Source organism: Thiocapsa sp. C2-2m (assembly GCF_041903745.1).
In the GTDB taxonomy this organism is placed as follows: domain Bacteria; phylum Pseudomonadota; class Gammaproteobacteria; order Chromatiales; family Chromatiaceae; genus Thiocapsa; species Thiocapsa roseilacustris.
On record NZ_JBBWVD010000015.1, the window covers coordinates 1 to 115,343 of the forward strand.

Below are 115,343 nucleotides of genomic sequence, written 5' to 3' on the forward strand. Positions count from 1 at the left end.
ATCGGGACCATCACCGACAACGACCCGATGCCGGGTCTGAGCGTGGCGGACGTCACGGTCTCCGAGGCTGACGGCGTGGCGCGGTTTGCGGTGAGTCTGTCCGCGCCGAGTGCGCTGCCGGTAACGCTGAGCTACGCGACGCTCGACGGCAGTGCCCTGGCGGGTGCGGACTATAGGGCGGTTGCGGGGAGTCTGAGCTTTGCCCCCGGCGAGACCGCGCGCACCGTCGAGGTGGCGGTGCTGGACGATCAGCTGCACGAGCCGACCGAGAGCTTCAGCCTGGTGCTGAGCGCGGCGAGCGGTGCCGCCTTGGTGCGCGACGCCGCTGTCGCGACAATCTTGGACGACGACGAGCCCGCGTCGATTGCGTGCGGCGAGCCGAGCTTTGCTCCCGGCAGCGAGGCGGGAATGTTCCTGTGGCAGGACTGCGCGACGTTGCAGTGGCATGCGCGGGTTGCGGCAGGCGGCAGCACGACAGTGATGCAGTTCACCGGGTCCGTGGTGTCGAGCGAGCCGTTCCTCGGTGCGGAGGGTGTCCTGCTTGAGCTACCGTGGGATGTGGTGGACACCAGCGATCTGTCCCGCATGACCTACCGGCTGGACGTGCTAGGTGCCGGTCTCGATGGCTTGACCTTCTCCTTTGCTCCGAGCGCACGGGTGTGCTTCAGTCTGGATGGACCGGCGGGTGCACAAACCTACCTCGGCGCAGCCAAGGTCCTGATGCCGGCATCGTTCGACCTGACGGATTTTGGTGCCTGCAAGACGGCAGCTGCGGTCGAGCTGTCCTTTGCCGACGTCACGGTCAACGAAGCGGACGGCTTGGTACAGTTCCCGGTAACTTTATCCACAGCAAGCCTCTCCGAGGTGACCGTGAGTTACTCCACGGCCGACGGCAGTGCACTGGCCGGATCGGACTACGTGGCGGTTTCGGGGATCCTGGTCTTCGCGCCGGGTGAGACACTGAAGTTCGTAGAAGTGCCGGTGATCGACGACCATGTTCTTGAGGATACCGAGAGCTTCGCGTTGGTGCTCAGCGTGGCGAACGGTGCCGCCTTGGTGCGAGACAGCGCCGTCGGGACGATCCTGGACGACGACATGGCATGCGGGACGCCGAGCTTTGCTCCCGGGAGCGAGGCGGGAGTGTTCCTGTGGCAGGATTGCGCGACCAAGCAGTGGCATGCGCGGGTTGCGGCGGGTGGCAGCGCGACAGTGATGCAGTTCACCGGGTCCGTGGTGTCGAGCGAGCCGTTCCTCGGCGCGGAGGGTGTCCTGCTTGAGCTACCGTGGGATGTGGTGGACACCAGCGATCCGTCCCGCATGACCTACCGGCTGGACGTGCTAGGTGCCGGTCTCGATGGCTTGACCTTCTCCTTTGCTCCGAGCGCACAGGTGTGCTTCAGTCTGGATGGACCGGCGGGTGCACAAACCTACCTCGGCGCAGCCAAGGTCCCGATGCCGGCATCGTTCGACCTGACTACGCTGCAAAGCTGCAATTGAGACGTCGACCTGTTTGGCGATGCCGGTAACTTGGAACGGACTGACAGCTTGCACGTAACAGGGGAACGCAATTAAGGCCGCGCTTGCGCGGCCTTTTGTATGCAATGCCGCGCCGGAGTGCTCCAGATGTCAAGCAGACGCAGCCGGCGTCACAGTGCGATCGTATCTAACTTGTGGGGTTCATTGGTTCCGGTGGCCGGGAGGCGATCAAAATGGCTTCTTGATTGGACGCGTCGGCGGGACGGAGCCAACTGCAGCGCGGTTGTCGCCTTCGACGGCAAGACTGGGTGCCTTTCGTGTGATCTGGGCCGCGGAAACCAGGCGCGTCACATGGTTGGCGCATCGGGCTACTCAAAACGAAATGCGCCTTCTTGCGCAAATCAGTTCCAACCTATCGATAATGATTGGATTTGCTGCGAGGCAAGCGGATGCGTGGTAGCGACGATCATGCCACTCGTCGGCTTGGGGTTGGCTATGCACATTCTTTGCCTAATACTTCCCGCTAAGGTTTTTGATCGAGTCACTCGGCCTGCGACGCTCCGCTGGGCGTCGGTGCCTTTCCGGCTGGCCTTGGGCGCACTCGCGGACCACCAATCCGATCGGGTCGGCCTTCGCGACGGGGCGTCATTGCAGTTTGCGGACAAAGACCGCTGCTAGCGCAACAGCTTCCTCGTCTCGGTGTCCAAGTTCGCCGTGGAGGGCACTCCCCAGCGATGGTCGGCATGTTATTTGCTTCGAGAATGGGGCAGCCTGAGTCTGGGTGGTGGATAGAGTATAAGCGCCTATCATGAAGACGATGGCGGGAATCTTGCTTTCGAATGAGCGACCACTGTAGGTCGGCTACGCTTGGCTGAGATCTTGAGAACTGGTCGGTGCTGTGTTAGTTCCAGCTAGTTCCAGCCCCAGCTCGCCCGGTATTGACACTTTAGGCAACCCTTGGCGCATTGCGGACAAATCTGGTCGGGCCTTACCGAGTCACGAGGAACAGCTTGTTCCGGAGAAAACTAGGTTCGCATGCTGGTGGCCGTCGACGTTGCAGGATACGCGTTGCGATAGGAGGGAGGCTGTCCGACTTGTCCGCGTTGGGTTTGAAAATCGCCGAAAACCGGTCCTAAAATGATCCAAACCGGTGCGCTACGCGAATTTCAGCGACTCTCACCCGTTTGAGACACTGAATTTCGCGTGAGAGTAATCGGCAAGCCGAAATCGGACAGCCTCCTAGTGAAATGTTTTTCGTGGACAAGTATATTTTCCCGGCTGCCGGCCTTGTTCCAAGGCGACCGCCGGGCGGATTTGACGCACGCTTAACCGTATAACTCATAACGGTAGAACGAGATATGAACGCGAGAACCGCGATTCCGACGATGCTTGTTGCATCTTTGCTCCTGATTCCAGCGGTCGGTAGTTCGGACATTCGGTTCGAAGATGCCACGGATATCCTTGGTCCCTTCGGACAGGGCGAGTCATGGGGTGCTTCGTGGGGAGATCTCGACGCCGATGGATGGCCCGACCTTTTCCTGAACAACCACCGGCTGCGTGCGGCGCTTTACCGCAACGAGGGACCGAACGGTTTCCGTGACGTGACCATACAAGCCGATCGGTCCAATACATGGATCTTGACACCCTGGAACGACCAGCATGGTGCGGTTTGGGGCGACTATAACAACGACGGGCTCCAGGATCTCTTGGTCTCGACCGGGCGGGTGTACGACGAGCAGCTTTTCGAGAACGTCGGCGGCGCATTCGTTGATCGAACCGCATGGTCCGGCATCAATGGAATCGGCGTAGGCGACGGGCGGCATGGAACCTGGCTGGACATCAACGACGATGGTTTGTTGGACCTGATATCGGTGAACTTCAGTGACAATTTGTTTTGGGAGCGCCAAGCTTCGGGGTCGACAGGATTCGTCAGAGCTAACGCTGCTTATGGTGTCGATTATGTCTGCTTGTTCGGTAATCATGCGGTGCAGCTCCTAGACGCCACGGGCGATGGGCGGTTTGAAGTTCTGTGCGTGAACGACGCTACCTTCCCGAGTGCGCTGCTCGATACGGCAACAGTTCCCTTTACCAATCTAAAAGCCATGTTGCCTCCGCAGCCACTGGTCAATGACGTTGCGCTCGGCGACTTCAATGGAAACCTGCGAACCGATATCTTGGTGTTGCGAGGAGGCCTGAGGCCTAATGAGGCGCTTCAGGTCGGGCCGAATGCCATCGAAGCCTACAACCAGGTCGGTGAAAACTCGGGCTCGAAAGGATTTCGCTTTCGGACTGACGGTGTGGTCACCTTCGACGTCGCGACCATCCAGTTCTGGGAGGGTTACGTATTTATTGGTGCGAATGGTTGGAACCCGCCGAACGTTAAAGACCTGTCATTTGTGCTTGATGCTGCGGATCCTCAAACGTGGGGTATTCAGCAACATGACCCAAGTCTAACGACGCGGGGAATCTACGTCGGGTTCGATCCGGCTTCGCAGACCTGGGATGTGCAGGTGCATTCAGATGATGGCGGCCGGCGGTCCTACTTTCTCGTAACCAGCACGCAGCCGATCTCTCAGGTCGAGAGCACCGGGTTGAACGGTCATGATCTTCCCTGGACACCCCAGTTGTTCCGGAACACGGAGTCGGGATTCGAAGAGGGCACCTTTGCTTCGGGGCTTGGAGTCCCCTTGAGCTGTGCCAGCGTCGTCACAGGCGATTTCGACAATGACGGAGACTTGGACCTCTATTTCGTGTGCCGCGGCGGCGCCCAGAACCTACCGAACCGTCTATTCGAGAACCAGGGTGACGGTACCTTCGCCGAGGTCGACGTGACCGGCGCGGTCGGGGCTGTCGGTTTCAATGTCGCGGATGGTGCGGGTACAGGCGACAGCGTGGCCGTCGCGGATGTGGATCTGGACGGTTATCTCGATCTCTTCGTGACAAACGGCCTGAATATGGATCCTCTCGACTATGGAGGACCCAACCAGCTTTTCCGGAACCTCGGGGGCTCGAATAAGTGGATTATGCTTGATCTGGTCGGTGTTCAGTCCAATCGCGATGCGGTCGGGGCCAAGGTATTCGCGACTGCAGGAGGGAAAGCGCAGTTGCGGGAGCAGGCCGGTGGGACCCATCGGTGGTCCCAGAATCATCAGAGAATCCATTTCGGGGTTGCTCAGAGTTCGACGGTCGACTTGCGGATCGAGTGGCCGAGCGGCCAGATCGACGAGTATTCCGGCTTATCGGTGAACGAGCTCTATCGCGTAACTGAAGGACTTGCAATCGATGTCGTCGACCGAGTTCCGCCACCCGACCGGCCTGGGCCGCAGCCGGGAGACGAGTGCGGTGCCCCGATTTACGATCTGTACCGCGATCCGGGTGTTTTCGTCTGGAAGGAGTGCGATACCGGGCACTGGCGTGTGCGTGTCAGCGGTGGCGGAATCCCGGAGACAGTCCAGTATAACGGATACATATCGGCAACCCGTTCGTTTCCGAGCCTGACGCCTGTCGGGCTGGAAGGCCTCGACCAGGTTGTCGCGACGAATACCAACAGGATTGACTATCGACTTTACGTCGCCTCAGCGGGGGATGACGGGTTCGATTTCGATCTCCCTCCGGATGGGCGCGCTTGTTTCAGTCTCGACGAGCCGCCCCGGGGCTCGATCTACGTCGGTGCGCGTCGGCAGCAGGTGAGTAGCCCCTTCGATTTGGAGACTCTAGGACCTTGTCCGATTTTGTCGGCATTGTCTGCCGATGACGTTGCTGTCAACGAAGCGGATGGAACGGCGGAGTTTGTCGTCACCTTGTCTTCACCGAGTGCCGCGCCGGTGACGGTGAGTTACGCGACGGCGGACGGGACGGCGACGGCGGGCGAGGACTACGAGTCGACCTCCGGTGTGTTGACGTTTGCGCCCGGGGAGACCGTGCAGGTGGTGGAGGTAGCGGTGCTCGACGATACCGCGCCGGAGGCGACGGAGAGCTTCGATCTGGTGTTGAGCGAGGCGTCGGGTGCGACGATCGCTCGGGGAAGGGCGGTCGGAACGATCCTGGACGACGACACGCCGTTGTCGTGCGGTCAGCCGAGTTATGCGGCGGGAAGCGAGGCGGGTGTATTTTTGTGGCAGGACTGTGCGAACGCCCGATGGCACGCACGGGTGACGGCGGGCGGCAGCGGCGCAGCGATCACCTACAGGGGTGAGATCGTCGCAAGCGAGCCCTTCACCCAAGCGCAGGGTGTGTTGCTTGAGTTGCCGTGGGACGTCGTGGACGTGACCGATCCGACGCGCCTCGGTTTCACCTTGGGGGTGGCAGGCACCGGTCAGGACGGTCTTGCTTTTGCATTTCCCGCGGATGCCGATGTCTGTTTCGGGCTGGATGCACCGGCCGGGGCACAGGTGTACGTCGGGGTTGGCAAGACCGCGGTGGCAACGCCTTTTGACCTGACCACGCTGGGGGCATGCGTGCCTCCTCCGGTGATATCGATCTCCGATACGGCGCTCTCGGAAGCCGACGGACCGGCGAGCGTTGTTGTCACCCTGTCGGTGCCGCGCAGCGTGCCGGTGACGGTAAGTTACGCGACGGTGGACGGGACGGCGACGGCGGGCGAGGACTACGAGTCGACGTCCGGTGTGTTGACGTTTGTGCCCGGGGAGACCGTGCAGGTGGTGGAGGTGGCGGTAATCGACGATAACGCGCCGGAGCCGACGGAGACCTTCGGGGTGCTGTTGTCGAATGCCGTCGGTGCCGCATTGGGTCAAGCGACCGCAACGGTGAGCATCCTCGACGACGACGTACCCTTGCCGGAGTTGAGTGTCGGGGACGTGACCGCGAGCGAAGGAGACGGGGTGCTTGGGTTCGTGGTGAGTCTCTCGGCGGCAAGTGCAGTGCCGGTCACGGTAGGGTACGCGACGGTCGACGGTACGGCACTGGCCGGGAGTGATTACCTGCCGGTTGGTGAATCGGAGGGGCTGACCTTCCAGCCTGGAGAGACCACCAAGACGGTCAATGTGGAGTTGATCGACGACGACATACCCGAGCCGACCAAGACCCTTTACCTGGAATTGATCGCGCCGGATGTTGTGGTTTTGACGCGCGCACAGGGTACCGCCACGATCCTCGACGACGACGGAGCGCTGTTGGAGTTGAGCGTGTCCGACGTCACGGTGGGCGAGGATGCCGGGGTCGCGGGTTTCGCGGTGAGTCTATCGGGGGCGAGTGCCGCGCCGGTGACGGTGAGTTACGCGACGGCGGACGGGACGGCGACGGCGGGCGAGGACTACGAGTCGACCTCCGGTGTGTTGACGTTTGCGCCCGGGGAGACCGTGCAGGTGGTGGAGGTAGCGGTGTTCGACGATACCGCGCCGGAGGCGACGGAGAGCTTCGATCTGGTGTTGAGCGAGGCGTCGGGGGCGACGATCGCTCGGGGAAGGGCGGTCGGAACGATCCTGGACGACGACACGCCGTTGTCGTGCGGTCAGCCGAGTTATGCGGCGGGAAGCGAGGCGGGCGTATTTTTGTGGCAGGACTGTGCGAACGCCCGATGGCACGCATGGGTGACGGCGGGCGGCAGCGGCGCAGCGATCACCTACAGGGGTGAGATCGTCGCAAGCGAGCCCTTCACCCAAGCGCAGGGTGAGTTGCTTGAGTTGCCGTGGGACGTCGTGGACGTGACCGATCCGACGCGCATCGGTTTCACCTTGGGGGTGCGAGGCACCGGGCAGGACGGTCTTGCCTTTGCATTTCCCGCGGATGCCGATGTCTGTTTCGGGCTGGATGCACCGGCCGGGGCACAGGTGTACGTCGGGGTTGGCAAGACCGCGGTCGCAACGCCTTTTGATCTCAACACCTTGGGTTCGTGCGTCGCGTTGCCCTAGGTGCCGAATGCCTCGGTGGGGGGATCTCGATCGCGTAAGCGGACGGAGCCGTCGCGATCGCGGTAAGGTTTTCGTCGGCGAACGGCGAAGCCTTGACGCGGAGTTACGCGGCGGATGTTAGGAAAGGGACCTCCTACAATCCAGGAACCCAATGGTTCTTGAGCGCGTTGAAGGGATTCACCGCGTCAGCGCGATCGCGATAGAGCTGTGCCACACTCAGAATCTCATGGGGCAACGAGGTCACAAGCAGGGCGTAAGCCTAGACGACGGTCTCCTCGGTAAGCGCGGGCATGCTCAGGCGCAGTTGCTCGGGATCGCCCTGATGGCGGTGCCGAGAACGTCGCGCGTGATCGGGGTGTTCGGGCGTGTCAGCCGCAGCGGGCAGCTCTCGACCCATGCCTCGAAGCGCCCGCTTGGGCGGAGAAAGTCGGTGAAGAACGGCAGCTGCCCCAGCGGGGTGACCGCCGCCTGCGCATCCCACTCCACATGGACGCGGCCGCCAAAGGTGTCCACCCGCAACCGGGCCGGCATGCCCAGCAAGGCGGTGGTTTCGGGTTCGCCCTGTGGGTGATGGATCGGCTTGGTCATAGTGACCTCCTTACGGCGATAGTTCAGCCGCTTGGATCACTCGAGGCAAGGTGTTACCGCGATTTTTAGGTTCACTCAATACCAACCTATGCCTGCTCTTGGTGCAATGCGATATCCGATGCACCATAATCGATACCGGCACCGGATCGGATCAGCCGACTCGGACTCCGGGACCTCGGTCGATCTATCCCGGTTAGGCGCTTTCTCCATGAACCCTGATACGGAGAAAGTGGCTTGCTTCTTGCCTCTTACTTTTGTCAATAATGTCATGAAACGAAAATCAACCTTATCGTAGAACCTGGGATAATCTACCTTGAAATAACGACACCCCGCTTAAGACCGGGGCGTCGTACGCAAGTCAAAAGTTCCCGGGCTCGCTAAAACGGCCGGCGAGGAAGCGGAAACAATTTTTCAGCAGGTACAGACTTATGCTTCTCGATTCAGTCATCGATCTAAACCGCGTCCAGAGCGACATGCGTCGTTTTTATTGTTCGCTTAGCTTCGGAAATCTCCTTGATCCCAGTGAGACGCGGCTTAGAATTTAAGTTTTTGATGCTTTAAACCGCGCCGGCTCCGACAGTCGTCGGAGCCGGCGCGGCCAAGCCATCCAACACATGACGCATACCGCACCTGGCGCGGTTTAACGCTACTTTCCACGAGTTTATAGTTCTAGCTACGGCTCGTGCCGGGGGTCAGCACGCCCCTGTTGTCGGCTAAGCCAAATCGGCTACGTTGGCATTGGAAAGGCGAATTTGTACATCTGCCTGGGGATCTCATCATGCCATTTAGAAGCCTTTACCTTTTGCTCGTCTTCTTTGCCTCCGCCACCCCATTTTACAACGTGACTGCAGTCGGCCTCCCGGCCTACTTGGAAGACGCAGACACAGATTTTACCCGCTCGACTCTAGAACCTCTTGGACGCCATCTATTTCCACGTGTAGCGATCAGCGAGACCAAAGCTCTACCAGATAGCGCCGAAGCGATATCAAAATGGAATGCAGTGTTGGTCAGCGCACCTCAAATGCACGATGTTTTGAAGTCAGCTCAAAGAATTAACCCAGATTTGCTTATTTTTAGAAAATTTAATGCGGGAGGTTATGTCGGGTTCAAGGAGAAAAGTAGTTGTGCCGATCCATATGGCGTTCCATTCGGATGGACGGCATTGGCAACAGCGGATTGCGGATTCTATGCGGGGCATTGGCTGTACTATGCGGGCACGCTACTGAACGAGTCCATAGCTACCGATTCGAGAACCTTCTCAGTCGCTGATGGTAGCCGGATTACCGCCGGACGGTATGTCGTTATATACGATCATCCGGCCGGATCTTTTCGGAATGCCGAACATGCACTGGTCAGCGGCGTTAGCGGCAATCGGGTGACGCTGGCGGGCCGGGGTTTTAAATCGATCCCGCGGGCCCACCCTGCAGGGTCGATCATTGCCGAACATCCGGTTGCCGGAAATGTGGACGGCGAAACAGAAACCCTGCACTGGATGTACAACATGAGTTCTGTGGCACCGCAAGATTCAAATGGTCGAAGAATTTATGAGGTTATGGCTAGTTGGTTGGGTTCAAATGTGCAACGCGACAAGACCGGCAAACTTTCCGATCTGCGGATAGACGGCGTTATATTCGATACAGACTTCTGGTCTGTAGCATGGCGTAATCGAATCGACGTCAATAACGACCTGATTCCAGATGGTGGCTGGGACAGCACGACCGGTACGAACCTGTGGGGCGAAGGAAGCGAGGAATTCTATCGGCGGGTTCGTGTTGCCCTTCCAGATCTCATAGTATCCGGCGGAACGCGAGGCGTACGCGGCTTCAGCTCCCTAAATGGGACCCAACTGGAGGGCTGGCCGGTGAGTACAGCATATATTGCACCCAACCCAGCATACATTACATTCGACGGCTGGCTCGCGGAATATACCCTTCAGTTGCGAGAAGGGCGCCGTGACACCCCGGCGTATACAGAGAATCTGAGCAAGACTCCGACGCGTCTCTACCCGCGCGGCACCGTCCCTGCGCCGCCGAATAACGCGCCTTTTCGTTTCGCATTCGCTACGACCCTATTGGACAATGGATACTACGCGCAGGAACCTCGGCAGGATACTCTCGATCCTTGGTGGGACGAGTTTGCCGTCGACGTTGCCGCAGGTTCTCCGACGTACGGCGTAGCAGTGGCGAGGAATCCTCTTGACGAGACTGCGGCTCGTATTCACGGGGGATGGCTTGGGATGCCGCTGGGTCCCCGCCAGCGTGTAGTTGATGCCCGGAGGTTCACTCCGGACCGCTCTCTTATTTCGAGCGGCGGTCTTGACGACCCAGACAGTTTGTCAGCTTGGAGGGCAAATAACGTAAGTCTTAGTGTGGACTTCAACGAAGCGATGGCGGGAGCTGGCTCGATACGGGTTTCAAACCACATCGATTACGTAAATGAGCCATTTCGAGCGTCGGCTCAAACACCGTTGGTTCAGCTACAGGCCGGCGTTCGCTACACGCTTGCATTTTCAGCGCGTGCGCAAACGCTTCGCTCTATCATGGTGGCAACCGGCGGTGCTCAGAACGAGTTCTTGATCCCGGATCGTTGGGTTCGCCGAGTTATGACATTTACTGCACCTTCCTCCGGGCCATCGCGCATCAACTTCAACGTAGGGCGAGAAAATATACCCATTTGGCTGGACGAGATCTACCTCTTCGAGGGAGATGCAAACGTGTTTAGGCGCGACTTCGACAATGGCCTCGTGGTGGTGAATGCGACGCCGGAACCGATATCGGTAGCTCTAGGCAGCCGCTATCATCGGATCGCCGGCACCGGGCAAGATCCTATAAATAACGGGGAAGAGCTTGATAAAGTTACGATTCCTCCGTACGATGGCGCTATCATGGTTCTTGACAAGAACGTTGCGGCAGTCCCGCCGTGCGGGGAGCCGAGTTACAACAGCGCGACGGATACCGAACTCTTCCTCTGGCAGGACTGCGCGGATTCACAGCAATGGCGAGTCCGCTTCACGGCGGGGGGGCAGCCCGTTTCCTTCAGGGGCAGTGTCACGTCCGATGCTCCCTTTCTCAGCTTGGCAGGCGTCTCGCAGGAACCATCCGATACCCTGATGCCCGACCCCTTCTCGACTGCAACGAACGGCCCGATCTCCTACGTGCAAAACGTGGGCAGCACTGGCTTCGACGGATTCGACTTCCGGGTGGGACCGAACGCCGATACATGCTTTGCGGCGGCGGCTCCCGCCGACCGCCCGGTGTTGTTGGGTGCCGATCGGGTGGCGGTGACGTCGCCGATCAGCCTGCGGACCTTTGGTGCCTGTACGCCCTGGGACGTTGCGGCAGTCCCGCCGTGCGGGGAGCCGAGTTACGACAGCGCGACGGATACCGGACTCTTCCTCTGGCAGGACTGCGCGGATCCACAGCAATGGCGAGTCCGCTTCACGGCGGGGAGACAGCCCGTTTCCTTCAGTGGCAGTGTCACGTCCGATGCTCCCTTTCTCAGCTTGGCAGGCGTCTCGCAGGAACCATCCGATACCCTGATGCCCGACCCCTTCTCGACTGCAACGAACGGCCCGATCTCCTATGAGCAAAACGTTGGCGGCACTGGCTTCGACGGATTCGACTTCCGGGTGGGACCGAACGCCGATACATGCTTTGCGGCGGCGGCTCCTGCCGACCGCCCGGTGCTGTTGGGTGCCGATCGGGTGGCGGTGACGTCGCCGATCAGCCTGCGGACCTTTGGTGCCTGTAGGCCCTGATCCGTCGCGCCGCGGCCGAGGAGGCGACCATGTCTCACAACCGGTGGTTGTCAAGGTAGTTGTCGCTTCAACCCACACACCACGCACAAGAAGGAGCTGGACTCTTTACTCACGCTGAAATTCCAGACATTCAAGAAATGCGAGCTTGTGCCTATATGAGGTGTAGCTTGCGCCTATATGAGGTACAAATTATGTTTCAAACGCAGACAAGCCGATACGCCTGGTTTCGAAAGGTAGCCGTGTTCGCTTCGCTGATGACGGCCCTTCCTGCCTTAGCGGAAACCGGCCGACTGAACGTGCTCATGATCATGGTCGATGACCTTCGTCCAGAGCTCGGCGCCTACGGAGTCGGACATATTGAGACGCCCAACATCGACGTGCTGGCGAATGAAGGGATTCGGTTTACACGAGCCTACACCCAGATGGCGACCTGCGCGCCATCGAGGACATCGCTGCTAACAGGCCTTCGACCGGATACGACGCGCGTGACGGATCTGAATACCAGTTTCCGCACCACGATCCCGGGCGTGGTAACCCTGCCGCAGTGGTTCAAACAGCAAGGGTACGCAACCCAAGGCATCTGCAAGGTGTATCACGGTTCTGAGCCGAATGATAGCCTGTCCTGGTCCGTTCCCTACAAAGATGGCTTTGGACCGCCTGCCCCTGTGGGCTCCGACGGAAAGATGCTGGCTTTTGCCGCCATCGATAGTCCGGATTCCCATTTCGGCGACTATAAGTGTGCGAGCCATGCGATCCAGTCCATCAGGGATTTTCGCGATCGCCCATTCTTCATCGCGGTTGGCTTTCGCAAACCACACCTACCCTTTTTGGCTCCGTCGCGATTCTTTTCCATGTACGATGCACAATCGATTCCGGAGGCGGAAAACCCTTTTCCCGCATGGCATGCGCCGAGTATCGCCTTTGGGAATCTCGCCGAGCTTCGAACCTACAGTCAAATCCCTGCGACCGGGCCACTCGATGAAGCGCTGGGGCGGGAGCTCAAACGTGGCTACTATGCGGCGGCGAGTTTCGTGGACGCCCAGATTGGTCGAATATTAGCCGAATTGGACGTAACGGGTTTGAGCAACAACACGCTGGTAGTGCTACTCGGTGACCATGGCTTTCACCTGGGTGAGCAAGCCGACTGGGGAAAACATACGAATTTCGAGATTGGAACGCGGGTTCCGCTGATTCTTAGAGGGCCGAATGTAGCGGAGAACGTCGCATCAAGCGCCATTGTGGAGCTCGTCGACCTCTATCCGACGGTCGTACAACTTGCCGGTTTGCCCATCCCGACTGCACAAGAGCATGGAGGGTTTCCACTCGAGGGCAATACGCTCGTGCCTCTGATTGAAGATCCGGCGACCTCGTCTCGCCGAGGGGCTTTCAGTCAGTGGAATCGCGGCGGCTACGTCGGCCGCTCGATCCGGACCGGACGTTATCGCTATACGGAGTGGAGGAAGACAGGCAGCACGTTTACTGAGCTGTATGATCATTCCGCCGACCCACTGGAGACGGTAAACGTTGCGTCCGATTTGCGTTACGCCGAGGTCCTGCCTATCCTCAGGTCGGCACTGGCCGCGGGAGGAGGCATCGATCTACCTCCCGATTTGCTTGACGAGGACGTTGCGGCAGTCCCGCCCTGCGGGGAGCCGAGTTACAACAGCGCGACGGATACCGAACTCTTCCTCTGGCAGGACTGCGCGGATCCACAGCAATGGCGAGTCCGCTTCACGGCGGGGGGGCAGCCCGTTTCCTTCAGGGGCAGTGTCACGTCCGATGCTCCCTTTCTCAGCTTGGCAGGCGTCTCGCAGGAACCATCCGATACCCTGATGCCCGACCCCTTCTCGACTGCAACGAACGGCTCGATCTCCTACGTGCAAAACGTGGGCAGCACTGGCTTCGACGGATTCGACTTCCGGGTGGGACCGAACGCCGATACATGCTTTGCGGCGGCGGCTCCCGCCGACCGCCCGGTGTTGTTGGGTGCCGATCGGGTGGCGGTGACGTCGCCGATCAGCCTGCGGACCTTTGGTGCCTGTACGCCCTGGGACGTTGCGGCAGTCCCGCCGTGCGGGGAGCCGAGTTACGACAGCGCGACGGATACCGGACTTTTCCTCTGGCAGGACTGCGCGGATCCACAGCAATGGCGAGTACGCTTCACGGCGGGGAGACAGCCCGTTTCCTTCAATGGCAGTGTCACGTCCGATGCTCCCTTTCTCAGCTTGGCAGGCGTCTCGCAGGAACCATCCGATACCCTGATGCCCGGCCCCTTCTCGACTGCAACGAACGGCCCGATCTCCTACGAGCAAAACGTTGGCGGCACTGGCTTCGACGGATTCGACTTCCGGGTGGGACCGAACGCCGATACATGCTTTGCGGCGGCGGCTCCTGCCGACCGCCCGGTGCTGTTGGGTGCCGATCGGGTGGCGGTGACGTCGCCGATCAGCCTGCGGACCTTTGGTGCCTGTAGGCCCTGATCCGTCGCGCCGCGGCCGAGGAGGCGACCATGTCTTAACAAAACAACCGGCTACCCGTCCCCCGCTCGCAGCCCCGGCGCGCAGCGGAGGCAAACTCAGAATTGCTGTCCCGTGCCCTAACCCTGGAGCAGCAAAAGCGTTATGTGATATCCTTAAATGGCGACATCTCAGTTGCGGATGCGGCGTTGGGGTATGGATATCACTCGGTCTACCGAAATAGCACGAGGCACATCGATAGCGCAGAAGGCCGGATTTAGACCCGCGCGCCTGGTGGATTCGGGTTTTATCCCAAGGCGTCTCCGCGAAAACAGGTTCCGACATAATCGCGATCTTGGCAAGTCTATCCGGTCGACAATGCCCAGTAGGGCAAGGCTAGCCTGATGTTGTCTGGGGTCGAAAGAAGGAAGTTGCTTAAATGATCGGAAAATCCATCGCGTTGATGTTGTTAGTCGTTGCGGTCCTTGCGGCGATGATAGTGAATGCCGCCGAGGACTACAAGGTGGTCCCAGGGGACATGATACGCATTGTCGTTTTCGGCCATCAGGACCTTGATTCATTGTCGCGGGTAGGGGAGCTTGGCGGCATTACCTTCAATCCGATCGGACAGGTGAAAGTAGCTGGCTTGACGGAGCGCGACATCGAACGACTCCTCGCAGGGCGACTCGAATCACTTGACATCGTTAAATCGGCACAGGTGAAAGTCTTCGTTGAGGAATTCAACCGCCCATTGCTCCCAGTCCTCGGCAAGGTTTCCAGGCCCGGAGAGTATCCAATTGACGCAGGTAGCACGGTAGTCCAAATGATCGCAAGGGCTGGAGGGCTCGACGCCGATGCCGGGGACGTGGCGATCTTGACGCGTCCGAGCGGAGGTGGGGATACGGTTACCTCTACGGTCGAGTTGATCCGAATACTCGAAGCTGGTCGCGATCTTCAGGATGTCGAAGTCAGATCGGGGGATCGCATTTATGTACCACCTGCGCCGGTCGTGTACGTTTATGGCGAGGTCAACCGGCCAGGTGCTTATCGACTCAAGAGCGGTATGCGCGTGATGCAAGCAATCTCTCTTGCCGGTGGAGTATCTTCCCGGGGTACAACGCGGGGGCTGACTGTAACCCGAGACGTTTCAGGCAGTGCGACGAGCGTCGGGGTAGGTCTCGAAGACGAGCTACAAGCCGACGACGTGTTACAGGTCAAGGAAAGCTGGTTCTAATGAAAGACACGTGCACGCTAGTCTTTCGGTCGGCCGTGATGGGATGAGACGAGGTGTCAATGGGTGTAGAGCACATCTTCGCAGTACTGGCCCGTCGATGGTGGCTGATTGCAGCAATTCCTGCCGTCGCGATGATAATCGCTGGATTCTTGACTCTCGGTGAGCCTTCGAAGTACGCAGCCAATGCGACGATCCTTATCGATATTCGTGGCCCGCTCGAAATCGGTTCGGATGGTACACTCATGCCGCCCGGTGTTGCGGATACCTATTTATCGACACAACTAAGCGTGATCGCGAGCCATCCTGTTGCCGCGGAGACCGTTCGGCGCCTATCGCTCGATAGTTCATCAAACTGGACTGAAGCATACCGGGTCGCCTCAGATGGCGAGACCAGTTTTGTGGATTGGGCTGCGAGCATTCTTCTCGCCAATCTGTCCGTGAGTCCGCAGAAGGGGACGCGTCTGATCGACATTTGGTACTCGGGCGGCGACCCTGCGTTTGTCGCTTCGGTGGCGAACGCATTCGCCGAGTCATATCAATATATTACGCGCGGGCTTTTGACTGGTCCAGCGTTGGAGACGCGGGAGTCGCTGTCCACTCAGCTTGAATCTCTGCGCAGCGAGCTTGAAAAGGCGCAAGCGAATTTGAGCAGCTTCCAGCAGAAGACCGGAATCTTTGCGACCGATGAGCGATGGGATATCGAGACGACCCGTTTGAACGAACTCAGTACTCAGCTTCTTGAGGCGGAATCAGCGGCCCGAGTCGCCGAGATCAAGATGTCTATTATGGATCAGGTTCTTGCTGAAGATGGGACCGCAGACAGTCTTCCTGAGGTTCTCTCGAGTCCGACGATTCAATCCCTAAAACAATCACTGGAGTCGAAGGAAACGGAACTGGCACAGGTGTCTGCTCAGTTGGGATCGCGGCATCCGACGCGAAATGCAGTGGAGGTTCAGGCCCGGAGTTTACGAACGGCTTTGGCTAACGAGACGCGAATGATCGCCGAAGGTTTGCGTGCGGAGTTCGCAATTGCTGAGCGTAATTTAGAAGCTGCTCAGCTTGCGGAATCGGAGCAGCGCAATAGAGTAGATCGGTTGCGCCTCGAGCGCGACGCCCTTCCGGCGCTCCTTCAGCAGGTTGCAACCGCTTCGGCAAACTACAATCGTGCGCTTGAGGCGTCTGGGCAGTACGAGATGCAGATCAGTATCAGCCCGACGGATGTCGTGATTTTTAACCGGGCAAGGCATCCAATAGAACCGATTGGTCCCAGTCTCAAGAGGAACTTGTTCTTGGCCCTCCTACTCGGTGGCGTTTTTGGGATAGCGGTAGCTTTCTTCTGGGAGTATTTGAATCCTCGCATCCTGACATCTTCCGAGTTGCGGCAGTTCACGAACTTCCCCGATCCCCAAGAAATCCCTAGGGCAACGACATAATGTCCAGAGATGCCGATTCCAGGTATGGGGAGCCCGAAAGCGAGGGAGCCGATGATGCGAAATATCCTCGGGCCAACACGATCGAACGTTTCGTTCGGGCCAAAGGGACAACGGAGTCTGGTCTTTATGGGAAGATCGTCTCCGAGTCGGGTGCGGAGGTACATAACCGGGTCACGTCTGCGGCAGATTTTGGAGAGCGTGGCCCGTCAAGTCAGGCGGGAGTCGCAGCGCCCGTTGGCGTATCGCGCCGTGGCTTAAGGGATATCATAATCAAGCAGGCTGGTTTGACTCCGGATCAAGTATCCTTGATCGAAGGGTCTTTGACGCGGTACGGGGGCGACTTCGGCGAAACCGCAGTACAAGTCGGTTTAATATCCCAAAGGCAGCGTTCCGACGCGCTCTGCGAGGTGTTCGGAGCAACACGGATCTCTCCAGGGGATGAGACACTCAGCCGATTATTAGATATCGCCCATCGGCCAGAAAGCAACTATGCGGAGTCGATTCGTACCCTACGGAGCAAAGTTCTATCCGCGCAAGGAGCCGACACGATCCTCTTGGCGGTTGTCAGTCCGGATCGCCTTGATGGGCGGACGAGAGTGACTGCTAATCTTGCGGTCGCCTTTGCACAAACCGGAAGGCGCACATTGTTAATCGATGCGGATCTTCGGAGCCCGGCGATCGCTACTTATTTTGGACTGTCTGAGGTTTCGGGCTTGAGCTTGATCTTGTCGGGGATTGCGACAGACGACGCCGCTCATCGGATTCCTTACTTTCCCTCATTGACTGTCATTCCCTGTGGACCGACACCTCCGAATCCCCAGGAACTCTTAAGCGGCCCCGGATTGCGTCAGTTGCTCAATGCGGCGAAGCCGAAGTATGAAGTTATCCTGCTGGATACCCCCCCTGCTGCACGGTCGTCAGACTGGGAACTCGTAGCCGATGCTGTCGGTAGAGTGGTCGTGGTGACAAGACTGGGTGCAACCCACCGGGGTGGAGTGAGCGACCTGTCGCGACGTCTCGAATCACTTAACGTCTCTGTCGATGCGTGCCTCGTGATTCGATAGACATCCGAGGCAGGCTTTTCCAAGCCAAGTAAGCCAAGTCCGATTATCTTTCCCCGTAGATCAGTCGAGCAAAAAGAACCGCTGGGCTTGCCTACATCTCCTTAGAGCGGATCGAAGGGTCCTGACCCCCCTTGAGGCGCTTGCTCGGTTCAGATGTCGATATTACACCGTAAAGCCGTCAAAGCTTGTTCTTACCCTGCGAGGCACTGTGCCCAGGAGCATTATCAATGCCCGAGTTTTTTGTTGGCATCGGCGCGCAGAAATGCGCTTCGACCTGGCTTTATCAGATCTTATCTGACCACCCCGAAGTGTCGCTGAGCGCGACGAAGGAACTTGATTTCTTCTCACATTGGTATAACCGCGGCTACCAGTGGTACGAGCGTCACTGGACACTGACCCCATCAGTTCTTGCGTTTGGTGAAGTGTCTCCGTCCTACTTCTGCGAGCCTGGAGTGCCAGAGCGCATAAAGAGCTACAATCCGAAGGCTCGCATCCTGCTTTCGTTGCGTGATCCGGTCGATCGAGCGATATCCAATCATTTGCATGAGATTCGTGTTGGGCATTTGAAGGGGCCTGATCTGTCCTTCGAGTTCGGGCTGCGGAATAACCCGATGTATCTTGAGCAGAGTCGGTATGGTTATCATCTATCGCGATGGATTAGAGCATTTCCTATCGAACAAATCCTGATCCTGTTTATGGACGATATCGAGACCGACCCGAGAGAGGTCGAGACACGCGTTCAACAGTTTCTTGGAATCGCGACAGGGCATCGATCTGCCGCGCTCGCTGACCGCTCAAACGTCGGGCGTCTGTACAGGTTCCATCGGATCAACCAGGCGCGTAAAGCAGTCCGACGGATAGTGAAACGACTGGGTTTGGATCCTGTCTGGAAGCAAGCTCAGGCCGCTGGGCTTCAGAAGATCTATCGCCGGTTGAACTGGCGTCCAACTACCGAGGTCATGGCGCCGGTATCCTGCGAGACGAGGGATCGCCTGCGCGAGCAGCTGGTCGATGATATCCGCCTGCTGGAGAGCATTTCGGGAAGGTCATTGGAGAACTGGATCCTGGGCTCGGCCAAATCTTAAGGTTTGCCACAGAGGGCGCATAGGACCCGGTCGGTAGGCTGTTGTTGACACCGTTTTAGCCCTGCCGGTTCGGAGTGATGTCGGCGACTGTGCCAGACTCATTAGGAGAGTTTCTGGCAGGGTTGGGCTAGTTCGCTGGCTTACGGCAAAACGAGGGTGTGCCTTGGAGTCGAACGATCCAGCCCCGGCCAGAACGGGATTACCGCCGTCAAAGCGGCGACCGCGGGCGTTTGGGGCAAGCGGCCGTAAGACCAAGCGCATGCCCACAACGAGGTGAATGTCGTGATCGGACGCAAAAGCCGAAGATGGGAGCAAGGGTTCCTGGGTCAGTATCCTGCAGTCGACATACGGACCTGGGTAATCGTTTGGATCTTATCCGGAGCAGGGGCGTTGTCAGCCGGTGTGATCGGAAGTACCGGGAGCGCTCTGTACGCGGTTGCGCTGGCTGGGCTCGTGATCGGGGCCTATCTGGCCCTTCAGCTTCGTTTGTTGATTTGGAGCGCGATCGTGGGTGGCCTGATTATCGCCGGCACCATTCAATTGTATCTTCCGGCCTTGCAGCAAGCACAATGGCTATTGGCGCCAATCTCGTTGGTTTTACTGGGTCATGTCGCGCTTGTCTCGATCTCAAGGCGTGATCACGTTGGTGAGCGACCGATCCCGGCTATTATTTGGTGGTCCCTGGCGTTCGTCCTTGTGACGATCGTCTCGAATGTATGGAACAATGTCGACACAGATCGGCTGCTCGTGGGAATGAAGGGATATTTCCAGGTTTGGGGTCTGCTCTTCGCATTTGTATTGATCCCATGGTCGCATCGTACGATCGACGCAGTCCCGCGATTTCTTGTCATCTTGGCCCTAGTACAGCTCCCCTTTGTTTTACATCAGTATCTGGTGCTCGTTCCGAAACGGTCCGGGATGGGCGACGGCATTATTGCAATCGATATTGTCGCTGGGACCTTCGGAGCCACTTTTGAAGGTGGTGGCGCAAATGCGATGCTCGCTGGTTTCATGGTGATGGTGTCGGTGGGGCTGATAGCAGCAGCACAGTTGCGGATCCTAAGATGGTCTTGGACCATTGTCTTAACCGCATTATTATTTGTGCCGCTGCTCATTAACATGGCGAAGGTATCGATATTCTATATTCTAGCCGCTTTTGCTGTCTTGTTCTGGCGCGACCTTTGGCGTCATCCAGCACGCTTTTTCGGTGGAACGTTCGCAATGGTTTTCATCGCGGCAATCCTTATGGCGGCTTTTGTAATGAACGCGCCGGATTCCTCGAAAGTGTACGACTGGCGTAGCCTTGTGCAGTTCACGTACGATCACAACATCGCGGAAGACGAGATCGGAGGCACAATGACACGGGCTTCTTCATTGCGATTTTGGGTGGAAGCTCATTCGCCGCTCGCCACGGATTTCACTAGGGTCATCATCGGTCACGGGGTCGGCTTCACGAGGGTTCCGGACGAGAACAATCCGACCCAGTTAGTCGCTACGATGTTGCAGGATGGAGTGCCGTCACAGATCGACCTGCGCAGCAAGCCCGGAGTCACGACTGTCGCGACGATTCTTTGGGAAACCGGAGTGATCGGCCTTGTCTGCGTTCTTGGCCTCTTCCTCTCGACATATCGCGCCGCCGGTCGCCTCACAACTCGTTTTCCGGAGTACCCGGAGCGGGTCGCGGCCTTGAGAGCTGCACAAGCTGGCGTCATCATATTGGCGATTACATTGTTTCATAAGAATCTATTCGTGTTTGACGTCATTTATCAGACTTTGGTTGTTACAATTTGCGGTTATGTTGGGTTCTGGGACCGAAATGCCCTCTACCCGTCAGCGGAGCTGGTGAAAGATCGGAGCGCGCTACGTCCCCGAGCCTAAGATGTTCAATTCCAGTGATTTTTCATCGACATCGCCAGCCAGTTTTCGTATCGACCTTCGTCGCCTTGATCGACTGACGTCTCCGGGCCAGCATCGAGTTGCCGAAATGCGTCTTGACACAACGATCGATGGCTCTGAAATTACCCCGGTTGTGGTCGCCGAGTAGGGTGTGCGACCACTCGAAGAAAAAGCCACGGCGGTTTGCCGAAAGGGCGTCTCGCTGCAGCTATCGGGGCTTTCCACACCGCACTGAGTCATAAAGCGCGAGCATTTCTTCGCGATACCGATCAGGTGTGAAACGTTGTTCAACCAGACGACGCGCCTCCCTACCCATTTCCAGTAGAACGCCGTCGGTCATCTTTGCGACATTAGTCAACAAATGCGAAAGCTGCTCACAGTTGCCGCTTTCAAAAAGAAATCCCGTTTCCCCGGATAGAATCATTTCTGGAATACCGCCGATGTTTGCGCCCAGTACCGGTTTTCCTAATGCATAGGATTCTAAGATGGTCATCGGGGCATTCTCGTACCACTCCGAAGGCAAGACGACCGCGCGGGCTGATTGAATGATCGCGAGAAGCTCGGGACCGCTGCGGTAGCCGAGGAACTCGACGGATCCACCCGTCGACAAGGCGAGGGATTTAAGACGCGCCTCTTCCGGTCCGGTACCGATAATCCTCAACGGGACATCGGCTTTTTGAGCGGCTTGTATCAAAGTCGCAATCCCCTTCTCCGCAGCGAGTCGCCCGAAGTAAAGGAAGTATGATCCAACCGTTTTCGAAGTTTTATAGAGACTTGAGTCAATGTAGTTCGGGATATACCGAAGTTGCTGCTCAGGCCAGCCCCATTCGCGAAGTTTGCTGGAGTAGAACAGACTAGGAGTAATGATTGCTGAAAGATTGTTCTTATATATCCCTGTTACGCGGTGCGCTACGGATTCAAGTGCGACAAGTCCGCTGGTGACCAAGGAGTCTCTGACGCATTTGTTAAGCACTACGTGTAAGAGATTGCCGCCTCGGCATTTCTCACAAATGCCCTTTGCATTGAGCATCTTGTAGGCTGGACATGCGAGCTTGAGATCGTGTGCCGTTAAGACGATCGGGATGCCCCGTTCACGCAGAAGCGGAAGAATCGAAGGGGATATATGATGATAGACACTATGTACATGCGCAATGTCAGGGTGAAACTTTTCTAATAATTGAAGTAAACGGTGTCGTGCTTCAAGTGAATAGATAACCTTGGTTGCCATAAGCAGCTTGCGAGACGGGCTGTAGCTGTTCCCGAATTCCAATTCATCGACAAAGTACGGTGACCAGTCCGAAGGCTCGTTATTCGGATGCTGCATTGAGTAAACGGCAGTCGACCAGCCGAGTTCGCGAAACATACGATCATGTTCGAGGAACATGGCGTCGGCTCCTCCGCGACGATAGTGGTAGTTATTGATAGAAAGTATCGATGGCATGTTTTCTATTCTCTCCATAGTCGCCTGTCGGGACCAATGACGGTGTGCTGCATCGGAAATTCGGGCAACGCTCGTGGAAATCCGCAGGGATCAAATTGACAACTGACGTTTCCGGGTTCTGGCGCGGTCGGGCTTCAGTAGTACTTGGGGAAGCTGTGCTTTCGAGAGTGTTTGCGCGAATCTAAGCTTAAACCCCTCAAAGTATCTCACCCAGGTCACCAAACCCTTAGAAAGACGGTAACAACATTCTAACGATGGGGCAGACAAATATTCCGGGCATGTCTCTCGATCAAGTTTGTGTGTCGACTCAGCGGATGTCCCGATCCGTCCCTCCGTGACCCCGTCGCCGAAAGCCCTGGACCAATAAGGCGAATTTTTCGCGCTCGGTCCGGGAAAATGGCGAAACGAGGATGAGCATCGTGCAGAAGACCGCCGTTGCACTGAGACCATTCACAAGGAAAGGGAGCTGCGTGGTGGAAATCAGGATTCCGAGCGTTAGAGCGACGAGTGCGCCTAGCACCATCCGTAAGAAAAGATGAAGGTTGATCGTGATTCGAAACCCTTCGCGATAAAGTGCCAATACAACCCATCCAATCGTGAGAATGTTACCGACAGCGTTGGCGATAACGATTGCCCAGATGTTGAAAGTGGGGAGCAAGGGAATGGCGGAAAGGAGAGACCCTGACAAGAGCAAGTTCCCGATCAACAGTAAATGGGCTTTTTCGGCGGATTGCACGAGCAACTCGAGCTGAGAGCGGTAGCTCTCAAGGGCCAATACGCCGAAGATTGCCACCAAGATGTATGTGCCTTCGCCATACTTGCCTGCCGTCAGCCAGTCGACAAAAGGTACGCCGGCGGTTGCCAGAAATATTGTCGGGAGGAGCAGTAGGGCAATGCTGATCCGGAAGGTAACGTCCCCCATTGCAACGAGCTTTGCGAAATCGTCGGTCTCCTCGTACTTGGCGAAGAACAAAGGACGTATCAGCCCTTGAAGCATGCCGGTGGGAAGATATCGGCGGACCAAGTCGGATATGGCGGAGATGAAACCAAACAAGCCAAGATCCTGAACTGTCAAGAAACGGGAGACTACAAGCCGATTTGGCGCAGTGCCGTAAAGCGCACCTGCGAGCGTTTGGAGGTAGCTCCATACGCCGTAACGGAACATTCGCTTGCGGTTCCGTGATGGCCAGCTAGTGTCTCCGCGAGCACGGTCGGCGTCACGCCTCCAGCCGACAATCAGTGCGGTCAGGACGATAGATGCGGCAAGGGCCTCGGCAATGATCTCGACGACGATCACCTCGAATAGCCCAATGCGGCCAGAAATTGCGAGCGCGACGACCATCGCAAGCTTAATCAACGCCGCCACCGCAAGGCTGTACTGGGACGCTTTCTGCCAGAGTAGAGATTCAAGCAGTCGCTGAACATGGAAGATCATGAGGCGCAGCCAGCCGACGATGAGGTAAAGCGGAAGTAACGACTGCCAGATTCCCAGGTCAAGCCATTGTTCAAGCGGCTGTTGCAAAAAGAAAACAGTGAGCAACAACCCGGCAACAATGAATGCCCTGGATGGGAGGCTCCAGAATACGATTCGGTACATCGGCGCGTTATCGCCGCGTGACCTCAGAACTGGAACATACCTTAACGCGGTTTGGGAGACTCCGAAGGAGCTCAAGAGGCTGACGAAATTGACGAGAGCCTGTAGCAGAACGAGGGCGGCGAATTCAGCAACGCTTAGCTCACGAGCGAGGATGATCAGGACTAAAATGGAGGCGAATACGGTCGACGCCTTGCCGAGCAAAAAGTGCTTTAGACTAGACTGTACCCGCCTAAACCCGTAGTGTCGATCGAGCTGCTTGGTCATAAGGATGCTTGTATCAACAGGGCAATTTAGCGGGTGAGAAGTCCGACACTTGAAAGTCCGACACTTGAGTTTTGCTCGAATCGGCCTCGCTCATTATAGGCCGGCCGCCCAACCTCCAAGAACTCGTGACACCGCTCCACGGTGTCACGCATCCCACTGGCGCTACTTCGTTTGACTTGTTCGTGAGGCCGCTTTTAGTGGCGTGGCGGTGGGCCCTTGAACTCAGACTCGGTGGCGGGTGGGTCATCCTTGGAATCGGCTTCGCGTCGAAAAAGGGTGACAACCTTTGAACCGGGTATGTTCACGGCGGTGTTTTCGAATGTTTCGGAGACACTCCAGAAGCCTGCATCAGGCGCGACGGGGGCGACGTTGGCGGCGAGGACGTCGTTCGATGAATGTACCCGAATAAGTGCATGACCGAGAGGCTTCGCATTCCCGGAAAAGCCGAATAGGTGGACTGCCTCGGAATCGTTAATGCCAAGTACGGAGCTCTGACCTTGATACGGCTCGGAGATTTCCGCTTTCATGTAATAAATATTGACGTTTGCAGAGTTCCGAATCTCAGACTGGAGGCTTGAATGTGAACGTTCGATATTCAGCCCGTAGAAGGATAGTCCGGCAGTCGAGTTTTTAACCAACAGATGTCGATATTGCGGGTTCCTTGTCCCGTTCTTCATGCGGTTCCACTCTGCTGCGAGACCGTACCAACGCCCTGCCCCGGCTCCGGATACGAGAAAAGTCGGTTCACTTGGCTGCAGTCCTTTGGTCTCGTAAGCGGTCTGTGCGGCCATGATGCCTCGCACGATGGATGCAGGCCCCGCTTGCCAGTGCAGCAATGTAAGGGGGCGATGGGAGGTGTTTTCCAGTAGAAGGGAGCTCAATGATGCGGTGGCGGATGAGTCCGCGGACGTTGCGAGCAGAGGGGAGTCGCTTTCGGCCTTCCACTCTCGGGACGCTGCGATAATCGACAGGTTTTTGGCTGCGCCCATTAGGTGTTGGTGCGGTCCTAAAGTTAAAGTATCCGAGACCTGAAAGACCCCAGGCGGCACCAACACCTTCTGACTGCTGCCCAAGGCGGCCTTGAAGGCGTCCGTGTCGTCGTTGCCGTCATCGGGGACGGCGCCGAAGTCGGTCACCTTGATCGTTTCCGGATCTTGGAAAGACGGGAAATCCGGTCCCCAAACATGCTTCCTGAAGATCGCTTCGTCGCTCCCGGGGACGGCATCCCTGGAAGTCTTAGCTTGTTCGTAGGGTCCATAGGTCGTGACACCATTGATCAGTGTCGCACACTCATCGCAAGCGAAGATATACTCTTCAACCAAAACAGAGGAAGAGGAATCGGAGCCGCCCGAGATGGGCGGGCGATCGCCGCTTTGGATGATCTCGGCGGCGCCGGTCACGTAGACGTTCCGCAGATAGACGCTACGAGCCCCATGGTTGTCGAAAGCACGTTTACCGTTGGTCTTAACGCGTCCGTCGACGAGTGTGAGCGTGCCGTTGTGAGGGCGATTTCGCTTCTGAAGCGCGACTGCAGGGCCGGGCCCGGAAGCCTCGATCAGGAAGCCGGCGATGGTAATATTGGACTGGCCCTTCCAGTAAAGTGCCGAGATGCGCTGGTTTAGGAGTCGGACCCCTGCGATGATGGGATAACGGGAACGGTGATCGGCCCAAACACCATAGGCGCCGCCGATTACAGTCAGGTTGTAGACACCGCCCCCTTGACCTGGAGGATTGAGCACACCCGCGAAAGCGCCCTCGGCGAATACGGTTACGTCCTCGATTGTGGAACCCTGAGATCCGGTGTGTTGGATACCGACGGCTCCTTGATTTGCCTCGCGGCGAAGATCGATATCGATTCCCTTGAAGACCTGATTGAACGAGATATTCGGTTGCTCATGCCGAGGATCTTTGCTGCCCGCGTTCGTCGTGTCCCGGGGTTGAGCCCAGATCCTGACGAGAGGCTTGGGGTTAGATGCCTCGGAGAATCCGGTGGCGGCGTCCGCGAGTTTGAGAATAGCACGCTGACCTCTGGGTGATCCCTGCAGGGCATTCGCGCGCCTTCGGTCCTGAGTCCATCCGCGGCCAGCGGGGTGAGGCTCGACGGGCTGCACAGCGTTAAGAGTGTCCGACACCAGATAGGTGCCTGGAGGAAAGAATGCGACGAAACCCCGGTCTCGGGCGGTTTCAATGGCCTTTTGAATGGACAGGGTGTCGTCGTTATCATCGTCCGGGATTGCGCCGAATGCAGTGACAGGCAGAAAGCCGGATGACGCCATGCGTCGCTCTTCGGAATTCATTTGCGGCAAGTCTGCGGCAGAAACGTTTACGACTGAGTGCGCCAGAGCAGCAAGTAAAACAGTGGTGAAAAGAAGAAACCCATTCAGAAACGTCGAGGGCCTAACGGTCTGATCGGCCCGACCGCCGCGCCGCCTCAAACTACTAACCTGCATGGGATTCCGACCGGGCAAAGCCCGGTTTTCGGGGCTAGGTAAGGTGTTGGCCAATAGGTCCGGGCGAGACGTATCCCACGTCCGTTTCTGTTGCCCGCGCATTTCTGCTCCTTCAGCGGATTTGCTGGGGTCCAGGATACTCTTCATGCGCGGGGTCTCCGCTAACCGGGGAACTGGCCGAGCAGAACACGGAAGAGCGCGCTGACGCTCTTGACGACGCCGGCAATCAAAGGAACGGTTGGTGTGATCGAGTCGGCTGCGGACATCGCCGAAAAAGCCTAAGTCGGATCGCCGAAGCTGTTGGCTAGGCGTCGCCGATACAACGCCTTGGCTTGGATCCACGCTCGAGCAGGATTCACGGCAATAACTGCCGCGACGTGTATAGGGTAAGAGCCGAGGATGAGGCCCATTCCGGCGAAACTGCGGGGGGCAGGAGGCATCGGCTTATACGCGAAATGGCCCATCATCGACCGAGTCAGGCGTTGACAGAGGGCGATCTCGGCGCCCGTCAAAACATGTCGCCACTGATCTATGACGTCGCTCGAAATTCCACGCTTGTCGGTTGAGTGACTGAGGTTGGAGGAACCCCAATGAGGGATATCCAGCATGCCCGGCTCGAAACCTAAGCCTGCAAATTCGCAGAGGCTGCGCACGGCCGACTCGGGGTTGGCGACGAGGTCTTCGAAACGGACCATACAGAAGCGACTCTGTCCTTGCAGAGCGAGAGCCTCGCGGTTGGCGGCAACCCAAAGCTTTGAGATCGTTATGGGGTGGTAGTTGATCCGGATCCTGAGCATCTCCCGAGAGGGGAGATGAGATGCGCCTAATTTTCTGACTTTCCAGCGGTTTTTCTGGGATGCCATGACTGCTCTGGGATCCCTTACGATATGAATGAAGCGGGCGTCCGGGTAGAGTTCCAGCAACCTACGGGCGTAGAAAATGTTCCGCGGAGTCTGTTCGCAAGCGAGCGTCTTGCCTGCCCATCGGGCAATCTGACGTGTCACGGCTGCGAAAACTCCGGCAGCATTCCGCTCGCACTGGGGCAAGCATTCCACGATAGCCCGCGCCCGATCCAGTTCGCTCGGGTTGGGACCTCCGCTCCAAAGACCTCGCTCATGGCGCGCCAACACGGTGGCACCCAACAATGCCAAGTCACGCAGATCGCGGGGGTAGGTGACGCCATCGAGATCGCAGGCATCCCCGAAGAAATGGGTCTCTTGTAGCGTCAACACCTGACTGTGCTGACCGAAAAGGCGCGCCAGCATGGTGGTGCCTGATCTTGATGCACCGGTAACGAAGATAGCAGAAGGCAAAGCCGCGGCGGACGGCTCGGAGGTTTCTACAGCAATTGGACAATGCGCCAAGGTAGTGGTGGCATCGTCGCATCCCGGCTCTGGAGTATTCTGCAAAGCTAAGGACTCCGATTAGTCTTGATTTCACTGCCAAGACGTGGGATCCCAAGTCTCGCATCGGAAAACGACGTTCCATGTTTGCTCGCGATCTCGAAGCTCGATCGCTGAACTCTCCGCGAGGACTGATTTCGTCCGAACGGACGAACTGCCGTTCCATGTACGGGTATGCTAACCGACGACGGAAAGGTTTGGAAGGTGCCGGCCACCATTTTTGGATGTCATTCGCGCATGACGGTTCAGTTCTAGTCCAATGGTGCGAGTTGGGACCGGCGCGCTGCGCCGGGAGCGAGTCTTTCCCCGCTCCCCCGAAATCTGCAACCTACCTCGCTAACATATCAAGCAATAGGTCCTCGTACCGGCACAGGATATGCGGCCAGGTCAGGGCTTGCGCGTGGCGGGTCCGGCTCGCGGCTGCCATGTTCGCCAACGCATCCGGTGCGGACAGCAGGCATGTGAGGGCCGCATCGCACTGATCCGTGTCACCGAAGTATGCGGCACCGGGGCCGGCGACCCAGCGATTGAAGGGATTGTCGTGGGCAAGGATCGGGTTGCCGGCCCCCAGCGCTTCTACTAGGGAAGGGTTTGTGCCCCCCACCGTGTGCCCGTGGATATACAGCGCGCAGTGGTAGCGCAGCGCGCAAACTACCGCCTTGTCATAGATGGCGCCGGCAAAGACTACTTCATCACCGGCAGCGGCCTGCACAGCTCGATGATAGGGGTTGCCCTGGCGATCGTAGGTGCCGAGAACCACCAGACCGTATCCGCGCGGACGGCGACTGAAGGCCGTCACCACCTCCAGAATGGAGTTCTCCGGCTCCGCTCGAGCAATGACCATGGCGTAGCGGCCGGGGGTGGCGGGGAATGCCACGTTTGGTGGAGGCGGAGGTGGACCATCGTAAAGGGCGTCCGAACCGTAGGGTATGACGGTGATCTTGCTGCCGGAAACCCTCGTCTCAAGATGCTTACCGATCTCCGGATGATCCGCTATCAAGCGGTCCGGCAGCAGGCAGCCCAGACGTTCGTTGATGTACAACCAAGCCCGCTCCGCCCGCGACCACTTGGCGCGCCGCCACTCGATGCCGTCCATGTTCATCGCATGGGGCAGGCGCCGTCCAAGGTAACCCAGGGAGAATACCGCTGTGTTGTAGCCCAGAGTCAGCAGCACACCAGGATTCCGGCGTGCGTGCTGCACGCAACGGGCGTCGAAGACCACCGTGCCTAATGCCCCTGCTTGCTTCACCCCGATATTCACGCGGCGCACGCCCCGCCACGTGTCCTCGGAGATTCCCTCCGCACCTTCGACCTGGCAGTACACGGTGGTATCCCAGCCTCGTTCCGCCAAATACAGCGCCAAGTGTTCGGCAAATGTCTCGAAACCGCCGTGTTGGGCAGGAATGCCGCGGATGCCGAGGATGCGGACCCGTTTCATGCGCAACCTGCCCGCAGTCCTTCGCCTCCCGGCAGGAAGTCCCCGTACCCAAGGGCCGCCATCGTCTCGCGGAAAGGCTGCTCCAAGGCAGGCAAGATGGCCGGCATCGCGGCTACCGGCCGGCTGAAAAGCTGCGAGGCCGCGTACCGATATACCGCGGGGTCGCGGGACAGATGGCACCAATCCAGGAGCGGGCTTAGCACGGGGTCCGGATCGAGAACCAAATCCTCATAACGGATGCGGTAGACCTGCTCCGGATGCCTTCGGATCTGTTCAATGCCTTCCTCCATTGTCACGATCCACTCCACTGCAGCCCGATTGGAGTGGTCTAGACCGTCCGGTCCCAAGGCTCGCAGGGGTTCGAACCGCGTATCCCTCAGCACGAACTCTTGCCAAAGCGTCTTCCACTTACAGTCATTCCGCCCCCACCAATCCTCCACGCCCGATGAATCCGCCTGCCCTTTCCGATCCGACCAAAGCGCGATCGAACGGCAGGCATCGATGCCGTTGCGCGTAATGAAGATGATCCGAGCGTCAGGGAAGAGTGAAAGCACGTAGTCCACGCGGAAAATAAGCTCAGGGTATTTGTCGACCACACGCTTCGCGCCAACCAGCCGCAGATACCGTGCGAAGAGTCTGTGGGCGGTCTCTCGCGTGTCGTCCGAAATGGCTTTCGGATCCAACCGAAACACTGCCGCGCCCGTGGTATAGTCGCAGGTCACGTCGTGGCGAGGCTCGATCAAAGTCCAGATCGCCTTGGGCTCGTTGAGGAATCCGACCTCATCGTGCAGCGAGAAAAGTAAACCGAGCACTGTGGTTCCCGAGCGCCCTAGTCCGGTGATGAAAATCGGCGACCGCACACGGGGTTGTCCCGGTAAAGCGCGCAGGCCGCGCAACAATCCGAACACGACAGGATTGAACCACTGCCCCCGCGTCGTATGCGGCCTGCCCTCGAAAAGCGCATAGCTGGTCAGCCGCCGCATCATGCGCCCCACGCCCAGCCTGACATACTCCCGATCCAGTTGCGCAACCACTTGTTAGATCCCCGTCCACGTCACGCCGTCAACTCCTCGTAAGGGCCGACCATGAACCTAAAGTCGCGGCCTTGATCGTCGTTCGGTCCAGCGGCTGGCCATCCCTGCGGAGTCAGGGCTTCCAGCCCTGATTCTGTCAGGCCAAGATGGCTTGACTACGCAATTCGGTGGCCGACTTTGGCGAAGGGATGATCGAGGCGAATGTTTCCGCTACATGGCGAGTACATCATACAGCAGTGTGACCAACCCAGAAGGTCGGACTGCGAGTACATCGGCGTCTCCGCTGCGAAACAACCTGAATACTGAATCATATGCATTTTCTTTACGTTAAAAAGATACCACCAGTTTCTGGCCTAATCAAGAGTTTTCCACAGGCGTGCCGCGATAGATTCGTCCTATCCCGCCGGCGCGAGCGGGATCGGCGGCGGGAGTTTTCGGTCATGCACAGGTCGTCGAGCACCGGGCGGACGTTGCGGGCCGGAGGGTGGATGGCGTCTGCGGTGTTGGGGGTAGGGCTGGGGGCCTCTTTAAGACGGTCTCAATCGAGGTCTTGCCGGTCTTCATCTCGACGTCGTGGCGCTAAGATGAAGAAGGCCGGGCCGACGCCGGCAGAACCCAGGTTGCCGTTCAGGCAAGTGGTCGTCCAGACGGCGCGCACCTCCGCGGAATCCGACGTTTTTCCAGGAATGTGCTTCGCCGTCTCGCTGATTCAGCGCAAAACTCCTGACGCCTGTCCGCCCTCCACACGCGTCGGCTCCGGTCCCGATCGATTCTGGGCGCACATAACAGAACCGACTGTCGTATCGATGTCGCAATTCCGTTGTGAGGCCACTTGTGCTTTAATCGCAGATCTCCGCGGCAACGCGCTGGATTTGGTCGGCGCGATCTTTGTGGTTGTCGGACTGACCGTCAAATCGAAGATCTTGGGGCACGTACGCTATGGTTCGTGCTGGAGTGCTGCTCGGTGAGGCAAAGATCGACATGTTCGGTCTCGTCGTTTTCGGTCGTGCAGGCTGTCAAAGTCAGCTGTCGGTCTAGATTTCGCCACAGTGGAATGCCGAAGCAGAGCCAAACGGGAGGGGGCAAATCACGGTGTCTCACCGGGTTCTTCAGATGACTGTCGGCATCGGACCCACGCCAGAAAACCCATGATGATCCGCGTAACACCGCACGCAATTCGGGTTGCAAAGTGCAAGTGACTGCATGTTTTGTCCGGTCCTCGGCATAATGTGAATTGGCGGGAAATATCTATCATGCGGGCGCATCAAACTCCCTTTAGTCTTGTTCGCTGCAAACCATTTAGTCCGCATGGGTTGTCATTCATCCTGCTCGCACTTTTCCTCTTTTTGAAGCCGCTCAATGTCTTTTCCGAAGGGTTAGAAGACGCTTTAAAGCTTCTTAAGCCTTATCTTCTTGGCGGTATTACATACGAGTCCAATCTCCTGTTGCTGTCGAGTGATGCGCAATCGGATTTTTATACGACCTTGGGTTTCGGAATCGGCGCCGACCTGGTTCTTGGTCAGCAGACGATTTCCTTGGATGGGTTGATCTACCGAAACGACTTTGATCGATTCGACTATCTTGATTTTGATGGGGGGGAAGTAGACCTGGTTTGGGATTGGATTGCCGGCCGTCTCTGGAGCGGGCGCGTCGGATACAGATTCGATCAGAGTCTGCGGAGCTTTGCGTTTCAGCTCGTTCCCTTCAAGGACATCATTTCACGGAATCGGGTTTTCGTCGAAGCGGATCGATGGGTTGCAGATCGCTGGCGGTTGGGACTCGAGGGAAACTGGACGAACGTCGGGTTCAGCGAGAGCAGTGTTCAGGATCGGACAATTCTCGGCGGCGGCGCGCGGATCGACTACGTCACTTCGACCTCCAACACCCTTGGATTACGCGCGTCATACTCCAACGGCGATTTTCAATCGGAGTCGATTGCGGACTATTACGAGTTTCAGGTCGGTCCCGAGCTTAAATGGCGGCTTTCACCGAAAACGCGTGTCCAGTTGTTTCTCGGATTTCTGGAGAGGGACTACGACCAAGGATCGGAGAACGACTACAATGGTTATGTCGGCTCGCTCTCGACATATTGGCAGGCGACCGGTAAGACCTCATTCAACCTTTCTCTTCTGAGAACGGTCAGCGCGCTCGGCGACGAGATTGCTAATTATGCAGTTGTTCATGGTGTGACGCTGGAGCCGTCATGGGCAATCGGCAGTAAGACCATTCTGAGAGGGCTGCTGGGCTATCAGGAGCAGGATTTCCGTGGGGCGGATTTGGATTCTCTCGGGGCTGAATCACGTTTGGACAAGGTCACGGATCTTGAGCTCTGGGTCGACTGGAATCCGAGGAGCGCTGTTCGACTCTCATTGGGCGTCACTCTGGAGGAAAGAGATTCAACCCGTGCGTTTCAGGACTATCGAAACGAAGCGCTGTTCGGACAAATCGAGTTGGGTTTTTAGGCCGAGATCCGATTGATTTGAACCTGGCTCGGTGGGCCCGTACTCACCTTTCGATGAGGCTCCTGAAGCGCGGACCCGAAAACCCTCGCTCGGGAGGGATGCCAGTCGGCGACGCTTCATCATGAAGCTGGCCGAGCGGGACGGGAATCAAGGCGACACTTGTGATTTCCTTGCCCTCAACCTTTACGCTGATCTGACTTCTTAAGTGGTAATACCCCGGTGTATCCGCGCTGACCGCAAAAGACATAGAATCACGGTGAGGAAGTGACGTCGGCACGGCGAGGCTCGATAGGGTCGCACCTTCGCTGGCTGTAATGGCGAGGCTGCCGTCACTGTAGTCGGCAATATTCCAGAAAGAAAGCTCGACCTGTGCATTCAGCGCCTTCGACGGAGATGACGTCACCTTGTATCGAAGGTGAATCGGCGTGTTGGGTTGAGGAGGAAGCGACTCCGCGAGGGCCAAGAAAGCAGCCATTCCCGGGTGCTGTGCCGGATCGTCGCAGCCGAGTACAGGGCTCATCGGCAACATCGGCGCCAGAGATGACGCGAGCAGGACGCAACTCACTATTTTGCGATCGAGCCTCGTCGAGCGAGTGACGTACGCCGGCAAACCTGGGCCACCTCGACTCAGCAGAGGGCTTCGGTCAAGTTTCCCGCTCGATAGCCTTGGATCAGAACGCATTTTTTCCGCTGAATCCTGTCGTGAGCGTGCGGGCGACGATTGTCATGTCCATCCAAAGTGACCAGTTTCGAATGTAATCCAGATCGAACTCGACGCGTTTAGCCATCTTCTCGATCGTATCCGTTTCTCCGCGCCAGCCATTGATCTGAGCAAGACCGGTAATACCGGGCTTGACCTTGTGGCGTAGCATATACCCGCCGACGAGCTTGCGGTAGTGCTCGTTGTGGCTGACAGCGTGAGGTCGCGGCCCGACGATTGACATGCTCCCCAGCAACACGTTGATGAATTGGGGCAGCTCGTCGAGCGAAGTGCGGCGAATGAATGCGCCGAAGGGTGTGACGCGGGGGTCGGTCCGCCGGGCCTGGATGACCTCATCTCCATCCTCGCAGACCGTCATGCTGCGGAATTTCCAGACTTCGATCTTCTCGCCCGCAAGTCCGTAGCGGCGCTGCTTGAATAGGATCGGACCCGGGCTGGAGTGCTTCACGGCGATCGCGATGGCGATCATGGGGACTGCCAAGAGCGACAATGCGATCGTGCTGATGACGATGTCCTCAAGTCGCTTGAGCCAGCCGCTTGCGCCTAGGAAGGGGGTTTCAAAGACGCTGATTGCCGGTATCCCGCCGATTTCCATCCAGCATCGGTGCAGGGGGTCGTGCCGAAGTGGCCTCGGAATGGTGTCCGATTCGGATTCGCCCGATTCGGCTTCGCCCGATCGGCTTAACCACGGCAATCGGGAGCGACGTCGGTCTTGAAGAAGATACACGGAGGCGGTCGTGTCCCCGAGCGCTTCGATCAGGGTATCGATCTCTCCCGCACACTGCGAGGTCGGAAGGGCGATGAAGACGGTATCGACTTCACCGTTTTTGGCGAGGTCCACGACGCTGCGGAGTGATTCGCTTGTCTCGGTGCGGTTTCGCGGACCAGCTTCTCCGATCGGTTGACGATGATCGAACAAGCCGACGGCACGAAATCCCATCCAGTTGTTCTTGGCAATGGTTCGCGCGACGTGATGGGCCAGTTGTCCGGTTCCGGCGATCGCGAGACGTTTCGTGTCGAGTCCACGCCCTCTCGCTGTGCGCAGGAGATGTCTGGCCCCGATCCGGGACGCGGCGAGCAACACGGACGTGGTTAGCAACCATGTCAGCATGACACCGGCCGGGTAGACGAGGGTCGGCCAAATATACCCAACGGCGAACAATGCGACGAAAACTGCGATCCATGCCTCGATCGTGTAGAGGATCTCCGTGCGCATGGATCCGGTCCTCCATGATCGGTAGACGTTCTTCATGTCGGCGAAGACGACGAACAATCCGACGCCGATGATTCCCGACCAGAGGAGGCTGTCCGACCAGGGGGTGTCATGTGCCTGGAGTGCCAGCACCAGGCCGCCGCAGATTGCGGCAACATCCGCTGCGCGCTGTAAGATCAGTACGGCGCTGCCGTACTCTCGAATTCTGGCCTTCCGTTTCGGGGTGCTCGGGGCTAGGTCGATGACTGAATCGATGAGCATGGGGCTATACCTGCTGAGAATTCGTTGCCGTCTCCTTGCCGGCGGGTTTAGCGAGCACGACACTTTTCGAACCTGGCGCCTGGAGCCGGGTCTTTGGGGGGCGCGGTTTCGCGATGAATTATCCCGCATTGTGCGGAAATGTCGATTTTCGTTTGATGACGAAGAAAGATAAGCAAATATTAGGCCATGTGTTCGGTCTCATGTTATGACGAGGGAGCGCGTATGCCGGTATCGATCGGCCGAGGTTGCTGTGTTCGAGTCGGCTGACCGGATTCGGGTATCGGCGGTGTTTTTGGTGCATCGGATATTGCACTGCACCATAGACAGTCATCCGATGGCATGGAGCGCAGGGGTAACCGACGTTATCCCGTGCATCCGGCGTCGAGAATCGGTGGCGCTTGACCTAGGTCATGCCTGGGTGCGGCGGCGCCCCTCGATAATGCCTGGCTGAATTCTCGATATCCATCACCTGAGTCACTTGCGTATGCGTGGTCTTAAAAGTTTTGTCGTTCCCTTGACTTTCCCGTTACGGCTCGTCCCGAGCGTCGCACATAGCCGGGCGCTGTCGGTCATTTTAAATCAAGTCATGGCCGAGGCATTGCGGGATGGGGAGCTGGATTTCCTCGTGGGTCGGCGTGTCGGGATTGAGGTCGACGACATCGGCGTTCGTTATTGCCTCGGTGTCAGCGGCGGGCGAATCTCGGGTTACGGCAAGGACTCGGTCCCGGACGCGACCGTTGCGGGCGGTTTGGGTGATTTCTTGTTGCTGGCCGCACGCCGCGAAGATGCGGACACGCTGTTCTTCCAGCGTCGGCTGCGCATGTCCGGAGACACGGAGCTGGGCCTGTATCTCAAGAACTTTCTCGATGCCTTCGAGCCGCCCGCACGATGGGCGCCGCTGGTTCGGGCACTGGACCGCGTCGCCGGGTTCCGGCTTCCAGGCCGCTGATCGCCGCGGACCGGCGCCTCCGCTTCGGGGGCGGATGCTCGGTATGGATTCCGCGTTCTCGTAGGTCGCCCTACGCAGTATGCCGGGCCGATGACTGAATTCGCCTTCGATCCGGGCTAGGTGGTCCGCAAGATCGGGCTGTTCGCGATACCGGCCTGTCCCGTCCAATACCCGTCGCAAAGGCCCGAGGGGGTCCAGTCGTGCAGCTTCGACATCCCGATCGCGAGATCCATGTCGCCTGCCAGACAGGCGGCAAAGACGTCGATGACGCCTGCTGTGTTCTGCGACTGCGGGCTGATGCGCAGCAGATCCACACCCATGCGCGTGACCTCCCGGAGTGAGGGCAGCAGGTTATGGGTGCCGGCCGATTGGGTCTGGATGCCGTTCAGAGCAAGGAAGGGCTCGCCGTCCTGGGTCGCGACCAGTAGGCCATCCGGGTAGTCGGCGCAGCAGAATCGGCAGTCGTCCTTGGGCAGATCGCGGTTGTAGGCGGTGAAGCAGCGCGCCGAATAGGCGAGCGGCAGGCGCCCGAAGGCGAAGAGCTCGCATTCCACGCCGTCCGCGCGCGCGGCCAGCAGGTCGGCGGCGGTCTCGCGGCCGAGCTCCACCGGCAGGACCCAGCGTTTAAGGCCTCTTGCGACGAGGAAGGCCAGGGTGCGCTGGTTGTAGAGGTTGATCGAATGGCCGGCCACGAAGGGGCGGCCTTCGAGAAACTCCAGCGCGGCCAGATCGTTGGCCTCGACGAGAAAGCGCTCGTCGGTACAGATGCGTTTGAGGGCCTTGAGCTCGCCGTCGGATTCGATCAGGGCCAGTGTCGAGATCACCGCCTCCTTGCCGGCGGCAAAGACACGCTCGGCCAGCTCCCAGTAGTCCTCCGGGCGCAGCAGTCGGCGCTTCGAGCAGATGGTCTCTCCGAGATAGATGACGTCGACCGGGGTCTCGAGCATCTCGGCATAAAAATCGAGGATCTGCTCGCGCGACCAATGATAGAGGATCGGGCCGAGTGAGAGGCGCGGGCGTGGCGTTTGGCTCTGCATGGAATCCATGGTCATCGTCGTTCCGGATCAAGACTCATCGAAAATTATCGCGATTTGCGGGATTAGGCATTCCGACCGCAGATGTCTGCACGTCGTGTAGGGGCGACTTAAGTCGCCCCTACAGGGCCCGCCTTGCGCCCGGGACAGCCGATGCGGGCTCGGTCTAATGCCAGGGCCGGTGATAAGGCCCGATGGTCGTCTGCGCGCCTTCCGAGACCGAGGCAAGGATTTGATGCCAGCTCGCTTTCGCGCGGAACGCCTGCGGATTGCGTTTGCAGGCGTCGATCGCCTCGCGCCACACCCCGGTGACCTGCGAGACATAGCGCGTGCTGCGCTGACGCCCTTCGAGCTTGATGGCGCTCACGCCGGCCGCGAGGATGCCCGGGAGGATGTCGAGCGTGTTCAGGCTGGTCGGCTCCTCGATGGCGTGACGGATCTCGCCTTCGACGGTAAAGCGTCCCTTGCACAGCGTCGGATAACCGGCCGGCTCGCCGTGGCCGCGCCGCTCGATGAGGACGCCGCCGAGCCGGGTCTCCTGACCCTGCGGGGTATCGCGCCACTCCACGTGCGCGGCCGGCGAGCAGGCGCCGTAGGTGTTGGGCGACTGACCGCTGGCATAGGAGGACAGCAGACAGCGGCCCTCCACCATGACGCAGAGACTGCCGAAGCCGAAGATCTCGACCGGGACCTCGACGTTCTCGATCAGGTTCGCGACCTGGGCCAGCGAGAGCACGCGCGGCACCACGACGCGTCGGATCCCGAAATGGCGATGCATGAAGCCGATCGCGGCCGGGTTGGTCGCCGAGCCCTGCACCGAGAGATGCAGATTCAGGTTCGGATGACGCTCGGCGGCATAGTCGAGCACGCCCATGTCGGCGAGGATCAGGGCATCGACAGCCAGGTCCGCCGCCCGGTCGACCGCGGCGGTCCAACGCGACCAACCGCTCGGCTGGGCATAGGTGTTGACGGCGACGAAGACCTTGACCTTGCGGTCGCGGGCGTATTTCAGACCCTCGCGGATCTGTTTTTCACCGAAATTCAGGCCGGCGAAGTGGCGGGCATTGGTGTCGTCGCGAAACCCGATATAAACGGCGTCGGCGCCGTTGTCGACGGCGGCCTTGAGCGACGGCAGATTGCCGGCAGGACAGACGAGCTCCATACAGGGTAGTCTCCGAGGGTCAGGCTGTGCTTGCAAGTGTTCGACGGAAAGCGGGCGCGGCATGATCGCCTTGGCGCGCACCGCGTCGGTAAAGCTCCGCCTCGATGGCGTTGAGCACCGCCCATTTGCGGTTGCACCACGCGGGCGCCAGCAGGATGTCGCGCGAGGCGGTACCGGTGAGGCGATGGTAGGTCACCTCGGGCGGCGTGCGCTCGACCAGGTCGGCGCAGATGCTCACGTAGTCGTCGAGCTCAAGCGGGGTGTAGTCGCCGCGTCGCCAGTCGATCGCCAAGCGGGTCTGGCGTACGACATGCAGCGGATGGATCTTCAATCCTTCCACGCCGAGCTCAAGCACCCGCTCCAGGCTCGACAAGGCCGCGTCACGCCCCTCGCCCGGGAGCCCGACGATCAGGTGTGCGCAGACCGGGATCCCGCGACGGCGAGCGGCGGCCACGGCGGTTCGGAAGTCCGCAAAATCGTGTCCGCGATTGACCCGTTCGAGCGTGCGATCGTCCGCCGACTGAAGGCCCAGCTCAAGCCAAATCTCCTTGCCGCGTGCGCGATAGCGGGCAAGCAGGTCCAACACGGCTTCCGGGACGCAGTCCGGACGTGTGCCGACCGAGAGCCCGATGACGTCCGGATGGACGAGTGCGGCGTCGTAGCGCTCGCGCAACGTCTCGACCGGGTCGTAGGTGTTGGTGTAGGCCTGAAAGTAGGCCATGAAGCGCCGCGCCCCGGTGCGTTTGGCGATCACCGCACGTCCGGCATCGAGCTGCTCCGCGATCGAGGCCGGCGCCTTCGCGTTGGGGCTAAAGGAGACGTTGTTGCAAAAGGTACAGCCGCCGATCCCCTTTTGGCCGTCGCGATTGGGGCAGGTGAACCCCGCGTTCAGAGCGAGCTTGTGCACCCGCTGACCATACCGGCTCAGCAGGTACTGACCGAAGGTGTTGACGCGAGCGCTGAGGGTGCGATGCTGAGTCGGGAGGGCAGACATCCGCGCAAACCTAACCGGGATCGACGTTCGGCCGTTTGACCCAAGTCAATGGAAGGTCAATCGGGGGTTCCGAAGCTCCTGATCCAGTGGAGAGGTGAAGAGATTCCGAGACTGTCCGAGATCATTTTCGTTGTCGTTGTCGTTGTCGTTGTCGTGTCGATGGTCGATTACGACAACGACAACGAACGGTCTCGACATATCTGTCGTGCGGCCGGTGCGGATGCCGGTTCTGGCGTGAGCTCGTGCGGCTCGCACACCGCATCCTCGACACGCCGAAACAGCTCGATCCCGCGGGCAGCCTCGTCAACCGCATGGCCATGATCAGTGGCCTTTGCTGTACCATTTTGTGCAGTGCAAGAAACTACCGCCGATGATCGGATCGATATGACCGCCGCTGCCCCGCAACGGATCCGCGAGATCCCCTATAACTACACCTCCTTCTCCGACCGGGAGATCGTCATCCGGTTTCTCGGCGAGCCGCTGTGGCGGTTGATCGAGGAGCTGCGCGGTACCCGGCGGACCGGCCGCTCGGCGCGGATGCTCTTCGAGGTACTCGGGGACATGTGGGTGGTGACGCGCAACCCCTATCTGCAGGACGACCTGATCGACAACCCGGAGCGTCGCCGTTTGCTGATGCAGGCGCTCGCGCATCGGCTCGATCAGTTCGAGCTGCGGCTTAACGAGAACCAGCAGGCCGGCGAGCTTTTGGCTGCGGCGCGCGCGGCGGTGCAGCGCTTTGCTGAGGGGTTCGAGCAGGAGAAGGCTCAGCGCGCGCGTCTGCGCAAGGCTCTCGCCGGGATCACGCACAAGGACAACCTGGACTTCGGTGGTCTGGCGCGTGTCTCGCATGCGACGGATGCCACCGACTGGCGCGTGGAGATGCCCTTCGTGGTCATCTCGCCCGACACCGAGGCCGAGATCGCGCCGATCGTGCGGGCCTGTATCGAGTCCGGTCTGACGTTGATCCCAAGGGGCGGCGGAACGGGCTACACGGGCTCTGCGGTGCCGCTCGAGGCGATGACGGCGGTCATCAACACCGAGAAGCTCGAAGACCTCTCGGGAGTGGAGCGCATGGCGCTGCCCGGCGTCGAGGGCGTCGTGCCGACGGTGCGTTGCGGCGCCGGGGTGGTCACGCGCCGGGTGTCGGATCTGGCCGACCGGTCGGGTCTGGCTTTCGCCGTCGATCCCACCTCGCAGGATGCCTCCTGCATCGGCGGCAATGTCGCCATGAACGCGGGCGGCAAGAAGGCCGTCCTCTGGGGCACGGCGCTGGACAATTTGGCCTCCTGGCGGATGGTGACGCCCGATGCCGATTGGCTCGAGGTCGAGCGTCTGGATCACAACCTCGGCAAGATCCACGAGCAGCCGCTGGTGCGCTTTCGCATCCGACGCTTTCTGCCCGACGGGATCACGCCCAAGGGCGAGCCCGAGATCCTGGAGATGCCCGGCTCCGCTTTGCGCAAGGCCGGTCTCGGCAAGGACGTGACGGACAAGTTCCTCTCCGGTCTGCCCGGCGTTCAAAAAGAAGGCTGCGACGGGATCATCACCTCGGCGCGCTTCGTCCTGCATCGGATGCCCGATCAGGTGCGCACCGTCTGTCTGGAGTTCTTCGGGACGGATCTTGATCTGGCCGTGCCGGCGATCGTCGAGATCAAGGACTATCTCGAAGGCCTGCCGGGCGTGCAGATGGCGGGGCTCGAGCATCTCGACGAGCGCTATGTCCGCGCGGTGGACTACACCACCAAGGCCGCACGGCGCGAGCTGCCCAAGATGGTGCTGATCGCGGATCTGGTGAGCGACGACGAGGCGCTGGTCGATACGGCCGCCGCGCAAGTCGTGACACTCGCCAAGGCGCGCGACGGCGAAGGTTTCATCGCCGTCAGCCCGGAGGCGCGCAAGCGCTTCTGGCTCGACCGCGCCCGCACCGCGGCCATCTCGCGCCACACCAACGCCTTCAAGATCAACGAGGACGTGGTCATCCCGCTGGACCGGCTCGGCGACTACAGCCGCGGCATCGAGCGGATAAATATCGAGCAGTCGATCCGCAACAAGGACGCCATCATGGGGGCGGTGCTCGAGTATCTCGCCGGGGATCTTGCCCGTGATCTTGCTGGGGCCCGCGGGGAGGGCGAGTACCAGGACTCGGCCGAGGCCGTCGCCATCCTGAGCGCCAAACGCGACGCGGCACGCGAGGCGGTCCAAGCGGCGCGGCAGCGCTGGCAGATCATCTTGCGCGGTCTGGACGAGCCCGCAGTAGATCATCTGGATCGACTCGGCGAGACGGAGAAGGCCCGCATTCGCGACGGCGATTCCCTGCTCTCCATGATGCTCCGCCGCGATCTGCGTCAATCGCTGCGCGCCGAGGTGGCCGATCGACTCAACGAGATCTTCTCGGGCCAGGAACTGGCCCGAGTGCGCGAGCGCTTGACCGAGATCCACGCCCAACACCGCGACTCTCGCCTCTTCGTTGCCCTGCACATGCACGCCGGCGACGGCAACGTGCACACCAACATCCCGGTGCATTCCTCGGACTACGCCATGCTCCAGGAGGCCGACCGCCTGGTCGCGCGCATCATGGCGCTGGCGACCGATCTGGGCGGGGTCATCTCGGGCGAGCACGGCATCGGCATCACCAAGCTGCAGTTCCTCGAGCGCGAGAAGCTTGACGCCTTCGTCGCCTATAAGCAGCGCGTCGACCCGCACGGACGTTTCAATCCGGGCAAGCTGATGCCGGGCTCCGGGCTGGAAGGCGCCTACACGCCGTCGCTGCGATTGGTGCAGCAGGAGGCCATCATCCTGGAGGAGACCGAGCTCGGCGCGCTCAACGACGACGTCAAACACTGTCTGCGCTGCGGCAAGTGCAAGCCCAAATGCATGACCCATGTGCCGCGGGCGAATCTCAACTATTCGCCGCGCAACAAGATCCTGGGCACGGGCCTCATCATCGAAGCCTTCCTCTACGAGGAGCAGACCCGGCGTGGTCTCTCGCTGCGTCACTTCGAGGCCATGAACGATGTGGCGGATCACTGCACCGTCTGTCACAAGTGTCTGAATCCCTGCCCGGTGAACATCGACTTCGGCGATGTCACCATGCGGATGCGGCGCATCCTGGTCGATCGCGGCCAAAAGCGCTTCAACGCCGGCTCCTGGGCGGCGATGCAGTTCCTGAATGTCACGGACCCGCGTGCCGTGCGACTGCTCCGCAAGGGTCTGGCACAGTGGGGGTTTGCGGGGATGAACCTCGGCCATCGCGTCGCCAAGGCGCTGGGGCTGACCGCGCAGCGCACGGCCAGACCGGGTGCGACCAGTCATCGTCCGGCGCTGGCCAGCCAGGTGGTGGATCTGGTCAGCCGCCCGATCCGGGTCGAGCTGCCCAAGCGGACCTTCCGCCAGATCCTGGGGCTCGAGGACAAGACCCAGGTGCCGATCCTGCGCGACCCGCGGGTGGCGGCCGAGGATGCGGAGGCGGTCTTCTACTTCCCGGGCTGCGGCTCGGAGCGGCTCTTCTCGGATGTCGGGCTTGCCACACTCGCGATGCTCTACGAGCAGGGCGCCCAGACCGTGCTGCCGCCCGGCTATCTCTGCTGCGGCTATCCGCAGCGCTCGGCCGGGCTTGAAGACCGAGGACGCCAGATCACGATGGAGAACCGCGTGCTCTTCCATCGGGTCGCCAATACGCTCAATTACATGGATATCCGCACTGTCGTCGTCTCCTGCGGGACCTGTATGGATCAACTGCTCAAATATGAGTTCGAGCGCATCTTCCCCGGCTGCCGTCTGCTCGACATCCACGAATGGCTGATGGAGAAGGGCGTCAGTCTGGACGGTGTGGAAGGGGTTCAGTATCTCTACCACGATCCCTGTCACTCGCCGATGAAGACCCATGCGCCGCTCAAGGTCGCGGCGAGTCTGATCGGCCAGCCGGTGATGCTCTCGGATCGCTGCTGCGGCGAGGCAGGCACGCTCGGGACCTCGCGGCCGGATATCGCCAACCAGGTGCGGTTCCGCAAGCAGGAGGAGTTGACCGCAGGCATTCAGGCGCTCACCGGGCAGGACGTGGTCCGCGCCGGCGAGGTCAAGCTGTTGACCGCCTGTCCCGCCTGCCAGCAGGGTCTGGCCAAATACACCGACGACACGGGTCTGAAGACCGACTATATCGTGGTCGAGATGGCCGACCGCATGCTGGGCGAGGGCTGGCAGCAGCGGTTCTTGGATCGGGTGCAGGACGGCGGGATCGAACGCGTCTTGTTGTAAGGCTGCACCGTGCTCATAGGATGACCGCCGTAGGTTGTGCTGACGTCAGGAAGCACAACCCGCTCCGTCGGTGGGTTGTGCCTCGCGATGCTCGGCACAACCGACGCGCGGCGCATTGGAGCAGCAAGAGCGAGAATCATCGTCGTCGGGAACAAGATCGCCACGACCGCCGTAGGTTGTGCTGACGTCAGGAAGCACAACCCGCTCCGTCGGTGGGTTGTGCCCCGCGATGCTCGGCACAACCGACGTGCGACGCGTCAAGGCTTCAGGAGCAAGAATCGTTGTCGTCCGGTGCACCCATGAGCGGTAATTTGTTGAACGGTTTACCGGAGATCGACCGTGGCGAGGCGTTCGAGGAGCTGGCGCGCTGCAGGAATGTTCGGATCGAGCGCATCCTGAGCAGCGCCGAGCCGGACGCGGTGCTTTACGACCAGGTCCAGGACGAATGGGTCTGCCTGCTGCAGGGCGAGGCGGAGCTTTGGATCGACGGAGAGACGATCACCTTGCGGACCGGCGACTATCGGTTCATCCCGGCGGGGACGCCGCATCGAGTCGTCAAGACCTCGACCGAGCCCCGTTGCCTTTGGTTGGCGGTCCATATCCACGGCCAATCCACCAACACCTGACGGCGATTTGATGGACACGGCACACAACGCGATCCCGGATCACACACTGCGACCCCTCGTCGATCGCCTGCTCCTCGAGCAGGGGCGGCTCGATCCGCTCGAGCTCCTGCTTGCGGCCGATCTGCTCGGCTACGAGGATTATGTTGCCTGGCGAACCGGCCATCGCTCGGAGCTGCAGGGCGCGCTCCGTGCCGCACCGGAGGCGGTTGCGGGCTTTCTGGACGAGGCAGGCGCCTATGCCCGCGGACAAAAGCTCATGGCCGTCGCGCTTGAGCACACGGCTTGGGGTGATCGGGAGCACCCTTTGTCCATCGGTCCGCATGCGGGGCTGAGCCGTGCCTGCGCGCTCGCCCATGCGCCGCCCCCGGAGCGTTGCCAACTGGATCTGTTCCAGGACAGCACCGCGACGCTGCTCGAGGAGGATGTCCGCACAGCCCTGGTCGAGCACCGCACCGATCGCGCACGCGATCAGGTCGCCCGATTGATGCATCACGAGCCGCGGCATCCGCGACTCGGCGGCTTTCTACGGCTGATCCAAACCATCGACGATGCCGATGCGAGCGGGCGCGCCGGGCGTGTCGAGGAGCGATGGCGCGAGCTCGAAGAGGTCGGACCCTTGGCCGGACAGCTGCTGGGCCATCGGGCACGCGATTTCCTCGGGACCCTGTGGGCGGCGCTTGCAGAGCGACTGGCCGGCCGTCCCTTCGACCTGGGCTCGGGTGAATTCCACGCGGCAATCGCCTGGACTCGTGCAGGGCGCTGGGAGCGCGCGCGGGAGGCGATCGAGGCCGAGCCCGACTGGCTTGATCACCCGGTGCTGGTCCTCGTCCATGCCGATGCCTGCTGGCGCGGCCGCGATCCGTTTGGCGCGCGCCGAGACTGGTTGTGGCTCTGCCGGGAGCAACCATCGACGGCCGAGCGCGCCTTACAGGACCCGTCTTTTCCGGATCGTCGCTTGGCCGATCTTTGGTCCGCGTTCGGCGATCTCGATCTTGACGAGGAGTTGGCGACCGAAGATTTTCCGGCGTGGCTCCTGCTGCAGGATCCGGGCGCCTTTGCGGTGCTCCCGCGGAGCGAGACGTCTTCCGACGATCGCGACACGGCGTATCGGCTCCTGCATGGGTTGGTGACCGGCGAAGACACGATCGACCGGCGCCGCGCGTTGGGCGAGATCCATCCGGATTTGCTGCGGCAGTTTCTGGTGTCTCGACATTGCCGGTGAGGCGGCAGGTATGACTATGGGCACGGCGCAAAGAAGGCGTTGCTCATGGCCTCCTCGCACTGTTTACCGCTCCCGGTGAGGAAGTTCGGATCGGCGCCTTTGAGCCACTCCTCCTGCTCCATCTCCCGTAGCTGGCGTGCGGCCTCGCAAGCGGATTCGCTCCAACATGTGCGGGCGGCGCCGCAAACCCGGAGCACTAACTGCTCGCAGGGGGAAGCGCCCGTGATGCGCTCGCCGGTTGGCTGCTGAGTGACGCCTTCGTTGGCTTCGACCGCTTCGGCATCGGATGTCGCCGACTCGCTCGGCGCGCCGCTTGGCGCCAACATGTCGGTGGTCGGGACGACCCGGCCGCCTTCGATGCGGATGACCGAGCCGTCCTCGAGTCGGTGCACGCCGTCCCAGAGTTGGGTCCGGCGACCGTCCTGATCGAGGATCGGGCGGTTGGTGCGCGGATCGACCTCGACCTGACCGCCGCTTTGCAGGGGTGCGGTCCAGGGCTCGACGGCGTGGGCGTGGACGGCACAGAGCAGCAAGGTCGCCAGAAGCGCGCCGAGGCTTGACGGCAGTGGCTGTCTTTCGGTGTTGTGCATGGTCACCTCCGCTGACCTGGTAAGGAACGATTCAAAACCATATGAATAGATAGGGCAAGCGCAGTGTGCCCAACGGCTCCCTATGATGCCGGGGCGGGTTGGGCACGCTGCGCTTTGCCCAACCTACGGCTACGGCTGAGGGTTAGGCACGCTGCGCTTTGCCCAACCTACGGTTACGGCTGAGGGTTGGGCACGCTGCGCTTTGCCCAACCTACGGTTACGGCTGAGGGTTGGGCACGCTGCGCTTTGCCCAACCTACGACTACGGCTGAGGGTTTGGCGCGCTGTGCTTTGCTCAACCTACGGCGGAGTGTCGTGCCGCGCGACCTCAGAGCCGATTCTCCATGACCAGAAACCAAGGCCGGCGCGGCAGGGGTTTGAGCCGTCCTTGGGCGTCGAGCTCGACGATGCTTTTGGAGACCGAGTTGCGGACGTTCCCGCCGATGACCTCGAGCGTTTGGCCGTTCTTTCCGACCACCAGATCGCAGTGGGTCTCCGCCCCCTGGAGCATCCTGGCGCTGATGTAGCCGTCGACCGGACGCACCGGCGTGCGGCCTCGCGGTGCGCAGACGAGGTCGCCCGGCCGGGGACTGTAATCCTGAATCCGCCGAGGGACGAAGTAGCGACCCGGATAGCTGGCATCCTCGACCATGGTGGCAAGGTAGACCCAGTGGGCAATCGCCGGGCGGAACTGGCTCGTCGGCACACCCGCGCTCTGCATCACCCAGCTGATGAAGGCGGCTGACCAGGGTTGCCGGCAGTCCAGACCGTCGAGCGTCGGCTTGTTGACCGCGCGCCAGTAGAGGTTGACCCGACTGACATGGGTGTAGTCGTCCTCCCAAGCGCCGACGTGGGGGATGCTCTCCTCGGCGCCCCTGAAGACGACGACCTGCCGATCGAAGTGCTCCCATTCGCGGGTTGCACGCTGGATCATCGCCTGTTTAAGCCCTGGGTTTGGCGCGGGCGCCTGGCCGATGGGGCGTCCGGCCCAGGTCCCGGGCGCTTCGCCGGGCCGCGGGCCCGGGGCTCCGCAGGCGACCAGCGTCAGGCAGAGCGCGACACCGGCTATGCGGAGCAGTGCCTGCTCGGCTCGGCGCGGCACGGAGGGACAACTCGGCATGGGACGGACTCCGTATTGGCGCAGCCGGGCGTTGGTGTCGGGTGCGTATGATCGGCCGACGACGAATCTTGCGCTACCGCGGCGGGCGGACCGTCTCGCGGAACCAGGGACGATACTCCTCCATGCGCGCACGCTGGTCCGCCGGTGCCCGACGGCGACAGGTCGCTTCATCCGGGGAGCCCGGGGATGCACCCCAGCGCCGCTCCACGCAGTCGTTGGGGTTGTAGGCGATCTCGAGCTCGGCGCGGCGGCTGTAGATGTCCCCGAGACTCAGCCGCCAAGGCGTGCCGTCGCTGCGGGTGTAGGTGACGAATCGCTCGTCCATCCGTTGCGCGTTGAGCCGCTCGATGCGTGCGGCGGCATCGCTCGGGGAGCGGCCCTGCAGGACGAAGAGCTCCGGATAGCGACGGATGCGCTCGGGCAGCTCCGCGAGCACCTTCATGGCGATCAGCAGGCGCATGTCGCGCGACGGGGTGGCGTAATCCTCCCAGGGCCCTGTGGTCTCGAAGATGGCCGGTCCGCTCGGCATCGGGATGATGGCGCCTGGACGGCTGCGCACGTAGGCCTCGCCGTTCTCGACCGAGGTCACGCGTGTTTCGAGCTGCTCCATCAAGGCGTCCAGTGTCGCGGCATAGGCGACCTCGGGCTCGAGACCCCGCGGGTTGATGAGCTGCTGCATGCGGGCGTAGAAATCCGCGGGCGAAAGTGCCGCTTGCTCGAGTGAGAAGGGCGGCAGACCGGATCGCCCGTCGAGTGCGCTGTTGGGCGGTTGGCGCACGGCGCCGCCGGTTTGAACCACCGGCCGGAACGCCTTGAAGCCCGGACCCGCGCTCGGGGTTTGGGCGAACAGGAAGGTGCCCTCCCAGAAGCGCTTGCGGGTCACCGAGTTGTCCGGCTGGGCGTCGACCGCGAGCAGGAGACCGCTCTCCCGCCCCTGCTGGGGCAGCCATTTCACGATCACCATGATGTGACCATAGGGGTCGGCGAAGATGGTCCCGGGCCAGAGTGTCGCGCGATCGAGCGCGACGGGATAGACATCGGTCGCATCGTCGCGCAGGGCGGTGCGTGCGCTGCCCGAATGCACCGTGTTCATCATCTTTCGGCTGGCCTCGGCGAAGACCTCGGCGGATGCCCCCTGGTCCACGGAAGCGCCCACGAAGCGCGTCTCGGCGACGGGCGCCTGACAGGTCGGCGGGCTAGTCCGACTCCCGCGCGTGCAGGGTCGGTAGGCGATCGGCAGGCCGAGCTTCCAGGCGAAATAGGTCCGCAGGAAGTAGGGCAGGTCGGCGCAGTCCGGCTCGGCGGGGAGCCGGCTGTCCTCGCCGTCGCCGAGATAGTTGAAGAGCAGGTTGCGCGCGGGGTCGCGCAGCACCGGGCCAAGCGAGTCGAAGCTCAGCGACTGCTCGGGCGGGGCATCGAAGAGGTGCTCGATCCAGGCCGAGTAGAAGGCCTCCGTCGCCAGGTCCCACTCGCCGCTCCCGCGGTCGCCGGCGCCTCCGCCGACCGTCACCTCATGGCAGCCCGCGATACGCCCCGAGCGGGTGGTCTCGATTCGATAGGTCCCGGCGACCGGGCGAAATTGAGTCCCGTAGAGACTCCAGGGCGGTCCGCCGGCGCGAGCGGTGCGCAGGCTGGTCCGGCGGCCGGCGGGGTCCGTGATCAGCACCTCGTCGAGATCCGCGTCGGTGGCGACCGCAATGATCTCGAGCGGCGCGCCAGGGCTCGGTTGCAGCGGCGCGGTCCAGATCCGCACCTCCTCGCCTTGTCGGCACGCGTCCGCGGCTCGCGCCGTGTCGGGGAGCATGACCCCGATCGGGGAGAGACCGAGTAAGGTCAACAAGGCGATCGAAGTTTGGATGGCGCGAGGAGTCGACATGGACACTAACCCGGACCGGCGCAAGGTGTGTCGAGTCTATCCCGAGCGGGCCGCCGATGGGAGATATCCGGCATGCCCGAGCTCTTGTACTCCCGAGGTTGTGCCGAGCGGTCGCGAGGCACAACAGATTCCGTAGGTTGTGCCGAGCGGTCGCGAGGCACAACAGGTTCCGTAGGTTGTGCCGAGCGGTCGCGAGGCACAACAGGTTCCGTAGGTTGTGCCGAGCGGTCGCGAGGCACAACAGATTCCGTAGGTTGTGCCGAGCGGCAGCGAGGCACAACCAACCGAGCGTGGAGTTTGTGCTTCCTATCGTCAGCACAACCTACGTGCGATCGTCGCCATGACCTCGATTCCGGCTCAACCGTAGCGGCCATTCCCCAATCCGCCCGTAGGTTGTGCCGAGCGGAAGCGAGGCACAACCCACCGGCGCGCAAGGAGGATGAGGGTCCCCCGTCATCACTCTCCGGCGTCGATTTCGAAGAATTCGGTATCTCCAATCCCCCAGTCGGGAGAATAGATCTCCGCTTGGACGAAGCGGCTGAAACTCGAATACGGCCAGTCACCTGCACGGCCGACAAGCCCGTGCTTGACCGGGTTCCAATGGATGTAATCGCAATGTCGCGCATAATCGTCCTCATCGCGGATGCGATGCTCCCAATAGCGCCGCTGCCAGACCAAGCGCTCGCGGCGCTCGACCTTATCGCGCGAAGGTTTCGCCTCCGAGGGCAGCGCCCGCGTGAACCCGCCCTTGATCAGATTCCAGCGACCGGCGAAATCGGCGTCGCCCTCGGGCAGTGTCCAGAGACAATGCAGATGGTCCGGCAGAACGACGATGGCATCGATTCGGAACGGATGGGCGGCTTTGACCCGGGCGAAGATCGAGCGCAGTCGGTCGACGTTGTCCGGTTGCGTGAACAGCGAGCGTCGACCTTGAGTGACGAGGGTGAAGAAATAGGTGGCACCGGGTGTGCGGTCGCGACGGTAGCGCATCGTGCCGATCCTTCGTGTGGGCGGGTGCGTACACTTTACGGATATTTTGGTCGCAACGCACGCCGCTCAAGCAAGCCGATCACGCCGGGTGGGCGGAACGGGAGGGAGGCACAACCAGCCGGGGAGGGTGCAGGTTGTGCTTCCTATCGTCAGCACAACCTACGTCCGAGGCCGCAGCCCGTAGGTTGTGCCGAGCGGTCGCGAGGCACAACCAGCCGGGGAGGGTGCAGGTTGTGCTTCCTATCGTCAGCACAACCTACGTCCGAGGCCGCAGCCCGTAGGTTGTGCCGAGCGGTCGCGAGGCACAACCAACCGAGTTTGCAGGTTGGATTCCGATCGTCAACACAACCAACCGCAGGTCAGCCTCGCCGCAGATCGCGGTCCACCAGGGCTGCGACCACCAGATCGCCCCAGACGTTGACGGCGGTGATGGGATAGTCGAAGAAACGGTCGACGACGAGATAGAGGGCGAGGTAGGTCTGCGGCAGGCCGAGTAGGTCGAGCATGAAGGCCATCAGGGCGATGCCGCCTCCGGGTATGCCGGCGGTGCCGGCGGAGGAGGCCATGGTGAGCAGGACGATGAAGAGTGCCTGCGCGGGACTGAGATCGACCCCGGCGAGCTGGGACATGAAGATGAGCAGGATCGACTGGTAGAGGGCGGAGCCGTCCATGTTGAGCGTGGCGCCCAGGGGCAGGCTGAAGGCGGTGACCCGCTCGCTGACGCCGTTGGCCTCCAAGGCCTGCTTTGAGACCGGATAGGTCGCGGCGCTCGATGCGGTGGATAAAGCGGTCAGGAGCGGTGCACGACAGGCGGCGACGAAACGCCAAGGTGAAGACCCCGTGCGCACCCTAAACAGGGTTGGCAGAAAGACCCCTGCATGCAGCACGGCCGCCAGCGCCACCGCCCACACGAAGGCGTGTAGCTGGAAGACCTCGGCCCAATCCATCCCGGCGAGTCCGTCGTAGATCAGCGCCGCGATCCCGACGGGCGCCAGCGCCAAAACCCCGCGCAGAACCTGCATCAGCAGGGCGTCCGTGGCGCGTGCACCGGCGAGCAGGGTCTCGCGCTGATCACCTGCGATCCGCCGCGAGGCAATCGCCAGCACGATGGCGACGAAGACGATGTGCAGGATGTTCCCGTCGGCGAGCGAGGCGAAGAGATTGCTCGGGACGAGGCTTGCGACCAGATGCTCGACGCTGAAGCTCGCCGCGCCAGGCTCGACCTGCTCGAGCTGGAGCAGCCCCGCCGGAAGATCGCGCGAGAGCGCGAGTCCGATCAGCGTCCCCAGCCCGGCGGCGACCGCGGAGGTCGACACGTAATAGAGCAGGGTCCGTCCGCCGATCCTCCGCAGCTCGCGCCCGCCCGAGAGCGAGGCATAGATGGAGACCAGGATCAGCGGCAGGATTAGGAGCTTGAGGATGGAGATGAAGATCTGCCCGATCCAGGCCACGTAGGGCGCGCCGTCCGGGACCAGCAGCGCGAGCGCGATGCCGAGCAGCAGACCGACGGGGACCGAGTAGAGTCGGCGCAAGGGCACAGTAATCGGCATGTCGATCCTCGGTGACCTGCGTTAGACCCAGCCGAGCCGTATCAGGTTGCGCTCGATCTCGTCTTGATCGCTGTAGGGCGTCTTGTGGCCTTTGGCGTCGAGATAGCGCTCGTGACCCTTGCCGGCGATCAGAGCCACCCAGGGCTCGTCCTGCGGCCGCTCGGCCAGGAAGTCGAGCAGGCGCGCGATCGCGAGCGGCCGGTCGACCTCCACCTCGCGCCCCGCCTCGGGCATGCCCGTCAGGATGTCCGCGATGATGCGCTCGGGGTCCTCGTAGCGTGGATTGTCCGAGGTCACGATCGTGTGGTCCGAATGACGCGCGACCGCGGCGCCCATGAGCGGGCGCTTGAAACGGTCGCGATCGCCCCCGCAGCCGAACAGGGTTGCGACCCGCGCAGGGGGAAAGGCATCGCGGATCGCGGTCAGGATGGTCTCGAGTGCGTCCGGTGTGTGGGCGAAGTCGACCACCAGGGTGCGGTTGCCGACGACGCGACACTCGAAGCGTCCGTCCACCGCGCTCAGGTGCCGCCAGTCCTCGCGCGCACCCGCTCCCAAGACCCCGTCCGCCAAGGCGACGGCGAGGGCATAGTTCCGACGGTTGTGCGCCAGCGCGAGGAAGGGCTTGGCAGCGAGCGCCTCGGCTCCGAGCGTCGCGGCAGGCAGGACTTCGACGGGAGCCCGCGGCTGGCCATTCTCCGACAGCCGTTCGGCGACATCCGGACTGGTCGTGTAGAGACGGCCACCGTCCGCGATCATGTCCAGGATGCGCGCCTTGGCCGCGAAATAGGCCGCCTCGCCGCCATGATAGTCCAGATGGTCCAGCGTGAAGTTGGTCCAGGCGGCGTTCTGCAGCGGGATGCCGTGTGCACGGCCTTGATCCAGGGCATGGCTGCTGACCTCCATCGCGACCACCGCGTAACGGTCGCGATAGGCGTGCAGCAGACGGCGCAGCTCGATGAGAGGCGGGGAGGTGAATCCGGTCTGGGCCAGTGGCTCGCCCGCCAAGGAGAGACCGAGCGTCCCGACCGAGAGGACCGGCCGGCCATGCGCCGAGAGGATCGCCTCCAGATACTTGACCGTCGTGGTCTTGCCGTTGGTGCCGGTAACGCCCAGAAAGACCGTGCCGTCGGTGTCCAGCGGATAGAAGCGGTCGCAGAAACGGCCGACGACCTCGGCCCAATCGCCGGGATGCGTGACATAGATACCCTTGCCCTGCAGCCGCTCGACACCCTCGATCATGCGGTTGGTGACCAGTACGGCGCAGGCGCTGTCGGCCAGATAGCGCTCGATGATCTCGGCGTCCGTGCGCCCGTCGTCGAAGCGCTGGAAGAAGAGGATCGAGCCGGCATTGCAGGCGTTTGCGCGCCATTGGATGTTGTCCAAGGTGCCGGGCTTGGCCGGCTCGCGCCGCCAGGCGAAATCGAGCGTGGACAGGAGATCGGAAAGGGCGTGATTCGGCATGGGGTTCGGATCTGATGCACGGAGGGTCGGAGTGATACTTTACGCCCTTGCCACCGATCAGTTAACGCCAGGCGACCAGGTTCCAGCTCGAAATGTCTCTCACGCAGACACGGAAGGCACGGATAATCCGAGATCTTTCCGGCGTCCGCTCGGTGTCTCCGTGTCTCCGTGAGAGATTTTGAAATTCACCAGTGCTCAGACTTTACCCCCAACCCCTGTGGCCACTCGTGTGGATAAGCTGTTCGCGCGTGCCTTAACCCGCGGGTGGCTCACGGCGGATTCGCAGCCGGTCAAGGATTGCCCGCCTGTGGTCATTCGGCGTCGATCGCCGCGTCGAGCCGAGGGTGAGCGCCCGCTCCTCCGAGCCCCGGCCTCGGATCTCAAGTATCATGTCGGATCAAGAGCCCGAACCCAGAGTCATGTCCCATGCTCGTCCTCCGTGGTGCGCCCGCCCTTTCCGCGTTTCGTCTTCAGAAGCTTACCGGCAGGCTGCGCGAGCAGATCGGCGTGCCGATCGAGGTCTATGCGGAGTATGTCCACTTCGCCGATCTCGCGGGTGAGTTGGCCGAGGAGCAGCGCGGGATCCTGGAGCGGCTCCTGCGCTACGGTCCTGCCTTGCCGAGTCATGCGCCGGTCGGCCGGCTCATTCTGGTCGTGCCGCGGCCGGGCACCATCTCGCCTTGGTCGTCCAAGGCGACCGACATCGCGCACAACTGCGGACTCGTGGGCCTTGAGCGACTGGAGCGCGGCACCGCCTACTATCTGCTGACAGCGGACGGCGGCGCGCTCGACGCGGCAACGGTCGAGCAGGCCGCCGTATTTCTGCACGACCGCATGACCCAGATCGCGCTCTTCGACCTAGCCGATGCCGAGCGATTGTTTGTGCACGCCGAGCCGCGTCCGGTGCGCCGGGTCGCGCTCGGTGCGGACCCCGAGGCGGCGCTCGCTCAAGCGAACCGCGAGCTGGGCCTCGCGCTCTCGTCCGACGAGATCGCCTATCTCGCCGGCAGCTTCGAGGCGCTCGAGCGTGATCCGACCGATGTCGAGTTAATGATGTTCGCGCAGGCCAACTCGGAGCATTGTCGGCACAAGATCTTCAACGCCCGCTGGGACATCGACGGCGAGCCGCAGACGCACTCGCTCTTTCAGATGATCCGGCATACGACGGACGTCTCCCCCGAGGGCGTGCTCTCCGCCTACAAGGACAATGCCGCCGTCATTGAGGGCTGGGACGGGCGCCGCTTCCTTCCCGACCCCGTGACCGGCATCTACGGCGAACACGAGGAGCCCATCGCGATCCTCATGAAGGTGGAGACCCACAACCACCCGACCGCGATCGCGCCGGATCCGGGAGCGGCGACCGGCGCGGGCGGGGAGATCCGCGACGAAGGGGCGACCGGGCGGGGCGCCAAGCCCAAGGCCGGTCTCTGCGGCTTCTCGGTCTCGGACCTGCGCATCCCCGGTTTCAGCCAGCCTTGGGAGCCGCCCGAGGCCGACTACCACGGCAAGCCCGGGCGGATCGTCTCCGCACTCGACATCATGCTCGAAGGGCCGATCGGCGCCGCCGCCTTCAACAACGAGTTCGGCAGACCCAACCTGACCGGCTATTTCCGTACCTTCGAGCAGGCTATCCCCGGACCGAACGGCGCGACCGAGCTGCGCGGCTACCACAAACCCATCATGCTCGCCGGCGGCATCGGCAATATCCGCTCCGAGCATGTCGCCAAGGACAGCTTCCCGGTCGGCACGCCGCTGATCGTGATCGGAGGCCCGGCGATGCTGATCGGACTCGGCGGCGGGGCGGCCTCGAGCATGGCCTCCGGCGCCTCGGCCGAGGACCTGGACTTCGCCTCGGTGCAGCGCGCCAACCCGGAGATGCAGCGCCGCTGCCAAGAGGTCATCGACCGCTGTTGGGCACTCGGCGAGGACAATCCCATCCTCTTCATCCACGACGTCGGCGCCGGCGGTCTGGCCAACGCGCTGCCCGAGCTGGTCCATGACGCCGGTCGCGGCGGACGCTTCGAGCTGCGCGCGGTCCCCAACGCCGATCCGGGCATGTCGCCGATGGAGATCTGGTGCAACGAGTCGCAGGAGCGCTACGTCTTGGCCGTCGCGGCCGAGCGGCTGGCGCAGTTCGAGGCGATCTGCGCGCGCGAGCGCTGTCCGCATGCCGTCGTGGGGACCGCGACCGCGGATCAGCATCTGATGCTCGGCGACGCGCAGTTTGCCGACACCCCGATCGACATGCCCATGTCGCTTCTCTTCGGCAAGCCGCCCAAGATGGAGCGGGATGCCGTCTCCGGACAGTCGCCGCGTGCGCCGCTGCGTACCGCCGAGATCGATCTGCGCGAGGCGCTCGATCGCGTGCTGCGTCTGCCGGGCGTCGCCGACAAGTCCTTCCTCGTCACCATCGGCGATCGCAGCATCACCGGTCAGGTCGCGCGCGATCAGATGGTCGGCCCCTGGCAGATCCCGGTTGCCGACTGCGCCGTGACCATCAGCGACTATCGCGGCGTCACCGGCGAGGCCATGGCCATCGGCGAGCGCACGCCACTCGCCCTGCTCGATGCCCCGGCCTCCGGACGCATGGCCGTCGGCGAGGCCATTACCAACCTCGCAGCGGCGCGGATCGAGTCGATCGGCGATATCAAGCTCTCGGCCAACTGGATGGCCGCCACTGGCGATCCGCGCGAGGACGCCCGACTCTACGCGACGGTGCGCGCCGTTGGGCTGGAGCTTTGCCCGGCGCTCGGGATTGCCATCCCGGTCGGCAAGGACTCGATGAGCATGAAGACGGTCTGGGAGGGTGCCGCGGGTGTGCGGCACGCGATGTCTGCGCCCTTGTCGCTGATCGTCTCGGCCTTTGCCCCGGTGCTCGACGTGCGCGCGACGCTCACGCCGCAACTGCGGACCGATCAGGGCGATACCGACCTCATCCTCATTGATTTGGGGCAGGGCCGAAACCGTCTCGGCGGGTCCGCGCTCGCGCAGGTCTACGGTCAGCTCGGCGATGTCGGGCCGGACCTGGATGCCCCGGACCTACTCAAGCGCTTCTTCGCCGCCATCCAGGAGCTTCAGGGCGAGGAGCTGATTCTCGCCTACCACGATCGCTCCGACGGCGGCCTCATCACCACGCTCTGCGAGATGGCCTTCGCCGGCCGTTGCGGGGTCGACGTGGACCTGGCGGCGGTCGACCCCGATGACCTCTCGGCCCTCTTCAGCGAGGAGCTGGGCGCTGTGATCCAGGTGTGCCACACCGATACGGACGACGTGCTGCAAATCCTGGAATATCACGGCCTAGCCGAGTACAGCCCGGTGATCGGCATGCTCGACGACAGCGATGAGATCCGCGTCTGTCGCCGCTGCCGTCCGCTCTTCGCGGCGAGTCGAACCGAGCTCCAACAGGTCTGGTCCGAGACCAGTTTCCGGATGCAATCCCTGCGCGACAACCCCGAGTGTGCGGCCGAGGCTTATGAACGCATCGCCGAGCCGGACCCGGGCCTGTATGCTGAGCTGACCTTCGATCCGGACGACGACTCAACCGCGCCCTATGTCGAGCGCGGCGCGCGTCCGCCGATCGCCATCTTGCGCGAGCAGGGCGTGAACGGTCAGGTCGAGATGGCCGCGGCCTTCCATGCGGCAGGCTTCGAGTGTGTGGACGTGCATCTGTCCGACATCATGGCCGGGCGCGTCGACCTCGGGCGCTTCCGCGGACTTGCCGCCTGCGGAGGCTTCTCCTACGGCGACGTTCTCGGGGCAGGGGAGGGCTGGGCCAAGTCGATCCTCTTCAACCCGCGCGCACGCGATCAGTTCCAAGCCTTCTTCGAGCGCCGCGACACCTTCGCGCTCGGTATCTGCAACGGATGCCAGATGCTCTCCAACCTGCGCGAGCTGATCCCGGGTGCGGACCACTGGCCCCATTTCGTGCGCAATCGTTCCGAGCAGTTCGAGGCGCGCACCCTGATGATCGAGGTCCGGGAGACGCCATCGGTCCTACTCGCCGGGATGGCCGGCTCACGCATGCCGATCGCGGTAGCGCACGGCGAAGGCCGGGCCGAGTTCCGCGATGCCGAGCATCTCGCCGCGGCGCGCGCCAGTGTGGCCACGCGCTACATCGAGAACGACGGCCGGGTCGCCGAGCGCTATCCCGCCAACCCCAACGGCTCCCCCGAGGGCATCGCCGGCCTGACGACGCTCGACGGACGCGTCACCATCATGATGCCCCATCCCGAGCGCGTCTTTCGGTCCGTTCAGAATTCGTGGCACCCGGATGAATGGGGCATGGACGGCCCTTGGATGCGTCTGTTCCGCAATGCGCGCGTGTGGGTGGATTAAGGCAACCAACCAACCGTCGGCGCACGTTGTGCTTCCTGGCGTCAGCACAACCTACGGATTTGCAAGGGCCGTAGGTTGTGCCGAGCCGTGCGAGGCACAACCAACCGCCGGCGCACGTTGTGCTTCCTGTCGTCAGCACAACCTACGGATTTACAAGGGCCGTAGGTTGTGCCGAGCCGTGCGAGGCACAACCAACCGCCGGCGCAAGTTGTGCTTCCTGTCGTCAGCACAATCTCCGCGCCATGTGCGCTCGTTATAGAGTCGTAGGTTGTGCCGAGCCCCGCGAGGCACAACCCACCGTCGGCGAGCGTTGTGCTTCCTATCGTCAGCACAATCTACGAATCGTCAGCACAACCTACGAATCGTCAGCACAACGGGCCATGTGCGCTCGTTATAGAATCGCATCATGTTGCAGATCTCCAACCGTATCCGAATCGACGAGACCGAGCTGAGCGAGCGGTTCATCCGCTCGCCCGGACCCGGCGGTCAAAACGTCAACAAGGTCGAGACGGCGGTCCAGTTGCGGTTCGACGTCGCGCGCTCGCCGTCGCTCCCCGAGGACGTGCGCGAGCGTCTGACGCGCCTCGGCGGACGGCGGATCGATTCTGACGGGGTTCTAATGATCGAGGCGCACCGCTATCGCACCCGCGAGCGCAATCGCGCCGATGCGCGAGCCCGCCTCGCCGCCCTCATCGCTCAGGCGGCCGTGCGGCCGAAACCGCGCATCGCCACCCGACCCACACGGGCATCGACCGAGCGACGACTGGAGACCAAGCGCAAACAATCCAGCAGCAAGCGCATGCGTCGCACCCCCTCGGACCGCGATTGATGGGATGTTCGAGAAAGCATCGAACAACCCGTAGGAGGTGTAGGGGCGACTTAAGTCGCCCCTACACCCCTTACTCGTTCGCCTCGACGACCGCACCCGTGCCGTCCGGCCCGACGACGATCACCAGTTTGCCGAGCGTCGGGTGGCGCGCAGTCACTACGGTGAATGCGGGCAGGCGCATCTCGCCGATCATCTCGCTTTCATCCTTCAAATCCGCGATCAACGCTGCCTCGGCTTCGAATAAACGCATCTGTCACCCCCGATCCTGTTGTGGGACGAAACCGCGTCCGGCGTGCCATACCATGTCTGCAGCAGGGACAAAACTCGATGCTCCCCGGAACGCCGTGCACGACGCGGTTTAGATCTCTTTAGGCGAATTCCGGAAACCTTCATGCCAAGGGCGTAGGTTGTGCCGAGCCGTGCGAGGCACAACCAACCGTAGATCTCTTTAGGCGAATTCCGGAAACCTTCATGCCAGGGGCGTAGGTTGTGCCGAGCCATGCGAGGCACAACCAACCGTAGGCTCAAGTTGTGCTTCCTATCGTCAGCACAACCTACGGGTATGGAAGCTTGCAGAAATCGCCTTAATCATGACTCATCCCGAACCGCATTCCGCCGAAATTTTTGGTCGAGCCGCGGCCAATCTCGCCGCGACCCGGCCAGAACCCCACCAGACGCGGTTCAGCCCTACATCGCCATATCCAGATCGTCCTGGATCTCGGCGATCCCGGCGAGCGCACATTCCTCGTCCGTCGCACCGGATGGCGCACCGCTGACGCCCACGCCGGCCACCAGCGAAGAGCCGCCGACCAGCACGGGCACCCCGCCCGCGGACATCACAAGCCCCTCGACACGTCCGATCGGCGTATCGGCGCGATCGGTCATGGCCGAGGTCGCGGCATTGAAATTGACGGCGGTGAATGCCTTCATCGTGCTGATCGGCACCGTGATGGGCGCGGCGATGGTGTCGCGGAGCGTCACCTGTACCGTGCCTTCGCGGTCGACCACGGTCACGGCGATCTGGATGCCCTTCTCGCGACATTCCTCGATCGCCCCTTGAGCGATCTTGACCGCCGCATCCATCGAGAGGCGTTGCAGCGGGACCACCATAGGGCCATCGGCGACGGCCGGTCCGCAGATCAACGCACCGGCGATCAGTACAGGAATCGTTTTTTTCATGTCTCCTCCTTTCTACTCTAGGACAGTGGCTGAGATATCGCGCCGGGAAGCCTCGGGTCGGATCAAGGCAAATTCCGGAAACTAAGGTGATTTCCGGAAACCTTCACGCCAAGGGCGTAGGTTGTGCCGAGCCGTGCGAGGCACAACCAACCGTAGGCGCAAGTTGTGCTTCCTATCGTCAGCACAACCTACGGGTATGTAAGTTTGCGGAAATCGCCTTAGGCCTCACCGACGCGCCCGTCACGGCGCCCGATAGTGGGTCTCGATATAGTCGTCGACCATCCGCTTGAACTGCTCGGCGATCCCGTCGCCCTTGAGGGTGGCGACCTTTTCGCCGTCGACATAAACGGGGGCGGCCGGGCGCTCGTCGTTGCCGGGCAGGCTGATGCCGATATTGGCGTGCTTGCTCTCGCCGGGTCCGTTCACCACACAGCCCATAACCGCGACCTGCATGGTCTCGACACCGGGGAAACGGGTGCGCCACTCCGGCATCTGCTCGCGCAAATAGGCCTGAATGTCTTGAGCCAGATGCTGGAAGGTGTCGCTGGTGGTGCGTCCGCATCCCGGGCAGGCGGTAACCATGGGTGCGAAGGAGCGCATGCCCATGGTCTGCAGGATCTCCTGGGCGACCACGACCTCGCGCGTGCGCGACTCGCCCGGTGCAGGGGTGAGCGAGATGCGGATGGTGTCCCCGATGCCCTCCTGCAGCAGCACCGACAAGGCGGCGGTCGAGGCGACGATGCCTTTTGAGCCCATGCCGGCCTCGGTCAGACCCAGATGCAGGGCATAGTCGCCGCGGTCGGCCAGCATGCGGTAGACGGCGATCAAGTCCTGCACGCCGCTCATCTTGCAGGACAGGATGATGTGATCGCGCGGCAGGCCGACCTGCTCGGCGCGCTCGGCGCTCGAGATGGCGGATTCCACCATTGCCTCGCGCATCACCTGCTCGGCATCCCGCGGCTCGGGCGAGCGCGCGTTCTCGTCCATCATCCGCACGATCAGGTCCGGATCCAGGCTGCCCCAGTTGACCCCGATCCGCACCGGCCGGTCATAGCGGCAGGCGATCTCGACCATGGTCGCGAACTGGCTGTCCTTCTTCTCGCCGCGCCCGACGTTGCCCGGGTTGATGCGGTATTTTGCGAGCGCCTCGGCACACTCCGGATAATCCGTGAGCAGGCGGTGGCCGTTGAAATGGAAGTCGCCCACCAAGGGCACGCTGCACCCCTGCGCGTCGAGCGCCTCGCGGATCGCTGGAACCGCGCGGGCCGCGGACTCGTGATTGACCGTAATCCGGACCACCTCCGAGCCGGCACGGGCGAGCTCGGCGACTTGTTGGACCGTGGACGCGATGTCTGCGGTGTCCGTGTTGGTCATGGACTGGATGAGGATCGGGGCTTGGCCGCCGACGGTCACCGGGCCGATGCGAACCGGCACGGTCTTTCGTCTTTGGATCGGGAATCGAGTTGAGCTCATAGTGCCTTTACCGCCGCAGCGGCCCTGTCAGTTGGTCGGAGTCGGGCGTTGATCCGACGCGGGCAATGGGGAACGCAGACCCTGGACGATCGCGACATAGTGCGGGTCATCCTGAGGGATCAGCCCATGGCGGATCAGGAAATCGATGATGACCAGGTTGCAGTTGAGCTTGAAGTCATCGGTCTCGCGGACGATCTCCGCGACCTCCTTCACCGGCAGACGATAGAAGGTTTCCACCTCCCCGTCGGTGCAGCGCGGCTCGAAGTCATCCGGAAGCTCCAGGTCATAGCAGAACATGACATCCGGCTTCAGCCCGCGCTCCGAATCGCGACAGTAGGTCACTGCGCCAACGGCAACGGCTCGATCTGCAAGGGCAGGGGGCATCCCCGCCTCCTCCGCGCACTCCTTGCGCAGATTCTCGACCAGAGCGATACCGTGGGGCAACCCGCCCGCAACAAGGTTATCGAGCCGTCCCGGGTAGAGACGGCGATCGGCGGAGCGCCGACCGATCCACATCTCGATCCCCCGCGCGGTCCGCACGTAGCCATTGAGATGCTGACCGAAGGCGCGCATCCCGAAGAAGGGCGCACAGGCCCGGTCGACCAGACAGCGTGCCGCCTCCCGCCCGCCGGCGGTGACGGGATACTGCTCGCCGTGCAGGTAGGGGATGACGCCCTCGTCGACGAGTCCGCGGGCGATCTCGGCCAGCGCCAGGGTGCAACCTTCGAAGTCATCCGGCGTCTCGATCCACTCGACCGTCGTCTGCGTGACACGGAACCGGGTCGGCCAGCGCTGAAGCTCCTCGGCAGCATTGCGGCGCAGGCTCCCGAGACGCTCGCCCCGTCGAATGAAGGGAACAAACGCAGTCGGCTCCCAAGCATTGCAGGCATGGATCTTATCGAGATAGCTCATTGGTGAATCGCGTCCAGAGTGAAATTCGACCGTTGAGAACCTGTTGGGAATAAGGCGATTTCCGTATAATCCCATGCCCGTAGGTTGTGCTGACGATAGGAAGCACAACTCGCGCCGACGGTTGATTGTGCCTCGCACGGCTTGGCACAACCTAAACCCTTGGCATAAGGGTTTCCGGAATTCGCCTAAGTTGAGCACCGAACGGTCGTTTCGTTGTCGTTGTCGTTGTCGTTGTCGTTGTCGTTGTCGTTGTCGACTACGACTACGACGACGACAACCGTGGCAAAGGTCAGGCCAGCAGCGCCACCTCCTGCCCATGCCTCGGCAAGACGCGGTTCAGTCTTTGAATAAAAAATCTTAAAACCGCGCCAGCTCCGAAGCCTATTGATGACTTCAGAAGCAATCCCAAGTGACGACCGAGCCTGATCGCAACGCGGCGCGGTTTTAACGCTCCTCGGATTTGATGAGATTCCACAGCCGCTCCATCTCCGCGCGTGCCGCAACGCTCGGCGCCTGCCCGCCTGCACGCAGGCACACCTCGACCCGCCCGAAGCGCCGCTCGAAGCGATGGTTCGCCGCCCGCAGCGCCTGCTCGGCATCCACCCCCATATGCCGGGCCAGATTGACGCAGGAGAACAGCAGGTCGCCGATCTCATGGACCCGCTCGGTCGGCTCGGCGTGGGCGCGCAGCGTCTCGCGACACTCCTGTAACTCTTCGAGCACCTTGTCGAAGACCTCTTCCATTCGGTCCCAATCGAAGCCGACGACCGCTGCGCGCTTCTGCAGCTTCTCGGCCCGAACCAAGGCGGGGAGGGCCTGGGCAACCCCTTCGAGCACGCTCCCGACCGGTCGCTGGCGCTTACTCGCCCGCTCCGCCGCCTTCTCGCGCTCCCAGTTCGCCCGCACTGCTTCCTCGTCCTCGAGCTCCGCATCTCCGAAGACATGCGGATGGCGACGGATCATCTTCTCGCTGATCGACTGCACCACGTCGGGAAAGGCGAAGCTCCCTTGCTCCTCGGCGATCTGCGCGTGATAGACCACCTGAAGCAGCAGGTCGCCCAGCTCCTCGCGCAGCTCCTTCATGTCCTCGTTCTCGATCGCCTCGGCGACCTCGTAGGCCTCCTCCAAGGTGAAGGGCAAGATGCTGCGGAAGGTCTGCTCCTGGTCCCAGGGACAGCCGTCCTGCGGATCGCGCAGACGCGCGACGATGGCGATGAGATCGGCAATCGAGTCGTGTCGGTTCATGGTTCCGGGTCGTCGAACGTTGGGCGGATGAAGTGGGCCAGATCCTCGTCGGCGATCTGGTGCACGCGATCGAACGAATGCTCAGACGAAGCCATCAAAGGCCAATCCCAGCAGGATCGAGCCGATTCCGCCCCACTTCCAGTAGGTGCGCGGAATGCCGATGATCTCGTCGGATCTGGAGCGGCTCGGATCCCGCACGATCGCGTAGAGATGCGGCCCGGCCAGGAACCAGGGCAAAAATCCGAAGAAGGTCGGCACCGCGAGCCACAGCGGTACAGGCTCGTTCAGGAAGAGTGCGACGGCCAAGACCGGCCAAGCGAGGAGATATGCCGCGGTCAGCTTGGCGTCGAGCGACTTGTCGGAGGTCGTCGCGAAGGTCAGGAGCGCGATGATTCCCCAAGAGGCGACAATCAGGATGAGGATGATGCGCATGGTTTCGGGCTGACGAGGTCTTGTTCGTTTCGATCCGCCGGGCAGGTAGGTGCCGGACGCTGGCCGATCATGGCTGTAGGTCTCCGACCGGAGACCAAAGCGCCGAGAGGATCGAAGACACCCCGCGGGCGTCGATCCCGATGTTAGCGGATGACCCGACCAGCGGTCCATCTCAACGTCCGGAACGTGAGCAGCGTCCCAAATCCCTCCGAAGTATGGAAGATTTCTTGGCTATAATTGAGGCGAACGCAACAACTGCGGGAGTCGCAGCACGGTCGCAGAAGTCGCATAGGCGGCGAGACTGGGTTCGCCCACGAGATTGAGCTCGCTCGATGGCTATGAGTCGCGAAGCCTGGGTGCGAATAAGAACTGACTGAAAAATGAGGCCACATGGATCTTGCCCTTGCAAAGTGTCCCTGGATCGCTCCCCGCACCTGGATTGCGTATCGCGGCTTTACGCTGCTTGAGCTCATGGTCACCGTCGCGATCGCCGCGATCCTGCTCACCCTGGGTGTCCCGAGCTTTCGCGATCTCGTCCAGAACAACCGGGCCGCGACCCAGGTCAACGCGTTGGTCACGGCCTTGAGCCTGGCCCGCAGCGAGGCCGTCAGACGCGGCCAACATGTCTCGATCTGTCCCTCCACCGACCAGGAAACATGCACCGGAGGCGACGACTGGGACGACGGGTGGATCGTTTTTGTCGACGACGAGACGAGTGAGGTCTTACGTGTCGAGGAGGCCATGAAGGGGATTGAGACCTTTTCAGGTCCGGCGCACGTGCGCTATCGCGCGATGGGTGACGTGGTGGTGGACGGGCAGGACCTTTCCTTTGAGCACGAGACGACCTATTGCACCGGAAAGAACGCCCGCACCATCGACGTCGGCGTAACCGGTCGAATCAGCGTCATTCGCGAAGATTGCTCGAACCCATGAACAAAACGGCGCCATCTCATCAACATAACGCTCATCGCTCATTCTACGCGGAACAGGGCGTCGGCCTGATCGAGGTCCTCATCGCCATGGTCGTTCTTTCCGTCGGCCTGCTAAGTTTGGCTGCGCTTCAGGGATCGGCGCTCAAGCTGGCCCACCAGGCCGACATCCGCAGTCAGGCGACCTTTCTGGCCTACGAGATGGCCGATCGAATGCGCGCCAATCGTGATGCTGCCCGCGCGGATGAATACGCATTGGACACCTTTTCCGCGGTCGACTGCGATCCGACACTCACGCTTTCGGACGCCGACACCTTGGCCGAGCGCGATCTCGAAGAATGGCGCAATACCCTGTCTTGTCTACTTCCGCAAGGTCAGGGCCGGATCGTCCGGGTCGGCGAAATCATCACGATCGGAGTCAGTTGCAACGACAGCCGCGGCGCCGATGACCCGATCGTCTTCACCATGGCCACCGAGCTTTAGGCGCCGCGTATGAACGCATCGTTTCGGCAAGCGGGCTTGACGATGGTCGAGATCCTGGTTGCGCTCGCCCTCGGTCTCTTTCTGATGGCCGGAATCCTCAGCGTCTATCTGGGCAGCAAACAGACCTATCGCGTCGTCGAGGCACTCGCCCGGTCGCAGGAAAACGGTCGGTATGCCGTGGAGCTGTTGGGGCGCACGGTGCGGATGGCGGGGTTTGTGGGGTGTGCGCGGTTGGATAATTCGCTTCCAGTCAATATCATTGTCGATAAACCGCCCCTAGGCATTGAACCTGAAGATTTTCATAAATCCTTCATTCAAATCGACGTCGATGAGGATGTCGCTGACCTAATGGCCTCGGGTACCGACGTTCTGGTTGTCCGCGGCGGCGGTCCCATGGCCCGACTGGATGCCGAGAAGGTAAAGAACGCCAATGCCAAGATCGATCTTAATGCGGACGACTGGGAGGCCGGCGACATCCTCATCATCTCCGATTGCGCGGGCGTCGATATCTTCCGGGCGACGAATGTTTCCAAGGATCCGAACGAAATGGGAATCACGGTCGCTCACGCCAGCAACCGGAACGAACCCAACGAGCTCTCCAAGACCTACACGATAGGCGCCGACGTCATGTCGTACAGGGAAACGACCTTTTTCATCGCTGAATCCCAAGCCGCCGACTGCACCGAGCCGTGCCGGGGTCTGTGGCGTCGGCTCGGAGGCGAGGATCCTCAGGAGATCCTCCAAGGTGTCGAGAATATGCAGATCCTTTTCGGAATCGGCACCCGTGCACTCGACAACTATATGACCGCAGAAGAGGTGGAGGACGCGGATGCTTGGGGACGCGTCGTCGCCGTGCGCATCAACCTCCTTCTGGTCAGTCCGGAAGACAATCTGGTCGAGAGTCCGCGTTCCATCGTCTTCAATGGCGAGGAGTTGGAGCCTGACGACCGTCGTCTGCGCCGAGCCCTGACCACCACCATTGCGATCCGGAATCGACTGCCGTGAGAACGCCTATGAACCGGTCCGAAACCCGCCGCATCCACCGACAGAAGGGCGTGGTCCTGATCGTCGCACTGATGTTCATACTCGTGATGAGCATCGTCGGCGTCACGGCGATGCATTCGACGATCATGCAGGAACGCATGGCGGGCAACGCAAGGGACCGCAACCTCGCCTTTCAGGCCGCCGAGGCGGCGCTGCGTGCCGGCGAGGATGCATCGCTCGGCGGAGCACCGGCCGCCAGTACGAGGCTTATCAATCCAGCCGGTTGGGACGGAGAAACGCCGGAGCCGACCGGCAGCGTCGAGGAATTCGATCGCCCCCAAGTGCCGCATGACCCGGTCTATTACGCCGACCCGCCGCGCCAGGTCCGCGTCGGGATTACCCTGCCGCCGCAGTGGCGCTATGCCTACCCGGTCACCGCGCGTGGCGAGGGCGGCACGCACACGGCCGTCGTGGTCCTGCAGTCTGTTTTGGAGCCGCCTTGATGCAGTGGCGGCCGGCCCGGCCACGCGCCGGAGACGCTTCGCAACCTTTCGCTCGATGCAGAGAATAGACATGACACGCCAAAGGAACAGAAGACCGACGACGCCGCGGATGTCGAGGCTTGGTGCACTCGTCCTCGGTATTGGCTTGACCCTGATTGGCTTGGCCCCGGGCGGCACCACTGCAGTACGCGCGGAGATCGCCATCGCCAACACCCCGCTGTTCGTGATGCCCCCCGTCATCCCTGCACTCATCCTGGCGGTCGACGACTCGGGCTCCATGGACTCCGAGGTCTTGATGCAGACCAATGATGGCGCGCTCTGGTGGAACACGAATGACAATTCATTTACCGGCTGGAATGTCGACGGGCAGCGTGAAACCGGCGTCATCAACTTCAACCGCGTCGGCTCCGCGGACGGCACTTGGAAAAAATTCGTCTATCTCTTCCCCAACGGCAGCGGTCTGGGCAGCGGCAGACGGGCCTACACCGACAGCAGCAACGACCATTACGCGGTGCCGCCGATCGGTGCGTACGCGTTTACGCGCTCGCCCGAGTACAACGCCGCCTACTTCGACCCAAGCCGAACCTACACGCCTTGGCCCGATCAGGGCGGCTATAGCTTCGCGAATTCCAACCCGGCCGCTGCCAAGACGGATCCAGCGCGCGGGACCGAAACCTATAATCTGACGGCACTGCGCGAGCGAACTGACGATAACCATATCTTCCGTATGTTTCCTGGCATGGTGATTCCCGCAGGGACCCGATTCTACGATTGGAACAACCCGAAGGAATGGAAAACATTGTCGACCGACCGCGCGATAGACTCGGTAAGGGGTGTGCCCATCTCCTTCTACCCGGCGACCTTCTTCCTCTCCCCTGGTGCGCCTCCTCCCGAGGGCTTCGGTTACAAGCCAAGCGCCACCTCCGACGATGGCTTGGCCCCCGACGGCTCGACCATGACCCGTTACGAGATCCGCCGCGGCAACTTCGTGTCACAAGCCGCCTACGACGCGGCGATCCAGAACTTCGCCAACTGGTTTACCTATTACCGTAAGCGCCACGCCTCGGCCCGCGGGGCGATCGGCTTCGCCTTCAAAGATATCGAGGGCTTCCGCATCGGGGCTTACCAAATCAATAGTGTGGCGGGCAACAACGGCCTGGCGAAGTTCCCGGAAAATCTGACGATTCGCGATCTTTCCAATACGACTCAACGAACGGCCTTCTTCAAGCAGATTTATGAAGATCTGAATTCGGGCGGCACGCCGAACCGGGAAGCCGTCAATCATATGCGGACTCAATTCAAGCGCACGGATGGAAACGCGCCGATCCAAGAAGCCTGCCAAATGAACTTCGGCGTCCTCTTGACCGACGGCTATGCCAACAATTGGACCGGCGCAGGGGTCGGCAATCGCGACGGATCATTCGGGAGCCCCTTTGCGGATTCGGTCTCCAACACCATGGCCGACATCGCCATGGAACTCTATGCAACCAATCCGCGTACCGGCTTGGCTGCGGGCCTGGTTCCGGTCCCGGTAGCCTGCAACAACGCCGATCCCGACCCCTGGCTGGATTGCAACAAGAACCTCCATGTCAACCTCTTTGCGCTGACCCTCGGAACAACCGGGACCATCTTCAATATCGACGCGGATGCAACCGCCGACCCGTTCGCCCATCCCCCGACCTGGCCGACGAGCTTCAGCGATCGGAACCCGGTGCATGTCGACGACCTTTGGCATGCCACAATCAACAGTCGCGGCACGTTGGTCAATGTCGCGGTGCCCTCGGAGCTGGGTGATCGCTTCATCGATGTCCTGGACGACATCGCCGCTCGGCTCGAGACCTCGGCGACCGCCGCATCGGCCAGTTCGGCGGTCCTGCAATCGGATACGCGGCTCTTCGTCGCGGGTTTTCGCAGCACGGACTGGTCGGGAGAGGTCAAGGCCTATGCCCTGGGCGAGAACGGTGCTCGGGAGGATGATCCCATCTGGAATGCCGAGTCACTTCTTCCGACAACCACGCGGAAGATCTTTACAAGCCTGTCGCCCAGTGGCGACGCCGTGGAATTGGTTTGGGAGAACCTGAGCGCGACCCAGAAGCAGGCGCTGAATTACGCCCCGGACGGCACCCGGGACAATCGCGGGAGCGCGCGGATCGCCTGGCTTAGAGGCAACGAGCAGAGCGGCCTCCGCAGCCGCTCCGGCTCGGGAACCCTCCGTCTGCTTGGCGACGTCGTCTATTCCAATCCGCAGTTCGTTGGAACGCCGGACTACGGATACCGGTTACTCGAAGGAGAAGGCGCATCTTACGACAGCTTTCGGTCATCCGATGCCTATCGCAACCGTCCGGAGGTCCTCTACGTCGGCGCCAACGACGGGATGCTGCACGCCTTTGACGCAGAGGACGGAGTCGAGCTTTTCGCCTATATGCCATCCGAGCACTTGCTGCCCGTCCCGGGCGCGCAGCACGCCCCGATCACCTCGCTCATGGACCGCAACTACGCCCACCGCTACTATCTCGACGGGGTACCTGCGATCGGCGACGCCTATGTTGGAGGAGCCTGGAAAACCATCCTCGTCGGTACCCTTGGAGCCGGCGGCCGCAGCGTGTTTGCACTGGATGTGACAGACCCGACGAGCTTCGGAGCCGGCAATGTCTTATGGGAGCTGACCGATGACGATCTCGGCTACAACGTCGGCCAACCCGAGATCGTGCGCATGCGCAACGGAGACTGGGCGGCCGTCTTCGGGAACGGCTACAACAGCGCCACCCAACGCGCCATCCTCTTCGTCGTCAGCCTTTCCGACGGGGCCATTTTGGCGAAGATCGACACCGGTGCCGGCGATGCCGATTCACCGAACGGCTTGGCTGCGACCCAGTCGACCGACTGGCCGAAGAGTGACTTGCAAGCCAGTTTGATCTATGCAGGGGACCTACAAGGCCATCTCTGGCGGTTCGATGTCTCCAAGAGCAAAGGACAAAGCTTGGGCGACGCAAGTTCGCTCTTTCGCGCCATGGATCCATCGGGCACGCCTCAACCCATCACTGCCGGACCGAACATCGCCGCATATCCGGGTAGCGACGCCATCATCGTGACCTTCGGCACCGGAAGCTACTTCAGGTCGGATGACGCACTGATCGAGGATCCTCAGGTCCAGACCATCTACGGGCTCATCGACGCCGACGCCAAGACAAGCATCCCCGGGCGGGATGACTTGTTGGAGCAAGAGATCACCTGGGAAGGTCGCGTCATCTATAACGATACGACGGTCGCGGTCCGTGAGGTTTCCGACAATGCGCTCGAAGGACATGAGCTTGGCTGGTATCTCGATCTCGGAACGGAAGCAGGCGAGCGCGTCGTCAGCGCGCCGACTTTCCCCTCCGGAACGAAGCAGGATCGAGTCCGCTTCACGACGCTCATCCCGGATCCGGACCCATGCGGGACCTCCCGAGGGGGCTTCGTCATGGACATTGACCTCGCATCCGGCGGACGGACCGGATATGACGTGTTCGATTTGAACGGGGACGGCAAATTCGACCAACAAGACCGTGAGCTGACCGACGACAGGATCGTGAGTGGGATCGGCGGAAGCCAGGGTGAGGAGTTGACCGTCGTGCGCTCGGCCGATGGAGGTATCGACTACCTTTACGGTGGCCGTAACCTGATCGTCATCAGCAAGAACGAAGCCGGCGCAATCGGTCGTCAGTCCTGGCGACAATTGCGATAGAGCGGGGCGGACGATGTGCTGTCGGCAGGGATCATTGCGGGGGGGGGAAGCGTTCGTGGACTGCAATGCGAGCCCCGGCGCTCCAACATCCCGACAGATCGGGTTCAAGCAATCTCGGCTGCCTCCATGCACGGATTCGCGTGCCGCAGGCCATTCGATTCTCGGCGCGCTGTCGCGAGGCGAGGGCGCCGCGTGACATCCAACGGACCACTTAGGAGCCAGCCGTGACCGATCACCCGCCCGGGAGCCCCGGCTTTACCCTGATCGAGCTCATGATCGTCGTCGCCATCATCGGCATCTTGTCGATGATTGCCTATCCCTCCTACATCGACCACGTCCGAAAGGCTCGGACGGCGGATGCCATGGGGGTCTTGCTCGAGGCGGCGCAATGTATGGAGCGGCGCTACACGACGGAGAACGCGTATCCGGCCGACGATGACTTCGCGGACGAATGCAATCTCGCGACGTCGCCGAGACCGAGTGAAGGAAGTCAAACCTATTATACTATTTCGAGGGGTACACCTGACGGTTGCAGCGATGCCGACCAGTGCTATGTGCTCACCGCCACCGCAACGAACGATCAAGCGAATTACTCACGCTGCCATGAGCTGACTCTCACCAACACGGGTGTGCGTGGTTCCGCCGATGAGGATGACTGTTGGCAGTGAGCCCGGCCGCGCCTGCGCTTCGGCCGAACGGATTGTTCGTGGAGACTCGGCTTACCGGCGACGTCCGCTGGTTTTAGGCGAACTCCGGAAACCTGCCAAGGGCGTAGGTTGTGCCGAGCCGTGCGAGGCACAACCAACCGTCGGCGCAAGTTGTGCTTCCTATCGTCAGCACAACCTACGGGTATGGAAGTTTGCGGATTCCGGAAACCTTCATGCCAAGGGCGTAGGTTGTGCCGAGCCGTGCGAGGCACAACCAACCGTCGGCGCAAGTTGTGCCTCCTATCGTCAGCACAACCTACGGGTATGGAAGTTTGCGGAGATCGCCTTAGCTTCGGTTGCAGCCAACCCGGTGGCTTGTCATGGACAGCCTTCGCTCTCGATGTCCGCGACACCAGGGTTGCCTGCCAGCAAGGTCGCAAGGTCGCAAGGTGAGTCCGCACCGCGCGTTGCAGGAGCCGCCTTTTCGTTCTTGAGGTCTGTCCTAAACCGCGTCCAGAGCGAGATGCTCACTTTCGAGTGAGTTCGAAGTTTGGTGAATCCACGACCCTTAGCGGGGGACGCGGTTTAAAATTTTATATTTTTTAATACTTTAAACCGCGCCGGCTCCAGCGGTTCTGAAATCCGACGGGGCCGATCCCATCCAAAAACATCACATACCGCACTGGGCGCGGTTTAAGAGCCTGTCGGCCTCGGAATGAACGGGCTTAGGAATCGAGGCGTGATCGAGGCACTTGACAACCATCGCCCAGATCCGGAAGATACGCGGCTCGATGGTGACGACGACAACGCCCTCACCGCTGGTCAATCAGTCCGCAGGCATGCCGGACTGGATAGAGCCTCCACGGATGGAGCGCCATAATCAAAGCGCCCGTAGCTCAGCTGGATAGAGTACCTGGCTACGAACCAGGTGGTCGGAGGTTCGAATCCTTCCGGGCGCGCCAAGTAGAACAAAGGCTTAGCACCAATCAGTGCTAAGCCTTTTTTCGTTGTGGTGTGCTTAGGTGGAATTTACCCCCACTTTTACCCCCACCTACGGGTTTGCTTGATTGATCCATCGGCCGCCGGAACCTATGCGCCCGCCGCGTCATCGCCGGTTTTCCCCTGACTATCTGGGTCAAGCGATCGCAGTGTCGGTAGTCAGATATGCTGATGCCACCGACAGGAGTTCGGCCACTCGTCGTCCGCAGCCATCCGCCGGGAAGAGGAACCGATGGCGTGATCTGCAACTGCTGCAGGGCGTAGGTTGTGCCGAGCCGTGCGAGGCACAACCAAACGTAGGAGCAAGTTGTGCTTCCTATCGTCAGCACAACCTACGGGTATGGAAGTTTGCAGAAATCGCCTAAAGGAACGCCGCGAATACGCAAAGCGCCCGATTCTGGAGCTTTTGCAAAATGTGGAGGATGCACTTTCCGATGACGAGCGTCAGGGCGGAGTTGTTATCCGTATCGATGACGGGAATCTCATTATCGCAAACGAAGGTGCACCTTTCACTGATCGTGGGTTCCGCGCTCTATGTACACTAAACGATAGTGCAAAGCAGGCGGAAACGGACCGCGAGCGCCCACCGCGCATGATCGGCAGCAAAGGTACCGGCTTCAAGTCGGTATTGAACTGGACCGACCGGATCGAGCTCTTCTCGGGATCGATCGCCGCCTGTTTCGATCGCGCGGAGGCCGCGCCACTGATCCGCCAGACGATCGGCAAAGCGGGTGTTGCCAAGATCGAAGAGGATGGCCCTTGGCCCGATGACCGGAGCTCGCGCGGCGCGTCGGGCGCGATGTCAAAGCCAAAGCGGTCCAACGGCTCAAACCGCTGGTTCACCGATGTCCTGATCATGGCGGACTCAGACGCCTTCGGGTCGAGGCATTGGAGCGCAGCGAGGGGATCCGTGCGGCGGGGCTTGCCGCGTTCGAATGGGCCGAGCGTCGACCCAACAGTGTTCAGGCCCAGGGGGGCTGCTCGCCTTTGCATTACGACTGGGGCATGTCCTGCTGGCGGATCGCGCGGCGCGGCATTTGCGCGCATTGGGGATGGTGACGCCGGGTTTTCCGGTGACTCGACGGCCTGGAGATCCTCTCTGCGCGCAACAACAGGGCCATGGCGCTGTTTCATCTCGGTCGAGTCGATGAGGCGTTGGCCGGTTTCATGGCCGCTTGGGAGGCGGATCCGGACAACCTGTTCGCCCTCGGCTGGGCTGTGCGCCTGCGTCTGTATCGGGGCGACGAGGTGGGGGCGCAGGGTCTGACGATTCCCTTGGCGGGGGCAACCGCCAGGCGTCTGGACGACGCCCTGCTCCAGCTCGATGCCCTGCTGTTGCCGCTCGGCATGTCGATTACATCCACTGGAATCCGGTTAAACACGGTTGGGCGAAACGGGTCCAGGACTGGCCTTACTCAAGTTTCCATCGGGATGTGCGCCGCGGCCTTTATCCCGCGGATTGGGCCGGTGACCCCGACACCGATGTCGATGGCGGGGAATGACGAGGCCAGCGCGGTTCCTGCCGGCACTGCATCGTCCGCGGGGATTCCCGGCCCGCCGTGGGCACGTGATGCGGTTCCTATCGTCACCGCATCCTACGGTCCCACGGTCCTCGGCGATCGCCGGTCTCGCACGCGGCGGCGCCGGTCTGGTCATCGTCGAGGCGACCGCGGTGTCTCCGGAAGGGCGCATCACGCCCAATCGCACCGGGCTCTGGAACGATGAACAGGCGCAGGCGCTCATGCCCGCCGTCGAGGCCATCAAGGCTGCCGGCGCCGTGCCGGGCCTTCGGATCGGTCATGCCGGCCGCAAGGCTAACGTCAGCACAACGGCGACTACCACAATCGCGCGACGCCGAAGGCATCGAACAGTACCTCGTTGCTGACCAGGGTCAACCCTTCGATCTGCGCCTGGGCAATCAGCATCCGGTCAAACGGGTCGCGGTGTGTGCCGGGCATCAGGCCGGCACGCCGGGCGTGGTCCATACCGACGGGAAGATGGAAAAAGTCCTGGGCATCGAGGATCTCGGGAAGGTGCTCGATGACGTGAATGGCTCCCGGCAGCTTTCCGATGCGCACCTTGGTGGCGATTTCCCACGCCGAAGCAGCGCTGACCAGGACAACCGTGTGCTGGTCTGCGATCGCTTCGCGCGCCGGCAACGACAGATGCGCATCGCCGTCCAGCCACCACAGCAGGGCGTGGGTGTCGAGCAGGAGCCGCATCTCGGCTATTCCCAAGCGCGCAGCTCATCCTCCGGCAGCGGGTCGAAAAATCGGTCATCCACCTTCGCCTTTCCCTGCAGCGCGCCGAAGCGCCGACCGCTCGGCTGTCGCTCGACCGGGGTCAACCGCACGAGCGGTTGACCGGCCCTGGCGATGACGATCTCCTCTCCGCGACAAGCCCGGGCGATGATCTTGGAGAGTTGCGTCTTCGCCTCGTGGATGTTGACTTGGAGGGCCATCGCTGCACCTTCGTTAGCTAAGTTTGAGTGACCAAGTTTAGTCTGCGGCAACTCCGGACTGCAAGGCACCCTTCCAGTCCCAAGGCTCGGGTTTGTCCCGAGCCGCATCTTGCCGCATCATGCGCGACCGCGGATTCAGTGAGCGCAAGACGACGGCATGACGGACACCACGACCTACAACGCGGAGGGCCTCGAGCGCCTGCCGCTGAAGGATTTCACCGAAAAGGCGTATCTGGACTATTCCATGTACGTCATCCTCGACCGCGCGCTGCCCCATGTGGGCGATGGGCTCAAGCCCGTGCAGCGGCGCATCCTCTACGCCATGTCGGAGCTCGGGCTCTCGGCGGCGGCCAAGTTCAAGAAATCCGCGCGCACCGTCGGCGACGTGCTGGGCAAGTTCCATCCGCACGGGGATTCGGCCTGTTACGAGGCGATGGTGCTGATGGCGCAGCCCTTCAGCTATCGCTATCCGCTGGTGGACGGGCAGGGCAACTGGGGCTCGCCGGACGATCCCAAGTCGTTCGCGGCGATGCGCTATACCGAGTCGCGCCTTACACCCTACGCGGATCTGCTGCTCGCCGAGGTCGATCAGGGGACGGTCGACTGGCAGCCCAACTTCGACGGGACGCTCGAGGAGCCCAAGCTGCTGCCGGCGCGTCTGCCGAACCTGCTGCTCAACGGGGCGACCGGGATCGCGGTCGGGATGGCGACCGACATCCCCTCGCACAACCTCCGCGAGGTCGCCCGTGCCTGCATCTATCTGCTCGATCATCCGGACGCGACCCTCGAGGACCTGATGCGCTTCGTGCCGGGGCCGGATTTTCCGACCGCGGGCGAGATCGTCACCCCGCGCGAGGATCTCGCGAAGATCTACCAGACCGGCGGCGGGAGTCTGAAGCAGCGTGCCGTCTACGAGGTCGAACGTGGCGAGATCGTGATCACGGCCTTGCCGTATCAGGTCTCCGGCAGCCGTGTGCTTGAGCAGATCGCGCAGCAGTTCAACGCCAAGAAGCTGCCGATGATCGAGGACTTTCGCGACGAGTCCGATCATGAGTTTCCGACGCGATTGGTGATTGTGCCGCGTTCGAATCGCGTCGATGTCGACCGGCTGATGTCGCACCTCTTCGCAACGACCGACCTAGAGCGTAGCTACCGGGTCAATATGAACGTGATCGCGCTCAATGGCCGGCCGCGGGTCATGACCCTGCGCGACATCCTCGTCGAGTGGGTGATCTACCGGACCGAGACGGTCCGGCGGCGCTCGCAACATCGTCTGGACAAGGTCCTCGAGCGTCTGCACCTCTTGGACGGCCTGCTGATCGCCTTTCTCAACATCGACGAGGTGATCCGCATCGTCCGTACGGAGGACGAGCCCAAGCCGGTGCTCATGGAGCGGTTCGCGCTCTCGGAGGCCCAAGCAGATTATGTGTTGAACACCCGGCTGCGTCAGCTCGCGCGTCTGGAAGAGATGAAGATCCGCGCCGAGCAGGCGGAGCTGGCCGAGGAGCGCGATGGGCTGCAAGCCATCCTGGGCGATGAGTCTGCGCTCAAGCGGCTGATCTCAGAGGAGATCACGGCCGATGCCGAGAAGCACGGCGACCCGCGGCGCTCGCCTCTGGTCGCACGTGCCAGCGCTGCGGCCATCGACGAGATTGATCTGACCCCGAGCGAGCCGGTGACCGTGGTTCTGTCGGAGAAGGGCTGGGTGCGCGCGGCCAAGGGGCACGAGGTCGATCCGGCCGGACTGAGCTACCGCTCCGGGGACCGGTTCCTCATGGCGGTGCGGGTGCGCAGCAGTCAGGCCGTCGTCTTTCTCGATTCGACCGGGCGCAGCTATTCCTTACCGGCCCACACGTTGCCCTCGGCGCGGGGGCAGGGCGAGCCTTTGACCGGGCGACTGGATCCACCGGCCGGCGCGCGTTTCGTGGCGGTGCTGGGTGATGCGCCCGAGGGCCGCGTGCTGATGGCGTCGGATGCCGGATACGGATTCATCGCCCGGTTGGAGGACCTCTACGCCAAGGCCAAGGCCGGCAAGGCGGTGCTGAGCCTGCCCAAGAGCGCTGAGGTCTTGGCGCCGCTCGCCTTGACCGGGGAGGAGGGCGGCTTGGACGGCGCCAGGCTTGCGGCCGTGACCACCGCGGGCCATCTGCTGCTGTTCCCGGTCTCGGAGCTTCCCGAGATGCCGCGGGGCAAGGGCAACAAGATCATCGGCATCCCCTCGGCCCGCGTTGCGGTACGGGAGGAGCTGGTCATTGCGCTCGCCGTGGTCCCGGAAGGTGGGAGTCTGGTGTTGCTCTCCGGGAAACGGACGCTGACCTTGAAGCCGGCCGATCTGGATGTCTATCAAGGGGAGCGCGGACGCCGCGGGCGTCTGCTGCCGCGCGGATTTCAGCGGGTGGAAGGTCTATCGGTAGCGTAGGTCGGAGCGGCGAGGCATAAAACGGTTGCGAGCACGATTACAGGCGATCTCCTGGAATACCCCCCGATTTCGCATGCCTGGAAGACCTCTAAAGACCGTAGGGGCGAATGAATTCGCCCCTACATGCCGGTCGTTCCTTATCCCGGAAATCAGCTCAAAACCGCGTCAGCTCCGACGCACATGGTGTTTGCTGTAGCCGATCCAGTGCGAAAACGATGCATACCGCTCCAGACGCGGTTTAGCTCATATAGCTCAAGGCTTCATCACCCGGATGCGGGAGCCCCGCGATCCGCCACGCCTGGCGACAGGAGCCGAAGAGCCGATGGACGGCGTCGCGCTCCATACCGTGCGTGCGGCAGATCTGCGACACCGGCGGGATGGCGCCGTAGGTCATGCGGTGCTCGCGCAGATAGTAGATGATTGACCAATGGTCGGAGCCGAGCGGCCCGATCTCGTCGAGCTCAGCCATGACACGGGCCATGCCGGCGTTCCAATCCGTCGGGTCGATCAGGAACCCGTCCTCGTCGACGGGGAGAGGGCGGTGTTTCGGCGGCGTCTGGGTGCGGACGGCGGTTTGGGTCATCGTGATTATCCTTGGCCTTTGGTGGATTGGTTATTTTTATGAGCACATTAGCTGCGCTCTCACTGACGAATATAGTCGGAATTACCGACGCGTCAACCCCCTGATTCGCTCCTGATTCGTCGAGGCCCATCCCCGTGTCCGAGCTGACCTTGCCGCTTGCGCTCTTCAACCCACCGGGATTCGCGCTGCTGGCGGGGGCGGCTCTGGGTGTCTTGCTGCGGCTTCGGGGGTGGGGCGAGGGTGCGTGGATCCGGTATGGGGTTGCTGCCGTCATCCTGGTCGTCGTCGCTGCCGTGGTCCTGCGCACGCTTGGAATGGGGATCCCGAGGGGCTGGTTCTTGCCGCTGCTGGGGCTGACCAGCCTCGCCAACCTGATGTTGAGTCTTGCCTTGATTGCGAGTGCGCTGCGGCTCGGCCGCAAGGATGCGGCGCTGCTCTTCGGGGTGAATCTGGCGATGGTCTTCGCGCTGCCGCCGATCGCGATGGCCTCGCCGGATACACTCTTTATGCATTGGTTGGAGCAGGTCCTGACGGCGCTCGGGACAGCGGCCTTTGCGCTCGGGGCCTATCGGCTTTGGCGATTCGCTCGCGCATCGGCGGCCTTCGATCTGCATCGGGCTTGGTGAGCCGGCGTGGCCGGGCTTCTTCGTCGTGCGGTTTGTTGGTCTCGGTCCAGTCTGCAGACGGAGTGAAGAACGACCGGGGCGGGTCGGCTGGAGTGAGTGCGCAAGCCTGGCTTGGCGGCGGCGCGGGGAGGATGGATTTCGCTGCGCTCGACCGATTCCAGTCCGTCAACATTGTAGCTTGGAGGATGGGTTTCGCTGCGCTCTACCCATCCTACGCCACTGGATTGCGCAGATTTGGCGGGGTGGGTCAGAGCCGAATCTGGTGATGCTCCAGGGGGTAGCCGCGATCGCGGTAGTAGCGGAAGCGCTCGCGTCCGGCGAGGCGGGCGGCGGGGTCGTGGTCGATGGGCTCGCAGAGGCGCTCGAAGCGGCCGAAGAACTCCGGGACCTCGCTCGAGAGGTTGATCAAGACCTGGTCTTCGCTGTCGGGCGAGCCGTCGCCGCTGATGAGGACGGGGGTCAACTCGAGGTCGGTTTGACCGACCCGTCCGTGGGGCAGGAAGCTGTCGTCGCGGAAGGTCCAGAGCAGACGATCCAGATGTTGGGCTTGTCCGGGGTCGGGGCAGTGGATCAGCACGCGCGCGCCGGTCGCGCGGATACGCTCGACGAGGCGACAGACGAGGAGGAAACGATCGCCGCCGCTGTCGGCGTCCAGGCTGTAGAAATCGATTCGGGTCATGGGTTAAGGCGCGTCAGATTTGCCATGTGCTGCAGTTGTTTGGGTCCGATCTTGCGCAAGTCCGCGATCATTGTTGCCGATGCACCTTCAACCGCGCCTGGTGCGGTATCCGTTGTTTGTTGGATTGACTTGGCCGCGCCAGCTCCGACAACTGTTGGAGCTGGCGCGTTTTAAAGTATTAAAAATATTAAATTTTAAACCGCGTCTCCATAAAGGTCGGAAAAATCCTTGAGCTCGACACAACACGAAAATGACGCATTTCGCTCTGGACGCGGTTTAGTATACCGACAGCATGTCGCTTCTTCGCGGGGTTGCTTGCCCCGCGCGCGGAACCCGACCGATCCAGCCCCGATTCGCACGGACCACCGAACAGACGACCGAGCACCATGGCCCAAGACTCGCTAACCGCATGTCTGGAATGCGGTCTGCTCCAGCGCATCCCGGAGGTGCCGCCGAGCGGATCGGCGCAGTGTGTGCGCTGCGGCGGTGTCATGCACCGCAATCGGCCGGATAGCCTGAACCGAACTCTGGCACTCACGATCGCCGGGCTCGTCCTTTTCATCGTCGCCAACAGCTTCCCCTTTCTGTCGTTCGAGATGCAGGGCAGGGGGACGCAGACGACGCTGATCACGGGAGTGGTCGATCTTTATCAAGCGGGCGATTGGCCGATCGCCGCAGTGGTGCTCTTTACCAGCATCCTGGCGCCCGGCCTGCAGTTGGCGCTCTTGCTGATCGTCCTGGTTCCGCTGACCCTGAATCGGATGCCGCCCTGGTTGCCGACGCTCTTTCGATGGGTTCGGACCCTGGTCCCCTGGGGGATGATGGACGTCTTCATGGTCGGAATCCTGGTGGCGGTGGTGAAGCTCGCCGACATGGCGTCGATCGTTCCGGGGGCATCGCTCTTCGCGCTCGTCGCGCTCATCTTTGTCCTGGCGGCGGCGCAGGCGGCCCTGGACCCGGATTTGGTCTGGTCACGCGTGCCCGTCACGGGTGCGCGCGCGCGCCCGCTACGCCACGGCGAGGACCAGGTCTCCTGCGACGTCTGCGAGCTGGTGGTTCGTCCCTCCGAGGCCGTGCGCGACGGCGTTCGTCTGCGCTGTCCACGCTGCACCGACGTGCTGCATCGGCGCAAACCCCAAAGCCTGCAACGCACTTGGGCGCTCTTGATTGCGGCGATCCTCTGCTACATCCCGGCGAACGTCTTGCCGATCATGTCGGTGACGTCGCTCGGACGTAGCCAATCGGATACCATCTTCACCGGGGTGTCTTTCATGTTGGATCACGGGATGTGGCCTCTGGCCCTTGTGATCTTTACGGCAAGCATCTTCGTTCCGCTCCTGAAGCTGTTGATCTTGATCTTCCTTCTCGTGTCGGTGCAACGGCGCTCCGCGTGGCGGCCGCGTGAACGGACCCGCCTCTATCGGGTCGTCGAGACGATCGGGCGCTGGTCCATGGTCGATGTCTATGTGGTCACGATCCTGGTCGCCCTGGTGCGGCTCGGGAACATCGCGAGCGTCCAAGCGGAGCTCGGCGCCATCTTTTTTTGCGCGGTCGTGGTCTTGACCATGCTCGCGGCCATGTCGTTTGATCCCAGGTTGATCTGGGATGCACTGGAGCAGGGACATGTCGGAGATCGAGAACGCCGGTTCGGGGCCACCCTTGCAGGATCCCCTTGAGGGCGTGCCTGCGGCGATCGTCAAGGGTCGCAGCGGTGTTTCGCTCGTCTGGCTGATCCCGATCGTAGCCCTGTTGATCGGGGTCTGGCTGGCGGCCAAGACCTACGCCGAGCGGGGGCCGACGGTCAAGATCGAGTTCCGGACGGCGTCGGGGCTGGAAGCCGGGAACACGAAGGTCAAATTCAAGGATGTGGACATCGGCCAGGTCACCTCCATCGACGTGAGTGCGGACCTGAATAGCGTCGTTGTGACCGCCGAGCTCAAGCATGGCTCGGATCAGTTTCTCACCGAGAAGACGCGCTTCTGGGTCGAGCGCCCGCGCGTGACCGCCAGCGGTGTCTCGGGTCTGGAAACCTTGCTGTCGGGGTCCTTCATCGCGATCGATCCGGTGCGCGACGGCAAGGAAGTGTTTCAGTTCAAAGGTCTCGAGGAGCCGCCGCTGTTTACGACCTCGGAGGCGGGGACACGCTTCTCGTTGCGCTCGCCGACCTTGGGGTCGTTGAACGTCGGCGCCCCGGTCTATTACCGCCAGATTCAGGTCGGGCAGGTTGCAGGCTTCTCGCTCGACGACGATGGGGAGGCGGTCGGCATCGACCTCTTTGTCTTTTCGCCGCATGATCGCTTGGTATCGACGAGCACACGGTTTTGGAACGCCAGCGGGATCGATGTTTCGTTGAGCGCCGTCGGCGTGACGGTGGATACCGAGTCACTGATGGCGGTCTTGATCGGCGGCGTGGCCTTCGACACGCCGGATACCATCGATGCGCCGGGCGAGCCTCCGGGCGCGGGTCATGTCTTTCCGCTCTATGCGAGCCGCGACAGCGCCCATGAGAAGATCTATCTGCACAAAGAGCGCTATCTCCTCTACTTCGATGGCTCGGTGCGCGGTTTGACCGTCGGCGCACCCGTCATGCTGCGCGGGATCGCGATCGGGAAGGTTCTCGATATCCAGCTCCAGCTCAGCATCGAGGACCTGCAGTTTCACATCCCGGTCCTGATCGAGGTGGAGCCCGAGCGGATCGCGGTTCGCGGTGACCGAGGCGCGCTCGACGAGACGGGTATGATCAGGCAGCTGGTCGCCAAGGGGCTGCGGGCTCAGCTCAAGTCGGGCAGCCTCATTACGGGCCAGCTCTATGTCGAGCTCGATTTCTATCCGGAGGCTGCGCCCGAGGTGCTTGCGAAAGAGGGCGATTACGAGGTGCTGCCGACCGTCCCGGGCTCGCTTGAGGCGCTGACCAACAAGGTCACCGCGATCCTCGACCGACTCGAAGCCTTTCCATTCGATCGGATCGGAAAGGATTTGACCGACACGCTCGCCGGAGCGAGCGAGATCCTGAGCTCCGCGGCGCTCAAACAGGGTATTGTGGAGCTTGAGCAAGCGCTGGCCGAGATTCGTGCGCTGGCCGCGCAGCTCAACACCGGCATTGCGCCCGAGCTCGCCGAGACATTGCGGCAGACCACTGCGACCTTGCGGGGTGTGCGCGGGATGATCGAGGAGGGCTCGCCCATTTCCGTCGAGCTGCGACGCTCGCTCAACGAGGTCTCGGGTGCGGCACGATCGCTGCGAGATCTGACGGACTATCTGGAGCGTCACCCGGAAGCCCTGCTGAGGGGCAAAGGAGGAGGTCGATGAAGGTGCGTGGATTTGGGTTGGCCCCCGTGGTTGTGGTCGCGGTCGCCGTCCTGGTCTCGGCGGGCTGTGCGACCTCGCCGCCGTCGAGCTTCTACACCCTGACGCCGATGCGTGCGATGCCCGCATCGGGTGGTTCGCAAAGCACGGCGCAGAGCACGGCGCCGGGCGTCGGGCTTGGTCCGGTCAACTTTCCTGACTTTCTCGACCGACCGCAGATCGTGACGCGCGATGCCGGCAATCGGCTGGCCATCGACGAGTTCCATCGCTGGGGCGGGACCATCCAGGACGACTTCCTGCGGGTCTGGATCGAGAACATGTCCGCCTTGTTGGGCACGACCAGCGTTTTCGCCTTTCCCAACGAGGTCCGCTATCCATTGGACTTTCGGGTGACGGCCGACGTGCTCGCCTTCGAAGGGACCCCCGACGGATACGCCGTGCTCCGGGCGCGCTGGATCGTGCTTGAGCACCGCACGGATCAGGTCCTACGCGTCGAGGAAACGCGCTACCGTCACCCGCTGGCCGAGCCGAAGGACGAGGGTGCACTCATCGCGGCGATGAGCGAAACCCTGGGCGATTTCAGCCAGGATGTTGCGTTGACCTTGCAGCAACTCCCGAAGCCTAAGCCGCCGGCACCGGAGCAGCCGGATGATCGGGGCGGCTTGCTGCGTATTCCCTGATGGGTTTCGCTACGCTCTACGGATTCCAGTCCGGCGATGTCGGAGCGTGGAGGATGGGTTTCGCTGCGCTCTACCCATCCTACGCCGGGAGTTGGATTAGGTGATTCGGGGGCTTTCCTCAAGCGCTGCCCCGCATCCCGACTGTCTGCACTGATTGACCTCGACCGTGATATGGAGCAGGTCGGGCATGCCGGAGAGCAGACCGCGGTAGTGCTCGACCGGGCGCGGGTGGTGGGTGACGAGTGATAGGATGCAGGCGCGCCCGGCCGGTGCGATCCTCCAGACGTGCAGATCCGCGACCTGGTTGTCGGAATCGGTCTCGATGCGGCGGCGTATCTCCTGTTCGATCGGGCCGTTGTCGCCTGCGTCCAAAAGCACCTGTGCGCTCTCGCGAGCGAGCCCCCAAGCCCAGCGGCCGACAAGGGCGGCGCCGACGATTCCCATCAGCGGATCCATGAAGGCCCAACCGTAGAGCATGCCCAGCGCCAATGCGACCAACGCCAGGACGGAGGTCAGGGCATCGGCGATGACATGCAGATAGGCCGCCTTGAGGTTGTGATCCTGGATGTCGGCAAGCCCGGGATGATGGTCGTGCCGATGTTGGTCATGTGCATGATCGGCGTTTGCAGGATGGTACTCGTGCGAATGCGAACGATCGTGACCGTGATGATGATGCTCATGTCCGGAGTGGCCCAATAACCAAGCGCTGAGCAGGTTCACGGCCAGACCGAAGACAGCGACGATCATCGCCTCCTCGTAGCGGATCTCGACCGGATCGACGAGGCGGCTCAGTGACTCGTACAGCATCCAAAGGGCGCCGGCGGCCAGCAGCAGCGCGCTTGTATAGCCTGCGAGCGAGGAGACCTTGCCGGTCCCGAAGGTGAAGTGTCGATCCGTCCCGCGCTGTCGCGCGAAGGCATAAGCATAGGCGGCGATACCGAGCGCCGCAGCGTGACTGCCCATGTGCCAGCCGTCCGCCAGCAGGGCCATCGAGCCGGTCATCCAGCCGGCGACCAACTCCACGCACATGGCCGCAAGCGTGAGACCGACGACCCAGCGCGTGCGACGCTCGGCATCCGCTTGGTCGGCGGTCGCGAAGTCGTGGCTATGACCCCAGTCGCTGATGTCGTGTGTTTGCATAGGCATCCCGTCAGTGATCGAGTCCGAGCTGTTAGCTGTTAGCTGTTAGCTGAGAGCTGATAAGGAACGGTTCAAAAATAAGTAAAACGACTCGACGAGAGAATACCTTTGCCTCGATTCTCGTTGTCGTTGTCGTTGTCGTTGTCGTTGTCGTTGTCGACAACGCGTTCTAGTTCATCACTCCGACCACATCGGCCGTAACCAGGTTGCCGAGAGCGACCGCCCGGGTACGCCGACTTTAGTCGGCAACTGGGGACGGGCGACTTCAGTCGCCCGAGCGCTCCCGCGCGGCGGACTTAAGTCCGCCTCCCGCCAGGTCGGTCTCCCCAGGGGTGCCGACTAAAGTCGGCGTACCCGGGACGAAGTCTCGCGTCCGGTCGGGGAACCCAAGATGCCTGCATGAAACGATGACCAAGGCCGCGCGCACGCCACCGTACGCAATAACGATCAAGGCCCGCCAATTACAACGATTAGAGTCGGTGGGCAACTTATTTCCGACACGTTACTAACCGAGAACCCATCACAGACCACGGATGACTCCTCCCCCCCGACATCAGGACTCCGCCCGAGACCCCTCGCCGATCCACTCATAGGTCTCGACCGTCGCCGGGTCGCATTTGCTGCATCCGGACGTGCATCCGACGGCGCCCGTGATCCGACGAACACGGCCCTTTCGCTCCAAGATGTCGAGCATGCCGCGCAATGCATCCGGACTGGATTCGAAGCGATAGGCCAAGTCCATCAAGCCGACCCGGCGGTGCTGCTCGAGATAACCAGAGAGCTCCGAGAGAATCATGCTACATCTCCTTGACGACGTGGGGTCGATGGCGTCGACTCGAACCGGTTGTCATGCACCCTCGCGGACCAAACCGGTCGGTCTCGGCCCTCCGCGCTCTGCACTGATCCGCATCCCGATCACGACTGCGGCGAAGAGGGCCAGCATGCCGGCAATCCAGGCCGCCGAGCTGGTCGGATCGCGCGCGAAGATGGCGCTCTGATAGAAGACGGTGGCGACGATATAGCCGAGCCCGGTCGTCCAGAGCACCGTGAAGACCGCCCAGCCCGGCGAGGTCTCGCGATAGATGGCCGCAATCGCCGCGACACAGGGTGCATAGAGCAGGATAAAGAGCAGATAGGCGAAGGCGCCGGCGGCCCCGTCGAAGCGCGATGCCATGGCCCCGAAGGTGCCCGTGGTGATCGCTTGAGACTCGGCTACGGCAGCCGTGTCGGTCAGGTCACCGACGTTCAAGCCCATCGGGTCCTCCCAACTGCCGAGTGCATCGGCGAGGTTCGCGGGAATCGTCGCCAAGGCGCCGAGCAGACCGGCCTTCAGATCGAAGGGCGCCTCCTCTTCGGTCTCGCCGGCATCCGCGACCGCGAGGGCCGAGTAGGTCGCATCCAGGGTGCCGACCACGGCCTCCTTGGCCAGGATGCCGGTGAAGATGCCGACGGTAGCCGGCCAGTTCTCGGCGTCCAGACCCATGGGCGCGAACGCGGGCGAGAGTGTGCGACCGACCTCGGCGAGGACGGACTTGTCGCTGTTTTCGTTGCCGAAGGAGCCGTCCGTGCCGACGCTGTTCATAACGTTGAGCACCAGCACCATGGGGACGATGACCTGACCCGCCCGGACGACGAATCCGCCGGTACGATCGAGCGTGCGCAAGGCGACGCCTTTGATTGTCGGCAGATGATAGGGCGGCAGCTCCATGATGAAGGGTGTGGCGTCGCCCTTGAGCAGGGTGCTCTTCATGACCAAGCCGGTCAGCACCGCGACCGCGATCCCGATGAGATAGAGTCCGAAGACGATGTTCTGGCCGCCGACCGGGAAGAATGCCGCGGCGAAGAGCACATAGACCGGCAGACGCGCACCGCAGGACATGAAGGGCGCCATCAGCACCGTCAACGTCCGGTCGCGTTGGTTCTCCAAGGTCCGCGCGGCCATGATCGCCGGTACATTGCAGCCAAAGCCGACCAGCAGCGGCACGAACGACTTGCCCGGCAGACCGACGGCGCGCATGAAGCGATCCATGACGAAGGCGGCGCGGGCCATGTAGCCGGAGTCCTCGAGGATCGACATGAAGATGTAGAGGAAAGCGATGATGGGGATAAAGGTCGCCACCACCTGGATGCCGCCGCCGATGCCGTCGGCCAGCAACAGGATCAGCCATGCGGGCGCACCCAGACCGGCGAGGACATGCGCCGTCCCGTCCACGAAGAGCGTGCCGGCGGCCTGGTCGAAGACGTCGATGAAGGCCCCGCCGATGTTGATGGTGAACATGAACATCAGATACATCACGACCAGGAAGATCGGGATGCCGAGCATGCGGTTGAGCATGACGCGATCGATGCGATCGGAGAGATTGCGCGAGACCGCGCCGACCTGCGTCACCGATGCTTGCGTCATCGCGTGTGCAAAGCTGTAGCGGGCGTCGGCGACAAGGATGTCGATGTCCTCGGCCTGATCGCCGAGGAGCGCGCGGACCTCGGCTCGGGTCACCCGGTCGCCGACCAGGTGCTGCGCCAAATCGTCGCCCTCGAGCAGACGGGCGGCAAGCCAGCGTGGCGAGTCGCCGTTGTCGCGGGCGATTGCCGTGACCCGCGGTACGAGCGCGGCGATCGCCTTCTCGAGCAACGGCTGATAGGGGATCTCGACCTGCGGGATCGGATGGGCCGCTTGGCTCTCGAGCAGGACGTGCTTGAGCTCCGCGATGCCCTCGCCGGTGGCCGCCGAGATAGGGACGACCGGACAGCCCAGACGCTTCGCGAGGGCTGCGACGTCGATCTTCATGCCCCGCTCGCGTGCCACGTCCATCATGTTGAGTGCCACGACCAGGGGGCGGCCCATCTCGATCAGTTGAGTGGTGAGATAGAGATTCCGCTCGAGGTTGGTCGCATCCAGGATGTTGAGGACGAGATCCGCCTCGCGATCGTGGATGAAGTCGCGTGCGATGCGCTCGTCGAGCGAGAGATCGTGATCCGAGACATCCAGCGAATAGGTGCCTGGCAGGTCGACGAGATGAACAATGGCCCCCTCGAAACGATAACGCCCGATCTTGCGCTCCACGGTCACGCCCGGCCAGTTGCCGACGCGCTGACGCGATCCGGTCAAGGCGTTGAAAAGTGTCGTCTTGCCGCAGTTTGGATTGCCGACCACGCCGATGGTCAAGGGTTTGCTCATGGTCGTCTTCCCGGTCTCGCCGAGGGTTCCGTTCGGGGGGTTGCTCACGACAGGGCCTCCACCAGCAGGGCGGCCGCCTCATCCTTGCGCAGGCTGATCGAGCAGCCGCGTACCCGAACCTCCACGGGATCGCCAAGCGGGGCGACCCGAATCACCTGGATCTCTGCACCGGGGGTCAATCCCATCGAAAGGAGCTTGCGGCGATAGGCCGGCGCGCCGGCGTCAAAGCCCTGGACTCGGCCGTGATCGCCGGACTTCATGTCTCTGAGGGTGGTCATGAGTGCTGATACATCACAGAAGATCGAGTGAGGCCGGTCTCCCGGCGGTCCGGTCGGGGTTGCGCTGTCAGGTGAGGGGCGCGACCTGGATCTTGGCGGCCATTCCGCCGCCGAGCGCGATGCGCGCCTCGCCGCGGGCAACCAGGAGTCCGCCGCCTTGGCGTTGCACGACAGCGAGCTCGGATCCGACGTTCAGGCCGAGCTCCGTCAGACGTGTCGTCAACCCTTTGCCGCCATGCAGTGCGACGATTCTCACGCGGGCACCTTCATCGGCCATCATGAGTGGAAATCCTTTCACGGTTGGGCCGCGCGTCGTCAGGGGCTCATGGCGGATGGGGTTTGGGTGGCCGTGTTGACCGAACATTGTTGATTCTCCAATTCTCAAGGTCTCCGGAACCCGGAGGTGTCGCCGAGTCTCAAGGCGGCACGGCGCTCGCTGGGTGTGTTGAACGTCTGGATGTATCGGCTGGATGGGCCTATCGCGTGGCGCTGCAATGGCTCGACCGGCAGGCATCCTGTCTGATGATAATACTAGTCCAGCGCGACTCTAATTGCAAATGATTCTCAACGCGGATCTGCTCCGCGGTGAAGATTCGGCCTCCATTTGCGTCCTAAGGGGGATTCGCCCTGAGAGGCTGCGGCATGCGCCTATTTCAGCAGCTTTCGCGGCCGCTTGACATGATCGGAAGCGGGTTTTCGTGACGAGTGGAGCAGTGCAGAGATTCCGAGACCGTCCGAGCATGCTTCTTTTTGCCTTCACCGGTTAGACGCAGCGTCGGGCCGGGCGGGGGGAGCGCTCGCATCCGCACATCCTGTCGGTCGGCGGCCACCGATGGTTTATCCTGTCTCGATTGCGGTGCTCGCACTCGTGAAGGGAGGGTAGGAACATGGATCTCGGGCGGCGATCTCGACGCTTTTTCAAGGTCCCTTCGTTGAATAGGTTGCGGCTGCGTCCTTACGGCGACAGCCTCGTCACGCCGGCCGTTGCGGTCTGGCTCGGTTTTGCCTGGGTCATCATCCTTTTGATGGCCAGCATCGAAGGCATCGTCTGGGGCTTCGTCGGGGCCTCGATCGTCCCGCAGGCCGCGGCCTGGCTCCGGCCGGTCGCCGGTCTCTTTATGTTCGTGCTCATGTTCGCGGTCATCTGGATCGTCGACGCCTCCCTGGTCATGTCCGAGCGGCCGACACGCGCCCGGGGTGGTCTGCGAGACGCTCGGCTTGAGGGGCGCGGCGCCGGCACACGTTGGTTCTTCGGTCTGCTGGTACGGGTGTTGATCGTGGCGGTCTCGCTCTATGTAACCGCGCCATTTCTGGCCAAGCTAATCCGCGCCGACGACATCGAGAGCTATCACCAGCGCTTGGTCGAGCAGTATTACGCCGAGCGCGATGCGGCCTTCACGGCCCAGGTCGCCGTGCGTGCCCAAGAGGTCGAGGCACGCTACGGCGGGCTGATCGCTCCCTTGGAGGAGGAGGTCGAGCGTCTGAGCCGTTCGCTCGATGCCGAGCGGCAACGCCGTGACCGGATCGCGGCCGAGTACACCCCGGAGATCACGGTGCTGCGCGCCGAGCTGGCCGCCGCACAAGAGCGCCTCGGCGACGAGATCCACGGACGCGGCGACCGTCCGGAGGGCTATGGGCCGGAGGCGCGCAAATGGGACGCCCGGGCGAATACGCTCGTCGCCGCGCTGGCCGAGAAGCAGGCGGAGATCGATCGGCGCATCGCCGAGGTCGCGCAGACGATCGCGGACCAAGAAGAGCGCCTGCGTGCGCGCATGGACGAGCTCCAACGCATCCGTCTGGAGCAGCAGGAGCGCATGGACCGCATCCGCGCCGAGGTGGCCGCGGCGCAGCCCGAGGATCTGCCCCCGCGGTTGACCTTCGCCGCGCGCTCCAAGGCCTTGCAGGCGCTGCGGATGAGTCCGGACGAGGCGGGCGTGCCGCATTTCGAGACGGTCGACGGCTTTGCGCAGGCGGCACTGGCCATCCTCTTCTTCTCGCTGATCGCGCTGAAGTTGTTCGAGCCGGCCGCGGTGCGGGCCTATTTCAGCGAAGCCTTGCAGTACCAGTATCGAAAGTATCTCGATGGCGCCTTGTCCGGAATCCCCGGCTTCGCCTGTCCGGAGGATCCCGTGCAGCGCCTGAGTCCGGTCGAGTTCGCGCGTCTATGGCAAGGCTACGAGCAGGATCCAGAGGGTCACTTCGCGGAGCAGCAGGCACGGTTGGCGGCCGCCGAGCCGATGCGGATGCGCCTGGCGGACGAGTCGTTCGCCGAGACCCTGATCGAGCGTCGTCGCGAGAACCTCGATCAGGAGCTGGATCTGGTCCGCCGCCGCCGCGAGATCGAGGTGGCGGCCTACGAGAACGAGCAGCGTCTGCGCGCCGGCGAGCTGCGCGCGCAGTTGGCCGACGAGACGCGCGCGAAGCATCATCATCGACGCGCCGAGCTCGATCATGAGCTGCAGCAGGCGCGCGAGTCCTGGGCGTTGCAGAAGGCCCACGACGAGGAGGACCTGCGCGAGCGCATGGCCGCCTTCGAGCGCTCCATCGAGCTCGCGCGCGAGGACCGGCGTCTGCGGGAGAAGGAGATGGAGATCCGCCATGCTCAGCGCGAGGAGGAGCTGCGTCAGGCCAATGTGCAGCGGCTTCATCGCCATCGCGTCGAGGTTGCCGAGCTCGCGGCCCGCCGCCGTCGAGAGGAGCGTCTGGAGCGTCTCGCCGGGATGCGCGACGAGCTGACGCGTCTGCGCGAGCTGGAGATGCGAGCCACGGCGGAGGCCGGGACGCTGCGCGAGGCGGGTTATCGTCTCAAGGACGCCATCGAGACCGTGACCGGGAAGATCGGATCGGCCGAGAGCGGGCTGGCATCGGCCCGCGCGCGGATGGCCGAGCTGAAGCGGATTGCCGACGGCCGGGACGCGGATCGCGGCGAGACCCCTCGGCCCTCCGGCGGCGGCTTCTGGTCGCGCGCGGAGCGTTCGGAGGACGGGAAGGGCGCTCGCGAGGCGAGACGGGAGATGAAGTCGCTCGAGAAGTGGCTGCGCGAGGAGGACGAGCGCCTGGCTCGCTTGCGCGACGAGCGTCGCGCCTTGGAGGTGCGTCGGATGACCCACGATGACCAATTGCACGAGATCGAAACACGAGTCTCCGGTATCCGCTCGCGCATCCTCTTCCACGAAGACGGGATCGGTACCCTGCTGGCGTCGGAGCGAGCGCCGGCTGAAGACCCCGAGGTCTAGGCGACTTGCGGAGAAGGCGCCATCGATCTTCGGATGGTCTGCATCGTGGTGGGTGGACTTCGCTTGTCGTTGTCGATTACGACAACGACAACGACAACGATTAAGTTCGGTGCTCATTCTATTGCTGACATGTCACTTAGGCTGTACGCACCCCTTTCGACAGATCAACAGCGCTTCCCGGTTCGACATCCATGACGACGCTCGACAGCTACGACCAAATCCCCTACGAGAGCTTCGCGATCCCGGAGACGCATCCGGACTATCTCGCGACCCTCGGCACGCTGCTCGGTCTGACCACGGCGGATCCGGAGCACTGCCGGGTCTTGGAGCTGGGTGCGGCGAGCGGCGGCAATCTGATCCCCATGGCCTTTCATCTGCCTTGGAGCGAGCTCGTCGGGGTCGAGCTCTCCGCCGAGCAGGCCCGGCGCGGACAGGCCATGATCACCGAGCTGGGCCTGACCAATCTGCGTCTGCTCCATCAGGACATTCTCGATGTCGACGAGACGCAAGCCCCGTTCGACTTCATCCTGGTCCACGGGGTCTATTCCTGGGTTCCGGAGGTGGTCAAGGAGCACATCCTGCACCTCTGCGGTCGGCTCCTGAGCGAGCGCGGGATCGCCTATGTCAGCTACAACGTCTTGCCGGGCTGGCGCCAGCGCGGCATGTTGCGCGACATGCTTCTGTTCCACTGCCGCGGCGCGACGGCGCCCGGCGAGCGTTTGAGCCGCGCGCGCGATCTGCTCGATCGACTCGCCCGAGGCGTGTCGGCCAAGCATCCGGACGGTCAGCCACGACCCGAAGCCGAGACGCTGCGACGCGAGGTCGAGTACCTGCGCACCGCGCGACCGAGCTATCTCTATCATGAGTATCTGGAAGAGACGAACAGTCCGGAGCTGTTCAGCGACGTCATGGCGCGGGCGCGCCGTCACGGCCTCGCCTTCCTCGCCGAGTCCAAGCTGCACACGATGTTCGCCTCCACACTCGGGGCGGCGGCAGAGGCCGCGCTCGACGGGCTCGGCGATCAGCTCGTGCAGGAGCAGTACATGGACTTCCTGCGCCTGCGGGCCTTCCGACAGACCCTCTTGGTGCGCGCAGACGCGCAGCCCTGTCTGGAGATCGATCTGGAGCGTCTGTATGACTTCTCGGTCCATGCCGACCTGACCCCCTTGCAGCGGGTCCATCTGAACCGCGTGAAGCGTCAGGACTATGCCACGGCGGACGGTGGTCGTCTGCAGGTGGAGCATCCCTTGACCAAGGCCGTTCTGGAAGGTCTCGCGCTGGTCTATCCGAATGCGATGCCGTTGGGGCCTCTCATGGAGGCGGCGGCGAAAGAGGTCGCAGGGACCAGCGGGCGGCGCTATGCGAACGACCGGGACGCCTGTCTGAGCGAGCTCTTCAACCTCTATATCTCCCAAGGGATCGGCCTGACCCAACGCGCCGCCCGTTGGCCGCACCAGGTCGGCGAACGGCCTCGGGCCACGCCCTTGGCCCGTGCTCAAGCGGCATCCGGGGAGGGGCATGTTGCGAGCGTGCGCCACCGCAGTCTCGGGCTCGATGCCTTATCCGCCCGGCTGCTTATGCTGCTCGACGGCACGCGCGATCTGAACGGCCTGTTGACGGACCTTGCGGCCGAGATCCGGACCGACCCGGAATTGGCTGCGGCGCTGGGGTCGCCGGGCCAGGGCGAAGGCCGGTCGGAGCAGATCGCACCGGCCAGTCTCGAGCGTTTGCTCGGCATCTTTGCGCGCGCCGGGCTGCTGGTTGCGGACGCGCAGCCGAGCGATTCGGAGCTAGGGGCCCAAGGACGCAACGGCCCTATTGACGGCTGAAGAAGAAGGTTTCACCGTGACATGGCATGCGAGGTCTCGGTGAACGGCGCACTGATCAAGGTACTTGCGATCCTCGGCGCCGTCTTGCTCCTGCTGGTGGGCGGTCGAGCGGGATGGGATGCCCTGATCGAGACAACGTCGCAGCCGGACATGCGGACGGCGACCTCGACCCTGATGCTGGATCGCGACGGGCGTTTGCTGCGCGCCTTCACGGTCGCCGACGGACGCTGGCGTCTGCCGGTCGATCTGGATGCGGTCGATCCGACCTATGTGGCGATGCTTCTGGCCTACGAAGACCGCCGATTCGAGTCGCATTCGGGTGTCGATACACTCGCACTTATGCGCGCCGGCTGGCAGCTCCTGAGCCAGGGAGGCATCCGGTCCGGCGGATCGACCCTCACCATGCAGCTGGCGCGTCTGCTGGAGACGCGCTCGACACGGGATGCCGGCGGCAAGCTCCGGCAGATCCGCACCGCACTCTGGCTGGAGCGAAAGCTCGACAAGCGCACCATCCTGCAAACTTATCTCACCCTCGCCCCCTACGGCGGCAACCTCGAAGGTGTGCGCTCGGCCTCGCTCGCGTGGCACGGCAAGGAACCGCGACGCCTGACGCCGGCCGAGGCGGCGTTGCTCGTCGCATTGCCGCAGTCGCCGGAGACACGCCGGCCGGATCGCCACCCCGATGCCGCCCGTCGGGCGCGCGATCGGGTGCTCGAGCATGTGCGTCTGGCCGGCGTTATCGATGCGGACGAGGCGGCCGCGGCCCGCGCCGAGCCTATCCCGACCGCGCGCCTGGATGCCCCCATGCTGGCGGCGCATCTCACCGATCGACTCAGACGCGCGCAGCCCGAGCGCGCGGTCCATCGCCTGACGCTGGATGCCGGTCTGCAGGAACGCCTCGAGCAGCTCGCGAACGCGCGTGCCGCCGCACTCGGTCCGCGGGTCTCGATGGGGATCCTGGTCGCCGATCACGGGCGCGGCGAGATCCTCGCAAGCGTGGGCTCAGCCGGTCTTTTCGAGACGGCTCGGCAGGGTCATGTCGACATGACGCGCGCGGTCCGATCGCCGGGCTCGGCACTCAAGCCACTGATCTACGGGCTCGCATTCGAAGACGGTCGGGCCCATCCCGAAAGCCTGATCGAGGATCGCCCGAGCGCCTTCGGCGGCTATGTCCCGGCGAACTTCGACCTGGGTTTCCAGGGGACGGTCACGGTGCGTCGGGCGCTGCAGCTCTCGCTCAACATCCCGGCGGTCAAGCTGCTGGATGCGGTCGGGCCGGCGCGGCTGGTCGCGCGGATGCGCCGCGCCGGTGCGCATCCGGTGCTTCCCGATCTGAGTCCGCCCGGTCTCGCGGTCGGCTTGGGCGGGGTCGGCCTGTCCCTGACGGAACTTGTCGGTATCTATGCGGCGATTGTGCGCGGGGGTCGCCCTGTGACCTTGCGGGACACCCTCGACGAACAAGGCGCGGAATCTGGATCGCTCGGCATCGCCGCGGATGCCGGGGCGCCCGTGCTCGAGGCGCGCGCGGCCTGGTATGTCGCCTCGATCCTCGCCGGTGCGCCGGCACCGACCAACAGCGCGCCCGGTGTGCTCGCCTTCAAGACCGGAACCTCCTACGGCTACCGCGATGCCTGGGCGATCGGGTTCGACGGGCGCCATGTGGCCGGCGTCTGGGTCGGTCGTCCCGACGGAGCGCCCGTGCCCGGACTCGCCGGCATCGATGCCGCCGCACCCGTGCTGGTCGAGGTGTTTGCGCATCTCGGTCCGACGACCCCGCTCCCTTCTGCGCCCCCCGGCATCCTGAGTACGACCTCGGCGGAGCTACCCCCGCCGCTGCGTCGCGTTCAGGATCCACGCGCCGCGTCGCGCGGCGGCGCCCACGCCCCGCAGATCGCCTATCCGCCCGATGGCGCGCGCGTCGAGCTGGGACTCGGTCGAGGTCGGGCCGCCGATCTGGTCCTGCGGGTTCGCGACGGTACCCCGCCCTTCACCTGGTTCGTTGACGGTGCCCCGGTCGTGCGCGAACCCTACGCGCGAACCGCGCAATGGACGCCCGACGGCCCCGGTTATGTTGCCATCTCGGTCGTCGACGCCCGCGGCGCAGCGGCGAGGGTGAGTGTCTTTCTTGAATGATCTGGCGTTCGGGAAGATTCACCCTCACACTTCAAGGCATTCGAGGCCGGAGCCCGTCATCATGTCTCAAACGCTTTACGACCGAGATCTATACGACTGGTCCATGCAGACCGCTCGCCTGTTGCGCGAAGGGCGCTATGCCGAGATCGACACGCTGCATCTTGCGGAGGAAGTGGAGTCGATGGGCAAGAGTGAGCGTCGAGCCTTGGAACATCGTCTGGTGGTGCTGCTGGTTCACCTGCTCAAATGGGAACACCAGCCCGAGCAACGCTCCAAGAGTTGGCAGCGGACCTTGATCGAGCAGCGCAAGCAGGTCGCCAAACTCTTGAACGACAGCCCGAGCCTGAGGCCTCGTCTGACAGATCTGCTCGTGGATGCCTACGAGAGCGCCGTGCGGTGGGCGGCCGATGAAACGGGGATGGACGAGAGCGAGCTCCCCCAAAGTTGTCCCTATCGGTCTGAACAGGTCATCGATCCTTCATTTTTCCCTGGCTCCAATGAAACCGAGGCAACAGGCCATGACTGAGACCTCCTCGCCCGGACGCCCCACGGCGCTGCTCTGGGCCGCCGCCGGTCTGCTGCTCGTCGCCGTCGTCGCGGTCGCACTCTATAAAGCCTGGCCGCTGCTGAATCCGACACTGGCTGAGGTCGCACCGCTCGATCCGAGCTGTGATCTGCGTGCCGGACCCTGTGATGCGCGGTTTGCCGGCGGGGGGAGCCTGCGCTTTGCAATCGAGCCGCAAAGTATCCCGGTCGTGACGCCGCTGCGGCTTATCGTGCAGACGACCGGCTTCGACGTTCGTGCGGTGGAGGTCGATTTCGCGGGTGTCGACATGAATATGGGGTACAACCGCGCAGCGCTGGAGCCGGCAGGTCCAGGCGTCTACGCAGGGCAGGGGACCTTGCCGGTATGCGTGCGTGCGCGCATGGAGTGGGAGGTGAGGGTGTTGGTCCACACGGCCGACGGGATTTTGGCGGCTCCGTTTCGATTCGAGACGGTGAGGGATTGAATCTGGCGGGTTAGCGGTCCCGATAGCGGAGGGTCAGCTCGCCGTAGGCGTCGATGCGGCGGTCGCGCAAGAAGGGCCAGAGTCGGCGGACCTGCTCGGTGCGGCCCGGTTCGATCTGCGCGAGCAGGATCTCCGGGCTCTGGTCGCCGGCCTGTGCGAGGATCTCGCCTTGAGGGCCGCAGACGAAGGAGTGGCCCCAGAACCGTGCGCCGGAGGTCGCGCCGCTCGGATCCGGCTCGAACCCGACCCGATTGCAAGCCGCGACGGGCAGGGCGTTCGCGATCGCGTGGCTGCGCTGGATCCCGATCCAGGCCTCGCGTTGGCGGGCCTGCTCTTGCGGGGTATCGTTCGGATCCCAGCCGATCGCGGTCGGGTAGAGCAGGATGTCCGCCCCGGCCAACGCCATCAGACGTGCAGCCTCCGGATACCATTGATCCCAACAGACCAGCACGCCTAGGCGCCCGACCGAGGTGTCGATCGGCTCGAAGCCGAGGTCGCCGGGCGTGAAATAGAACTTCTCGTAGTAGCCTGGATCGTCCGGGATGTGCATCTTGCGGTAGACCCCGGCGAGTCGGCCGTCGCTGTCCAGGACCACCGCGGTGTTGTGATAGAGCCCGGGGGCGCGGCGCTCGAACAGCGAGGCGACAATGACCACGCCGAGCTCGCTCGCCAGCGCGCCGAGTCGCTCGGTGCTGGGACCCGGGATCGACTCGGCGAGATCGAAGTTGGCCGGGTCCTCGATCTGGCAGAAGTAGGCGCTGTTATGCAGTTCCTGGAGCAGAACGAGACGCGCACCGCCCGCGACGGCTTCGATGACTCCCCGCTCGCAGGCGTCGAGATTTGCCGCAACGCTTCCCTGATCGGTTTCCTGCACAAGTGCGATGGTGAAAGGGGATCCCGACATGTCGCCAATCTCCGAAAACAGTGGATCCAGGTGTGTGTGACTGATTGACCACAGCGGTAGGGTGGCCCAGCGTAGTTCACCAGCAACGGCGTACGGCTCGGTGGACTTAGGCGATTTCCGCAAAATTCCATACCGTAGGTTGTGCTGACGATAGGAGGCACAACTTGTGCCGATGTTTGGTTGTGCCTCGCACGGCTCGGCACAACCTACGCGACTGGTATAAGGATTCCCGGAGTTCGCCTTAGCTTTCGCTCGTCCACCCCACTAACCACTAACTACTAACCACTAACTACTAACCACTAACTACTAACCGCTACCCATCACACAAGGCCGATCGCGCGGCGCGCGGCTTGGATCAAACGAGCGTCTGCACGGATCCAAAAGTCGCCGCCTGCCCGAGAGACATCCCCTCTTCATCGATCAGGTTCCAAACGACCGCACTCTCGATGCGAAACCGCCGACCGCTAGAGGATACCCGCACCCCGCTGTAGTGGTCGATGAAGCCATGCGCCGTCACCTGCGCAAGCAAGCGCGCGCGCTCCTCCCGATCCGGAGCCTCGGCGGTCAAGCGCGAAGGCATCCGTGTCAACTGCTCCCAATTGAGCTCGAACAGACTCAGGACCCTTCGGTTGCCGTAGGTCAGGATTGGATCCGGGTCGGCATTGTGCGACAAGAGCGCAAAGGGCGCCTCGAACAGAAGCCGGGCGGCCTCGCGGTCGTCCAAGTCGGGATCGATCAGATCGCGCCCCGTGAGGCGTCGATAGCTGGTGCAAAGGAGTCGGGCATGCTCGCACAGGAAGTCATTTGACGGGTTGGGATCGGGAAAGGGCATCACCTGATGATCCTGTCGTAAATCGAAGGGGCAGGCTCACCGTTTGAGCCTCCTCCCTGTTAGTCTTTGCGGGATTCGGGGCCGGCAATCGGACCCCTCTGTTCCCGGAACCACGATCGCGCATGGCCAATTTCCAGACTCATCTCAACGGCGGCATCTTCGTGAGTGTGACCGCGGTGCTCGGCTTGCACGGCGCCGGATTGGTCGAGCAGGGCGCGACGCTCGACTATTTTGCACTGGGCGTGGTCGGGAGTCTCCTTCCGGACATTGATGCCGATGCCTCCAAGCCCGTGCGAGCCTTCTTCAATGTGCTCGGGGTTGCGGTCGCCTTCGCCATGACGCTCCCGCTGATCGGCACGTTTCTTCCGCTGGAAGTCGCGCTCATCTGGGTCGGCGTTTTTCTCTGCGTGCGCTATCTGATCATCGAGATCTTTACCCGTGCGACGGTCCATCGCGGCATCTGGCATTCCTGGCTCGGGATCGCCGCGGCGGCGCTGGCGACCGTCAACATCGCCTATTGGACGATGGACCGGTCCGCTGAGTCGGCCTGGATCGCCGGCCTCATGGTCGGGATCGGCTATCTGACGCACCTCGTCCTGGACGAGCTCTACAGCGTCGATCTCCTGAACAGTCGGGTCAAACGGTCGTTCGGGACTGCGCTCAAGCCCTTCAGTCTGGCCGATCCGCGGAGCAGTCTCGCGATGCTGGCCGTCGTCGCCGTGTTGGCATGGTTTGCGCCTGCGCTCGATCGGGGTGTGCTGCCGGCGGAAAACGTGTCGCAGTTTGCCGTCGTTGCTGCCGATCGTTTGGTCGCGACCCTCGGGGACCTGATGGACGGGACCGGTCTGCTATTGCAGGTCCTGATCGACTGGATCCGCACGGGTGCGACCAACCTTTGATCTTTCACCTTTGCCCCCTGACCGCTGGCCGCCGAGCGGGCCATTCGGCGGACCGCGTCGGCTTGTTGGTGTCGATGCGCGCGGGTTCCTGATGGTCCTTGCGGCCGACGCCTTTTGGAAGGCCGTGCGGATCCACTACAGCCCGATCGGGTTGGACGGCGAACAGACCGAGTGAGCGCCTCCTGCGCCGTTCAGCGACTCAGGGCTGGACCGCACCGCCGGCGACGTGGGTGCCGTGCGCCTCCGACGGGCCGATCCGTCCGTCGTGGATCCGGTATTGATGGCTGGTGACGGCGCGTCTGAAACGGGCGTCGTGCGAGATCACCACCAACGCCTGCGGGAGGGCGTTCAGGATGGTCGTCAGGCGCTCCCGCGTCTCCTCGTCGAGCCCGTTCCCGGGCTCGTCGAGCAAGAGGACATCCGGTTCCATCGCCAGAACCGTGGCGAGGCTCACTAGACGTTTCTCGCCGCCGGAGAGCTTGTGCGTCACGCGATCGCGCAGATGAGTCAAGTCCAGGTGCACAAGCGTGCGATCGACGATCTCCAGGACCTCGTCCTTGGATTTGCCGAGATTGAGCGGCCCGAATGCGATGTCCTCCGCCACCGTCGGACAAAAGAGTTGATCGTCCGGATCCTGGAAGACCAGGCCGGCACGCCGTCGAACCTCGTGGAAATCCCGCTCGTGTCTCCGCGGTGCGCCGAATGCGACAAGCGTCCCAGCCTGCGGACGCAACAGTCCGACCATGATGTGCAGGAGCGTGCTCTTCCCGGCCCCGTTGGGCCCAATCAGGGTGATGCGCTCGCCCTCGTCGAGCGTCAGGCTCAGACCGTTCAGCACCGGCGGGCGGCCGGGATAGGCGAAGCGGATCCCGGTCAGCTCAAACAGCCGCGGCATCCGCAATATCCATGATCAGCAATCCGGAACAGGCGAGGGCGGCAAGACCGGCGAAGAAGGCGTCGGCTCGGCCGTAGGCGAAGTCGTCGAGCAGATGAAAGCGACCCTGGAAGCCACGGCAACGCATCGCCGCGAGGATACGCTCCGAACGTTCGAGGCTGCGCACCAAGAGCATCCCGACGAGATATCCGATGCTTCGATAGGTGTGGAGGGTGTTTGCCGGCCGAAAACCGCGCGCGCGCATGGCGATGCGCAGGCGGGCATATTCCTCGCCGATGACGCCGATGTAACGCACTGTAAAGAAGAGCAGCTGGACCAGGTTCGTCGGCACCCGCAGGCGCGCCAAGGCGTGTCCGAGCGTGACCGCATCAAGGCTGCCGACCAAGGCCAAGAGCACGAGGACGACGGCGTTGGCTTTGAGCAGGATCTCGACGGCCTTGATCAATCCCTCGGCGCTTGCGGTGAATCCGCCCCATTCGAAGAGCGGCGCGCCCGGCACGGTGAAGGGCAGCAGCAAGAGGACCAACAGCATAAAGCCGTCCATCGCAGCCATCCGTCGCAGGGTCGGGCCGGCCGGCAGACTCGCCGCGAGCATCACCGAGAGGGCCAAGCCCAACGCCGTCAAGAGTGTCGCGAGACCCGACAGGGAGACCACGACCAAGGCGAACAGGGTCGCGACGATGATGCGCAGACGCGGGTCGAGTGTTCGAAGCGAGCCGCGCTCGGCCCGATCCGATAAGGCGTCGACGATGTGCATCATGACCTCGGCGGGGCCGCCCGTCTCGCTGGTTGTGGTTCGGCCGAACCCGTCGCCGCGACGCTGCGGAGGGCTGAAACCGGATCCAGGTTCGCCGTCGCGTCGAGTGCAGCGTACCCGCAACCTGGCCGATAAGTCTAAATGAAAGGCCCCTGCATCATCAATGTCGGCGGCTTGTGCGCTTGCACAGAACCGACCCCGCTGGCAGATTGACGCGATGATTGCACGTTGCCTGCCTACTGACGGATCGCTCGCTCCGACGTCGCCGCCTCTGCAGCACGGTGGGCGTCTGCGCGAGGCTGCGGCGCGCTACCGCATCCCAGTGCAGGATTGGTTGGATCTCTCGACCGGCATCAATCCCGACGGCTGGCCCGTGCCCGAGGTGCCCGGCACCGCATGGGCACGGCTGCCGGAAGAAGACGATGGCTTGGAGGAAGCGGCTGCGTGGTGTTACGGCGCCCCAGGGCTCCTCCCGGTCGCCGGTTCACAGGCCGCGATCCAAGCCTTGCCCCAACTGCGGTCGCCCGGACGCGTTGGCGTGCCGACGGTGGGCTATCAGGAGCATGCGCAGGCGTGGCAGCGCGCCTGCCACACCCTGGTCCGGCTCGAGGACGGAGACCCCGGTGACGAGCCAGGTACGGGTCCGGACAGCCTCGACGTCCTGCTCGTCATCAACCCGAACAACCCAACGGGTCGACGCTGGTCGGTGAGTCGGTTGCTCGACTGGCATGCGCGGCTCGCCGCACGGGGCGGCTGGCTTCTCGTCGACGAGGCATTCATGGACTCGACCCCGCAGGAGAGCCTCGCCTCCTACACCGCTCGGCCGGGTTTGATCGTGCTGCGTTCGTTGGGCAAGTTCTACGGGCTCGCCGGGGTGCGTGTCGGGTTCGTGCTCGGCACGGCTGATTTGTGCGAGGCGCTGCGTTCGCGGCTAGGACCCTGGACACTGAGTGGCCCGGCCCGCCATGTTGCGCGGCTCGCCTTGACCGATTCGCCCTGGCAGGAGGCGACCCGCGCATCACTGCGCCGGGCCTCCGCCCGGCTCGCGGCGCTCTTGTCCGATTACGGTCTTGCGCCGACGGGCGGAACCGATCTGTTTCAATGGGTCTGCACGGCGGAGGCTCCGGCCATCCAGGATCGACTGGCACGGCAGGGGATCTGGGTGCGGCGATTCGAGGCACCGCCGAGTCTTCGCTTCGGTCTGCCGGGTGCCGAGGCGGGCTGGGCGCGGCTTGAGTCGGGGCTGCGGTGTCTGGCTGCATGCGCGCCCGGGGATGTGTTTCGGCAAGTCGCCGACGCGGTGTCAAGGTCGCACCCTGTAAGCCTCGGAACATGGCCCTGAACAGCGCCGTGACCCCCGACGGCGGCGAGATCGGCCGCACGCTGGCATTGCTCGCGCCGAGCGAGCGGGCGAGGGTGGTCGGATTCGTCATCAATCGCTTCCGAGGCGATCTTGCGCGCCTGCAGCCGGGTCTGGACTGGCTCGAGCGTCCGGACGGTACCGTTTGAGACCGGGCTGGTTGAGCGTCCCGGCGGCGCATCGCGATCGCCCCGGGGGGTCGCACGCATCCGATGGCGGTCTCGGTCATGGCGAGCGGTCAGGCTCGGTCGGCAACAGTGGGCCGAATGATCTCGGCGCAACCCGAGCGGAGGCCCCGGTGCTCATCGATACCGCGCCGTCGTGCGCGAGCGGTACGCGGGTCTTGTTTGTCGAGCTCGATTCCGATGCCGACGCGTTTTCATACTCGGGCGAGGATCAGGTGCGGGTCGCGGTCTGCAATCGGTCCACCGTCGGGCATCACCTGAGGTGTCCCGAAGACGACACGGACCTCGAAATCGAGATCCTTCGGCTGCGGGCCGGCTCCGAGATGTGTTCGAGCGGTCGCGCCACGGTTCATCCATGGATCTGCGGCGAGAATCCGCAGTGTTGGGTGACCTGTCAACTCGACAAACACCGCTTGGACGTTGCCTTGAGCGCCGGCCGCCACGCGGCCGAGCGCGCCAAGCTCGCAGGGGTCACGCGCCTGATCGGCGTGGCCCCGTCGGTGCGCCCTGCGATCGAGTGGTGGCTCCGCACGACCGACGCATCTGCACACTGTGCGACGCATGAGCTGACCTGTCGCGCTCGATGTCTCCCGGAGTGCCCCGTTTGCTTCGACCCCTATGACGCTCTGCGCTGTCGCGGACGTCCCGAGATCGCCGCCTTGGTCGGTGTTGCGATTGCGGCGGCGCAGATGGGAATCCCGTTTTGCCTACCGGATCCTGCGGGCGGTGTCGCGGCGGAGGCGGCGTTTGGATTGAACCCCGGCGTGCGTGCCTGGCTCGACCCGCTACCCGCGGACAGTCCCGGTTCTGTCCATTCCCCGGCGTCTGCGCGCAGCCTGTGCGCCGTTTGAGACCGGTCACCCGCGAGATGTCACCCGCGTCAGAGTATCGATGAAGGCGGCGACAGCCGTTTCGCACGCGACTTCGCCGCGACGATATCTCCGATCAGGAACGGCAGGTAATAGACGAAGCTCGAGACCACTGCCAGTCCGGCTAGGCTCAGGATGTACCAAGGCCAAGGGCCGAGATAATCCATCAGGGATGCCTGCTCGGGTTTGCTGCACAGGAAGAGATAGTTGGTACCCAACAAGAGGTTGATCGGGGCCACAACGGCAACCACGAGCAGCAAGACCCCGATGGATTTGAAGATGGACGCGAGTCTCGGCCTGAAACGATAGACGAAGGTTGCGTAAAGGACGCCGACAATGACGAGCCCATGCCCGAGAAAAAAGGCAATGAAGGCCGGGTCCGGAAATCCCCTGTCCAGATCCGGTGTGAAGAGCGCCTGAAGGGTCCCGCCCCACGCCCAGAAATAGACGATCTCGTAGGCCGAATACGACCGCGCCGCGAGGGTCCACGCCGTAAGCAGGACCGAAAGTCCGCAAAGATGCAGTGGCAGCAGGCTGCTCAAGTGCCGATCATAGTGGTTTGTCAACAGCCAGATATGAAAGCCTTCCTGAGCGATCAAAAGGGCTGCGATGAAGAGCCCAACTCGGTATTGGGCCGCGAGGCTCGATGTTCGGCGCGCCAGCAGGGGTAGCCCGATCCCGACCGCGGCGATGACGAGTACGCTGCTCATGTGTGCCAAACCAAAAAGGATGAGTGGGTCCGCCGTGCTCATCGCCCTTCTCCTGGTGCGTGGTTGTGGGGCGTTTGCGCCCTGGTCGATGCTTTGATCGAGATGCCTCGGTCTTTGTTCATCATGCCAATCGCTCTACATGATAACGCAGTCATCGAGTCTGTCTGACGCTTTTGATCGCCCGAGGCTTCAGGCGAATGTCTTGGGTGATTAAACCCACTGACGATTCGTTTCCATCATTCGGGCGACTCTCCGAGCGCGTGCTACTCCAATAACCACATTTCAATCAATGAAATCGCGTTGTTTGGATTGAATGTGATTTGAAGCTAAATAGATCCACGGTATTCGATTTTACTAATATGATGGAATAAGCGAAAGGCAGGATAACGATAGAAATCTTTTGGTCGGACTCTTGACAGCATTCCTGTCGACACTACATCCTAGTTACGTCAATAATGACGATAGGTGATAACGGCTAAAACGATAGACATTGCCGCTCGGATGATCGCGGGCCGGATTCCCGCGAAATCGCTTCGCTAGGTCAGAAGCCGTTCATTGCCCTGACGACGCGTTCAATCGATCATGGAAACGTTACACAATTACTATCGGCGCTGTTCAGAAGACGCCAACAACGAGGTGGAGACAACAATGTCTGACATTGTAGATCACAGCAGAAGGCAGTTTTTATCGTTCGCGGGCAAGGCCGGTTTGACCACCTTGGTCGCCCAGGCGGTCGGGATCAATCTCGGCGTTGTCGATATCGTTCGTGCGCAGACAGGTCAGCGGGGTGTGGATCCGTTCCGATTTGCGATCATCAGCGACTCACATCTATACAGTATGCCCGACCATAAGTTCGACCAACAGCTCGCGGATGCGGTTGCACAGGTCAATGCGATGACGCCGCTTCCGGACTTCGTTCTGTACGGCGGCGACGTAGCGCAAAACGGAACGGAAGATCAGCTGGTGAAAGGAAGCAAGATCCTAGCGGATCTGAAGATGCCGTTGAAGATCATACCCGGCGAGCACGACTGGTATCTCGACATGGGCGACGCTTGGCGGGGTCTTTTCGGTGACGAGACCTGGTCGTTCAACCACAAGGGCGTGCACTTCATCGGTCTCAATTCCATCTTGGTCCGTGATTTCTGGACCGAGGCGGGAATGACCCCGCTGCAGCGCATGACCGTCATGGAAATGCTCGAAAGCCCGATCCCCGGTCCATGGGGCGTGCACGAGAAGCAGCTCGAATGGCTCGCCAACGATGTCAAGGATTTGGCGCCCGATATGCCGATCGTCGTCTTCACCCACTCGCCGCTTTGGGACTATTACCCGCGGTGGAACTTCCAGACCTCGGATGCTCCGGAGATCCGGGAAATTCTGTCGAAATTCGACAACGTCATGTCCTACCACGGCCATGTCCATCAGACCCTGTTCAATCGGATCGGCAACATGAGCTCGGTTGCTGCATTGAGCACCTCTTGGCCGTGGCCCTACCCGCCGGTCGAGCTCGCCTTCCCCGAGTCTCAGATGAACCGGGCCGATCCATCGATCGCGACCGACGGTATGGGGACACAAGTCATCGATCTCAGCGGATCTTTTGAAGCCCTGGTTCAATACAAGCCGTTTGAGGACTCGCTGACACCATTCATGAGAGATGGGTTCAAGGTCTAAGGGGGGAGTGACGATGACGAATCAGATGTTGAAGATCGAACGGGTCTTGGTCGTGTCGGCAGTTGCCGCGGTTCTTGCGGCTGGAAGCAGCTGGGCGCGTGCGCCATTCACCGAGGAAGAGCTCGCGGAGCAGAAGGCCGCTTTGGTCGAGTCGGTCGCGCTCGGGTATGACCTGTGGCACGGGAGCCGTGCGGATATGACAACGAACGGTCTGGCGTGCGGCAATTGTCACCCCGATACGGCTGCGGCCAATCCTCAGACCTTTCCGAAATACATGACGATGTACGGTAAGGTCATTCCTTTTCGCGAGATGGTGAATTGGTGTATCGAGAACCCGCAGGCGGGTACTCGTCTCGATGTCGACGGTGACGATATGACTGCGATGGAGGCCTACGCCTTCTATCTGCATCGCGGGAAGGAGATTACCCCGGGACTGGCCAGCGAGCAGACGACACCGATTGTCGTTGAGTACGGCACCGGTTTCGCACGAACACCGACCGGCTTCGGCGTCGATACCAAGCCCTGAGGTCATTTAGAAGTGTCGCTCCTCTGCGGCCCCCGACGAGGGGTGACCGCAGATGGATTTCGGTTGGTGTCGACACTCTCGCTTCGAGCGCCGGCACAGCGTCGGCGTCTCGCTTCCGCTTGAGTTTTTTGGTCGTGCTTATGAGAGCGACATTCCTTTTAATCATGCTGCAAGGCGGGCTTCTCGCCCCGTCCTTCGCTGAACAAACCTGCGATACCAGCCAGTACCCGCTGTCGTCGCCGACGGAGCGATTCAGCGACACCGGTGACGGGACCGTCACGGATGACTTGGCCCAGCTGATGTGGATGCGGTGTTCCGCAGGGCAAACCTGGTCTGACGGGACCTGTATCGGAGAAGCGGTCGCCTACGACTGGCAGGGTGCACAGGAGCTGGCAGCCGCGACGAACGTGAGTGGAGCACAGTTCTTCAACGACTGGCGCGTCCCGAGCCTGCGCGACCTGGCGATGATTGCAGAAAGGCAATGCGAGAACCCTCGGATCAACTTAGCGGTTTTTCCGAATACCCCGCCGCGCGTCTTCTGGACCGATTCGTTGCGACCCGGGGAAGGCTTCGAGGATCACGCCTACGCCCTAAGCTTTGGACCGGGGGGCGTGCAGCACGAGGCGAAAACCGCGCGGCATGCGGTACGCCTCGTTCGCACCGCGCCATGAGCTGCGAGCGTGGGATCAAGCACCCGGCCGGCGAGGGTGAATCGCGTGCGATCGCTGTCGCGGTCGCCTATGCCGAGGCCGAAGTCGATCGGCGTCGTCGGGGGTTGGTCGTTGCTGGCGGGGTTTTTTGGGCGTTGTCGCAGGTCGGTCTGCTCGGCTCCGCACATGCGCAGACCCGGCAACTCGCCGCCCTGTTCTCCGCGACCACGATCGACGACGCGCTCGCCATTCTGGGGAGCACCTCGGCAAAGGACGCTGCGGTCGATCTGGCCCTCCCCGGTGTCGTCGAGGATGGTGCGGTGGTTCCCGTGAAGGTGTCGAGTACGCTCGAAGGAGTCGAGGAAATCTATGTCCTGGTCGCGAGCAACCCCTATCCGGTCGCGGTTCACTTCGAGATTCCGGATGGGACTGAGCCATTCGTGTCGATACGTCTGAAGTTGGCGCAAACCGGTGCGGTATACGCCGTGGTGAAAGCCAACGGGCGTCTCTATTCCCGGGTCGCAGAGACTCGGGTAACGGTCGGCGGATGTGTTTGAGCATCGGAGGTCCTGTGAACGCGCAGTTCTTCGGGATGTGGATCGAGAGCGAAACCGAGAATGGCTGATCCGATGCGAATCCGTGCGCGAAGCAACGACGGCATGACCGATGTCATGGTCTTGATGCCGCATCCGATGGAGACGGGGCTGGGGCTGGACGCAACGGGGCGGGGGCGTCGCGCCCATTACATCAGCGACGTCGAGGTCAGGCTCGGCGAGCGGTCGGTGCTACGGGCGCATTTGAGCATTGCTGTCTCGAAGGATCCCTTGATTTCGTTTCGATTCAAGGGCGGCGCACCGGGCGATCGTATCGACGTCACCTGGAAGGACAACTTCGGAGACCAAGGAGCCGGGTCTGCCTCGATCGTTTGAGGGTTCGAGACCGAAGGGTGGCGGCGGACGAGCATCCGATCGTCCCTCGGCCGTGTCCGTAATCGGGCAAAGCCCGGGGAAAACCGGGCGAATCGGGTTCACCGCCGGTAAAGTGAATCCGTCGCAAACTTACACACCACCATAAAGAGGCTACACACGATGAGCGAATGCAATCGCCGGGCGTTCATGCTTCAACTTGTTGCGGGGTGCTCGGCACTCGCCCTGAGTCGCTTGAGCTTTGCCGAGGAAGCGAAGAAGGCTGCCTTGACCGAAGACGACGCCTACGCCAAGTCGATGGGCTTCCGTTTGGATACCACGCAGGTCGATAAGGCGAAGTACCCCAAGCACACGGTCGAGCAGAAATGCAGCGGGTGTCAGTTGTATTCCGGAGCGCCGGGAGAGCCGCTCGGACCCTGCTCCTTCTTCGGTAAGCGCTTGGTTCCGGTCGATGGCTGGTGCCGAAACTACAAACCCAAAGGCGCAGCCTAGCCCGACGCGCCCGCCGATATGAACAACGGCGGATCGGCGCAATCACACCGATTCCGCCGCTGCGGACTCAAGCGGCGCGACAGGGCTGCACACTGGACTCGGACGACAGGATCGATTGGCTCGGATGCAGGAGTCGGAGGACGGGGCATTGACCTCGCAAACACGCCACTAAAACAAAGCCGGTCGTCCGGTGCGCCGGACGCAGGGCATCGAGCATTGGAGGTCACAGCCATGAGGTGTCCCGAAGGCACTTCGGAGCAAGCGCGTGCGCAATTCCTGCACCGTCGCATGCAGCGAATCGACCGGCAAACGACGATCTGCGCTTTGCCGTCGTCAACCCCGGATAGTCATCTTTGGTCACATCGAGAATCGAGCCGGAAAGGCATGACATGGGCGGTGACGGGTCTGATGCTGTTCAGTTTTCTCAGCCTCGTCGGTTGCGACCGCACCGAGAGCGTGCAGTGGGGCGAGCGCGGCACTTCGATGATTCATATCGATAAGCCCGGACGATTGAACGCAGCGGCCGACATCCACGGCATCCCCGAACCCGAGCCGCGCGATCCGCCGGATCCTGAGATACCCCTCGCGACGGAGGTCAATGAGAATGTCCAGGTGCTCACCGACCTGGACGCCCTCGAGCTCGCACGTCTGATGCAGGCCATCTCGACTTGGGTGGCTCCGGACGAGGGCTGCGAATACTGCCACAATACCGAGAACCTGGCCTCGGACGAGAAATACACCAAGATCGTCTCGCGGCAGATGCTGCAGATGACCCGGGACATCAATACCAACTGGAAGTCTCATGTCGCGGGGACCGGGGTCACCTGTTGGACTTGCCATCGCGGCCAGGCCGTCCCGTCCGGGACCTGGTTTACCGAGCTCGGGCCGGAAACCCCTTCGGCCGGTATCACCGGCAACAAGGCGGGTCAGAATACGGCGGGCATGCGGAATGTCGGCAACGCGTCGCTCCCGTTTGATCCCTTGACGCCGTTATTGGACGGTGACGCACAGGTCTCGGTGCAGGGAACGACGGCACTGCCCTCGGATAACCGAAATTCGATCAAGAAGGCGGAATGGACCTACGCCTTGATGATGTACATGTCCAATTCCTTGGGCGTGAACTGTACCTATTGTCACCAAACCCGAGCGATGGGCGTTTGGGAGCAGAGCACGCCCCAGCGGGTCACTGCATGGCACGGCATTCGGATGGTGCGCGATCTCAATGGAGACTACCTCAATCCACTGAAGACATTGTATCCCCCCGAGCGACTGGGTGCGACCGGCGATGCTCCCAAGGTGGCTTGCGACACCTGCCATAAGGGAGCGTTCAAACCGCTTCTCGGCGTCAGCATGCTCGGAGACTACCCCGAGTTGGCCGGATATCGGACGCAACGACCGGGAGTCGTGCCGGAGGACGATTTAGCGCCGGCGTTTGCGGAACAGGGTGTGGAAAGCTCGCTGGTTGCGGCACTGGAGGACACGCAGCCGGAGGCGCAGGAGGGTGTGGCGGAGGTTGCGACGGAATCCGTCTCCGCAGCGGTATCACCGATTGCCGATGTCGAAATCTTTTTGCGGCGGCGAGCACCTCGAAGTCTTGGCTCCGAGGCGGTATCACCGATTGCCGATGTCGAAACGGTCGCGGACGCGGAATCGGGTCACGAGGTTGACACCCTATCAGCGCCGATACCGGAAGTCGCGGCCCTACAGGCCGACGAGCCGGAGGTGATCGATACGCCAACGTCCGCAGGGGTCGCCGGACTTGCCGAAGCGGAACGCTCCGCGTTGCTCCAAGAACTGGAGACCGTTCGCTCGCAGCGCGACGCCGCTACGACCGATGCCGAGGCGCGGATTGCCGCGTTGCAGCAACAGCTCGCGGTGGTGCGCGCCCAGCGTGATGCCGTTGCAGCCGAGGCCGAGGGGCAGATCGCCAAGCTGTCCGATGAACGTGCCGCGGCTCTGCGGGCCGCCGGGGCGAGGCTCGATCAGGAGCGCACCGCCTTGCAACAACAGCTCGCGGTGGTGCGCGCCCAGCGTGATGCCGTTGCAGCCGAGGCCGAGGGGCAGATCGCCGAGCTGTCCGATGAACGTGCCGCGGCTCTGCGGGCCGCCGGGGCGAGGCTCGACCAAGAGCGCACCGCGTTGCAGCAACAGCTCGCGGTGGTGCGCGCCCAGCGCGATGCCGTTGCAGCCGAGGCCGAGGGACAGATCGCCGAGCTGTCCGATGAAGGGGCCGCGGCTCTGCGGGCCGCCGGGGCGAGGCTCGACCAAGAGCGGACCGCGTTGCAGCAACAGCTCGCGGTGGTGCGCGCCCAGCGCGATGCCGTTGCAGCCGAGGCCGAGGGGCAGATCGCCGAGCTGTCCGATGAAGGGGCCGCGGCTCTGCGGGCCGCCGGGGCGAGGCTCGACCAAGAGCGGACCGCGTTGCAGCAACAGCTCGCGGTGGTGCGCGCCCAGCGTGATGCCGTTGCAGCCGAGGCCGAGGAACAGATCGCCGAGCTGTCCGATGAAGGGGCCGCGGCTCTGCGGGCCGCCGGGGCGAGGCTCGACCAAGAGCGCACCGCGTTGCAGCAACAGCTCGCGGTGGTGCGCGCCCAGCGTGATGCCGTTGCAGCCGAGGCCGAGGGGCAGATCGCCAAGCTGTCCGATGAAGGGGCCGCGGCTCTGCGGGCCGCCGGGGCGAGGCTCGATCAGGAGCGCACCGCCTTGCAACAACAGCTCGCGGTGGTGCGCGCCCAGCGTGATGCCGTTGCAGCCGAGGCCGAGGCGCAGATCGCCGATCTGGCCGAAGATCACGCGAGGATGCTGCGGGCGGCCGGTGCGAGACTCGATCAGGAGCGCATTGCCCTGCGGCAGCAGCTCGGCGTGGTCCGCGGGCAGCGCGACGCCGCCTTGGCGGACACCGAATCCGAGTCGCAGATCGCTGCGTTGACGCAGGAATTGGATGCCTTGCGGGCGACGCTGACCGAGGCGGATGCCGCCGCCGCGGATCTGCGTGCACAGATGCAGGCTGCAGTGGCCGCGCATGTGCGAGAGCTGGCTGAAGCCGAGGGGTCGATCGCGCGGATACGGACGCTGTACGAGGGTGCGGCCGAGGTCGGCGGACGAATCACCCCGGAGGGCATTCTAGTCAATCTCGGTGGGGAGGAGCTTCGGTTCCCGAGCGGCAGCGCCATCCTGCCGGCCGGCGCTCTGCCGATGCTCGACCGAATCGCCGAGATGCTTGCGGCGAGATCCGACCTGAAGGCAAAGATCGCCGGGCACACCGACAGCCAGGGCAATCCCGAGATCAATCAGACCTTGTCTCGGCAGCGTGCGGAATCGGTCATGCAGGCCCTGATCGATCGCGGGGTCGACCCGGGCCGACTCAGTACCGAGGGCTATGGTGCCGAGCGACCGATCGCCGACAACGCGACCGATCGGGGGCGTCGCGAGAATCGTCGCGTCGAGATCGTGATGATCGAGCAGACCGAAGGTGGATCGGTCAGCAACCCCACCGAAAGCTGAGCGGATCTGTCGGCGGGCGCGGACGTTATACCGAGCACCGCCGCGGTGAAACCGCGCCCAGCGCGGTATGCGATGTTTTTGGATGGGATCGGCCCCGGCAGACGTGACGGCCGTTGGAGCCGGCTCGGTTTTAAGCAGGCTTGGTGATCCGCCAACATTGGTGGATCCGTGGGTTGCGGGCAAAGTCGCGAGGGATGGTCTCGCGGCTGATGTCCTGGATCTCGAGATCCGCCAGATCGTCGGCGTACAACCGAAACCGGCGCAGATTGTTAGAGAACACCAGCAGACCACCTGGCTCAAGCAGCCGGGTGGTCGCTCGAATCAGGCCGACATGGTCGCGCTGAATGTCGAGTGTGTCCGTCATCCGCTTGGAGGTCGAGAAGCTGGGCGGATCCAAAAAGACGAGATCGAATCGGCGCTTGCCGGCGGCCTCTTCCAACCATTGTAGACAGTCCGCCTGAACCAGCTCCTGGCGCTGCATCGGGATCGTGTTCAGTGCGAGGTTATCGCGAGCCCAGTCCAGATAGGTGCGGGACATGTCTACCGTCGTGGTGCGGGTCGCGCCGCCTTTGGCGGCATAGACCGTCGCCGTCCCCGTGTAGGCGAAGAGATTCAGGAAGCTCCGGCCCGCGGCCAGCTCGCCGATCATGCGGCGAATGTCGCGATGATCCAGAAAGAGCCCGGTGTCCAGATAGTCCTCGAAATTGACCAAGAACTTGAGTCCACCCTCCTTGACGGCGTGAAAGCGGCGTGTCTCGGCGAGCCGCTCATACTGGGCATTGCCCTTCTGCGGCCGTCGCACCTTGAAGAACATCCTTGATTCCGGGATCTCGAGCACCTCCGGGATCACGCTCAATGCCTCGCGCAGCCGATGCCGAGCGCGTTTCGGATCGACGCTCGTCGGCGCGGCATACTCCTGCACATGCACCCAGCGTTGCGGCGCGTCGCCTTCGGGCTCGCCTTCGTAGACATCGACGGCGACCGCGTACTCGGGTAGATCCGCGTCGTAGGCCCGAAAACAGTCGATCTGTTCTTTGCGGCGCCATTTCCCGAGCGCCTTGAGATTCTTCGCGAGCCGGTTGGCGAGCATGGTTGCGCCGTCGCTGCGCTCGGTCGGCTCGAGTGTACGCGGCCGATTGGCCACGAAGTCCCGCGACTCGATCCGAAAATGCAGGAGCTGGCATTCGATGGGGCCGTTGTAAAGATGGTGGATCCGGTGTGCTCGCAGGCCCATGTGCTTGCCGAGGTCCGGGCTGCCGGTGAACAGCGCGGCGCGCCAACCTTCAAAGCGTTCCTTGAGCACCGAGCCCAGACGCGCGTGCAGTGCCGGCAGCTCGGCATCGGAGCCGAGCCGCTCGCCGTAGGGTGGGTTGACGACGACGAGACCGCGGTCGTCGTCTCGGCCCGGCCGGCAGTCGGCCAGCTCGCGGCGCTCGAAGTGCGCCAGACCGGCCAGTCCGGCCCGTGCCAGGTCTTCGATCGCGATGCGGATGGCGCGCGGGTCCTGATCGTAGCCGCGCAGCGAGCCGAGACGTTGCAGACCGGCGCTGCGCCGGATCTCGGCCTCGTCGAGCAGCCGCTGCCAGGCCGGCGCATCGTGCTGCAGCCAGCCCATAAAGCCGAAACGCTTGCGCAACAGACCCGGTGCGATATCCGCCGCGATCAAGGCTCCTTCGATCACGAGCGTGCCGGACCCGCACATGGGATCGAGCAAGGCGCCGCCCTCGGCCGCGATGTCCGGCCAACCGGCGCGCAGCAGGATGGCGGCGGCTAGATTCTCCTTGAGCGGCGCCGAGGTACCCTCGCTGCGGTAACCGCGTCGATGCAGCGAGGTGCCGGACAGGTCGATGCTGACCGATGCCTGATCCTGATGGACATAGACATGAATCTGAAGGTCCGGGGATTGGGCATCGACGCTTGGCCGATAGCCTAGAAGCCGGGTGAATCGATCGGCGATCGCGTCCTTGACCCGCAGCGCGGCGAACTGCCCGTGGGTGACGCCGGTCACGACCCCGTCGAGCTGGATGGCGAAGGTGCTCTCCGGCGAGAGATGCTCCTCCCAGTGGATTCTTTCTGCCCCCGCGTAGAGCTCGTCCGGTCCGCCCGCCGGAAACTGTGCGAGCGGCAGCAGGATGCGGTTGGCGACCCGCGACCAGAGGCAAGCCCGATAGGCGTCTTGAATCTCACCGACGAAGCGCGCCCCGCCACGCGCCTCGGCCGCCCCATGCAGACCGAGTCGAGCCAACTCCTCCGCGACTAGACTCCCCATGTGCTTGGGTGCGGAGGCGAAGTAGGTGTGCTGGGGCATTTTGGGCGGCGGGTCGTCGGGGGATCGGGTCACGCAGTATATACCGCCCGTCCGGCAGTCCCGCGGCGGTTCTCCCGAGCATCGAGGAGCACAACAGGCCGCCGGAGGGAGCTCCGCGTCCTATCGTCGGTTTCCGAAATCTCCCACGGAGACACGGAGACACGGAGAAGCAGAGGTATTCTCTTATGGGCTCCGTGTCTCCGTGTCTCCGTGTCTCCGTGAGAGGTCTTCAGTCCCCGGCTCGGCGGGGACGCCGGACGCCGGCGACGGGTGTCGCCCGGGTCGGATCCTCCGGCCAGGCGTGTTTGGGGTAGCGTCCACGCAGCTCCTTGCGGACCTCCGCGTAACCTCGCGCCCAGAAGCCAGCGAGGTCCCGGGTGACCTGGATCGGGCGACGCGCGGGCGAGAGTAGGTGCAGAAGGAGGGGGACGCGCCCGCGAGCGATGCGCGGGGTCTCGGCAAGACCGAAGAGCTCCTGCAGTTGTACGGCGAGGATCGGGGTCTCCCCGGCACAATAGTCGATCGATCGCTCGCGGCCCGCCGGGGTCTCGATCCGGGTCGGTGCCTCGCTGTCGAGGCGTTGTCGCTGACCCCAGTCGAGTCGCGAGGCTAGGATCGGCATGAGGTCGAGCTTTTGGGTTTGTGCGAGCCGCGACATCCCGCTCAGATAGGGCGCCAACCAGGCGTGGAGATCCGCGCGCAGCGCCTCGGGCGAGAGATCCGGCCAGTCGCCGTCGGGCTCGAGTCGATGCATCAGGGCGACCCGAGCGCTGAACTGGAGCGCGGCATCGCTCCAGGCGAGCGCCTGGTCAAATCGAGCGGCGATCTGCTCGAGCAGGATGCCGGCGACATCGTCCGTGGCCTCCATGGGCACAGGTTGCGCCCTTAGGGTGATCGCCTCCATGCGCTCGACGGCGCGGGCAGCCACCGCCTCACGCTGGCTGTCCCAGAAAAGGCGGCGGCTCACCTCGATCCGCTCGGCGAAGCAGGTGCGGATCTCGGACTCGGCGATGGGGAGTGCGGACTGGATCCGCCCGTCCGCGCCCGCCGCGTCGAGGCTGGCGATGACCAGATAGGGGTGGATTGCCAGGGCGTCGTCCTGCGGCAAGAGCGCACCGGTGCCGCCGGCCAGACGATAGCGCCCGTCGGTGCCCTCGCGCCGCTGTGCGATGCGCTCCGGGTAGGCGAGCGCAAGCAGCTCGGCAGCAGAGCGGGCCGATCCGGGCCGAGCGGATCCGGTTTGGGCATTGCGCGTTAGCCGCTGCAACTGTTGCGAGACCCGATCGGCCGCGGCGAGCCGACGCACATCCGCGTCAGGCACGGAGCGTCGCTCGCGCCAGGCATGCAGGGCTTGCAGACGCAGACCCAGATCGGCGGGCCGGCGTTGTCCGGGCGTGTCGAGCAGCGGGTCGCGCTCGGTGATCAGTGCGCACAGGTCCGCGGCATCGCCGCGGGCCGATTCGGCGGCGCCCAGCAGCATCGCGGCTAGTCGCGGATGGACCGGCAGCTCCGCCATCCGCCGGCCGAGCGGAGTCATGGCGCCGCGCGCATCCAAGGCGTCGAGGCGCGTCAGGAGTGCGACGGCGGACTCCCACGCCGGGCGGGGCGGCGGATCGACCCAGCGCAGAGCGTTCGGATCCGCCACGCCCCAGAGGCGCAGCTCCAAGGCGAGCGAGGCCAGATCCGCCTGGAGAATCTCGGGCGTTCGGCGCTCGGGCCGGCCTTGCTCCTGCGTGCGGGTCCAGAGCCGATAGCAGACGCCGGGACCCAGGCGCCCGGCGCGCCCGGCGCGCTGCTCGGCGGAGGCCCGTGCGATGGGCTCGGTCACCAGATGCGTGAGCCCGGAGCCCGGATCGAAGCGCGGTTTGCGGGTCAGACCGCTGTCGATCACCACTTGGATGCCCGGGATCGTCAGACTGGTCTCGGCGATATCGGTGGAGACCAGCACGCGGCGGTCGGATCCCGCATTCGGAACCAGCGCCTTCTCCTGCTCCTCGGTCGAGAGACTGCCGTGCAGCGGCAGGATCCGGGTCCGCGCGTCCACCAGCTCGCGCAGCCGTGCGACGCAGCGGTTGATCTCGCCCGTGCCGGGGAGGAATGCCAGAATGTCGCCCGAATGGCCGGCGAGCGCAGAGCGTACGGCGGAAATCACCGCCGCGACGGCATCTGGACCGGGAGCGCGCTCGGCATAATGGACCTCGACGGGGAAGCTCCGTCCCTCGCCGCGGATGACGGCCGCATCGCCCAGAAGCCCGGCCAGCGGCTCGGCGTCGAGGGTCGCGGACATCAACAGCAGCCGTAGATCCGGGCGCAGACCGGCGACCAGGTCCAGCGCAAGGGCCAGCCCCAGGTCCGATTGCAGGCTGCGTTCGTGAAACTCGTCGAACACAAGGAGTCCGACCCCTTCGAGCGTGGGGTCGGACTGGATGCGTCGGGTTAGGATGCCCTCGGTGATGACCTCGATGCGGCTGCGTGGGCCGATCCGGCGCTCGAAGCGGATCTGGTAGCCGACGCGCTCGCCGAGCGGCTCGCCCAGAAGCGCAGCCATACGCGTGGCAATCATGCGTGCCGCCGGGCGCCGAGGTTGAAGCATGAGGATGCGGCCGGCGCCGAGCCATGCCTCGTCCAGTAAGGCAAGCGGGACCCGCGTGGATTT

Annotated in this window: 86 protein-coding genes, 1 tRNA gene and 1 pseudogene (1 of these 88 running past the window's edge); 48 read left to right on the top strand and 40 right to left on the bottom strand. The window is 62.5% G+C overall.

The genetic code is table 11. The features are described from left to right. Positions 1–1,497, top strand: a 1,497-nt coding sequence (locus AADX97_RS12980) for a Calx-beta domain-containing protein (RefSeq protein ID WP_374239298.1), incomplete at its 5' end; no start/stop codon positions are given. Between the two features lie 1,364 nt (positions 1,498–2,861). Then, positions 2,862–7,346, top strand: a complete 4,485-nt coding sequence (locus tag AADX97_RS12985; RefSeq protein ID WP_374239299.1) for a Calx-beta domain-containing protein — start codon at positions 2,862–2,864, stop codon at positions 7,344–7,346. Between the two features lie 294 nt (positions 7,347–7,640). Here AADX97_RS12985 and AADX97_RS12990 read toward each other — a convergent pair whose 3' ends face one another. Further along, positions 7,641–7,934, bottom strand: a complete 294-nt coding sequence (locus AADX97_RS12990; protein ID WP_374233736.1) for a hypothetical protein — start codon at positions 7,932–7,934, stop codon at positions 7,641–7,643. 778 nt (positions 7,935–8,712) lie between these two features. On the opposite strand from AADX97_RS12990, the gene AADX97_RS12995 reads away from it, so the two are divergent. From AADX97_RS12995 to AADX97_RS13025, 7 genes are all read left to right on the top strand, one after another. Beyond that, a complete protein-coding gene (locus tag AADX97_RS12995; RefSeq protein WP_374233738.1) occupies positions 8,713–11,691 on the top strand; it encodes a hypothetical protein in 2,979 nt (992 codons plus the stop codon). A 239-nt stretch (positions 11,692–11,930) separates the two neighbouring features. Beyond that, a complete protein-coding gene (locus AADX97_RS13000; RefSeq protein WP_374233739.1) occupies positions 11,931–14,171 on the top strand; it encodes a sulfatase in 2,241 nt (746 codons plus the stop codon). 415 nt (positions 14,172–14,586) lie between these two features. Then, positions 14,587–15,381: an SLBB domain-containing protein gene (locus AADX97_RS13005; protein ID WP_374233740.1), complete on the top strand. Its 795-nt coding sequence runs from the start codon at positions 14,587–14,589 to the stop codon at positions 15,379–15,381. A gap of 59 nt (positions 15,382–15,440) precedes the next feature. Beyond that, positions 15,441–16,814 carry a GumC family protein gene (locus AADX97_RS13010; RefSeq protein ID WP_374233741.1) on the top strand — a complete coding sequence of 458 codons (1,374 nt, stop codon included), beginning with the start codon at positions 15,441–15,443 and terminating at the stop codon, positions 16,812–16,814. Beyond that, a complete protein-coding gene (locus AADX97_RS13015; RefSeq protein ID WP_374233742.1) occupies positions 16,814–17,878 on the top strand; it encodes a polysaccharide biosynthesis tyrosine autokinase in 1,065 nt (354 codons plus the stop codon). Before AADX97_RS13010 ends, AADX97_RS13015 begins: the two co-directional genes overlap by 1 nt. A 227-nt stretch (positions 17,879–18,105) precedes the next feature. Further along, positions 18,106–18,963, top strand: coding sequence for a sulfotransferase domain-containing protein (locus tag AADX97_RS13020; RefSeq protein ID WP_374233743.1), 858 nt, complete (start codon positions 18,106–18,108; stop codon positions 18,961–18,963). A gap of 390 nt (positions 18,964–19,353) precedes the next feature. Beyond that, on the top strand, positions 19,354–20,841 hold the full coding sequence (locus tag AADX97_RS13025) for a hypothetical protein (protein WP_374233744.1): 1,488 nt from the start codon (positions 19,354–19,356) through the stop codon (positions 20,839–20,841). A gap of 226 nt (positions 20,842–21,067) precedes the next feature. On the opposite strand, the gene AADX97_RS13030 is transcribed toward AADX97_RS13025, so the two are convergent. From AADX97_RS13030 to AADX97_RS13055, 6 genes are all read right to left on the bottom strand, one after another. Beyond that, on the bottom strand, positions 21,068–22,318 hold the full coding sequence (locus AADX97_RS13030) for a glycosyltransferase (RefSeq protein WP_374233745.1): 1,251 nt from the start codon (positions 22,316–22,318) through the stop codon (positions 21,068–21,070). A gap of 289 nt (positions 22,319–22,607) precedes the next feature. After that, positions 22,608–24,161: a lipopolysaccharide biosynthesis protein gene (locus AADX97_RS13035; RefSeq protein ID WP_374233746.1), complete on the bottom strand. Its 1,554-nt coding sequence runs from the start codon at positions 24,159–24,161 to the stop codon at positions 22,608–22,610. Positions 24,162–24,355: 194 nt separating this feature from the next. Further along, a complete protein-coding gene (locus AADX97_RS13040; RefSeq protein ID WP_374233747.1) occupies positions 24,356–26,758 on the bottom strand; it encodes a glycosyl hydrolase family 28-related protein in 2,403 nt (800 codons plus the stop codon). 131 nt (positions 26,759–26,889) lie between these two features. Further along, the gene (locus AADX97_RS13045; protein ID WP_374233748.1) at positions 26,890–28,020 is read right to left on the bottom strand and encodes a sulfotransferase; all 1,131 of its coding nucleotides are present in this window, start codon (positions 28,018–28,020) and stop codon (positions 26,890–26,892) included. A gap of 322 nt (positions 28,021–28,342) precedes the next feature. Then, positions 28,343–29,452, bottom strand: coding sequence for a DUF1972 domain-containing protein (locus AADX97_RS13050; RefSeq protein ID WP_374233749.1), 1,110 nt, complete (start codon positions 29,450–29,452; stop codon positions 28,343–28,345). Next, on the bottom strand, positions 29,449–30,486 hold the full coding sequence (locus tag AADX97_RS13055) for a sulfotransferase (RefSeq protein WP_374233750.1): 1,038 nt from the start codon (positions 30,484–30,486) through the stop codon (positions 29,449–29,451). The genes AADX97_RS13050 and AADX97_RS13055 overlap by 4 nt, the downstream gene beginning before the upstream one ends. A gap of 1,253 nt (positions 30,487–31,739) precedes the next feature. Between AADX97_RS13055 and AADX97_RS13060 the strand changes: the two genes are divergently transcribed. Then, complete coding sequence (locus tag AADX97_RS13060; RefSeq protein WP_374233751.1) at positions 31,740–32,948, top strand: outer membrane beta-barrel protein; 1,209 nt, start codon at positions 31,740–31,742, stop codon at positions 32,946–32,948. A 43-nt stretch (positions 32,949–32,991) separates the two neighbouring features. On the opposite strand, the gene AADX97_RS13065 is transcribed toward AADX97_RS13060, so the two are convergent. Both AADX97_RS13065 and AADX97_RS13070 read right to left on the bottom strand, forming a co-directional pair. Continuing rightward, entirely contained in the window at positions 32,992–33,468 is a 477-nt protein-coding gene (locus AADX97_RS13065; RefSeq protein WP_374233752.1) for a hypothetical protein, read from the bottom strand. 151 nt (positions 33,469–33,619) lie between these two features. Further along, positions 33,620–35,272 (bottom strand): sugar transferase, encoded by a 1,653-nt coding sequence (locus AADX97_RS13070; protein WP_374233753.1) that lies wholly within the window; start codon positions 35,270–35,272, stop codon positions 33,620–33,622. Positions 35,273–35,729: 457 nt separating this feature from the next. Between AADX97_RS13070 and AADX97_RS13075 the strand changes: the two genes are divergently transcribed. Then, a complete protein-coding gene (locus tag AADX97_RS13075) occupies positions 35,730–36,092 on the top strand; it encodes an SCP2 domain-containing protein (RefSeq protein ID WP_374233754.1) in 363 nt (120 codons plus the stop codon). Between the two features lie 116 nt (positions 36,093–36,208). Here the strand turns inward: AADX97_RS13075 and AADX97_RS13080 are convergent, their stop codons facing one another. From AADX97_RS13080 to AADX97_RS13090, 3 genes are all read right to left on the bottom strand, one after another. Next, entirely contained in the window at positions 36,209–37,138 is a 930-nt protein-coding gene (locus AADX97_RS13080; RefSeq protein WP_374233849.1) for a U32 family peptidase, read from the bottom strand. Between the two features lie 154 nt (positions 37,139–37,292). Then, positions 37,293–38,288: a peptidase U32 family protein gene (locus AADX97_RS13085; RefSeq protein ID WP_374233755.1), complete on the bottom strand. Its 996-nt coding sequence runs from the start codon at positions 38,286–38,288 to the stop codon at positions 37,293–37,295. Between the two features lie 19 nt (positions 38,289–38,307). Next, on the bottom strand, positions 38,308–39,282 hold the full coding sequence (locus tag AADX97_RS13090) for a TIGR01212 family radical SAM protein (protein WP_374233756.1): 975 nt from the start codon (positions 39,280–39,282) through the stop codon (positions 38,308–38,310). 384 nt (positions 39,283–39,666) lie between these two features. Here AADX97_RS13090 and AADX97_RS13095 point away from each other — a divergent pair, with 384 nt between their 5' ends. From AADX97_RS13095 to AADX97_RS13105, 3 genes are all read left to right on the top strand, one after another. Further along, positions 39,667–43,536, top strand: a complete 3,870-nt coding sequence (locus AADX97_RS13095; RefSeq protein WP_374233757.1) for a DUF3683 domain-containing protein — start codon at positions 39,667–39,669, stop codon at positions 43,534–43,536. 299 nt (positions 43,537–43,835) lie between these two features. After that, the gene (locus AADX97_RS13100; RefSeq protein WP_374233758.1) at positions 43,836–44,162 is read left to right on the top strand and encodes a cupin domain-containing protein; all 327 of its coding nucleotides are present in this window, start codon (positions 43,836–43,838) and stop codon (positions 44,160–44,162) included. Positions 44,163–44,172: 10 nt separating this feature from the next. Beyond that, a complete protein-coding gene (locus AADX97_RS13105; protein ID WP_374233759.1) occupies positions 44,173–45,384 on the top strand; it encodes a hypothetical protein in 1,212 nt (403 codons plus the stop codon). 14 nt (positions 45,385–45,398) lie between these two features. Here AADX97_RS13105 and AADX97_RS13110 read toward each other — a convergent pair whose 3' ends face one another. The 6 genes from AADX97_RS13110 to AADX97_RS13135 all read right to left on the bottom strand — a co-directional run bounded on the left by AADX97_RS13110 (position 45,399) and on the right by AADX97_RS13135 (position 52,970). After that, positions 45,399–45,974 (bottom strand): hypothetical protein, encoded by a 576-nt coding sequence (locus AADX97_RS13110; RefSeq protein WP_374233760.1) that lies wholly within the window; start codon positions 45,972–45,974, stop codon positions 45,399–45,401. 327 nt (positions 45,975–46,301) lie between these two features. Beyond that, complete coding sequence (locus AADX97_RS13115) at positions 46,302–47,093, bottom strand: DUF2272 domain-containing protein (protein WP_374233762.1); 792 nt, start codon at positions 47,091–47,093, stop codon at positions 46,302–46,304. A gap of 73 nt (positions 47,094–47,166) precedes the next feature. Then, complete coding sequence (locus tag AADX97_RS13120; RefSeq protein ID WP_374233764.1) at positions 47,167–48,969, bottom strand: hypothetical protein; 1,803 nt, start codon at positions 48,967–48,969, stop codon at positions 47,167–47,169. Positions 48,970–49,425: 456 nt separating this feature from the next. Then, positions 49,426–49,959, bottom strand: a complete 534-nt coding sequence (locus AADX97_RS13125) for a transposase (RefSeq protein ID WP_374233765.1) — start codon at positions 49,957–49,959, stop codon at positions 49,426–49,428. Between the two features lie 359 nt (positions 49,960–50,318). After that, positions 50,319–51,509 (bottom strand): dicarboxylate/amino acid:cation symporter, encoded by a 1,191-nt coding sequence (locus AADX97_RS13130; protein ID WP_374233766.1) that lies wholly within the window; start codon positions 51,507–51,509, stop codon positions 50,319–50,321. Between the two features lie 21 nt (positions 51,510–51,530). Next, positions 51,531–52,970 (bottom strand): Mur ligase family protein, encoded by a 1,440-nt coding sequence (locus AADX97_RS13135; protein ID WP_374233767.1) that lies wholly within the window; start codon positions 52,968–52,970, stop codon positions 51,531–51,533. Between the two features lie 426 nt (positions 52,971–53,396). Here AADX97_RS13135 and purL point away from each other — a divergent pair, with 426 nt between their 5' ends. Both purL and arfB read left to right on the top strand, forming a co-directional pair. Further along, the gene (gene purL / locus AADX97_RS13140) at positions 53,397–57,305 is read left to right on the top strand and encodes a phosphoribosylformylglycinamidine synthase (protein ID WP_374233768.1); all 3,909 of its coding nucleotides are present in this window, start codon (positions 53,397–53,399) and stop codon (positions 57,303–57,305) included. 406 nt (positions 57,306–57,711) lie between these two features. Then, positions 57,712–58,134: an alternative ribosome rescue aminoacyl-tRNA hydrolase ArfB gene (gene arfB, locus AADX97_RS13145; protein WP_374233769.1), complete on the top strand. Its 423-nt coding sequence runs from the start codon at positions 57,712–57,714 to the stop codon at positions 58,132–58,134. Between the two features lie 70 nt (positions 58,135–58,204). On the opposite strand, the gene AADX97_RS13150 is transcribed toward arfB, so the two are convergent. The 6 genes from AADX97_RS13150 to AADX97_RS13175 form a co-directional block, all read right to left on the bottom strand. After that, positions 58,205–58,384, bottom strand: a complete 180-nt coding sequence (locus AADX97_RS13150; protein WP_374233770.1) for a hypothetical protein — start codon at positions 58,382–58,384, stop codon at positions 58,205–58,207. A gap of 437 nt (positions 58,385–58,821) precedes the next feature. Continuing rightward, a complete protein-coding gene (locus tag AADX97_RS13155; protein ID WP_374233771.1) occupies positions 58,822–59,313 on the bottom strand; it encodes a heme-binding protein in 492 nt (163 codons plus the stop codon). A gap of 240 nt (positions 59,314–59,553) precedes the next feature. Further along, complete coding sequence (gene ispG / locus AADX97_RS13160; RefSeq protein WP_374233772.1) at positions 59,554–60,786, bottom strand: flavodoxin-dependent (E)-4-hydroxy-3-methylbut-2-enyl-diphosphate synthase; 1,233 nt, start codon at positions 60,784–60,786, stop codon at positions 59,554–59,556. 27 nt (positions 60,787–60,813) lie between these two features. Next, positions 60,814–61,698, bottom strand: a complete 885-nt coding sequence (locus AADX97_RS13165) for a DUF4743 domain-containing protein (protein ID WP_374233773.1) — start codon at positions 61,696–61,698, stop codon at positions 60,814–60,816. Between the two features lie 444 nt (positions 61,699–62,142). Then, positions 62,143–62,943, bottom strand: coding sequence for a nucleoside triphosphate pyrophosphohydrolase (gene mazG / locus AADX97_RS13170; protein ID WP_374233775.1), 801 nt, complete (start codon positions 62,941–62,943; stop codon positions 62,143–62,145). 81 nt (positions 62,944–63,024) lie between these two features. Next, complete coding sequence (locus tag AADX97_RS13175) at positions 63,025–63,375, bottom strand: hypothetical protein (protein ID WP_374233776.1); 351 nt, start codon at positions 63,373–63,375, stop codon at positions 63,025–63,027. Positions 63,376–63,765: 390 nt separating this feature from the next. Here AADX97_RS13175 and AADX97_RS13180 point away from each other — a divergent pair, with 390 nt between their 5' ends. The 10 genes and pseudogenes from AADX97_RS13180 (at position 63,766) to AADX97_RS13225 (ending at position 73,529) form a co-directional block, all read left to right on the top strand. Next, entirely contained in the window at positions 63,766–64,308 is a 543-nt protein-coding gene (locus AADX97_RS13180; RefSeq protein ID WP_374233777.1) for a GspH/FimT family pseudopilin, read from the top strand. After that, positions 64,305–64,787 carry a type IV pilus modification protein PilV gene (gene pilV / locus AADX97_RS13185; protein ID WP_374233778.1) on the top strand — a complete coding sequence of 161 codons (483 nt, stop codon included), beginning with the start codon at positions 64,305–64,307 and terminating at the stop codon, positions 64,785–64,787. The genes AADX97_RS13180 and pilV overlap by 4 nt, the downstream gene beginning before the upstream one ends. A 9-nt stretch (positions 64,788–64,796) precedes the next feature. Beyond that, complete coding sequence (locus AADX97_RS13190) at positions 64,797–65,792, top strand: PilW family protein (protein ID WP_374233779.1); 996 nt, start codon at positions 64,797–64,799, stop codon at positions 65,790–65,792. A gap of 8 nt (positions 65,793–65,800) precedes the next feature. Further along, positions 65,801–66,274 carry a PilX N-terminal domain-containing pilus assembly protein gene (locus AADX97_RS13195; RefSeq protein WP_374233780.1) on the top strand — a complete coding sequence of 158 codons (474 nt, stop codon included), beginning with the start codon at positions 65,801–65,803 and terminating at the stop codon, positions 66,272–66,274. 109 nt (positions 66,275–66,383) lie between these two features. Next, entirely contained in the window at positions 66,384–69,998 is a 3,615-nt protein-coding gene (locus AADX97_RS13200; protein ID WP_374233781.1) for a pilus assembly protein, read from the top strand. Positions 69,999–70,222: 224 nt separating this feature from the next. Next, positions 70,223–70,666 (top strand): type IV pilin protein, encoded by a 444-nt coding sequence (locus tag AADX97_RS13205; protein ID WP_374233782.1) that lies wholly within the window; start codon positions 70,223–70,225, stop codon positions 70,664–70,666. A gap of 864 nt (positions 70,667–71,530) precedes the next feature. Next, a tRNA-Arg gene (locus AADX97_RS13210) sits at positions 71,531–71,607 on the top strand. 377 nt (positions 71,608–71,984) lie between these two features. Next, positions 71,985–72,911 carry a sacsin N-terminal ATP-binding-like domain-containing protein gene (locus AADX97_RS13215; RefSeq protein ID WP_374233783.1) on the top strand — a complete coding sequence of 309 codons (927 nt, stop codon included), beginning with the start codon at positions 71,985–71,987 and terminating at the stop codon, positions 72,909–72,911. Between the two features lie 73 nt (positions 72,912–72,984). Next, a pseudogene (locus tag AADX97_RS13220) lies at positions 72,985–73,146 on the top strand (transposase); the annotation flags it as partial. Between the two features lie 68 nt (positions 73,147–73,214). Continuing rightward, complete coding sequence (locus AADX97_RS13225) at positions 73,215–73,529, top strand: hypothetical protein (RefSeq protein WP_374233850.1); 315 nt, start codon at positions 73,215–73,217, stop codon at positions 73,527–73,529. Here AADX97_RS13225 and AADX97_RS13230 read toward each other — a convergent pair. Next, a complete protein-coding gene (locus AADX97_RS13230) occupies positions 73,480–73,866 on the bottom strand; it encodes a type II toxin-antitoxin system VapC family toxin (protein ID WP_374233785.1) in 387 nt (128 codons plus the stop codon). The two genes, AADX97_RS13225 and AADX97_RS13230, sit on opposite strands and share 50 nt — an antisense overlap. Positions 73,867–73,871: 5 nt before the next feature. Beyond that, positions 73,872–74,105, bottom strand: coding sequence for a type II toxin-antitoxin system Phd/YefM family antitoxin (locus AADX97_RS13235; RefSeq protein WP_374233787.1), 234 nt, complete (start codon positions 74,103–74,105; stop codon positions 73,872–73,874). A gap of 157 nt (positions 74,106–74,262) precedes the next feature. On the opposite strand from AADX97_RS13235, the gene parC reads away from it, so the two are divergent. Further along, positions 74,263–76,524: a DNA topoisomerase IV subunit A gene (parC, locus tag AADX97_RS13240; protein WP_374233789.1), complete on the top strand. Its 2,262-nt coding sequence runs from the start codon at positions 74,263–74,265 to the stop codon at positions 76,522–76,524. Between the two features lie 238 nt (positions 76,525–76,762). Here parC and AADX97_RS13245 read toward each other — a convergent pair whose 3' ends face one another. Continuing rightward, positions 76,763–77,107 carry a TusE/DsrC/DsvC family sulfur relay protein gene (locus AADX97_RS13245; protein ID WP_374233790.1) on the bottom strand — a complete coding sequence of 115 codons (345 nt, stop codon included), beginning with the start codon at positions 77,105–77,107 and terminating at the stop codon, positions 76,763–76,765. A 134-nt stretch (positions 77,108–77,241) separates the two neighbouring features. On the opposite strand from AADX97_RS13245, the gene AADX97_RS13250 reads away from it, so the two are divergent. Next, a complete protein-coding gene (locus tag AADX97_RS13250; RefSeq protein WP_374233791.1) occupies positions 77,242–77,733 on the top strand; it encodes a hypothetical protein in 492 nt (163 codons plus the stop codon). Between the two features lie 247 nt (positions 77,734–77,980). Here AADX97_RS13250 and AADX97_RS13255 read toward each other — a convergent pair whose 3' ends face one another. Continuing rightward, positions 77,981–78,412, bottom strand: a complete 432-nt coding sequence (locus AADX97_RS13255) for a DNA polymerase III subunit chi (RefSeq protein WP_374233792.1) — start codon at positions 78,410–78,412, stop codon at positions 77,981–77,983. A gap of 386 nt (positions 78,413–78,798) precedes the next feature. Here AADX97_RS13255 and AADX97_RS13260 point away from each other — a divergent pair, with 386 nt between their 5' ends. Genes AADX97_RS13260 through AADX97_RS13270 form a run of 3 tightly spaced genes read left to right on the top strand, consistent with a single transcriptional unit; the run spans position 78,799 to position 82,398 of the window. Continuing rightward, positions 78,799–80,088, top strand: a complete 1,290-nt coding sequence (locus AADX97_RS13260) for a paraquat-inducible protein A (RefSeq protein WP_374233793.1) — start codon at positions 78,799–78,801, stop codon at positions 80,086–80,088. Beyond that, positions 80,036–81,721 (top strand): intermembrane transport protein PqiB, encoded by a 1,686-nt coding sequence (locus tag AADX97_RS13265; RefSeq protein WP_374233794.1) that lies wholly within the window; start codon positions 80,036–80,038, stop codon positions 81,719–81,721. Before AADX97_RS13260 ends, AADX97_RS13265 begins: the two co-directional genes overlap by 53 nt. Further along, the gene (locus tag AADX97_RS13270) at positions 81,718–82,398 is read left to right on the top strand and encodes a membrane integrity-associated transporter subunit PqiC (protein ID WP_374233795.1); all 681 of its coding nucleotides are present in this window, start codon (positions 81,718–81,720) and stop codon (positions 82,396–82,398) included. Before AADX97_RS13265 ends, AADX97_RS13270 begins: the two co-directional genes overlap by 4 nt. A 96-nt stretch (positions 82,399–82,494) precedes the next feature. Here the strand turns inward: AADX97_RS13270 and dmeF are convergent, their stop codons facing one another. The 5 genes from dmeF to AADX97_RS13295 form a co-directional block, all read right to left on the bottom strand. Continuing rightward, a complete protein-coding gene (gene dmeF, locus AADX97_RS13275) occupies positions 82,495–83,538 on the bottom strand; it encodes a CDF family Co(II)/Ni(II) efflux transporter DmeF (RefSeq protein WP_374233851.1) in 1,044 nt (347 codons plus the stop codon). Positions 83,539–84,091: 553 nt separating this feature from the next. After that, positions 84,092–84,334: a FeoC-like transcriptional regulator gene (locus AADX97_RS13280; protein ID WP_374233796.1), complete on the bottom strand. Its 243-nt coding sequence runs from the start codon at positions 84,332–84,334 to the stop codon at positions 84,092–84,094. A gap of 51 nt (positions 84,335–84,385) precedes the next feature. Beyond that, the gene (feoB, locus tag AADX97_RS13285; RefSeq protein WP_374233852.1) at positions 84,386–86,716 is read right to left on the bottom strand and encodes a Fe(2+) transporter permease subunit FeoB; all 2,331 of its coding nucleotides are present in this window, start codon (positions 86,714–86,716) and stop codon (positions 84,386–84,388) included. 44 nt (positions 86,717–86,760) lie between these two features. After that, positions 86,761–86,994: a ferrous iron transport protein A gene (locus tag AADX97_RS13290; RefSeq protein WP_374233797.1), complete on the bottom strand. Its 234-nt coding sequence runs from the start codon at positions 86,992–86,994 to the stop codon at positions 86,761–86,763. Positions 86,995–87,061: 67 nt separating this feature from the next. Further along, a complete protein-coding gene (locus AADX97_RS13295) occupies positions 87,062–87,274 on the bottom strand; it encodes a ferrous iron transport protein A (protein WP_374233798.1) in 213 nt (70 codons plus the stop codon). Between the two features lie 652 nt (positions 87,275–87,926). Here AADX97_RS13295 and AADX97_RS13300 point away from each other — a divergent pair. From AADX97_RS13300 to AADX97_RS13320, 5 genes are all read left to right on the top strand, one after another. Next, positions 87,927–90,230: a DUF4407 domain-containing protein gene (locus AADX97_RS13300; RefSeq protein ID WP_374233799.1), complete on the top strand. Its 2,304-nt coding sequence runs from the start codon at positions 87,927–87,929 to the stop codon at positions 90,228–90,230. Positions 90,231–90,421: 191 nt separating this feature from the next. Further along, positions 90,422–92,059: a methyltransferase regulatory domain-containing protein gene (locus AADX97_RS13305; protein ID WP_374233800.1), complete on the top strand. Its 1,638-nt coding sequence runs from the start codon at positions 90,422–90,424 to the stop codon at positions 92,057–92,059. Positions 92,060–92,080: 21 nt separating this feature from the next. After that, the gene (gene pbpC, locus AADX97_RS13310) at positions 92,081–94,192 is read left to right on the top strand and encodes a penicillin-binding protein 1C (protein WP_374233801.1); all 2,112 of its coding nucleotides are present in this window, start codon (positions 92,081–92,083) and stop codon (positions 94,190–94,192) included. 61 nt (positions 94,193–94,253) lie between these two features. Then, positions 94,254–94,718, top strand: a complete 465-nt coding sequence (locus AADX97_RS13315; RefSeq protein ID WP_374233802.1) for a DUF29 domain-containing protein — start codon at positions 94,254–94,256, stop codon at positions 94,716–94,718. Beyond that, positions 94,711–95,202 (top strand): hypothetical protein, encoded by a 492-nt coding sequence (locus AADX97_RS13320; RefSeq protein WP_374233804.1) that lies wholly within the window; start codon positions 94,711–94,713, stop codon positions 95,200–95,202. Before AADX97_RS13315 ends, AADX97_RS13320 begins: the two co-directional genes overlap by 8 nt. 10 nt (positions 95,203–95,212) lie before the next feature. Here the strand turns inward: AADX97_RS13320 and AADX97_RS13325 are convergent, their stop codons facing one another. Further along, on the bottom strand, positions 95,213–96,106 hold the full coding sequence (locus AADX97_RS13325; protein WP_374233805.1) for a carbon-nitrogen hydrolase: 894 nt from the start codon (positions 96,104–96,106) through the stop codon (positions 95,213–95,215). A 355-nt stretch (positions 96,107–96,461) separates the two neighbouring features. Then, positions 96,462–96,938 carry an MEKHLA domain-containing protein gene (locus AADX97_RS13330; RefSeq protein ID WP_374233806.1) on the bottom strand — a complete coding sequence of 159 codons (477 nt, stop codon included), beginning with the start codon at positions 96,936–96,938 and terminating at the stop codon, positions 96,462–96,464. A gap of 122 nt (positions 96,939–97,060) precedes the next feature. Between AADX97_RS13330 and AADX97_RS13335 the strand changes: the two genes are divergently transcribed. Next, positions 97,061–97,837, top strand: a complete 777-nt coding sequence (locus AADX97_RS13335) for a metal-dependent hydrolase (RefSeq protein ID WP_374233807.1) — start codon at positions 97,061–97,063, stop codon at positions 97,835–97,837. Next, positions 97,821–98,012 (top strand): hypothetical protein, encoded by a 192-nt coding sequence (locus tag AADX97_RS13340; RefSeq protein ID WP_374233808.1) that lies wholly within the window; start codon positions 97,821–97,823, stop codon positions 98,010–98,012. The genes AADX97_RS13335 and AADX97_RS13340 overlap by 17 nt, the downstream gene beginning before the upstream one ends. A gap of 24 nt (positions 98,013–98,036) precedes the next feature. Here AADX97_RS13340 and AADX97_RS13345 read toward each other — a convergent pair whose 3' ends face one another. After that, positions 98,037–98,732 (bottom strand): energy-coupling factor ABC transporter ATP-binding protein, encoded by a 696-nt coding sequence (locus AADX97_RS13345; protein WP_374233809.1) that lies wholly within the window; start codon positions 98,730–98,732, stop codon positions 98,037–98,039. Further along, the gene (cbiQ, locus tag AADX97_RS13350; RefSeq protein ID WP_374239300.1) at positions 98,716–99,489 is read right to left on the bottom strand and encodes a cobalt ECF transporter T component CbiQ; all 774 of its coding nucleotides are present in this window, start codon (positions 99,487–99,489) and stop codon (positions 98,716–98,718) included. Before cbiQ ends, AADX97_RS13345 begins: the two co-directional genes overlap by 17 nt. A 217-nt stretch (positions 99,490–99,706) precedes the next feature. Between cbiQ and cobD the strand changes: the two genes are divergently transcribed. The 3 genes from cobD to AADX97_RS13365 all read left to right on the top strand — a co-directional run bounded on the left by cobD (position 99,707) and on the right by AADX97_RS13365 (position 101,885). Next, complete coding sequence (cobD, locus tag AADX97_RS13355; RefSeq protein ID WP_374233811.1) at positions 99,707–100,831, top strand: threonine-phosphate decarboxylase CobD; 1,125 nt, start codon at positions 99,707–99,709, stop codon at positions 100,829–100,831. Continuing rightward, complete coding sequence (locus tag AADX97_RS13360) at positions 100,822–100,998, top strand: hypothetical protein (protein ID WP_374233853.1); 177 nt, start codon at positions 100,822–100,824, stop codon at positions 100,996–100,998. The genes cobD and AADX97_RS13360 overlap by 10 nt, the downstream gene beginning before the upstream one ends. A gap of 149 nt (positions 100,999–101,147) precedes the next feature. After that, a complete protein-coding gene (locus AADX97_RS13365; RefSeq protein ID WP_374233812.1) occupies positions 101,148–101,885 on the top strand; it encodes a nicotinate-nucleotide--dimethylbenzimidazole phosphoribosyltransferase in 738 nt (245 codons plus the stop codon). A 29-nt stretch (positions 101,886–101,914) separates the two neighbouring features. Here the strand turns inward: AADX97_RS13365 and AADX97_RS13370 are convergent, their stop codons facing one another. Then, positions 101,915–102,655 carry a TIGR02206 family membrane protein gene (locus tag AADX97_RS13370; protein WP_374233813.1) on the bottom strand — a complete coding sequence of 247 codons (741 nt, stop codon included), beginning with the start codon at positions 102,653–102,655 and terminating at the stop codon, positions 101,915–101,917. Positions 102,656–103,261: 606 nt separating this feature from the next. Here AADX97_RS13370 and AADX97_RS13375 point away from each other — a divergent pair. The 7 genes from AADX97_RS13375 (at position 103,262) to pufC (ending at position 110,379) form a co-directional block, all read left to right on the top strand. Continuing rightward, positions 103,262–104,281, top strand: a complete 1,020-nt coding sequence (locus tag AADX97_RS13375) for a metallophosphoesterase (RefSeq protein WP_374233814.1) — start codon at positions 103,262–103,264, stop codon at positions 104,279–104,281. Positions 104,282–104,294: 13 nt separating this feature from the next. After that, positions 104,295–104,807: a c-type cytochrome gene (locus AADX97_RS13380; RefSeq protein ID WP_374233815.1), complete on the top strand. Its 513-nt coding sequence runs from the start codon at positions 104,295–104,297 to the stop codon at positions 104,805–104,807. A 140-nt stretch (positions 104,808–104,947) separates the two neighbouring features. Further along, positions 104,948–105,478: a DUF1566 domain-containing protein gene (locus AADX97_RS13385; RefSeq protein ID WP_374233816.1), complete on the top strand. Its 531-nt coding sequence runs from the start codon at positions 104,948–104,950 to the stop codon at positions 105,476–105,478. Beyond that, positions 105,475–106,014 (top strand): thiosulfate oxidation carrier protein SoxY, encoded by a 540-nt coding sequence (locus AADX97_RS13390; protein ID WP_374233817.1) that lies wholly within the window; start codon positions 105,475–105,477, stop codon positions 106,012–106,014. The genes AADX97_RS13385 and AADX97_RS13390 overlap by 4 nt, the downstream gene beginning before the upstream one ends. A gap of 60 nt (positions 106,015–106,074) precedes the next feature. Next, on the top strand, positions 106,075–106,386 hold the full coding sequence (gene soxZ, locus AADX97_RS13395) for a thiosulfate oxidation carrier complex protein SoxZ (RefSeq protein WP_374233818.1): 312 nt from the start codon (positions 106,075–106,077) through the stop codon (positions 106,384–106,386). 159 nt (positions 106,387–106,545) lie between these two features. After that, positions 106,546–106,875, top strand: coding sequence for a high-potential iron-sulfur protein (locus AADX97_RS13400; protein ID WP_374233819.1), 330 nt, complete (start codon positions 106,546–106,548; stop codon positions 106,873–106,875). A 384-nt stretch (positions 106,876–107,259) separates the two neighbouring features. Beyond that, positions 107,260–110,379 carry a photosynthetic reaction center cytochrome PufC gene (gene pufC / locus AADX97_RS13405; RefSeq protein WP_374233820.1) on the top strand — a complete coding sequence of 1,040 codons (3,120 nt, stop codon included), beginning with the start codon at positions 107,260–107,262 and terminating at the stop codon, positions 110,377–110,379. Between the two features lie 130 nt (positions 110,380–110,509). Here the strand turns inward: pufC and rlmKL are convergent, their stop codons facing one another. After that, entirely contained in the window at positions 110,510–112,687 is a 2,178-nt protein-coding gene (rlmKL, locus tag AADX97_RS13410) for a bifunctional 23S rRNA (guanine(2069)-N(7))-methyltransferase RlmK/23S rRNA (guanine(2445)-N(2))-methyltransferase RlmL (protein ID WP_374233821.1), read from the bottom strand. A gap of 229 nt (positions 112,688–112,916) precedes the next feature. Continuing rightward, positions 112,917–115,343 carry the 3' portion of an ATP-dependent helicase HrpB gene (gene hrpB / locus AADX97_RS13415; protein ID WP_374233822.1) on the bottom strand. The gene runs 93 nt beyond the window's last position, so only the last 2,427 of its 2,520 coding nucleotides appear in the window; its start codon lies beyond the right edge, outside the window; the stop codon is at positions 112,917–112,919.

What these genes read in the sequence shown, in the direction of transcription:
- AADX97_RS13175 (WP_374233776.1), bottom strand. Translation starts at nt 63,375, where the DNA reads ATGCGCATCATCCTCATCCTGATTGTCGCCTCTTGGGGAATCATCGCG.
- parC (WP_374233789.1), top strand. Translation starts at nt 74,263, where the DNA reads ATGACGGACACCACGACCTACAACGCGGAGGGCCTCGAGCGCCTGCCG.
- AADX97_RS13165 (WP_374233773.1), bottom strand. Translation starts at nt 61,698, where the DNA reads ATGAGCTATCTCGATAAGATCCATGCCTGCAATGCTTGGGAGCCGACT.
- AADX97_RS13200 (WP_374233781.1), top strand. Translation starts at nt 66,384, where the DNA reads ATGTCGAGGCTTGGTGCACTCGTCCTCGGTATTGGCTTGACCCTGATT.
- AADX97_RS13330 (WP_374233806.1), bottom strand. Translation starts at nt 96,938, where the DNA reads ATGCCCTTTCCCGATCCCAACCCGTCAAATGACTTCCTGTGCGAGCAT.
- AADX97_RS13030 (WP_374233745.1), bottom strand. Translation starts at nt 22,318, where the DNA reads ATGGAGAGAATAGAAAACATGCCATCGATACTTTCTATCAATAACTAC.
- AADX97_RS13125 (WP_374233765.1), bottom strand. Translation starts at nt 49,959, where the DNA reads ATGCGCTACCGTCGCGACCGCACACCCGGTGCCACCTATTTCTTCACC.
- AADX97_RS13230 (WP_374233785.1), bottom strand. Translation starts at nt 73,866, where the DNA reads ATGCGGCTCCTGCTCGACACCCACGCCCTGCTGTGGTGGCTGGACGGC.
- AADX97_RS13095 (WP_374233757.1), top strand. Translation starts at nt 39,667, where the DNA reads ATGACCGCCGCTGCCCCGCAACGGATCCGCGAGATCCCCTATAACTAC.
- AADX97_RS13050 (WP_374233749.1), bottom strand. Translation starts at nt 29,452, where the DNA reads ATGAAACGGGTCCGCATCCTCGGCATCCGCGGCATTCCTGCCCAACAC.
- AADX97_RS13135 (WP_374233767.1), bottom strand. Translation starts at nt 52,970, where the DNA reads ATGCCGAATCACGCCCTTTCCGATCTCCTGTCCACGCTCGATTTCGCC.
- AADX97_RS13070 (WP_374233753.1), bottom strand. Translation starts at nt 35,272, where the DNA reads ATGCGGGATAATTCATCGCGAAACCGCGCCCCCCAAAGACCCGGCTCC.
- AADX97_RS13295 (WP_374233798.1), bottom strand. Translation starts at nt 87,274, where the DNA reads ATGATGGCCGATGAAGGTGCCCGCGTGAGAATCGTCGCACTGCATGGC.
- AADX97_RS13180 (WP_374233777.1), top strand. Translation starts at nt 63,766, where the DNA reads ATGGATCTTGCCCTTGCAAAGTGTCCCTGGATCGCTCCCCGCACCTGG.
- purL (WP_374233768.1), top strand. Translation starts at nt 53,397, where the DNA reads ATGCTCGTCCTCCGTGGTGCGCCCGCCCTTTCCGCGTTTCGTCTTCAG.
- AADX97_RS13075 (WP_374233754.1), top strand. Translation starts at nt 35,730, where the DNA reads ATGGCCGAGGCATTGCGGGATGGGGAGCTGGATTTCCTCGTGGGTCGG.
- AADX97_RS13010 (WP_374233741.1), top strand. Translation starts at nt 15,441, where the DNA reads ATGGGTGTAGAGCACATCTTCGCAGTACTGGCCCGTCGATGGTGGCTG.
- pilV (WP_374233778.1), top strand. Translation starts at nt 64,305, where the DNA reads ATGAACAAAACGGCGCCATCTCATCAACATAACGCTCATCGCTCATTC.
- AADX97_RS13335 (WP_374233807.1), top strand. Translation starts at nt 97,061, where the DNA reads ATGGCCAATTTCCAGACTCATCTCAACGGCGGCATCTTCGTGAGTGTG.
- AADX97_RS13110 (WP_374233760.1), bottom strand. Translation starts at nt 45,974, where the DNA reads ATGCACAACACCGAAAGACAGCCACTGCCGTCAAGCCTCGGCGCGCTT.
- AADX97_RS13190 (WP_374233779.1), top strand. Translation starts at nt 64,797, where the DNA reads ATGAACGCATCGTTTCGGCAAGCGGGCTTGACGATGGTCGAGATCCTG.
- AADX97_RS13315 (WP_374233802.1), top strand. Translation starts at nt 94,254, where the DNA reads ATGTCTCAAACGCTTTACGACCGAGATCTATACGACTGGTCCATGCAG.
- AADX97_RS13245 (WP_374233790.1), bottom strand. Translation starts at nt 77,107, where the DNA reads ATGACCCAAACCGCCGTCCGCACCCAGACGCCGCCGAAACACCGCCCT.
- AADX97_RS13085 (WP_374233755.1), bottom strand. Translation starts at nt 38,288, where the DNA reads ATGGAGCTCGTCTGTCCTGCCGGCAATCTGCCGTCGCTCAAGGCCGCC.
- AADX97_RS13385 (WP_374233816.1), top strand. Translation starts at nt 104,948, where the DNA reads ATGAGAGCGACATTCCTTTTAATCATGCTGCAAGGCGGGCTTCTCGCC.
- AADX97_RS13035 (WP_374233746.1), bottom strand. Translation starts at nt 24,161, where the DNA reads ATGACCAAGCAGCTCGATCGACACTACGGGTTTAGGCGGGTACAGTCT.
- pbpC (WP_374233801.1), top strand. Translation starts at nt 92,081, where the DNA reads ATGGCATGCGAGGTCTCGGTGAACGGCGCACTGATCAAGGTACTTGCG.
- cobD (WP_374233811.1), top strand. Translation starts at nt 99,707, where the DNA reads ATGATTGCACGTTGCCTGCCTACTGACGGATCGCTCGCTCCGACGTCG.
- AADX97_RS13260 (WP_374233793.1), top strand. Translation starts at nt 78,799, where the DNA reads ATGGCCCAAGACTCGCTAACCGCATGTCTGGAATGCGGTCTGCTCCAG.
- AADX97_RS13005 (WP_374233740.1), top strand. Translation starts at nt 14,587, where the DNA reads ATGATCGGAAAATCCATCGCGTTGATGTTGTTAGTCGTTGCGGTCCTT.
- AADX97_RS13400 (WP_374233819.1), top strand. Translation starts at nt 106,546, where the DNA reads ATGAGCGAATGCAATCGCCGGGCGTTCATGCTTCAACTTGTTGCGGGG.
- AADX97_RS13080 (WP_374233849.1), bottom strand. Translation starts at nt 37,138, where the DNA reads ATGGATTCCATGCAGAGCCAAACGCCACGCCCGCGCCTCTCACTCGGC.
- feoB (WP_374233852.1), bottom strand. Translation starts at nt 86,716, where the DNA reads ATGAGCAAACCCTTGACCATCGGCGTGGTCGGCAATCCAAACTGCGGC.
- AADX97_RS13155 (WP_374233771.1), bottom strand. Translation starts at nt 59,313, where the DNA reads ATGAAAAAAACGATTCCTGTACTGATCGCCGGTGCGTTGATCTGCGGA.
- AADX97_RS13120 (WP_374233764.1), bottom strand. Translation starts at nt 48,969, where the DNA reads ATGTCGACTCCTCGCGCCATCCAAACTTCGATCGCCTTGTTGACCTTA.
- AADX97_RS12990 (WP_374233736.1), bottom strand. Translation starts at nt 7,934, where the DNA reads ATGACCAAGCCGATCCATCACCCACAGGGCGAACCCGAAACCACCGCC.
- arfB (WP_374233769.1), top strand. Translation starts at nt 57,712, where the DNA reads ATGTTGCAGATCTCCAACCGTATCCGAATCGACGAGACCGAGCTGAGC.
- AADX97_RS13345 (WP_374233809.1), bottom strand. Translation starts at nt 98,732, where the DNA reads ATGCCGCGGCTGTTTGAGCTGACCGGGATCCGCTTCGCCTATCCCGGC.
- soxZ (WP_374233818.1), top strand. Translation starts at nt 106,075, where the DNA reads ATGGCTGATCCGATGCGAATCCGTGCGCGAAGCAACGACGGCATGACC.
- AADX97_RS13150 (WP_374233770.1), bottom strand. Translation starts at nt 58,384, where the DNA reads ATGCGTTTATTCGAAGCCGAGGCAGCGTTGATCGCGGATTTGAAGGAT.
- AADX97_RS12995 (WP_374233738.1), top strand. Translation starts at nt 8,713, where the DNA reads ATGCCATTTAGAAGCCTTTACCTTTTGCTCGTCTTCTTTGCCTCCGCC.
- AADX97_RS13130 (WP_374233766.1), bottom strand. Translation starts at nt 51,509, where the DNA reads ATGCCGATTACTGTGCCCTTGCGCCGACTCTACTCGGTCCCCGTCGGT.
- AADX97_RS13115 (WP_374233762.1), bottom strand. Translation starts at nt 47,093, where the DNA reads ATGCCGAGTTGTCCCTCCGTGCCGCGCCGAGCCGAGCAGGCACTGCTC.
- AADX97_RS13020 (WP_374233743.1), top strand. Translation starts at nt 18,106, where the DNA reads ATGCCCGAGTTTTTTGTTGGCATCGGCGCGCAGAAATGCGCTTCGACC.
- AADX97_RS13215 (WP_374233783.1), top strand. Translation starts at nt 71,985, where the DNA reads ATGGAAGTTTGCAGAAATCGCCTAAAGGAACGCCGCGAATACGCAAAG.
- AADX97_RS13305 (WP_374233800.1), top strand. Translation starts at nt 90,422, where the DNA reads ATGACGACGCTCGACAGCTACGACCAAATCCCCTACGAGAGCTTCGCG.
- AADX97_RS13375 (WP_374233814.1), top strand. Translation starts at nt 103,262, where the DNA reads ATGTCTGACATTGTAGATCACAGCAGAAGGCAGTTTTTATCGTTCGCG.
- AADX97_RS13225 (WP_374233850.1), top strand. Translation starts at nt 73,215, where the DNA reads ATGCGGTTCCTATCGTCACCGCATCCTACGGTCCCACGGTCCTCGGCG.
- AADX97_RS13105 (WP_374233759.1), top strand. Translation starts at nt 44,173, where the DNA reads ATGGACACGGCACACAACGCGATCCCGGATCACACACTGCGACCCCTC.
- rlmKL (WP_374233821.1), bottom strand. Translation starts at nt 112,687, where the DNA reads ATGCCCCAGCACACCTACTTCGCCTCCGCACCCAAGCACATGGGGAGT.
- AADX97_RS13325 (WP_374233805.1), bottom strand. Translation starts at nt 96,106, where the DNA reads ATGTCGGGATCCCCTTTCACCATCGCACTTGTGCAGGAAACCGATCAG.
- AADX97_RS13015 (WP_374233742.1), top strand. Translation starts at nt 16,814, where the DNA reads ATGTCCAGAGATGCCGATTCCAGGTATGGGGAGCCCGAAAGCGAGGGA.
- AADX97_RS13320 (WP_374233804.1), top strand. Translation starts at nt 94,711, where the DNA reads ATGACTGAGACCTCCTCGCCCGGACGCCCCACGGCGCTGCTCTGGGCC.
- AADX97_RS13265 (WP_374233794.1), top strand. Translation starts at nt 80,036, where the DNA reads ATGTCGGAGATCGAGAACGCCGGTTCGGGGCCACCCTTGCAGGATCCC.
- mazG (WP_374233775.1), bottom strand. Translation starts at nt 62,943, where the DNA reads ATGAACCGACACGACTCGATTGCCGATCTCATCGCCATCGTCGCGCGT.
- pufC (WP_374233820.1), top strand. Translation starts at nt 107,260, where the DNA reads ATGACATGGGCGGTGACGGGTCTGATGCTGTTCAGTTTTCTCAGCCTC.
- AADX97_RS13360 (WP_374233853.1), top strand. Translation starts at nt 100,822, where the DNA reads ATGGCCCTGAACAGCGCCGTGACCCCCGACGGCGGCGAGATCGGCCGC.
- AADX97_RS13040 (WP_374233747.1), bottom strand. Translation starts at nt 26,758, where the DNA reads ATGAAGAGTATCCTGGACCCCAGCAAATCCGCTGAAGGAGCAGAAATG.
- AADX97_RS13195 (WP_374233780.1), top strand. Translation starts at nt 65,801, where the DNA reads ATGAACCGGTCCGAAACCCGCCGCATCCACCGACAGAAGGGCGTGGTC.
- AADX97_RS12985 (WP_374239299.1), top strand. Translation starts at nt 2,862, where the DNA reads ATGCTTGTTGCATCTTTGCTCCTGATTCCAGCGGTCGGTAGTTCGGAC.
- AADX97_RS13060 (WP_374233751.1), top strand. Translation starts at nt 31,740, where the DNA reads ATGCGGGCGCATCAAACTCCCTTTAGTCTTGTTCGCTGCAAACCATTT.
- AADX97_RS13290 (WP_374233797.1), bottom strand. Translation starts at nt 86,994, where the DNA reads ATGACCACCCTCAGAGACATGAAGTCCGGCGATCACGGCCGAGTCCAG.
- AADX97_RS13370 (WP_374233813.1), bottom strand. Translation starts at nt 102,655, where the DNA reads ATGAGCACGGCGGACCCACTCATCCTTTTTGGTTTGGCACACATGAGC.
- AADX97_RS13270 (WP_374233795.1), top strand. Translation starts at nt 81,718, where the DNA reads ATGAAGGTGCGTGGATTTGGGTTGGCCCCCGTGGTTGTGGTCGCGGTC.
- ispG (WP_374233772.1), bottom strand. Translation starts at nt 60,786, where the DNA reads ATGAGCTCAACTCGATTCCCGATCCAAAGACGAAAGACCGTGCCGGTT.
- dmeF (WP_374233851.1), bottom strand. Translation starts at nt 83,538, where the DNA reads ATGCAAACACACGACATCAGCGACTGGGGTCATAGCCACGACTTCGCG.
- AADX97_RS13280 (WP_374233796.1), bottom strand. Translation starts at nt 84,334, where the DNA reads ATGATTCTCTCGGAGCTCTCTGGTTATCTCGAGCAGCACCGCCGGGTC.
- AADX97_RS13065 (WP_374233752.1), bottom strand. Translation starts at nt 33,468, where the DNA reads ATGAGCCCTGTACTCGGCTGCGACGATCCGGCACAGCACCCGGGAATG.
- AADX97_RS13090 (WP_374233756.1), bottom strand. Translation starts at nt 39,282, where the DNA reads ATGTCTGCCCTCCCGACTCAGCATCGCACCCTCAGCGCTCGCGTCAAC.
- AADX97_RS13100 (WP_374233758.1), top strand. Translation starts at nt 43,836, where the DNA reads ATGAGCGGTAATTTGTTGAACGGTTTACCGGAGATCGACCGTGGCGAG.
- AADX97_RS13380 (WP_374233815.1), top strand. Translation starts at nt 104,295, where the DNA reads ATGACGAATCAGATGTTGAAGATCGAACGGGTCTTGGTCGTGTCGGCA.
- cbiQ (WP_374239300.1), bottom strand. Translation starts at nt 99,489, where the DNA reads ATGCACATCGTCGACGCCTTATCGGATCGGGCCGAGCGCGGCTCGCTT.
- AADX97_RS13235 (WP_374233787.1), bottom strand. Translation starts at nt 74,105, where the DNA reads ATGGCCCTCCAAGTCAACATCCACGAGGCGAAGACGCAACTCTCCAAG.
- AADX97_RS13390 (WP_374233817.1), top strand. Translation starts at nt 105,475, where the DNA reads ATGAGCTGCGAGCGTGGGATCAAGCACCCGGCCGGCGAGGGTGAATCG.
- AADX97_RS13255 (WP_374233792.1), bottom strand. Translation starts at nt 78,412, where the DNA reads ATGACCCGAATCGATTTCTACAGCCTGGACGCCGACAGCGGCGGCGAT.